This is a genomic window from Pantoea sp. A4, assembly GCF_000295955.2.
Taxonomy (GTDB): Bacteria; Pseudomonadota; Gammaproteobacteria; order Enterobacterales; family Enterobacteriaceae; genus Pantoea; species Pantoea multigeneris.
In genome coordinates, this window is the sequence record NZ_ALXE01000018.1 from 1 (window position 1) to 113,565 (window position 113,565).

Consider the following 113,565-nt stretch of genomic DNA (forward strand, 5'->3'; position numbering starts at 1 on the left):
CAGGGTAATCGGAGCGAGCCACGTCGCAGCCCGATTGCCCTGACAGGCCGAGGCATCTCGATTTCACAGACGAGTGTTTTGACCTTGACCCTTACCTTGCTCTGCTCTGCTTTACAGACAAAACAACCGTATCGATTTCGGAGAACAAGAACATCGGAGCGAACCATATCGCAGTCCGATTGCCCTGACAGGCCGAGGCATCTCGATTTTACAGGCGAGTGTTTTGAACTCAATCTGCACAAATTAAAGACAATTTATCCATTAAACCGCCATTTCATGATTCTGACTTTATATAATTGGCATTATATAAAGTCAGGACAAGGCTAAATAAAGCCTGTATCATCAGGATCTTCTTAGGATCCGTCGAAAACCGACGATTGCCGTGAATTTTACTGACGACGCTATGTGAATTCTTCAGGGTAATCCCCCTGCTTTATTTACAGAATCCACGTAGCGCGATCAATTGTAAGCAAGGAAAAGCGCCCTAATTATGTCGTTGATCACCCCAAACTCCACGTTACTGGCTCAGGCTAACGTCAATGAAGAGATTACGGCGCGTCTGCTGTCATTTATTCAGGATCGGGACGCCTTCTCTCCCAATACCTGGCGTCAGCTGATGAGCGTAATGCGCCTTTGCTTCCGCTGGGCTAATGATCATCAACGGGGCTTTTTTCCCTTAAGTGCAGAAGATCTGCGTGATTACTTGCAGCATCTACAACAGGCTGGTCGCGCATCGTCCACCATTGCAACCCACGCGGCACTGATTGCCATGCTGCATAGAAATGCAGGACTAGTCCCACCCAATCTTGATCCTCTGGTATTCCGCGCCATGAAAAAGATTAACCGATCGGCGGTGGTGTCCGGGGAGCGCAGCGGCCAGGCCTTACCCTTTCGCCTGGAAGATCTGCAACAGATCGATGCTTGTTGGCAGCAATCCAGTCGGCTCATTGAGCAACGCAATTTAGCCTTTCTTCATGTGGCTTACAGTACATTACTGCGTGTGAGTGAAGTTGCCCGCCTGCGCGTGCGAGATATTTCCCGTGCTGAAGATGGACGGATCATTCTTGATGTGGGCTGGACCAAAACCGTGGTACAGACTGGCGGTCTGGTTAAAGCGCTAAGCGGTTTATCCAGCGAACGTCTGACGGACTGGCTAATCAATTCGGGTTTGGTACATGAGCCAGACGCGTTTTTGTTTTGCCGGGTACATCGATCCAATCGTGTCCATCTACAGTTCGAAAAACCCTTAACGCTCCCGGCGCTGGAAGCTATTTTCCAAAATGCCTGGCACAGTATTGCCAGCAGCCGGAATGTTAAAGCCAATAAAAAACGTTATCTGAGCTGGAGTGGTCATAGCAGCCGTGTCGGTGCCGCTCAGGATCTGGCAAAACAAGGTTACTCGGTCGCACAAATAATGCAGGAAGGCACATGGAAAAAACCCGAAACCCTGATGCGCTACATTCGTCATGTGGAAGCACAACAAGGCGCGATGGTTGATTTAATGGAGAAGCGTGTCTTCCGCCAACCGCGTGACTAATGGACTCATCATACGATGAGACTTTTTTGCAGCGCTTCAGCGATAGCATTCAACGAACAAGGTTTAAATAAGCAGTCATTCATGCCCGCTTGCTTACAGCTGAGGCTCACTTCATGCAGTGCGCTCGCGGTAAAACCGATAATCCACACGGGATTGCACGACTTTTTCTGCTCAGCTAAACGGATCGCAGCGGCCAGCTGATAGCCGTTCATCACGGGCATATTACAGTCGGTGATGATGACATCAAATTTTTCTGAATGCCATTGCACCAATGCCTCAGTGGCGCTGCCAACTGTCTCGCACTCATGGCCCAGCCAGGTTAGCTGGCGCGACAACAGCAACTGGTTTGCATGGTTATCATCAACCACCAGGACAGTTAACTTTGTGCTAGCTGCGGTTACAGCGGTTGCCATATCCTCGGGTGCTGGTGGCGAAACTGCCGCCGGTAAATAAAACTCAGCACGCGCGCAGGTCCCTTCGCCCGGCTGGCTGCGCAAAGTGAGGCTACCCTGCATGGCCTGACACAAATTACGACTGATATACAGACCCAGTCCGGTCCCTGCCCGCCGGTTTTCTGCTTGTGCAAAAGGCTGAAACAGTGCGGCCTGTTGTTCCAACGGAATACCTATGCCGTTATCTTCAACTTCAATCACACAATGAACCTGGTTAAGGTCGACATTCCAGTTCTGTTCCAGTCGGAGCAAGACACAGCCGCGATCGGAATATTTAATCGCATTACTCAACAGGTTGGTCAGTATCTGTTTGATGCGCAGAGGATCGGCTTCCACATCTTGCTCGCTATTACCGCTGAGTTGCAGCACCACTTGCAGATTTTTTTCACTCGCCACTCCGCCAAACACTAAGCGAAGTTTCTCAACCAGACTGCGTAGATTCACGCGCTCAGGATGAAATTCATGATAGCCGCCTTCAATACGAGAAATGTCGAGCACATCCCCGATTAAACCGATAAGACTCTGTGCAGAATCATGCGCCAACTCCAGCGCCTGAAGATCCTGCTGCCCCATTTTCATCTGCCGAATCGCCATATCCAACATGCCGATCACCGCATTCAGCGGCGTGCGGATCTCATGGCTCATCGTTGACAAGAAGGTGGACTTGGCACGGTTGGAGGCCTCGGCTTTATCGCGCATTTCTCGTAATTCCAGCAACAGCGCCTGACGATTACTGATATCCATCCATCCGCCCATGACACCACAGGTGTTCCCTTCACTGTCCAGCCAGGGCTGCAACCATTGAAATACCGTACAGCTGTCTTGATCTCCATTCTGATGTTGGAGTTGATAATTGCGGTCTTCAAATCGCGCTTTACCCTGTTCGATCACCTGTTGCAGCAACTGATGCACACCAACGGCTTCTTCCCTGGTCAGGTTCCCCTGATATTCCAGTAACGTTGTACCTTTTACATGCAACCAGTCACTGGCGGTTTCTGCCAGATAACGCTGATTACAGTAGGTCAGAGCGCCATGCCGATCGCGCAGCCATACCGGAAACGGCGTACCATCAACCATCTGGCGAAGCAGCGTAAGTTGATCGTCAAGCTGGCGCTGAATTCGGGTACGTAATATTACCTGGCGACGTAAATGGAAAAGCCAGATGAGAGAAAAGAAGATCAGCAGCGCGCTCAGACCCATGCCGAATAATATCCAGGTCTGATACTTCTGCCAGAAACTTTGATGCACCACCAATGACTCCGGTCGCCAGCGGCTGGCCAGCAGATTCATATGGCCAAGCGGAATCGTCATCATGACTTTATCGATAATATCGCGCAGTTCCGGAACATGTTTCCCCACAGCAAAAGAAATAAAAGCCGGCGTCATACCTGCGGTATTCACGACTTTTAATTGTTCATGATAATGCCGGTTAATTTGATAGCGCGCAAAAATCAGGGTCATGATACCTGCATCAGCCTTGCGCTTCGCGACGCTGTCCAGTAGTGCTTTATCGCTCTCAACCCAGTAGATATTGATGTCGGGGTAATTTTTTCGCACCATGTCAGCCACTGATGTCCCCCTGATCAGCGCTAGTTTTTTCCCACGGAGGTCGGCAAGGTGCTGAATTTTCTCCGTCTCTTTATGGGTTAACAGCGCGAAGGGACTGGTTATGTACTGGCGGGTAAATAAGATGGAAGGTTCACGAGGTTTACTGGAAACCAGGGCCGACAGCAGATCGGCATTCCCTGCACTTACTGTATTCATCATCTCCTTGATGGTTTCCATCCGTTGAAAATTAAATTTAATACCGGTGTGTAATTCAACAATCCGTAAGATATCTGCCGCCAGACCATGTATTTCACCTGAGTCATCCACAAACGCCAACGGTGACGAGTAGTTATTATCATAGATTAACGCATTCACTTGGGGGTGGGCTGAAATCCATTTTTTTTCATTGTCACTTAACACTAAAGGCAGGGAATTCTCTCCCGACAAAAACAGTTCAGGCTGCCAGAACTGCTGTATGCTGGCAATTTCAGAACGGGTCAGTGAAGCAATCGCCCGGTTAATCAGAGAAACCAGCACCTGGCGGTTATCATTGAGCAAATAACCCATTTTCTTTTCAGGGAGTAGCGCATAACGCTCCGTTCGTAACCCGTCAAAGTCATTGTACCCCACCGTTTCACTGCCGCCCAAGAAGACCTGCTTATTACCATAAGCGACTGCGCTCAACGCGGCTTGGGTATTGCTATATAACCGAATCCTGGCCTTGGGATAAGTGTGTTGCACATTTTCAAGGGCTAAATAATCAACGGCAATTGCCACTTCCATGTCAGCGAGGTCAGCAGGGATGGGGCTGTGCTGATTTTTTTTGACCGCAATGATCGGTCTGTTTTCCGTGTACATGCTGCTACAGAGAAAACGAGAGGAGCAGCTGGTCACATCTATATCTGCCAGTAAATCAATTTCGCCGCGCGCTAGCGCCCTTTTCGCTTCGGTTAGGCTGCTGAAATGATAAGCCTCAAGGGTTAAGCCTAGCCGGTTGGCAATAATGGCAGAGTAATCAATGCTTACACCTTCGAATTCACCACGGTAATTTTGCGTTCGCCATGGGGGCGAAGGCTCGTTTAATAAGCCCAACCGGAGCTGATGCTTATTGCTCAGATAGTTTTTTTCTGTCGGAGATAACGGTAAAGCGATGTTATTAGTCGGTGCTATATGCAGCAATACATTAGCCTGCCGAATATTTTCACTTCGGGCAGTAAATGCCAGCATCAATAATAGCAGCATGAATATTTTCATGACTGCAACTTTTTTATAAAAAAACAACATGAGCATGGCTATCCAGGATAGAAGACGTTGCGAAAAAAAACATCTGGCATAAAAATAATACGACCATAAGATAACAATCTTTAATAAATTATTTGTCGTAATGACGAAAATCTAATTTATACCCGCTGTTTGATAACGATAATCGCTGCCAGGTAACACGGCTCTAATCTGGGTTCATTGATTGAGAAAAAAGTTCTGTGTCTTTGTTTAACAGTTGACATTTTTTCACGTGGTGGCGGAAATCAACTCGTGGGAAATGAGAAGATACTTTATCTCTGTTAATGAAAATAGCGCCACCCTCCGGTGGCGCTACTGTTCACTGTTTTGCCAGCCACATTCTCAATTGTAAGCCCCAGCGGCTGCTCCACCCGGTGGTCACACTTTTGACCTCGCCACGGTAAATCACGACGAAAGTGGGTGTGACATTAATTCCCCAATGTTGCGCCAGTTCACCGCGCTCATCATTAAGTCCCGGTTGAGGCAACGTTTTCTTTCTCATCCATTCCGTAACCCGATCATCATCACCTGAACGCAGTGCAACACTTAATACAGGGACACCTTCTGCGCTCAACGCTGCAACCGTGGGCGTCGTCAACTTACAGACACCACACCAGGTGGCCCAGACATAAATTAACACCGGCTGCTGTTGGCTGATCGCTTGCAACGAGAGTGATTCCCCATTCATATCCATCAACGACTGCGTCAACATCTGATCGGTGAGTTTGGGGGCGCGCCAGAGATCAAGGCCCCACAGTATTGAGGCCAGCAGCAACAGAAGCAGAACGCCTTCGCGCAGCAGGCGTTTCAGCCTTTTCATGTACCCTCAGCCAGCGCAGTTTTAACTGCCGCTTCTAACTGTTCATAAGGCACGGCACCCATAACCATCTGCTTGCCAATCAGGGTAGCGGGCGTTCCCTGCACCATCATCTGTTGAGCTAATGCCAGATTAAGCTGCATGGTCTGCTGGCTTTCTGGCGTCATCTCTTTCAGAACAAGACCGTTTTTCTTCAACGCTGCCTGAAGGGTTGCATCCGTATGATCGCCCTTTTTGCTCATTAAGGTCTCATGGAATGCCGCAAATTTTTCCGGCTGCTGTTGCCAGATGCTGATGGCGTAGCGCGCAGAGGTCATAGAGGTTTCACCACGGTAAGGCAACGGCTTTATGATCACCGCCACCTGCGGGTACGCTCGCATCAAACGTTCCAGATCGGCCTCCTGACGCTTACAGAACTGGCAGTTGTAATCCGTGAAATTCACCAGGGTCAACTGCGGCTGTTTAGCCCCCAGTCGCGGTGAATAAGCATCTTCATATAACGCAGCGTGATTTTTTTGATGGCTTCCTGCAACATTGACTGCTGGTTTTGCGCTGCCTGTTTATCCCACGCGTCTGCCGCTTCCGCCAGGATTGCGGGGTTGCTGACCAGGGTTTCACGCACCAGCTCGCGCACCCGTGCTTCCTGATCGGGTGTCAGCGCGGTCGATGCCATCAATGGAAATGCCAGCAGAGATAAGCTTAGAAGCAGAGATTTTTTCATTTTTTTGCCTTATTAGCATTGAACTCAGTCAAAAGATCCTCTGTATTGAGCAGAGGTGAGAAGATGTGTCCGTCCGGGTGAGCCGGACTGTAGAGTTGATTAAAGGGAATGGCCGCTATATTACGCTGGCGCAAGAATTCACTGATGGCAGGATCGGGTCGTGTCCAGTCGCCTTGTAATAGCGTGACATTGGGTGCCAGGAGCGCCGCGCGTACTTCTGGCTGGTTGAGCACGCGCAACTTATTCACCTTACAGGTAATGCACCAGTCAGCTGTGACATCAACAAACACCAGGCCGCCTTTCGCCCGCGCCTGTTGTAACGCTTCTTCCGTTAACGGCTGCCAGGGCAATCGATCGCCTTGGTCAGGTTGGGGGGAAAAATGCCAGGCCGCTGCGGCCACCAACAAAACAAGTGGCAGCAATACGAGCCGAACCCGATCTCGCTGCCGCCACAGTAGGACGACCAGCAACAGCAGTAGCAAAGAAGACACGATGACCACGATCTGTTGACCCCAATGCGGCTGGAGTAAGGTGATCAACCAGCCTGTGGTCAGCAGCAACAAGAGCCCAAGCACCGTGCGCAGATGGATCATCCAGCGGCCTGGGCGTGGCAGAAGGCGTGCGATTCCGGGCATTAATGCCACGGCTAGCCAGGGCAAACTCATTCCGATACCAAGGAACAAAAAGAGTAGCCAAAGTTCGGGTAACGATGCGGTCAAGGCATAGGCTACGGCGGTGCCGAGAAACGGCGCACTGCACGGTGTCGCGAGTAAAGTGGCGAATGCGCCCTGGAAAAAATGCCCGCTCAGGCCATTTCCACCCTGGGTTGCCATGCGAGTTGTGAGCCCGGAAGGCAGCTGCAAATGCAGCAGATCAAACAGACTTAAGCTGAAGATAAACGTCACCAGCACCATGACAACGAGGAATCCGCTGCTCTGGAACTGTATTCCCCAGCCTAGCGCCTGCCCGCTCAACCGCAGCAACGTCATCATCAGCGCCAGTAACATAAAGGAGACCAGAATTCCGCCACTGGAGGCCAGAAACTGTTGCCGGGTTTGTCGCTGGGTTTGACCGGTTTGTTGCACCAGACTGCCCAGTTTCATCGCCAGCACCGGCAACACGCACGGCATCAGGTTGAGGATTAGGCCGCCAGCCAATGCCAGCAATATCACCATCAAAAAGCTTTCACTGGTATTTTGCGCTAAAACCTTATTGCTCAGCGTAACGTGACTTTGCTGGGCGATATCACCGTCAGCAATCACCAGAGAAAGTGGATGCCCCACCTGGCTCTCCGGTTTATCACCCCATTCATCGGTCGCGGATACTCGTGCTGTTAACATCGAGCCTTTGACCTGAATATCGGGTTCTCCCAACATCACCTCTGGCGGGTAATCAAAAAACAGCGCGGGGCGCTCCCAACCCGCTGCACGTTCTGCCTTAACTTGCAGCGTGTTTCCCACCCAGCTGGCTTCAAGTTGTTCCGTTACTCCCTCAGCTGGCGGAACTCTACCCATTGCTCGGGCGTAGTCGGCCTGAAAAATAGCATCTGCCGGGGTTAATGGGGGAAGCTCAAAGGGAAAATCACTGAGGATGCAGACATTACTGCATGAGGAGAGCGTCAATACGCCGCGCAGTGGCCCTTCCGCTACCTGACTAAGTTCAATCGGTATAGTGACATCACCACGATAACCCTGTGTAGTAAAACCACTGACCGAAAAACGTGTCGGCAGTGGCCAATGCCACTGGGCCTGAACCGCGCTATTTTCCCACCGTATTTCTGGCGCTACGCCGCCTTCGCCTGGCGATCGCCAGTAGGTTTTCCAGCCGGAAGCCAGCCGAATATCCATCAGCATGCGGGGTTGTTGTTGCAAAGTAGCGCCACGCAGGCGCACTTCAGCATAAGGATTCGTATCACTGCGCTGCCAGCCCGTATCGGCCGCAAACGTCGATGCGCTGAGGAACAGCAGTGTGAGTAGCAAGCGCTGCAAGATAGCAAACATAGTTATTTCTCCGGTTAATAAAAATGGCACAGGTCGAAACTGTGCGTTTTATTCCCGGAAAACACAGAAAGTGAGATGTCTTCTTAACCTCGGCGGGCGGTAAGAAAGTGTAAATGACCAGACTGAAACCACGATAGACCGCGTCGCCAGCGCCAACAACAGAAACAGTAAAGGGATAAACAGGTTTTCAATGACTGGGGGGTGAGAGAAAAGCGATTTTTCACCCAGGGAACAGGTCATCTCACTGCCATCAGCGATGAGTTCGCTGAAAGATGATGAAGCGAGAGAGGGCGGTAAAGGCGTTGGCTCCTGCACCCTCTGTGCCAGACAAAAGATCATCGCAAGGCAAGCCAGCGCGAGAATCCATTTTGCACAGTGGTGAGGTCGAGTCATTAGCGGGTTCCACAAAAAAAGTGCGGCTATGATAAGCGCGCAACTCGCAGGAAAACGTCACGCCATGTAAAAATTTGTCATCGATAGAAAATAAATGACATCTATAACTTACACGTCATGCTGTTTACCCTAACCTGTTGATCATACTGACAACGTCAAGCCCTGGCTTAATCATTTTCCCACTTCAAGCCCGGTCTTGGGGTGAGTTCGTCGTTTTAGTGCCAGGCTGTTTTTTTTTCAGTCTGAGAATGGAAACTATGCTTCGAAACGCCCTATTTGTGTTGGTAATGCTGAGTAGCACGCCGCTTTATGCGCTAACCCTGCAACAAGGGGAAAACGTATTTACACTAGATCCCGCCACGTTGCGTATCCATGTTAATCATCATCTGTTAAATCAAGGTGTTGTCGCGCAGCAGGTTGCATCGCTGCAACAGGATGAACGTGCTGCCCAATGGTATTGGCCCGGCAAGCAGATGCACATCAGTGCCAGCTTGCAAGATGGTGATCTACTCCTGACATTTCAGACCAGTACGCCCCAAACCTTGAACTGGTATCACTTACCGGATAAAGCAGAGACCCTTTTACTGCCGATTGGCGAAGGGAGTCGTATCCCCCTTGACGATCCTGAGTGGCGTGTCTACTTGCAGCAAGAAATGAACGCGATCAATACCCACTGGGATTTAAAATTACCGCTCTGGAGCCAGCAACATCAGCAGCAGTGGATCAGCTGGCTGATGCTCAATCCCTACGATAATGAACTCCAGTTCAGCGGGGATGCCACGCGCGTAGCGATGCAAGCCAGTCACAAATTTAGTCCGATGAGCCTTGCTACCCCTTTCCGCGTGCTACTCACGGTGGGAGACACCCCGCTTTCAGGTGCTATTCGCTATCGTGAACAGCTGCAACAGCAGGGACAATTTTCATCGCTTGCTGAAAAAATGGCGAAAACGCAGGATGGCAACAAACTGATCGGGGCCAGTCATCTCTATTTGTGGGGTAACGGATTGCTGGCCGCAGAGAATGTGCGGGACTGGCCCGGACTCTTAGATTGGCTAAGATCGGAATCGGGCATCGAACTCCGCCAGAGGTTAGCGAAGGATGTTGTGGCCGACATTCAACAAATGGGGAGCCAAAGGCCAGAAAAGTGGCAACAAATACAGCTGATTGAAGCCTTGAATCAGGCGATTAGCACGCAGGTCAAAGGCATAAAAACAGATGTCGTCAGTTCCGATCTGACTCCTCAGCAACAGCAAGCGGCTGCCGTGCGAGACTGGACACAACAACATCTGGCGCAGTGGCTAACACCGTCAAACACGTGGGGCCAGAGTTTGTCGCTCCCCTTGCTGGAAAATTTGCAACTCGCTGGTTTGCCTCGTCTTTGGTTAGGAACGGATAACTGGACGGCTGCGTTACTCAATCCCGCTGCGATCGGCCAGGCCAAAAAGGCAGGCTGGTTAGTGGCCAGCTATGACTCTTACGATACCGCCATCCCTCGTGGTATCAATAACAACTGGCTGACTGCGCAAATACCGACAAATCTCGGGGAAAAGTGCGCCATCGTCAGAGAAAACGGAACACGGTTGCCGGGATTTGGTGGTGCCGGTTATTACCTCAATCCAGGCTGTATGCTGGACTGGTCACAGCAGCGCATGCAGTCTCTGGTGGCGACTAGCGGCATTAATAGCCTGTTTCTGGATGTCGACGGAACGGCAATGGTGCGTGATGATTTTCATCCCCGGCATCCCACCTCTGCGGCTGAAATGGCCACGGCAAGGAACCAAAGGTTGGCGTGGGTTGGCGAGAAACTGGGTATCCCGGTGGGCTCTGAAGATGGCAATGCGTTAACGGCTCAGCATTTGTTGTTTGCGCATGGCACTGAAACCTGGGGATTTGGCTGGCAGGATAGGTCGATCCACCAGGATAAAACCTCGCCGTGGTTCCTGGGTGCATGGTGGCCTGAGAGTCAGCCCGCACAGTTTTTCCAGCCGACGAAGCTCAAGCCGCGTTATAAAACCGTGGTGTTCGATCCCCGCTATCGCGTACCTCTCTATCAGGCTGCATTTCATGATTCGGTGATCGCGACGCACCACTGGACCTACGACAACCTGAAGTTTCCCGAAGTGAAGCGAAACCGTGATTTGCTGAGTCTGTTATATAACACCCCTCCACTGTTCAACCTGTCACGTGCTTCACTCGCGCTACGTTTGCCTGAAATTGTTAAAATGGATCGTCTGTTCCGCCCGATGCACGAAATTTTGTGGGATAAAGCACTCGTGGATTTTCGCTGGCTCGATGAAACAGGCTGGGTACAGCAGACACGCTTTAGTGATGGTTCACTGCTTAGCGCTAATTTTAGTGACGTTGTCCGTGCCGGTATCCAGCCCTATGAGCTGGTGATGCACAGGCCAAACGGTGAGGTAATACGTTTCTCGTTGTGAAAAACATCCCGCCCCAGGTTGGGCGGGAGTCGACATTATTTCGCGAAACCTTCCGTGGAGATGGTCAGCGTGACGTCATCACTGACCGCCGGAATGAACTGATCTACTTTAAAGTCTGAACGTTTCAGCGTTGCAGTGGCATCAAAACCAATCGCCTGCTTCTTCGCCATTGGGTGTTCACCCTGCTTGTTCAGCGTGGCGTGCAGCGTAACCGGCTTGGTAATGCCTTTGATGGTCAGGTTGCCTTCGACATCAAACTTGTTGTCGCCGGTTGCCGTCACTTTCGTACTGTGGAACACCGCCGTTGGGTATTTAGCCGTATCAAAGTAGGCGGCAGTCAGAAACTCCTGGGTCAACTTTGGCACGAAAGTGTCGATTTTACTGACCGGCAGAGTGACATCGACACGGGAGAGCGATGGGTTTTCTTTATCAAACACCACGGTACCCGTGGTACCTGGAATTGCGGCCGTTGGGTGAGAGAAACCGAAGTGGGTCCAGGTGACAATCACCGAGGTATGCGTTGGATCAAGCTGGTATTGAGTCGCAGCCGCCTGGCTGAAAGGCACGTACAGGCTAGCAATAGCCAGTAAAGGTAACGCAACACGTTTGAATGATTTCACTGCACAATCCTTATTAAAATTTATCGACTTATGCAGTCTAGGTGCATATCGACTATTTGCGCCAGTGAAGAGATTTGTTCGAGCTATTCAAATATATTCAGTAATATCGGTGGGTTATAATCACTTTCATCTATTTATTTACTGTTTTCCACTGCTAAACAGCATTCGCCACTGGCGACGCTGACTTAACAATTGCTGATGCAATGCCAGTAAGTCAACGGCCGTTAGTTGGGTGTTTGTCTCTTCAGGAAGTTCGGCCAGTCCCGCTTCACGGCGCAAGTTACGTTGCAGCGTCGTGGCAATGTTTTGTCCTTGCGCCTCATGCAGCAGGCGTTGCACATGCTGCTGAATGTCTTCCTGGGTGAGCTGTGCAATTTGTGCCGTCATATTGCGCATAAATGCCTTGAACTCCGCCAAAAGCGTGGCAATGGGCACATCAGGGGATTGGGCCGCCAGTAACACACCGTCCCGATCGCCACAGCGTAAATAACGACATGTCACCGCATATCCCACCTGCAATTCAACCCGCAGTCGCTGGAAAAACAGCGGCTCATAGCAACGTGCCAACACCTGCAATGCCAGCAATGAGGCTGGTGTGGCGTCCAGTAGCGGAATAAACAGCAGGAGTGCATTTTCATTACCAGGGTGAGCAATGGGTTGCATTTGTCGTGCCGGGCGCGCCTTTTCAATCGCGGCCAGCGGAGGTAAAACGGCCATGCGCGCGGCCAGTTGCTGTGCCAGGGTGCGATCGCCACCCAGTAATGCACCTTGCCACTGACCACTGCCCGTTGAGGCCAGCAGCACGCCTGGCAACGCAGCCAGCAGTTGGCGTAACGCGATGCTCTCCGGTGGAACTGGATGAGCCGGAGACGTGGATACCAGCGCGTCAGCGATGTGTTCCATCAGCCACTGCGCCGCACTGTGGTTCGCCGGGAGTTGCAGCGTGAATTGCCAGATGCCCTGCACTTCAGCCCACTCAGCCTCACCGCCGAGATGGCGTAACCAGGCAAAACTGCCGCCTAGTTGCCCGGCCAGCGCCCGGCCACGTGCCGCGTCCGGACTACAGTGCCATGCCGGGCGCAACAGCAATGTGGCAGGCCAGTTATCCGGTTTGAGATGTAATAAACCCGCGCCGTCAGCGAGAACGGCGGGTGCTGGCTCTGGCAGCGGTTGGGGATAAAACGTAAATTTCCAGCGGGCTTCTGGACTTATAGCAGGTAAAGACCAGGAAGAACGTGAAAGCGTATACCCTTGCGTCACACAGATCTGAGTTGGCGCATCGGGTGACACCCACAAACAGACGCCTTCTTTCAGTAACGGCAGCAGTTGATCAAGACGCGGAATGGCAGAGTCGGGCGCAAACCCAAGCGTCTGCTGGCGCACTTTCTCCAGTGGTGTCAGATTATGGAAGCGACGTAGCGCTAACTGCTGATAATGCGCTTGCTGTTGCGGGCTGGTCTCTGCCAACTGAGTCAACCACTGTTGCCACGCGGCTAACAGTTGATCGGGGGTGTCGGTAACAAACTTAACGGCTGGCCAGCAACTGTTATCGCCCGTGCTAAGCCAGTGGAAGCTGATTTCGTGACAGAAACCCTGCTCACGCAACTGTGCCAGCAAACTGCCGGGGGCAGCATCTAATGCGAACTCATGCAGCAAAGTGACGCTGTCACGAACTGCATCATCACTTCCCTGCATCAGCCAACTGATCCACAGTTGCTGCGGGCCACTCTGCTTCAACTGGGCATGGGGAGCCGCGACAAGTTGTGGCAGTGGCTCAGCGGCGCGCGCAGTGCCTTCGGGCCAACCGACCACAAACTGCCGGGCCAACTGCTCAAGCTCATCCAGCGACTGCGGACCACTCAGCCGTAACTGGGCATTCTGGCTGACGTAATAGCGCGCATGAAACGCTACTAAAGCCTGACGTAATAGCGCGGTGTCTTCACCAAAACAGGCCAGGCTACCCACATGAAAATCCCGAAAACAGGCCGGGTTTTCAATACTGTGTAATAAAGCGGCTTCCGTGAGTGCGGGGAGATGTTGCTGCAATAACCGGTACTCGGCATCGATAACACGACTTTCTTGTGCAATCGCCGCTGCGGTCAACTGCGGATGCAAAACCATGTCTTTTAGGCGCGCCATGCCATCATGCAGGGAATTCGCTGGCACCTGCCAAAAGTACGCGGTTCGATAGGCTAACGTGGTGGCATTGACTTGCCCGCCCAGCGACTGCACCCAGGGCATCAGACGCTGTTGGCCGGGAAACTGCTCTCCACCGCTAAACAGAAGATGCTCCAGCAGGTGCGCCAGCCCAGACCAGCGGGCTGGCTCATCATAACTGCCTGCTTTGACTTGCAGCAACGCAGCGCCCTGTGAAGCGCCAGGTTGATGGCTGAGGTGCAGCTCAAAACCGTTGCTGAGCCGCAGCAGGCGCTGATTTTCATCCATCAGAATACGTTGGACTTATAGATCAGCTGCGAATTTACCCGGTTACGGAACTGCAACTGGGATATCTGCATATCGTTGCAGCTAGCTTCGCGTCGCGCTTCAAGAATTTTACCGTGATGCTCAGACTTGCTGCACACCGGATCGGCGTTATCGGCATTACCGGTCAACATAAAGGCCTGACAGCGGCATCCGCCAAAGTCCTTCTCTTTTTCATCGCAGCTGCGGCACGGCTCTGGCATCCAGTCGTAGCCGCGATAGCGGTTGAAGCCAAAGGAGTTGTACCAGATATCATCCAGCCGCTGTTCCAGTACTGAAGGGAACTTAATGGGTAACTGACGCGCACTGTGACAGGGTAACGCAGTCCCTTCTGGCGTCACGCTGAGGAAGATCGCTCCCCAACCGCCCATACAGCCTTTAGGCCGCTCTTCGTAGTAATCTGGCGTCACAAACAGCAGGTTAGAAAAGTTACCGCTGGCGCTCATTTTCTCGCGATAACGATTCACCGTCGCTTCTGCATCCGCAATCTGTTCGCGCGTAGGCAACAGCCCTTTGCGATTCAGATGTGCCCAGCCATAGAACTGGCAGGTCGCGAGCTCAACGTCATCGGCTTCCAGCTCAATACACAGGTCGATGATTTTATCGATCTGATGAATATTATGGCGATGCAGTACAAAGTTAAGCACCATCGGATAGCCGTGGGCTTTGACCGCTCGTGCCATCTCCAGCTTCTGCTGGAAGGCTTTTTTCGAACCGGCCAGCGCCGCATTCAGCGTTTCATCACTGGCCTGGAAGCTGATCTGAATATGGTCAAGACCCGCTTCGGCAAAAGCATCGAGCTTTTTCGGCGTCAGGCCGATCCCGGAGGTGATCAGGTTGGTATAGAAACCCAAATCACGGGCGGCCTTAATCAGTTCAGGCAGATCTTTACGCGTCAGCGGTTCACCGCCAGAAAAGCCTAACTGCACGCTACCCATGGCGCGTGCCTGACGAAAAACGTCAATCCACTGTTCGGTGGTCAGCTCTTGTTCCTGCTGAGCAAAGTCCAGCGGGTTTGAGCAGTAAGGGCACTGCAACGGGCAACGGTAAGTCAGCTCCGCCAACAGCCAGAGCGGCGGGTTAACGCCAGTTTTATGCGGGTTCACGACACATTATCCACTTCTGTTCAATCGCAGATTGCAGGAACTCTTTTACATCCTCGCCTACGCCACCCGCTTCCGGGAAACGTGCGTCAAGAGTAGCAATAATTGCGGCAACGCTCTGTTTGCCGTCCACTAACTCCAGAATCAGCGCGGCGGTTTCGTTCAGTTTCGCCATCCCTTCTGGATAGAGTACAACATGGCTCTCCTGAGCCGCTTCCCACTGCATACGGTAGCCGCGACGGAAAGCCGGGATTTGCAAATCATTCATGATGTTATACCAGTCGGGTTGTGTGCCACGCCGCTTTATCGGTGACGGTGTGATACGGTGCGCGATTCAGTTCATAAGCCATGGTCATGGCATCCAGCATGGTCCAGAGAATATCCAGCTTAAATTGCAAGATTTCCAGCATGCGGTTCTGCTGTTCAGCGGTGGTAAAGACTTCCAGCGCCAACGCCAGGCCGTGCTCAACGTCGCGATTTGCCTGGCTCAGACGGCTACGGAAATAGAAGTAGCCCTCTTCTTTGATCCACGGATAGTGCTGCGGCCAACTATCGAGACGCGACTGGTGGATCTGTGGGGCAAACAGTTCAGTTAAAGAACTGCATGCCGCTTCCTGCCAGTTCGCCCGACGGGCAAAGTTCACATAGGCATCTACCGCGAAGCGAACGCCTGGCAAAACATGTTTTTCCGACAGCAGGTCTTCACGGTCGATCCCCACGGCTTCACCCAGACGCAGCCAGGCCTCAATACCGCCCTCCTGGCCGTTACTTCCATCATGGTCAAGAATACGCTGGACCCACTTGCGACGGACTTCCGGGTGCGCGCAGTTCGCCATTATCGCCGCATCTTTCAGCGGGATATTGGTCTGGTAGTAGAAACGGTTTGCTACCCAACCACGGATCTGTTCCGGCGTCGCGTTACCCTGATGCATCGCAATATGATACGGGTGATGAATATGATAATAGGCGCCTTTAGCGCGTAATGCCTCTTCAAAGGCTGCGGGGCTTAAAGCCTCAGTGATCGCCATAATTTAGTCCTGCAGGTGGATCGCCATACCGTCCCAGCTCACTTCAATACCCTGTTGTTTCAGGTACTGGCGCTGCGGCGATTGCTCGTTAAGAATGGGATTGGTGTTGTTGATGTGAATCAGGATCTTGCGCTTCGCCGGCAGTTTACCGAGCAGTGCCATCAGCCCTTTTTCTTCAGCCAGCGCCAAATGGCCCATGGCTTTACCGGTGTTTTTGCCCACGCCGGTCGTCAGCAGTTCATCATCCTGCCAAACGGTACCGTCGATCAGCAGGCAGTCGGCACGCTGAAGCCACGGCATAATCACATCATCGGGTTCGCCCAAGCCTGGGGCGTACAACAGCGTCTGGCCGTTGGCGGTGTTCTCGATAAACAGTGCCACGTTATGGCCTGGCAGCGGGCGGTCGCGGAACGGTGAGTAAGGCGGCGCGTTGCTGAGAATCGGGATAGCTGTAAATTGCAGATCGCGGCACACGTCGACGCGGAAAGGGGCCAACGGGGTCAGAGGATGATGCTGTAAACCGCCATTCCAGTGCTGCAACATGGTGAAAATCGGGAAGCCGGTGGTGAGGTCGTCATGCACTTCTTTGGTACACCACACCTGATGTGGGCAACCTTCGCGCAGGCTCAACAGGCCGGTGGTATGGTCAATTTGACTGTCAGTCAGAATGATTGCGCCAATATTGGTGCCACGCAGCACTTCGGTTTTATTCAACTCTGGCGTATGCGCAATCTGTTGGCTGATGTCGGGTGAGGCATTACACAACACCCACGTTTTACCATCATCACTGATGATAATTGAAGACTGAGTACGCGCGCTGGCCTGAATCGTGCCCTGGCGTAAACCGGCACAATTGGCGCAATTGCAGTTCCACTGGGGAAAACCACCCCCTGCGGCGGAACCGAGGACTTTTATAAACATGAAGAGGAACCTGGTGGGAAACAAAATGCCCGCACGAAGGCGGGCATAAACATCAACGGTTGGAGATGTACAGAGTCACTTCCAGGCCCAGACGCAGATCAACGAATTCAGGTTTTTTCCACATAATATTCTTCCTCAAGAGTCATTAAACACACACTAATCCAATGGGGATTATCGAACCAGATGAAACTACCCATCCAGTTTATCGATTTAGCGCGAGAGAATGTTGCGCCAATGTGCGGTTGAGATCAAGTTGTTATGAACAGGTAATCATAACTAACGTAACAACTGGTTCATAATTCGCTGCCAGTTTCGCCAGGCTAACTTCTCTAACGTCTGCTGATCATAGCCTGCGGCACGCAGTTGCGCGAACAGACGCGGCAGGCCACTAACGTCACCTAAGTCATTGGGAACAGAGATGCCATCAAAATCGGAACCAAGCGCAACGTTCTCTTCCCCTGCGACATCAATCAGATGATCGATGTGCTTGACGATAACCTCTAGCGGCGTGTCGCTATTGCGTTGCCCATCCGCGCGTAAGAAAGCGTTACCAAAATTAACACCAACTATACCTTTGCTGGCGCGGATGGCCCGGAGCTGTTCATCGGTCAGATTGCGCGGCTGTGCGCACAGAGCATGGGCATTTGAGTGCGTGGCAACCAACGGCTGGGTCGTGAGTCGCGCTGTGTCCCAAAATGCCTTTTCATTCATGTGCGAGGCATCAATGATCATGCCTGATTCCGCCGCCTGTTGGATCAACCGTTCGCCAGCAGGTGTCAAACCCGGCCCCGTATCGGGTGAACCGGGAAACGATCCGCTGATGCCGGTACCAAAACGGTTCGGCAGATTCCAGAATGGACCGATGCTGCGCACTCCGGCTTGATAGAACGCTTGCAGCCCCTCGCCTTGTTCATCCAGAGCATCTGCGCCTTCAATGTGGGCAACGGCGGCGATCACGCCCTGTTCACGACAGGCAGCAATCTCCTCGCCAGTCCGGCATAACCGCATCTTTCCTGCGCTCGCGTCAATCAGCTGTTGCAGGATATCAAACTGCTCCCACATCACACTCAGGGGATCGTAAGGCAGTTTGGCCCGCTCCGGCAGCATCTGTGCCAGCCGGTCAGGTGGCAAAACGAAAATGGCGAACATCCCACCGGTAAAACCGCCGCTGCACATGCGGTCATAGTCAAGGTGACCGTTTGGGATGCCATTGAAAAAGGCTTCTGCTGGCGCGTCACGGTGATACATCCACAAACGCAACAACAGGTCGTTGTGACCGTCAAATACCGGTAATGTGTTCATGATTTTCCTGCAAAAATGGCATTTCTCTTATGCTAACACCAATAGTTCACTGCTGCTTAACCTCAAACCCCTGCCAGAATGTCGCTTTGACATTCAGCGGTTGGCTAATCAGCCCATGTTGCTGATAAAAATCGGCGGTGGCTTGCTGTTGTTCAATCGTCCCGCTATCGATGCTTTGCCAATGAGACTGTCGCCGGGTAAAGGCTTTTTTCGCTGCATCGGCGGGGAAGCCAATGATTTTTGCCAGCGTTTGCGAGTAGGCATCAGCATGGCTATTGGCCCAGCGATCGGCGGCGGCGAGGCGATTAACGTAATCCTGTAAGGCTGCACGCTTAGCTTCATCTTTTAGTGCGCTGTCGGTCACAGCAAGGAAACTGTTCCCCGTCGCGAGTCCGGTGCCCGGAACTAATACGCGCCCGCTGTGAGTGGTTTCCACCAGGGCGGTATACGGGTCCCAGGTTGCCCAGGCGTCGACGTCCCCTTTGTCCAGTGCCAGACGCGCATCCGCCGGTGTCAGAAACCGCCAGCTAACTTCACTGTCTTTCACGCCTGCCTGTTGCAATGCTTTCAACGCGACAAAATGTCCAATCGATCCCCGTCCGGTGGCAATACGTTTTCCTTTCAGGTCTGCGGCGGTTTTCAGCGTTGAATCGCTGTTAACCACCACAGCCGTGCCATAGGGTGCTGATTTGCTCACCGCCACCGCTTTAACCGGTGAACCGGCTGCGAGGGAAAACAACAGCGGCGCATCGCCAATAATCCCGGCATCCACTGCCCCGGCATTCAGGGCTTCAGCCAGGGGCGCAGCCGCCGGAAACTCAGCCCACTCAATGTGGTAAGGCAAATTTTGCAACTGCTGTGCGGCTTCCAGTTCAGCGCGCATATTTCCCTTTTGGTCGGCAATACGCAGCGTGACTTCTGCTGCATGGGCGTGGGCCGTTAGTAACAGGCTAAGAGCGAAAAAACGCGATAATTTCATGGAGTTTCCCTGTGTGATGTGTGGTGCCAGAGTAAACCGCCAGGGAGAAATCGTTGTTGCCGATTCCGCATGAGCAATGCCAGTTGGCAGCTAAAGGTGTCACTTATGCAGGATGGATTGTCAGTTTTGCAGGCGCGACAGAGTAAACCATCGCGCCACAATAGGAAAAAACACAGGAGAATCGCCATGCTGACCCAGCCAGAAAACAAATATCGCCCTTTCCCCACGGTTAACCTGCCTGACCGCCAGTGGCCCGCGCAGACGCTGAACAAAGCCCCCCGTTGGCTCTCGACAGACCTGCGCGATGGCAACCAGTCACTGGCGGAGCCGATGGATGCGGCACGTAAACTTGAGTTCTGGTCACTGCTGCTGGCGTGCGGTTTTAAAGAGATTGAGGTGGCCTTCCCATCCGCCTCAGAGACGGATTTTCGCTTTGTGCGTGATTTGATCGAACAGCAGCGTATCCCGGAAGATGTCACCATTCAGGTGCTGACTCAGGCGCGGAGCGATCTGATTGAGCGCACGTTTGCCGCGTTAGAAGGCGTCCCTCGCGCTATTCTGCATCTCTACAATGCCACTGCGCCGTTGTTCCGTGAGCGCGTATTCCGCCAGAGCAAAGCCGAAATTATCGAGCTGGCAACGCGTGCGGCACGTGAGATCCGCAGCGGCTGTGAGCAAAACCCAGCAACTGCCTGGACATTTGAGTACTCACCGGAGACGTTTTGCTTCACCGAACCTGAATTTGCGCTGGAGATTTGCGAGGCAGTGGCTGAAATCTGGCAGCCCGGTCCCGAACGCCCGATGATCATCAATTTACCGGCGACGGTAGAAGTGAACACCCCTAACGTCTATGCCGACCAGATTGAGTATTTCTGTCGCCACTTTAGCCGCCGCAAAGAGGTGTGTATCAGTGTTCATCCCCACAACGATCGCGGTACTGGCATAGCGTGTGCCGAGCTGGCATTACTCGCCGGGGCTGATCGGGTTGAGGGCTGTTTATTGGGCAATGGTGAGCGTACCGGAAACGTCGACCTGATTACCCTCGCCTTAAATCTCTATACCCAGGGTATCGCACCGGGGTTAGATTTCAGCGAGATGAAACAGGTGATTGAGGTGGTGACGCGCTGTAACCAGTTGCCGGTGCATCCGCGCCATCCTTATGCCGGGGAATTGGTATTTACGGCTTTTTCCGGTTCGCATCAGGATGCGATCAAAAAAGGCTTTGCTATCCGCCAGCAGCAGCAGGAAACCCTGTGGCAGATGCCTTACCTGCCGCTCGATCCGGCGGATATTGGCTGTAGCTATGAGGCGGTGATCCGCGTGAACAGTCAGTCAGGGAAAAGTGGCGCGGCCTGGCTGCTGGAGCAAAATCACGGTTTGCAACTGCCGCGTGGATTACAGCAAGACTTTAGCCAGCGGGTGCAGCGCGAAACCGACCGGCACGGGAAAGAGATGACCCAGCACAGTTTGTGGCAACTGTTCTGCCATAGCTACGGCACCGACACACCGCTGCTGCAGCTGGAACAGGCAGAGAGCCACAGTGGCCATGGGGAGCAAACGCAGCTGCGTGCTAGCGTGCGCAAGCAGGATCAGGTGCTGCGTTTGCAGGGCAATGGCAATGGTTTACTCTCGGCAGCGACCCACGCGTTGCGCCAGTCGTTGGGGTTGGTGGTGAGTATTGAGGACTACCACGAACATACGCTGGGCAAACGCAGCGACAGCCGTTCAGTGGCTTACGTTAGCTGCCTGAATGCTCAGGGTGAACGCAGTTGGGGCGTGGCGATTGATAATGATGTGGCGCGTGCTTCGTTGCAGGCGTTGCTTAACGCGGCAGCCGCTACGATCCCGCCGGGAAATATTCCGCCGGTGACACACCCAGCAAACGACGAAACATCGCGCTAAAGGCACTCGGGCTTTCATAACCGAGATCGAGGGCGACACGTAGCACCGAGTCGCCCTGTGCCAGCCGCGTCAATGCAATCACCAGCCGCGCCTGGCGCACCCAGTCACTGAAATGCAGCCCGGTTTCGCGCATAAAGTGGCGCGCCAGCGTGCGCTCTGCCACATTCAGCAGGGCTGCGGCACGGGCCAGCGTCCAGCTCTCTCCTGGCGCTTGCTGTATCTGTTCACACAGGCGCAGCAGTCGCTCTGACGTTGCACCTGGCAGGGCAAAAGGCAGAACATCCAGACCGCGCAGTTCATCAAGAATTAATTCGTAAATCCGCTCTTCTCGCGTGCCGGGTTGGTAACTTTCCGCGAGCGTCAGTGCGCTCACAATCAGTTCACGCAGCAGCGGGGAAATCTGTACCACCTGACAACTGGCGGGCAGATCCGCTCGTGCGAGCGGATCAATAAACAGCGTGCGAGCCGCTACGCGCCCGGTGATGTGCAAAGCATGGCGAGTAAATGCAGGTAACCAGACGCCACGACTGGGCGGCACAATCCAGCTTCCCTGCGCGGTATCCACGCGTACCACGCCGCTTAACGTATGAATGAGCTGCGCACAGTGGTGAAAATGCCAGGGTTCACCTTCCCCATGCTGATAATCATGTGCATAGGGAACCAGCGGACGATGGGTAAAATCAAACTGTAGCTGCGCGCTCATTATTGGTTACACTGTCACTTTTTCAGGTATTGATGAATGACGGCAAGGTCTTGCTGGCCGAAGCCCGCATCTACCGCATCCTGCCAGACATTAACAATGTTTGCTAACGCAGGCAGTGAAGTCTGACCTTCTGCGGCTTCCAGCGCCAGGCGCGCATCTTTCAAGGCCCAGATCAGGTGCATTTGCGGTGTGAAATCTTCGCTGGCCATCATGCCCAGCTTGGCTTTGGCGTAAGGTGCAGCCAGTGGGCCACCTTCAATCACCTGCCACAGGTCATCCGGCGTAAAGCCAAACTGTTCGGCCAGGCGTGTGCTCTCCGCCAGGCTTTGCACCATACCGATCAACCAACTATTCACCACCAGTTTCATGCGTGAACTGGCCCCGGCTTCACCCAGCCAGCGTGTGCCTTTGCTAATAGCCGCAAACACCTGCTCAGCCGCCTGCGCTTTGCTCTGATCGCCACTGGCGATCACCAGAATCTGTGCATTCTCAGCCGGAGCTTTGGTCCCGGAGACCGGCGCATCGATAAAGGTCACATCGCTACGCTGTGCGGCGAAATAGCCGATCAGTGCATCGGTTTTCTCAACCCCAATCGTGCCCATCTGACAGACGGTTGCGCCGGATTTCAGTGTCTCACTGACATCATGCAGTACCTGTTCGGTGGTTTCGCCGTCAGACAGCATGGTCAGCACCACATCTGCGCCCTGCACCGCCTGTTGCGCGCTGTCTGCCAACTGCAAGCCGTGGTCTAACAGGTCTTCGCCGCGCGCTTTAGTGCGGTTCCAGCCCTGCACAACAAAATCATTTTTCAACAGGTTGGCGGCAAAAGCGTGCCCCATTGCGCCTAAACCCAGCACAGCCACTACGGGTTTGCTCATCGTATGTCCCTCTATTTATTCATCTTTGATTGTCTTTCAGACTACATCAGATTGTCATCACGCAGCAGGCGCGGTGTGGCATTAATGACAGAAAACCGTAAGGGAATATGTTGATTAATCGTTTTCCCGCCAGAACAAAAGCGTTTAACATAAGCCCCACTCCACACGTAGACAACTAATTTACTTAACTTTTTTACGGTCTTTCACCATGAAAATTGCCTTATTACGCCAGGCACCGCTATCCATGCTGCTGTTGCCAGTGGTGTTGCCACTGCCGCTGTATGCCGCCGATGCCAGCAACACAATGGTTGTTTCTGCCGCCCCTGCCGCCAGCGGCTTGTCCGAACTGGATACGCCCGCTGCTGTGAGCGTGGTTAGCGGTGATGATATGCGCCAGGCGGCTCCACGCGTCAATCTCTCCGAGAATCTCAGCAGTGTACCGGGCTTGCAAATCCAGAACCGTCAGAACTACGCGCAAGATTTGCAGCTGTCGGTGCGTGGTTTTGGTTCCCGCTCGACGTTTGGCGTGCGCGGAATCCGCATTTATGTCGATGGGATTCCGGCTACCATGCCTGATGGTCAGGGGCAGACGTCTAACGTTGATATTGGCTCTATCGATCATATTGAAGTGCTGCGCGGCCCGTTTTCTGCGCTGTATGGCAACTCGTCCGGTGGGGTGATCAATATCGATACCCAAACCGGTCAGCAGCCCACCACGCTGGAGGCCGGAACCTGGTTTGGTAGCTACGGCAGCTGGCGTAACAGTTTGAAGGTCAGCGGCGCGACGGGCGATGGCACCCATGCTGGCGATGTAAACTACACCGTTTCGACTTCACGCTTTACCACCCACGGCTATCGCGATCACAGCGGTGCAGAGAAGAACCTTGCCAACGCAAAACTCGGTGTACGCCTGGATGATGCCAGCACCCTGACGCTGTTGTTCAACAGTGTGCACGTGAAGGCTGATGACCCAGGTGGCTTAACGCCCGATATGTGGCGCGCTGACCCGCATCAGGTTGCCAGCAACGTCAGTATCTACAACGCACGCAAGACGGTTGATCAGACCCAGGTCGGGCTGCACTACGTGCGACAAATGGGTGAGAATGATGACCTGAGCGTCATGATGTACGCCGGTATCCGTGAAACTACGCAATATCAGTCACTGCCCGCTTCATCACAAAGCAGCGCAGCGCACCCAGGCGGCGTAATTGATTTGACCCGTCACTATCAGGGCATTGATACACGCTGGACGCATCGCGACACCCTGTTCTCGATTCCGGTCAGTTTCACTGGCGGCGTTGACTACGAAACCATGATGGAACGCCGCAAGGGCTACCTCAACTTCAGTAACAACGGGACCAGCACCGATTATGGTGTCATGGGCGATATGCGTCGTAACGAACGCAACCTGATGTGGAACCTCGACCCGTATCTGCAAACCAGCTGGCAGCTCACCAACAAGCTGTCACTGGATGCCGGTCTGCGTTATAGCTCGGTTTACTTCGATTCCAACGATTATTACATCACTACCGGAAACGGCGACGACAGCGGTAGCACCAGCTATCACCGCTGGCTGCCAGCAGCAGCGCTGAAATATGCGTTTGATGACAGCTGGAATGCCTACCTGTCTGCCGGTCGTGGCTTCGAAACGCCAACCATCAATGAGCTGGCCTACCGCTCTGGCGGCGTATCAGGCCTGAATATCAATCTGAAACCTGCCACCAGTGACACCATTGAACTGGGCACCAAAAAACGCATTGGAAATGGCCTGATCTCTGCGGCGGTGTTCCAGACCGATACACAAAATGAAATTGTCACCGACACCAGCAGCAACGGGCGATCGACTTACAAAAATGCCGGTCAAACCCGTCGTCGTGGTCTTGAGTTAGGACTGGATCAGCAGTTTGCCTATGACTGGCGTCTGAAAGCCGCCTGGACATTACTGGATGCACGCTACCGCACCAACGCTTGTGGCACCGCTAACTGTGATGGCAACCGTATTCCAGGCATTGCGCGCAGCATGGCGTATGCCGGTCTGGAATATGCCCCGGAACAGGGCTGGTACGGTGGTGCAGAGATTCGCTACATGAGCGATATCGCCGCTAATGACGCCAACAGCGTGAAAGCACCGGCCTACAGCATCACCTCACTGAATACCGGTTATAAATGGCTGTTGAACAACTGGACGCTGGATATGTTCGGTCGCGTCGACAACCTGTTTGATCGCAACTACATCGGTTCTGTGATCGTCAATGAGAGCAACAGCCGCTATTACGAGCCAGCGCCAGGTCGCAACTACAGCGTGGGTCTGACCGTAACGTACGCCTTCCAGTAATAAAAAACCCCGGCACAGCGCACTGTGTCGGGGTTTTCACTTCGTAATATCAGGTTAGCCCAGCTGTGCAATCACTTCAGCTGTGGTGCCGGTTTCACCAAGGCGTGGGAAAATACGCTTGATGCTGTTCTCGTGAGTTTCGAGATTAAGGTCAGTCATCGCATCCACGGCCAACGTGACGTTGTAACCTAACTCATAAGCCTGACGAGCGGTAGACTCTACCCCGATGCTGGTTGCAATACCGCAGATCACCACCTGGGTGATGCCGCGTTGTTGCAGCTCTTCATGCAGAGCGGTCTGGTTGAATGCACCCCAGCTATGTTTGGTAATGGTCAGATCGCCTGATTGTGGCGCCACTTCGTCAACTAAGGTTGCCCAGTCCGCAGGCAGTTCACCCGCATGACGCGCCTGTTCGTTACGGCCTGGCGCACCGCCAGCCACATTCACCAATACCACCGGCAGGTTTTTGCTGCGGAATGCGGCGATCAGTGAGGTGCTAAGGGCAATCACCGGTTTTGGATCGTGAACCACCGGCAGGCGGATAATACCGTGTTGCAGGTCAATGACGATCAGCGCGGTTTTTGCATCAAGTGTGGTTACGGCCATGGAAACTCCTTAAAGATTATTGATCGGCGATACGTTGCAGTAGAGGGATCGCGGCAAGTAGCGTTTGGCACTCTTCAGCACTGAATTTTCGCTCCAGCACCTGTAGCAACCAGTCATCACGCATAGCGCGATTTTCATCGATCAGCGCCAGACACGAGGCAGTTGGGACATAGCGGGTTTTTCTGCCATCTCCCGGTACACTCTCCGCCGTCACCATACCCGCACCTGACAGGCTGGCGACCGTGGCCCCCATTGACTGGCTGCGCACACCTTCCGCTTTTGCCAATTCGGTAATCGTCATGCCGCCATTGCGGACCAGATGACCCAGTACAGACACCTGGGACCAGGTGAGATCGGCCGGAGGGGCCGACTCGCGTAGGCGACGGCTCAGTTTGCCGGAGATCATCCGCAGCGCGGCGGCGGCGTTACTTAAATCACTCATTGCTCGCTCCTTACTGCTGTGCGGGCAGTATATAGATGCGAAGCTAAACTGTGTAGTTTACCTTCGTATCAATTTGTAATGCGTGGCCTGGATAAATAGTGAATCAGGCTATGAAAACGCAACGGTGTGGCAAGCGGATTACGGTAGCTGTGCGCAACATCAGCAGAGAACTGACGGGCCTGACCACGAACCAGCCGGTGCCACACGCCCGCCACGCCAAGCAGCAGCTCACCTTCCTGCACCACGACCTGCTCAATCACACCCTGTTCATGGGCGGAGGAGTGACTCTGCGCGCCGGGTGCCAACGTGACTTCAAGCAGGTCCATATGCAGGCGCGGATCGTAAGGCAGCAGGCTGCGAACCTCCATTTGTGCATTGCTCTGACTGAAGGTAACCGGTGTTTCACTGCCGTCGTTTTCACTCTGTATAAAGAAAGAGAATGGCACGTTAAAGCCCGTGGCTATTTTCCACAATGTCGCCACCGTGGGGCTAGACTCTGCTCTTTCAATCTGACCCAACATGGCTTTGCTGACGCCGGTGTTCACTGCCGCCTGCGTCAGGCTCCAGCCGTTGGCCTGGCGTAACTGCTTCAAAGCATTGCTGAGATAATCGTGAGGACTTTCCATAACATCTCCTGAGATGACCCCAGCATTGTATCACTTGTGCATAAACACAGCCTGTGCGACGATGTGCGTTATAACGCACAACCGGAATTTTTTGATGCTCAGCACGACTATTCGCCCCCCTTTTTCCTTTCCAATGTTAGTTTCTGGCCTGGTTGCCGTATTGGTAGGTTACAGCAGTTCCGCCGCGATTGTTTACCAGGCCGCCCAGGCGGCGGGGGCGACTACGCTGCAAATCGGCGGCTGGCTGTCGGCATTGGGTGTGGCGATGGGCATCAGCTCGCTGTTTCTCTCTTTGCGCTATCGCATTCCGGTGCTCACTGCCTGGTCAACGCCCGGTGCCGCCCTGCTGGCAACCAGCCTGCACGGCACCACGCTGAACGAAGCGATTGGGGTGTTCGTGTTTGCTAATGTCTTGATTATTTTATGCGGTATTACCGGCCTGTTTGCCCGCATGATGGCGTGGATCCCACAGTCACTGGCCGCCGCCCTGCTGGCCGGAATACTGTTGCGCTTTGGGCTGCAAACCTTCACTGGGCTACAACAGAATATCGCACTCTGCGGTGCGATGTGCCTGACCTGGCTTGTCTGCCGTCGCTGGATGCCTGGCTATGCCATTTTGATGACATTACTGGCCGGTATCGTGGTTACGCTTGGGCAGGGCAATGTGCACCTCTCATTGCAAGAGGTCCATTTCACACTGCCGCAATTTATTATGCCGAGCTTTAACCTGGCCGCGCTGGTAGGCATTGGCTTGCCCTATTTCCTTGTCACCATGGCCTCACAAAACGCACCCGGTATTGCGACTTTGCAGGCGTATGGTTACAAACCGCCGGTCTCCTCGCTGATCAGCTGGACGGGCCTGATCGCCCTGCTGTTCACGCCATTTGGCGGTTACTCTGTGGGCATTGCGGCCATCACTGCGGCGATTTGCATGAGCGAGGATGTGGATGCCGATCCGCGTCGCCGCTGGATGGCCTCGGCCTTGGCCGGTTTGTTCTATCTTCTGGCCGGGCTTTCGGGCGCACTGATTGGCCTGCTGTTCAGTGCGCTACCACCGGTCTTTATTCAGACGCTGGCCGGTCTGGCGCTTATTGCGACCTTAGGGAACAGTTTGCAGCGCGCCGTAGAGGACGTTGGATCACGCGATGTGGCGCTGATTACCTTCCTGATCACCGCTTCCGGGCTCACGCTCTTCGGTATCGGCTCCGCCTTCTGGGGTTTAGTGGGCGGGATGATCGCCCACCTCTTCCTGACGCGCGTGCGCCCTTAATCAACCTCTAACTGGGCCAGGTCCTGTAACAGACCCGGCCCGGTTGGTTGCCACTGCAACCGTTGACGGGTTCGGGCGTTATCCGCCGACATATCCGCTGTGACAAAGTTTGCCATCCAGCCAAAGTGCGCTGTGGCCTGTTCCGTTGTCAGGGAGACACCTGGTAACCCGAGGCGCTCGCCGATTGCCAATGCGATATCTTTAAAGCTAATGGCCTCTTCCGCCACCGCATTGTAACGGGCACCAGGCTGACCTTTTTCTAAAGCCAGGCGATAGAGACGGGCAGTGTCCGACAGTCCCGCCGCCGACCAGGGGTTGTCTCCATTCCCGACCCAGGCAGAAATGCCACTGCTGCGCGCCACTCTGATGACCTCCGTTACAAGCCCCTGCTTTTGCGGGTTGTGGATCTGCGCCAGACGCAACGTCATTACGTTAAGACCACGCTCCAATAATGCGTTCCCGGCCAGTTCAGAGGCGATGCGTGGATGGGGATAGTCGGGATTAAAATTGTCTTCATGCGCGCGCAATCCTCCTGCATCTGCGCCGATGGCTACGCCCGATGTGATGATCAGCGGACGTTGACTACCGGCCAGCGCATCACCCAAGGCGAGGATCACGCGGCGGTCTTTTTCACAATTGGCCACGAAGTTGCTAAAGTCGTGATCGAAAGCGGTGTGAATGACGCCATCACATTCTGCTGCACCGCGCTGCAAACTTTCCGGCTGATTTAAGTCACCGCGATACGCCTCAATACCCAAAGTGGCCAGTTTCTCCGCGCCCGCCTCTGAACGTGTAACGCCCAGCACCTGATGCCCGCCATTGATAAGTTCCTGAGCGACCTGACTGCCGACAAAGCCTGTTGAACCGGTAAGAAATATGCGCATAATCAACTCCCCTATTGGTGAAGCGTTATCATCATCCGGTGCGCCATCGGGTAAAAGTAGTGACATTATCAGGGTATAAAAACTAACGGGGTAATTGTGTCAGATCAGTCAGCCAATTTACTCGGGCACTATTTGCAAAACTGCCGACGTCGTCTTGATCCGGAGCAGCTTGGCTTTGCGCCTGGCCGCCGTCGTACTCCCGGTTTACGGCGAGAAGAAGTCGCACAACGTGCCAATATTAGCCCGACCTGGTACACCTGGCTGGAGCAAGGGCGCGGCGGCGGTCCTTCAGCGGAAGTTCTGAATCGAATTGCACAAAGCCTGATGCTGAGCGAACCGGAGCGTGAGCATTTGTTTATGCTGGCTTTTGGCCACCCACCGGAAGCCAGTTACCGGGCGCCGGTTGCCGTGACGCCGCGTTTGCAACGCCTGTTGGATACCCTGGATGCCAGCCCAGCCATTATCAAATCAGCCACCTGGGATGTGCTGGCCTGGAATCATGCCGCGGCGCGCGTGCTGACCGATTACAGCCTGTTGCCTGCCGATCAACGCAACATTTTACGGCTGATTTTTTGCGCTCCTCACATTCGCCGTGGTCAGCGTGACTGGGAATCTACCGCTCGGGCGGTGGTGAGCGCCTTTCGTGCCGATGCGGTCAGAGCCGGGGCGCAAACTGAGATTAAGCAGTTGGTGGATGAACTTTGTGCCGCCAGCCCAGAGTTTGCCGCGTTATGGCTGAACAATGATGTTTCGCAACATGCTGAAGGCATTAAATGTTTATATCACGCCACCCTCGGTCCGCTTGAGCTTGAGTACTCCAGTTTTTCCGTTGATGGTCATCCGGCCTTGAGCCTGATGGTCTTTAATCCGGTTCATCCCAGGGATGCGCTGCGGCTGCGGCAATATCTGGCAACCACCCCGTAAATTTCCTGCCATTACCCTGAGCGTTACCGACGCTAACAAATGAATATTAACTAAAATCAGCGCCTTTTCTGGCGTTTGATTTTTGCTTAGCCCACCTAAAATCACTGCAATTGTTGATAAAACGCGATTTTCTGCCTGCGAACATCCTATAAGGACACCGAGTGGCTAAGACTTTTCTGCGCAGCGGCAATCCTGACGCACTGCTGTCACTGGGGGAAAACGGCAAACCGGTCTTCCTCTCCGCCCTACAAATACGTGAAACCCTACGACTGCGTAATTACAGCGCGCTGGCTGATTGCCTGGCTATTCCGCAAGCCTGCGATCGCGGCGATCGTCTTTACTGGTATGCCCCGTTCGAAGGAAAAGTAAAATCCTGGCTGGCGGCCAGCCCGGAAGAACGCCAGCAGGCGCTTACCCTGCTGACAGAATACCAGCAAACATTCAGAGAGATCGCCGCCAGGGCCAGTGCGACCACTAGCCCTGCACAGCAGCTGTTTGCGGCGCTGCTGAGCAAAAGCCTGCACTTTCCCGGTCAGCAATATATCAGTCTGGTCAACTGCAAACCGGTCATCACTTTCTGGGGATTCGTGGAGAGCCACGAACAGCAGAACCAGGATCCGCTGGCGTGTTTACGTGACACCCTGGAAGAACGTTTACCGCTGTTGGTGGCAGAGAAAGACGACCAGGAAACGGAAGTGATTGCTCCAGAGCCCGTCAGCGTGGTGGAAACTCCGCCTGCAAAACCGCAATCCCGCACCCCTCGTTGGGTATTGCCTGTATCACTGGCTGCGGCCTGCGCATTAGGGCTTTCGCTGTTGGGCTGGCAACTTGCGCACCCTCCGCACTCCGCCGTTGCCACTGAGGTCCAAAAGCCCGTTGCGGCAGTGAAAACTCAGCCACAACCTGCCCCGATTAAACTCCCGCTGATGCCTGCCAGTATTGTTGAGGCTGCACCACCGCCACCGCCGCCAGTTCCAGTGGAACCGGCCAAAGCTGACGATCTGGTATTGAACGCAGAAGCAGTGCGCGCGGGAACCGTGCAGTTCCTTAATGGACGCTGGCTCGTCACCTTACAGCCTTCCACCCCTGCGCCTTGGCTCCCCGAGTTTCGCTACCAGTTCCGTAATGGACGCGGCAGCGTGACGATGGTGCAGTCAACGGGCGTGCGCTGTAGCGCGGAGGCAAGTGGCGCATTAATGGGTTCTGGTGAGCTGGAGATTCGCAGCCGCTTTACTGCGCGTTGCTCCGATGGCTCGCGATACCGCATGCCACAGCTGTTCTGTAAACAAGGCGAAGGCGCTGCCCGTTGTCAGGCTCAGCTGCGTGACGACCAAACCTTCCCGATGATGATTAAGCGTGAGAGCAGATAACCATGTTGGCTACCCTGATTGATGACACACACAAAATCACACTGATTGCGGACAGCGGCATCCAGTTTCTCGATTTTGGTCTGCGTCTGACTGACGCCAGCCTGCGTCGGCAGTTTGTACGACAGACCGCAAACGGGCCACTGCTGCGTCTGGAACAGGATGTCAGCGGCAAATTTCTGCTGCATGGTACCAGCGGCACTCCGCCAGAAGTGGTACGCCCTGAATCCGACATCGCGCTGTTGGACTCGCTGACCCTGCTGAATAACTGCTGGCTCCCGTTACCGATCCTCCGTTACAGCGGGCAGCGCCGGTTTAGCCCCGGCGCAGAAAATTGGGCACGCATTCACGTCTCTCAGCTAGATAAAGCCGATGCACAAGGCCATACCCATCGTTTGACTCTGGCACTGGACACCCGGCTGGTTTCTCTGGCCGATGGCGGAGAACGGCTCGGACTGGCACACAGTGATGCCGAAAACGGTGTCACTTTTGCGCTGGCGTGGCAAAACTATGAGCTGGCTGATTTTCTCGACCTGACCTGGGTTGATGGCTGGCTGCGCGAAAGCTTTAGCGAACGCGCCGATCGGCCTGAACCCGCGTTACATCAGGCACTACGGGAATTTGAGTATCAGGCGCACTACCTCAACCTGCTGGAACTTCTCGGCCAACAGCTCAATCTGACCGAGATCAGCGTACAGGCGATGGGCGCGCAAAACCCGGCGATTAATGTTGATTTGATCCTCGACGTCGGGAATTCCCACACCTGCGGCATTTTGGTCGAAGAACACCAGGATCAGCGCAGCGGCTTACAACAGGCCAGCGAACTGCAACTGCGCGATCTCTCACAACCCTGGCGTGTGTGGAATGAACTGTTCGACAGTCGCCTGGAGTTCTGTGAAGCTCGCTTTGGCAAGAACCACTTCTCCCTCGAAAGTGGCCGCGAACAGGCTTTTATGTGGCCATCCCTCACCCGCACCGGCAGCGAAGCGAGCCGGCTCGCGCTGCAACGCGCGGGCCTGGAAGGCAGCAGCGGCATCTCCAGCCCACGTCGCTACTTGTGGGATGAAGCGCATTATCAGCCCGGCTGGCGTTTTAACCGTAGCAGTGGTCATGAGCCTCAGGCGATTGCGGCGCCATTTTTAACCCTCATGAACGATCAAGGGCAGCCGCTTAACACCCTGGAGCCAGACGAAAAGCTGCCGGTGTTTTCGGCTCACTACAGCCGCAGTTCGTTAATGACATTCATGCTGTGCGAGCTGCTGGCGCAGGCGTTGATGCAGATGAACAGTGTGATGCAGCGCCAACGCATGCCACAAAGCCATGCCCCGCGCCAACTGCGCCACATCATTCTCACGTTACCTTCGGCCATGCCAAAGCCAGAACGCGAAATTTTCCGCCAGCGCATGCATGAAGCGCTGGGTCTGGTGTGGAAGGCGGAAGGCTGGCACCCTGCCGATCTCCCCTTCAATGCGGCGCATTTTGCCCAGGCAACTCGTCCGGTTCCTGATGTGCAAATGGAGTGGGATGAGGCCACCTGTGGACAAATGGTCTGGCTTTATAACGAAACCCAGGTCAACTACGCAGGCAATGCGGGAGAATTTTTTGCCGCAACCGAGCGCCCTGACCGGCAATATGGGGCGGATGAGTCACCCGGTAAGCAGCTGCGTATCGCCTCGATTGATATCGGCGGCGGGACCACCGATTTAGCGATCACCCACTATCGTCTTGATGATGCTCAGGGTAATCAGGCAAAAATTACGCCCCGCTTATTGTTCCGGGAAGGCTTTAAAGTGGCCGGAGATGATATTCAACTGGATGTGATTCAGCTGTGGATTTTGCCTGCATTACAACAGAGTTTGCTGCATATCGGGCTACCGCAACCGGGTGAATTACTGCAAAAGCTGTTTGGTCATGATAACCGGCTCGATGGCCTGGGCACCTTACGCCAGCAAACCACCTTGCAACTGTTCATTCCCCTGGCTCAGGCGATTCTGGCACGTTACGAATGCTGGAACCCACTGGAAAATCATGCTGAAGTCAGTGCAACGTTTGGCGAGCTGCTCGATACAGCGCCTTCCGATCTGGTGCTGGGTTTTGTTACCGATGAAGTCACGCGGCAACTGGGGGCTGAACATCGCTTTGATCTGATGAATGTGCCGCTGGTGGTGAAAATGAACCAGCTGCATCAGGAATTTATGCAGCAGCGGATGGCGATTATTCCGGCGCTGCGTGCCATGTGCGAAGTCGTGTCATTTTATCAGTGCGACATTTTGCTGCTGACCGGTCGTCCTTCCCGTTTTCCGGGTATTCAGGCGCTGGTGCGGCATCTGCAACCGCTGCCGGGCAACCGCATTCTGGGACTGGAAGGCTACCACACCAGCGAATGGTATCCCTTCAGTAAACAGGGACGCATCGATAACCCGAAATCCACCGCGGCGGTCGGCGCGATGCTATGCCTGTTGGCGTTGGAATTACGTCTGAACAGCTTCTGGTTCCGTGCAGGTGATTTCGAACCTTATTCCACCATTCGCTATCTCGGTATTTTGGACGAGAGTGCCACCCTGAGCGAACAAAACACCTGCTACCACGCGCTCGACTTCGATGATGCGCAACATCAACTCGATCCCCAGGCAAGCCTGACGGTGAACGGCAGCGTCTGCCTTGGCTTCCGCCAGTTAGAAAACGATCGCTGGCCCGCTTCGCCGCTCTACAGCCTGACGATTAACGATGCGGCCTTGGCGCGCAAAGTTGCCGGTGTCAGCACCTTACAAGTGAAATTAGTGCTGGCGGACGAAGTCCCGGCTTATGGCGCTCAACATCTGGTGATCCGCGAAGCCCGTTTGAGTGATGGTTCGCCGGTGCCGCTACAGCATCTGAGCCTGAATCTGAATACTTTATCTGCCAGTGGCAATGCCGGGGCACAGTACTGGATCGACAGCGGTAGCGTATGGAGAAAATCATGAAGAGTCGCTGGCAGGCACCGCAGCCGGTTTTACACCGTCTGCAACGTTTACAAGATGTGCTGCAAAGCAGTGAAAACTGGTTGGCACATTATGGCCCGAAAGTCCCGCGTCTGGCGCTTGAGGCTGAAACCCTGGGGCGGCAATTACAGCGGGCGAAGGCCCGCACTCAGCGTTTGGTTCAGCAGGCTAATCGCCCTACCACGCTGGCGCTGTTTGGTCAGTCTGGCCGGAGTAAACAGGCATTACTGGCTGAAATGGTTGGGGACGCCCAGGGGGAGTTGCACGTCAGAGTGGGCGAGCGCACCCTGAGTTATGCACGACACATCAACCCCACTATGGCTGATTTTGCCGTTAGCCTTCGTTTCACCCAACATCACACCCCGGCTTCCCCGGAATGGCCGGTCGCTTTGGTGCTGCTGAATGAAGTTGAACTGACGGGTTTGATGCTAGCCGCAAGAAAATCGCCCGTGGTGGCGTCGGGTCAGATCATGGTGGCTACGCTGGAACGTTTGCAACGCATGGTTCAGCCTCACACAACCAGCGATCTAAAAAGTGAAGACCTGTTGATGCTGTGGCAAAACCAGCGGCAACAACCCGGCTATGACAGCCAGTTGGATCGCCTGTTTTGGCCACAGGCTATCAAGCTGGCTCCGTGGCTGGCAACTGATGACCGCATCGAACTTTTTGCCCTGCTCTGGCCGGGAGAAGACACGCTGAGCGATCGGCTGCGGCAACTTCTGCATTTGCGGCAACAGCTTGGTTACGCGAGGCGCATAGAAGCAGAAGCCGAACTGCTGGTCAGCCGCTCTTCATTGGCCAGCGAATGGCTGCTGAGCCATGATGCAGATGCACAGCAAACGGTGATGGTTCGCGCTCAGGCGAACGTGCCACCGTTGCCCGTCAGTCTGGCCGATCTTCGTCTGCTCGCGCTGGAACTGGAGCTTTCTCTTAGCTCGGTGCCCCGTCAGGCATTATTTGATGAGGCGGATATGTTGCTGCTTCCCGCCTGTGCCAGGACGGAGACGGATCCCTCCCTGCTTTCCCACAAGCGTGAGTTGATGTCTGGCTGGTATGCGGCACGTCATGGCATTGATGTATTGCTGGTGTGTACGGCGTCACAGCATCGCACACAAACGGCGTCAGTCAGCCATCGGTTACGTGAATGGTTGCGACATCAGCCCGCGCTGGAGAAACCTCGCCTGATTTGGGCTATCACGCCCCATGACAGTCGCCATCAACAGGAAAATCATGATGAAGCCGTCCAGCGTCAGGTAGGAACACCGGGACAATCCTGGGGCTCAATGCTGGCGTTAGATCGCGCGGGCGTAGACCGGATGTCGCGCTGGTTGCAGGATGAAATGACGTCGGAACCTCAGCAACAGTTGCTGTCTCGACAGGTGCAACAGCTGGAAAGCAGGGTTGCCGGACAGTTGCTACAGCCATGGTGTGAGTCCGAGGCCTCTTCCGGCCAGGCGCTGCGTAAAAAGCAGATTGCCGATGCATTATTGAAATGCTTACAGCATCGCACCGGGTTACACGGTGAACTTCTGGAGCGGTTGCAACCTTCGCGTGATGTGTTGCGTCAACTCTGGCTGGGTCAGCAGGAGCAGGCAGCCGATCCCACGCCACAAAATTTTGGCATCGGCTTTGAATTTGATTTGTTCAGTGACCAGGACGCCGCAGGTGCTGCTACTCAGAATGCCCCATCACCGCTGACTGAAATGGCACAGCGTGTGCTGGGCGTCTGGTTCACACATTTGCGTCAGTTACCGGACAACAGCGAGTTGCTCGCCCTGCTCAACCTGGACAGGGATATTCTGGCGGCACTGACTGAGGAGTTGATCTGTGCCAGCTTCCGCCTTGATTTACTGGCGCAACTGGATAAAGCCTTAAAGGATAATCTCAGCGGAACGCGCAGTGCGGGACAGATTGATCGTCTGGTATCACGGGCGATGACGGTGATCGGTGATTTTGTTGCCTGGCTCGGCTGGCTGCAACAGCCTGAACTTCAACGTCCCGCCAGCCGCGTCAATCGTGGACAGGCCATTTTTGCCCGGCCCACCCTCACCGAAGCAACGGTACCGGGCGGTCAGCGATTAACTCGCCTCACTGCCACCCCTGCAAATACTACCGCGTTTTACATTTATGACTGGCTGGTGGGCCTTGACCAACTGGTTGCCGGTAATAATGGTTTTACCGGTGGCCAGGCGCTGACGCCGGACGCTCGTACTGAAGTCCTGCGTCTGTTACAGCAGTTACGCAGCTAATCTCGAATCAGGTGCAGTTCTCCTTCAAGGGCCTGCACCGCCTCTTCAAACACGGCGATAACCGGGGCAAACTGCCCCTCAACGGGCAACGGAAGATAGTGCAGATGAATCTGCGCCGGCAGCGCCATGCCGCCCGTAATCCAGTCCCATAGCGCGTCCAGATTATTGCCAAAACCTGGCGGACAGTGGCTTTGCTCGCTGAATGCGGCATACAGCGCTTGCCGATCGGCCAGGTGCTGGAAATCTAACACGATGCGCAGCATGTTAAGGTAGCGCCGTAAAAGTGCGATAGTGATCGCGTGTCAGGAACACCAGACCGTCAGAAGAGAACAGCAAACGGTCTGCTTCACGATGTCCGCAGCGGTAGTTCACATCTGCCTCAAACCAACGTCTGCCCTGTTGCTCGGGCAATCGTCCTTCCCGGTTAGAAAAGCGATCGCCGCCAATCGCATGGCCCGGTAACGCTTCACACAAATTGCCTCGTGCCGGGTCCCAGCCACGCTGGCGAGCTTCACGCTTGGTCAGATAGAAATCCGGCAGCTGATGATGCTGGTGTACCCAACGGGCAACCTGTTGCGCATCTGTCATGGCGGTGATGTTCTGGCTGGTGGAAACCGAGGCAGGCGTGTTAGGGGAAAAATGGGGTTTCAGACCATACCAGCACACGGCAAGCAGCGCGATAAGGCCAATCCAGCGAATATTTTTCATGATGTCATCCTGATCAAACAGGATGCGATAGTAGCAGGTTTAGCGGGGAGAAACAGCGCGGGCCAGCAGTGCTGGCCCCGGCGATGTGGGTTTATTGCATACTGTGTGATGGCACACTGTGGCGACGCCAGGTGCCTGGAGCCATGCCGTATTGACGTTTGAAGCTGCGATTGAATGACTGTTGCGAATCGAACCCCATCGAGATAGCCACGTTGAGAATCGGTTCGTTGCTGCTGGTCAAACGGTCAGCCGATTTTTTCAGCTTCTTCGCACGGATGTATTCACCGAGAGGATGACCCGTGTGCTCTTTGAACATCCTTTGCAGATGCCATTTAGAGTAACCGGAACGCTCTGCCACCGTATCGAGATCCAGACGTGCTTCAATGTTGTTATCGATCCAGTCAATCAGATCGTGAATAAATGCGTCACTCATCATCCTAGTGTCCTCCGTCAATTTGACGAACAGTATCAGTATCTATTGCAGTTGCATTTAAGAGTGAACCAGAACGGCTTTAAATGCAAGTTTTATTATTACATTAAATGCCGTCTGGGTTTAGACAAGTATTAGTCAGAAATCTTTTCGCTGCACGATGAGGGCGAAACTTGTGGTACGCAGTCGTTGCTGTTGCGCTGTTTGAGTTCGTCCAGGGCTTGCGCTACGGTACGTTTTTCCAATACCTGGAGCGAGGCTTCTTCTGCTTCTTCAGCGATCGCTTTAAAGTACCAACACAGATTGGCACTCACCAGGCAACGCGGAGCGACATCGGGACGTGAAGCCCAGAGCTTTTTATCCTCGATCACCGAAACGTAAATATCACGTAGCGTAATTTCGCTGGGTGGCCGTCCCATATGAATACAGCCACTGCGACCCAGAGTAGACACAATGATGCCGTCACGGGTAAGAGGAACCATCAGCTTACGAATAAAGCTGGGGTTAGCCTCTAGCCCTTCGGCCAGGGTTGCGCTGGTTGAGCGTTTGCCCAGTTGCTCCGCCATCGCTACGCTCAAAACCATCTGCAAAGCTGTCGGGAAGCGGTAATCTAACATCTCTTCATCCTGGTGCGGCCCTTGTTCTTTTTGTCATCGCCGCGTCATGTGTATCGAATAAGGCTTAAATATAACAAACATTGTTGCACTTTAGAAGGCGCACACTGTGCTATAACGCCTCACGCGCGTCGGGCAAACGGGATTTTAGCACCATCACCAGCCCCACGTTGATCACTGCCAGGCCGCATAATGCCCACAAGGTGGCACTGGCACCGAACACCGCATAAATCCAGCCAAAACAGAGTGGCGTCACCGCCTGTCCTATCAGCGCGGGACGTGCCATCCGCCCTACTACCACCGCATACGCCTCAGGTTTGACCAGGGCCAGCGGCAGCGTGCCGCGCACAATAGCGCGCAGCCCATTCCCTCCGCCATACAGCACCATGCTCAACAGCGCAAACTGCGGAAAACAGGCCAACACAATCAACCCTATCGCCACCAGACCGACAGAGAAAAAGGTTGTCCAGATGGGATGGCCTCGTTTGAACGCAATATCAACAATGCGCGATCCCACCTGGCACGGCCCCAGAATGGCACTGATCGCCAGGGCGGAAGCCAGGCTGTAACCATCCGCTTGCAGCAAAGTAATCAGTTGAATAGAAACTGCGGTCATGATGACAGAGGCCAGTGTGAAAATGGCACACAGTAGCCAGAACAGCGTTGGCGCAAGATCAACATCCGAAGGCAGACGCCGTTTGGTACCCGGTTTCTGCCCCGCCGTGGCGGGCAGTGCATAGAGTGAAGCAGGCAACGTAGTGAGAAGTAACAACACCGCGATAGCAAAACAACTTTCTCGCCAGCCCAGTAAATGGACCAGCGCCGCCGTCCCCGGCCAGACAAGGGTCGTGCAGAACCCGGAAATCAGGGTAATACCGGTGATTGCGGCACGAGCCTGTAGGCCGTAAATGTTACCCAAAGCCGCGAACAGCGGGTCATATAGCCCCATTGCCATGCCTACGCCGGTGATAACCCAGGCGATTAAAAACAGGATTAACTGATGGCTTAGCCCCATCATCACCAGCCCCAGTGCGATCACGACACCGCTGCTGGCTAACATCCAGCGCCCACCCGTTCGGGCGATGATACGCCCGCTTAAAGGGGCAAGCAGACCCGAAACCAGTATGGCGATGGATAACGCGCCATAGATCCACTCTTGCGACCACCCCGTTTCCTGCGCAATGGGCGCAGCCATGACCGCGAGCAGATAAAAGGAACCGCCCCAGAGTAATATTTGTACTAATCCCAGGGTGATAATGGCGCGGCGCGCAGGTTTAATGCTTTGTTCCATCAATCGATTGATCCTTATCAGACAGGCGATTTTTATACCATGTGCGGAGTGCGTGATATATCCCCTGATAAGCTGATGCACCATATCAATGGAGATATTTTAATATCGCGCATTACGTATGTTGTAACTAGTAAGGCGTATTGAATGGAAACCTGATTGCAGGCAAACTCAGTGTGGCTAAATGGTATGTTGTAACTAGGGAGGTTTACTGATGCGCTATGACTTAGTTGATGATTTACGCCGCTCACTCAACCAGCTTGAGCAGGCGCTGAGCACGCTGCGTGAGGATATCGAGCAACAGCCTCTGCTGATCGCACGCGTGTTTTCACTCCCCCCCATTGAAAAGGGACAGGAACACGAGGCGATTACCCAAATTACGGTGGAGCAACATTTAGGGCTAGCGGCGCGACAAAAAGCGCTGGAGCACTACTGCCGCCTGTTTATGCAGCATCAGTCCGAGAAACTCAGCACTAAAGCGGCGGTTCGTCTGCCAGGGGCAATATGTATTGAGTGCGATGAAGAGAAAGAAGCTTCACTGATGGACCAGGTCTCGCACATTAATCAGTTAAAACAGCATATCGAACTGATGATTACGCAGGAGTCCGGCCTCCCCTCTGAAGCACGCTTTGACTTTGTGCATCATCACTTTCCGGGGTTAATCACCCTCAATGCCTACCGTACCATTCCGCTGCTGAGCGCCCCCGACAGCCTTCGCTTCGGCTGGGCCAACAAAAATATCATTAAGAATTTGCAGCGTGAAGAAGTGGTAGCCATGCTGGAGAAAAGCCTGAAAGCCAACCGCGCGCAGGCACCCTGGACGCGAGAGCAGTGGGCAGAGAAAGTCCAGCAAGAGTTAGCCAGCGTGCGCGCACTGCCTGCCAACACGCGCCTGAAGATTAAACGCCCGGTCAAGGTTCAACCCATTGCCCGCGTGTGGCGTGCCGAAGAGAAAAAACAGGTTCAGCTTGCCTGCCCTTCTCCCATTCTGATTACCTGCCGCGACCGTTCACAAGTGCCGGTCTTGGGTGAACTGCCCAATTATGATGCGCAGAACATTACTCATCGCCACAAACCTGCCGCTGAAACCCTGTGGCTACTGATCCCACGGTTGCATTTATGGGTCGATCATCCGGTTGAGCCCTGAAAAAAAGGCCAGCATCAGTGCTGGCCTTTCTTCTGGCAGAGGCGTTACTGCTTCATGCTGCCAACCATCTCTTCCGGGCGCACCCAGGCATCAAACTCTTCTTCCGTCAGATAGCCCAGTTTCAGCGCCGAGGCCTTCAGGGTCAGCCCCTGTTTGTGTGCCTGCTTGGCGATTTCAGCGGCTTTGTCATAGCCAATGTGGGTGTTGAGCGCCGTTACCAGCATTAGCGACTCATTTAACAACTGGCTGATGCGATCGCGGTTCGGCTCAATACCGATGGCACAGTGGTGGTTAAAACTGTCCATGCCATCGGCCAACAGGCGGATAGACTGCAGGAAGTTGTGGATCACCATCGGGCGGAAGACATTCAGTTCGAAGTTACCTGATGCCCCACCGATGTTGATCGCCACATCGTTGCCCATGACCTGGCAGCACAGCATGGTTAAGGCTTCACACTGGGTCGGATTGACTTTACCTGGCATGATGGAGCTGCCGGGTTCATTTTCCGGGATAGAAAGTTCACCGATGCCACAACGCGGGCCAGAGGCCAGCCAGCGCACATCGTTAGCGATTTTCATCAGTGAAGCCGCCAGGCCTTTCAATGCGCCATGAGCATGCACCAGTGCGTCACAGGTGCCGAGGGCTTCAAATTTATTCGGTGCGGTTTCAAAAGGCTGTCCGGTCAAATCAGCCAATGCTTTTGCCACACGCACGGCATATTCAGGATGCGTGTTTAAGCCAGTCCCTACCGCTGTACCGCCCAGAGCCAGTTCGGCCACATGCGGGATGCTCAATTCAAGGTGTTTAAGGTTGTGTTCCAGCATCGCCACCCAGCCCGAAATTTCCTGGCCGAGCGTCAGTGGTGTCGCGTCCTGCAAGTGAGTACGGCCAATTTTGACGATATCTTTAAACGCTGCTGATTTCTCACTCAGGGTCTTTTTCAGCACGTTGAGCTGAGGAACCAGCTGTTCACGAATCGCAATCACCGCTGCAACATGCATCGCCGTAGGAAACACGTCATTCGAGCTCTGGCTTTTATTCACATCATCGTTGGGATGCACCAGACGCGCCATGCCACGTTCACCGCCGAGGATTTCACTGGCACGGTTCGCCAGCACCTCGTTCATGTTCATGTTGGTCTGGGTGCCGGAGCCGGTTTGCCAGATTGCTAACGGGAATTCGTCGCTGTGTTTGTTGGCCAGCACTTCATCGGCTGCTTTCACGATCGCCTCTGCACGTTCCGCTGGCAGCAGGCCCAGATCCCGGTTCACCGTAGCAGCAGCACGCTTGGTCAACGCCAGTGCATGCACCAGCGCTTCAGGCATTTTTTCCGTAGAAATGCGGAAATGCTCCAGGGAACGCTGGGTTTGCGCGCCCCACAGCTTATCAGCCGGTACATCAATCGGTCCCATTGAATCTTTTTCAACGCGGTTGGCCGCCATGACTCTCTCCTTATACGACTGTTCTGATGGTTTGTTGCCCGTGCAAATGGTTAATAAAGGTGTCGAAATCCGGGCGCCAAAATTATGGCATACAATTATTTAACATTCTCGTTTCGATTGTCGTTTATCTGATCCTGGGCAATATCTTTTTTGCAATCCTCTGCTTTACTTACAAATTCACCGTCACAGGGGATCCGTTTGAGCATGTTTAGATTAGAGAATTCGCTGCAAAATTACGCGTGGGGAAGCCCTACCGCGCTGACAGAATTGTATGGAATCACCGATCCTCAGCAGCGACCGATGGCCGAACTGTGGATGGGAGCCCATCCTAAAAGCCCTTCTTTTATTGATACAAATGGCACTAAATATTCCCTGAGGGAATGGATTGCAGCGGATGTGACAACCCGATTAGGTTCCGCTGTCGCTGAGCGGTTCGGTGAACTGCCGTTTTTGTTCAAAGTACTCAGCGCCGCTCATCCGCTCTCCATTCAGGTACACCCGAGTAAATCCGCTGCGGTTGCCGGTTTTCAGCAGGAAAATCAGGCAGGTATTCCGCTTGATGCGCCGCAGCGTAACTACAAAGACGCCAACCACAAACCCGAATTAGTTTACGCGTTGACCCCATTTCAGGCGATTAATGGCTTTCGTGCCACCGCTGAGTGCATTGCACTCCTCACGCCGTTGGCGGATGTGCATCAGGTCATTGCTGACTACCTGAGCTCCCCTGATGAGCCGCACCTACGCCAGATGTTCACCACCCTGATTTCGCTCGAGGGTGAAGTGAAAAGCCGTGCTATCCGTACCCTGCTGAACCTGTGTAAAGAAAAGTCGGGAGAGCCATGGCGAACCATTGAGGCCATCGCGGTGGATTATCCCGATGATGGCGGCCTGTTTACGCCACTGTTATTAAATGTCGTCACCTTGCAGCCTGGCGAAGCAATGTTTCTTTATGCGGAGACACCGCATGCCTACCTGCAGGGTGTGGCACTGGAGGTAATGGCGAATTCAGACAACGTACTGCGCGCCGGACTAACACCCAAGCACATTGATGTACCAGAGCTGCTAGCCAATGTGCGCTTCCAGCCCAGCCCGGCCAATACCCTGCTCACCCAACCGATACGGCAGGATCACGGCGTACAATATGCCATCCCGGTTGATGACTTCGCCTTTTCCATCGAGACACTGCAACCTGAACCTCAGCCACTGCCCGTACCCAGCGCCACCATCGTGTTTTGCATTGAAGGTGAGGCGCAGCTTATTAGCGGCAGTGAACGCTTGATTTTGCAGGCAGGCGAGTCTGGTTTTATACCGGCAGATAACCCGCAAATCCTTGTGCACGGGCGTGGTCGGCTGGCTCGGGTGTTTAACGAGTTGCGCTGACAGGCTGACGCCGTCGGGATCAACTGCTATTATTTCAAACGATTATAATATTGCGCTGGCGGCGTAAGCGTACACATGGATAAGGACGACTCTGTAATGAAAAAAAGCAATATAGCGGTAGGTGTGATTGTCGCCCTCGGCGTTCTCTGGACGGGTGCGGCCTGGTTCACCGGAAAGCAGCTTGAGAGCCATAAAGACGAACTGGTGCAGCAAGCCAATGCGCGCCTGCAAAGCTGGGGGCCAGCCAGCACACTGACGCTGACTTATCAGGATTACCAGCGTGGCATATTCTCAAGTCACGCCAAAGTGGTGATTCAGGCAACCGCACAAACCGCGGATAACGCCTGGTTAAAACCCGGCCAGTCGATCGTCCTGGATGAAACTATCGACCACGGTCCTTTCCCGCTGCTGCAGCTCAAGCATTTTAATGTGATCCCCAGCCTTGCTGCGGTTCACAGCGAACTGACCAACACCGATGCGGTGAAAAAACTGTTCGACCTGACCGACAACAAAACCCCGCTGGTGGCAGACACCCGCGTAGGGTACGCCGGTGCCAACCATACTGTGGTCAACTTACTGGCACTGGATTATCAAAACGCGCAGACCGGCGAGCGGTTTGCCTCTTCGGGTGGCGAATTCACCCTGGGTTCAGACAGTAAAGGTGACAAGGTTGATTTCGATCTGAATCTGCCAAACCTGGCTGTGACCGTGAAGAATGAAGATAATCAGCCGATCCTGTATACGGTGAATAACCTCAAAATGGATGGCAATACCTACCTCAGCCCGGAAGGCGTGAGGATTGGTGACCAGTCATTGTCGCTGGATAAAACCTCTGTAACGGTAAACGGCCAGGAAACCTTGACGCTGAACGATTTTAAAATCACCTCGTCGTTCGACAGCAAAGAGAACAAAATCGGCGGAACCATCGATTACGGTATTGGCAAAATCCTGCTGCAACAGCATGATTTTGGTGAGTCACAGCTGAAACTGACCGTGGCTAACGTCGACGGACAAGCCATGAAAACCTTCTCTGATAACTACAACGCGCAGTTACAGGACTTACTGAAACAGCAAGGTCTGGCGGACGATCCGGTACGTTATCAGGAAGATGTCCGTGCGATGCTGTTACAAAACCTGCCGGTGCTGCTGAAAGGCTCACCCAGCGTCAGTATTGCGCCATTTACCTGGAAAAACGGCAAAGGTGAAAGCAGCTTTACGCTCAACGCCAACTTCAACGATCCTGCGACAGTGACCGGCGAAGCCACGGATCTCTCTGCGGTGGTTGATCGGGTGCTGAAAACACTGGATGCCAAACTGAACATCAATATGCCAATGGCCACCGAGGTGATGCACCAGGTGGGCCTGGCAGAAGGCTATAATGCTGACGATGCGCAGAAAATGGCAGACCAGCAGGTGAAAGGCCTGGCCGCAATGGGCCAGATGTTCCGCCTGACGCAGCAAAAAGATGACAACATCACCACCAGCCTGCAATACGCCAACGGCCAGGTGACGATGAACGGTGACAAAATGACGCTGGCACAGTTTATGTCACGTTACATGTTAGGCGTCCCGACCAACGAAGGCATGCCACAGTAACACCCTCTAAGGGTACCGCAAGGTACCCTTTTTGCATTAAGCGCACAATAATCCAGCATCTGCACACGAAGTTGCGCAAATGGCTGGCGTAGATGCGCAAGATGTTTTTATACTTCTCTGCACTTCCTGATAACCAAGCGAGTGCACAATGATCGATCCCCGCCTACCCCTGACAGATATCCATCGCCATCTTGATGGCAATATCCGTGCTGCCACCATTTTAGACTTAGGCCGTGCGTTCAATCTGGCACTGCCCGCCGATACGCTGGAAGGACTGCGCCCACACGTTCAGGTCACAGAGAATGAACCTGACCTGGTTAGCTTCCTGAGTAAGCTGGACTGGGGTGTTAAAGTGTTGGGCAATCTCGATGCTTGCCGTCGTATTGCACAGGAAAACGTGGAAGATGCCGCCCGTGCTGGCATCCACTACACCGAATTGCGTTTCTCTCCAGGCTATATGGCCATGACCCACAACCTGCCGATTGCCGGCGTGGTAGAAGCGGTTATTGACGGTATTCGTGCTGGCCGTCAGCAGCATGACGTAGAAGTGCGTTTAACCGGCATCATGAGCCGTACCTTTGGGGAAGAAGCCTGCCTGCGCGAGCTGGAAGGTTTCCTCGCCCACCGCGATCACATTACCGCAATCGATCTGGCGGGCGATGAACTGGGCTTCCCTGGCAGCCAATTCGTCAACCATTTCGCACGCGCACGCGATGCCGGTTTCCACATTACCGTTCATGCCGGTGAAGCGGCAGGTCCGCAAAGCATCTGGCAGGCCATCCGTGAACTGGGCGCGGGCCGTATCGGCCACGGCGTTAAAGCGATCGAAGATCCTGCGCTGATGGACTATCTGGCAGAAAACGGCATTGGCATTGAGTCCTGCCTGACTTCAAACATCCAGACCAGCACTGTGGCTTCGTTGGCAACCCATCCCCTCAAGGCCTTCCTTGAACACGGTATTCTCGCCACCATCAACACCGATGATCCTGCGGTTCAGGGCATTGAACTGGCGCATGAATATGAAGTCGCCGCGCCAGCAGCCGGGCTGAACGCTGCGCAAATTCGTCAGGCGCAGGAAAATGGTCTGGCGATTGCCTACCTGAGCGCCGCAGAGAAACAGGCGTTGCGCAACAAAGTCGCGGGATAAACACCGTTTTCAGAGATAAAAAAACAGCGCCAGGGAAAAACCCCGGCGCTGTTTTCATTTTTAAGACTTACTGAAAAGCGATTATTTCAACGACAGGGTCTGCCGTTTTTCTGACGATTGCACACCCAGCTCAATCAGCTCCATCACCTGAATGGCTTGCTCTGCCGTGACGGGGTTTTCACCACGTCCCAAAATGGCATCACGGATACCGGCGTAGTAAGCCGGGTAATTTCCAGGAATGGTCAGATAGCTCTCTTCCTTCATCTCCGCGCCATCCGCCTGGGTGAGCGTGCCATCACGCATGTCATAGCCCCACTCCTCTTGCGGCGGACGCGCGCCGGATTTCAGCGCATCTTCCTGAGGATCAAGACCATACTTCACGTAACTGCCCAGAGTGCCATGCACCTGATAACGCGCCGACTCGGCCGCCACCAGCATGCTGCCGTGCAGCACTACCCGGCGTTGCGGATAGGTTAGCGTGGCATGGAAGTAATCGGTGGCCTGGGAACCGGCACGTAATTCTGCTAAATCGGCAGTAATCGAGACTGGTTGGCCAAACAGTTGCAGCGCCTGATCAATGAGATGTGGGGCCAAATCAAACCAGATGCCGCTGCCTGCGCCTTTCATCTCGCGCCAGCGTTGGCGTACTTCAGGGCGATAGCGGTCAAAATGCGATTCAAAATAGCGCACCTCACCCAGCTTACCGCTGGCAATCAGGTCTTTCAGCGTCAGGAAATCGCTGTCCCAGCGGCGGTTGTGAAACACGGAAAGCAGCAGACCTTTGCTCCTGGCTAATGCATCCAGCTCGCGCGCTTGTGACAGTGTCACGGTGAACGGTTTATCCACCACCACATGCTTGCCAGCATTCAGCGCGGCCTTGGCCAGGGGGAAATGGGTATCGTTGGGTGTTGGGATCACGATCAGATCCAGCGAGGGATCGTCAAACAGCACCTGCGGCTCACTAACGACCTGCACCTGCGGCCAGTCAGCATGTACTTTAGTCGCATCACTACTGGAGACGACAGCCAACTCCAGCTCTGGCGTGCCTGCAATCAGTGGGGCATGAAATGTTTTACTGGCAAAGCCATAGCCAACCAGACCCACCCGAAGTTTATCGCTCATGTGCACTCCTGTTGTATGAATATGCGTAGTTAAAGATCATCAAATATCGTCCAGGAGCGCCGTATTATAGCGGTTGGACCACTACTATAAAGTTTTATGCAATGAACTTGGGTGAGCTTTAACGATCTTCCATGCCCCACCCATGCCCCAATCATCCCTCTCTAACGTCAAAAGCTCGCAAACAATCCCTCTACTGCAACACCTCTTCCCCCCTCACATACGTGAAGGTCGGCTCAAACCGGACCATCGTTGCGCTCCAGCGTCAAAATCTCACAAACAATCTTCCCCAACACGATCACATCTTCCAGCGCTTCACCCTCTATCGCTTCGCCGTCTTCAGTGATCTGGCTCTTTGGGTAGTATTTGCCGATCAACCGGTAGCCCGGACAAATTATTAATCGACAAAGACTACCTGCATCTTTTTAAACGGTAATGCCCAGTCGGGAAGCCCGCGTACGCATCAGTGCAGCAACTTTGCTCACTTCATCATCCGTCAGGTATGAACTGAAAATGATGATCTGGGATACATCAACCTGACCGGCAAAGCTCCCATAACCGCTGCCGACACGAATGGTGTTTGTCGTCGGTACGCGCTTCGTTGCCGTGGACGAACTCCCGGTAATTCCCGACGTGAGATTTTTATACTGTGAGACAAGGGTGTCGCTTCCGCGAAGCACTCTTAAGGCCCAGGTGTTAATCGTCTCAGTCAGAAAGGCCTGGGCGCTTGTCACACCACTGCCAGTGCCGTCATCCCGACAGACCCCGGATGAAGTTCTGTTGGGGTACTGGTTAAACATGCTGATGCCGTAACTGGTCGGATACCCGGACAGGGATGCAGGGCCAGTGAACGTCCCGAAGTGCATCGGCGTCGTTGCGCCCGTTGTGGCCGGGCTGCCATCAGGCACTGAGACTGCCTTCGAAATCAGCATGACGGTAAATTCTGCCGTTTCTTTAATGTCCGTCTGAAGGTAGGAGGCATTACCGGTGAATCTCGCATAGTTAGTGCCTACCGTTGGTGCGCCGACAATTGCGCCATTCCCCTTGCCTGGAGCACGGTTGAACGCAATACGGTCAAGGGCCGTATCAAAGCAGAACCAGCCTTCCAGACCCCGCGCTACGGGTGGAGAAACCTTCGTGTACCACGGTGCTACTGAACCCACTGAAATTAATTCCACGCCCATAATATTTTTCCTTTCTTTATTAAATTAAATTGAGATACGTCGCCGCAACATAGGGGGCAAGTGACTGGTATAAATGTGGTCGGCCTGATTCATAGGGGTGCACGGCATCAGCCCATGTCAGTTTTCCGAAGCCGGTATCCGGATCTACACCCGTGAATGTCCGGCGATAGCCGTTGTCGGTGTTCAGGAAGGCCCAGGTCGGCGCAATCATGGTTTTCGTGTCGGCTCGCTGCGTATTCACTACTCCCATGGCACGCAGGATTTTGGTGTACTTCGTGGACCAGAGGGCATTCCGTTCCGTATCCATTGCGGTCGGCGGAAGCATTCGGATGATTTTCGCGTTGGGCCATGCCGCTCTGAGCCGGTTGAGGATCAGCGCCTCACTGTCCAGCACGTTGCTATAGATTTCAGCCTCCGGCCTGTCGCGCACATCGTTAGTCCCCACGCTGTAAATAATCACGTCCGGCGCAGTCAGAGAGAATCGGGTGGCATAGAAAGCAAAATCCAGCACCCAGCCGTTGCGGATGATATCCGCCGGGTCATCGCTCGTTGCTACCCGTAGGAAAGGATTTTGCGGCCACTTCGTGGTTTTGTCTTGTGCCAGGTAAGCAGCTTCTGCACCCGGCTGAACAATGCTGATCCGGTCTGTCACAGCACCCGTAAAATCGCCGGACTCCCATCCCTCACGACATTCTGCAAGCGCGCCGGAAGCATCATTGGCATCGCTCACTAATCGGGATGTATTCAGCGTCCCAATGTATTTCGCTGTGTAGCCTTTTTCAGAGAGATATTGAGAGAGGTAAAGCGGCCCCTGCCGGTTACCAATGCTGTCGCCAATCATCAGGATGTTGATGTCAGTGCTGGTCGTGGATGCCGGTACCGGAATTAAATCAACCAGCGCGCCATAGCGACCGTCTGTCGCATTCTCCGGCCGGAGATTCAGGACGGCCTGGCTACCGTAGGAATCAATATCAACCTTCAGCTCGCCATAGCCTGATAGCTGTGCGGGCGTAGTCAGCGATCCGATTGATGCCAGAATATCAGCGGCCGCCAGCCGATCTGAAACCAGCGAGGGAACATGGATGTTCACCGCCTCCCCGGCAAAGGCCGCTATTTTTCTGGAGCCGAAGAATACGCCATCGTCCAGAGTGGAACTGCCTGCCAGAACAGGCGCTTCACCGGGATCAGAAATGTCCTGCAGGATAGCGCCTTCACTATCAATCACGCGGATTCCCGGTAGCGGTGAATAACGCATCCGCAGCGGACCGATATCCAGGCCACTGTCGTCGGCATAAATCAGCCGACCTCCCTCCTCATCTCCACCCAGTGACGTGATACCGCTGGTGGAGCGGACGGTATGAAACAGGTCGGATATCTCGGTGCTGCTGTACTTCCTTAAAATCCCACCCTCTTCATCTACCAGAACTTCATACAGCAGCGCGGCGTCATTCTTGTTGATCAGGGCCATCAATGCGGTGACCTGCTCAAGCTGAGCAGGATGAAACGATGTGATCGCCCAGGACGTGCCATCCCATATCCAGTAGCTACCGGTGCCCGTGTCTATTGCCAGCACGTTGGGTGATTCAGGGACATACGCCAGTAGCGCGGCTTCGTTCGCAAAAGCGAGTGCGCCACCGTTGTCTTTGAAGTTTTTAAGCGCACCATAAAGCGTCTCGCGCTTGACACCAAACCGGTCTTCCCAGGTCGGGTTCGCCGTATCATTAACGGCTAAATCCAGATTCTCCGCGTTGTCGAATAAATCTTTGGGTGCAGAAGACCCCAGCGCGTTGCCGGTTTTATACGTTGTCATGCAAGCCTCATAAAAGAAAAAACCCGCCGAAGCGGGTCATAAATCAGGTAACGTCACCGGGATAGGTGGCGTCATCATATTGATAGAGTCTGGGGGTGTACTGGCTGGCGGTAACCTGTGTTGTGCCATCGCTTCCGGGGGCGATTTCAGTTAACAGGGCGTCGTAATAGCTGCGCTCAGAACTGCAGAAAATAAGCCGTGGCGGCTCAATTGCCGGGTCATCCATGATCCACTCGTCGTAACGCAGCGCCGATGTCAGCGCCAGCGATAGGGTGTAGTCATCCACTCTTGTCGGCACCAGCAGCTGTGTAGCGCTACCATCCTGTAGCCGGATCAGGCAGCGCGGATTACTGAATGACCAGTCAGGCGGCTCACTCAGTTCCAGTACAAGAGATGAGCCCGAAACGGATGCACCGACCACCAGGCAGCTCAGCGTGTTATTGCCCGGTATGTCATCCGTCAGCACAATCCTGTCCATATACTCGTAGCAGCGCGGATCAAGCTCACAGGTTGTGGTATGTGTCAGCCGCTGGTAGAGATACTTCATCAGCCGACGCATGCCGATTCGATAAGCCCGGTCCTGATCCAGTACGCCATCCAGCGTGTACTTTTCCACTTTTACTGGGGTCGGATTATCACTGGTCCGGCATTGCACAGTTTCTTCCGCCCAGGTCGTGCCATTGATATAAGTGACATCCACCCCGTCGTAGTCATCCTTCGAGGGTGCGGAGAACGCGGTCTGCAGCGCTTCCGTTGTTTCCTGGGGGGATATTGCGCCTACCCAGTTTTTTATGCCCTCCCGTCCGGCAGAAGCCAGGCCATCAGACAGCAGGAAATACCCCATGCCGGCATTGGTAATCGACTGGAGAATATCAAGGGCTGAGGTGTTGTCATCACTGGCGGCAAAGTCGAAAGTTTCCCCTCTGGGTGTCCAGTAGGTACTTTCCAGTGCCGAGATGGTTGCCGTGTCGATGCCAGTGATGCCCAGGCTGTTCATCACGTGCATCATTGCGCCGCTTATCGATCTCGATGGATAACCCGTATAAAGCCGGGTGGCCTCAAGATTAACGCGGCGATCTGACTGTGACGCCAGGCGGTTGCCGGTGCGGATGGTCAGGGCTATCGTGGTAACGTTTGCGTAACTTGCCGGCCGTTTGGCCAGGCGGGACCTTAGCGCCTGCCAGTAAAGTCCATTAACTGTTCTGGCTCCACCTATCTTAGTCGTGCGGCGTGCACGTACTTCATATTGCGCTGCAGTAAGACCGCTGATCCGCTTAGTGTAGCCATGCCCGTTCGCCGTTTGGCCCTTGAAGTCATATGACGCAGTTTTCCATGCGCCACCTGCAGAAGCATCTCTGTATTGAACCTGTACATGTACAGTGTGCGACTGAGAGTCGCCGTTACTTTTGTACTGAATGTGACCGTTAGGGAAAATGAAATTGTTCTCAATGACCGTTGTGGTTTCACCATCTGGACAGGCCATAAAGGGACCCAGCCAGTTTTCCGCATCATTATCGCCTGATACCGAACCATCCAGTACCGTTCGGGCCGTGAACCCAGGCCATGACGGATCGGGTTCCGTTCCACCGCTGCTTGTATTACGCAGGCGATTAACGGTAATCGTGCTTTCGTCTACACCGGTAATCACATACTGGCCTGTGCCATACATCAGTGAGAGGCGTTCTGTCCCTATTGGGAGGCCAGCAAATGCCTTGCCGGTCGCAGAATCATAGGCAAGCGTCACATTTGCCTGAACGCCCGCCGCGCCGCCGCTTGATGCTGTTCCAGCGGTATTGATCGGAGCATCACCAAAAACAGATACCGGAAGCGAAGAATTAACGATAGTGCTACCAACGAAGGGGCTCGACTCTTCCTGTATCAGCACGCGACCGGAATTGTCGATCGCTACCAGGCCTGAACCCGTCAACGCGTCAGTGATGGCATCCACCAGGCCGCTCATGTTGATGTAGTCGGCCACCAGGTTAATGGTATAGGTCGCGCCCTGCCAGGTGATGGTGAATGTGTAACTGCTTCCGCTAAAGTCATACGTGGTCGGCGCTGCACTTGCGGAAATACTGGCAGCGTTACCACCTACCCCCGGTACCGGGGCCACCGCCTCTGTATAAGATGCAATAAACAAGCTGTAACTGTTGTCGTTGTAGATCAGTGTCACCGGCATCCCTAAAACTGGTACCAGTTCCGTCAGATCGCCATAGATAACGCTGTAACCACCCGCCGCACTAATCACATAGCTGTCGGGTGCTACAACCGTCAGGACGGTTCCCTCAACCCATGAACTCGGCACGCTGATGTCATCTGAGCTGTCATCATCATCGTCATTTTCATTGGTAACGCCGATCAGCGTAATGGTTTCTTCACTGAAGAGGACGGCTGCCGAATTCACATAAATGCTGTCTGGCGCGGTGGAGTTGGTATCGAGGCCACTGCCGCTATTCGTGCCCCCTACCTCCGTAGACGACCACCAGTTTTCACTGCGTACATCACCAGAAACCGTCGCACCAGGCTGATAAATCGAATAGCTGGCATCGCTGCCAAAGCTGGCTAACGGCGTGGTGCCGATTCGTATTCCTGACTGGGGAATGTTGAACGTGCCTACCCCAACGCAAAGAAACATCGTAGTGATGAAATTCTCCGGTGTGTCAGCATCAAACCGGGATATCGGTGGCAACACATAGTCAGGGTAAACGCGGTATTTCCCGAAAATCTCCCTGATAGGGTCGCCAAGGCTCGCTGTGTTGGCTTTTGCCGGATTGAGGTTTAGGGCATCTCCGCTCTGCTGACTCGCTGTGTCAGTATTTAGCGTGCTCATCATGTAGATGGAGTATGCCGCTGAGGCTACAGCAATAGCGACTGCTGTCCATACAACCCATGCAGGAGCGGCCGCATACGGCACCGGATAAATTTTGATATCACTGTCAGCGCTGATAACAAAACTTCCCCAGAGATCTGGCGACAACCCAATGCCATCAACTTCAATTGAGATTGGTTGAGTCACATCACTTCGATAGCCCGTGACGTTCTCATACAACCACTGCTCAATCGTTCCTTGCCAGTGTTGATGGGTTTCCAGCGGTTCGCCTGGCAGGCGTGAAGGATAAATGCGGATCGTCACTGGTAATACTCCACTTTTACGTATTGCCGTTCAAAACGATTCACAGGTAGCACGGTGACGTTCTTTTTCGGGTTAGATTCCATGACCTGAAGCTGGCCAGCCACCTCAACTACAATGCCCAGATGGCTCACCATTCCTGCTGTGTAAACAGCGGCAACTGCCCCTTGACGGGGCTGACAGGGTTTCACGTTGCACTGAAAGTCCGAGCAGGCCCGTCCCATTGCATCTCCCTCCTTGAGGATGCCTTCAAAAAGAGGCCATTCAGGTAACCCCAAATCCCGGCGAACCTCGTGCACCAGCCCGTAACAGTCAAGCACCGGGTAAGCGCGTCCGCCCATCTGCCAGGTGACAGAAAGGTATTTATCCAGATTAATCATGATGAACCTTAAGAGAGGTAGCGGAGACCCGGGAAGTTTGGCAGCGTGTATCGATAGCGCGGCCATGCAGTGTTCAAGACATTCATGTAGCCAGCGGTTATCTGAACTTCAGTTGAAGTCCAGTATCCTGACTTGATAGCCAGCGTATAAGCGGTTGACGCTGGTGCCGTTAAATCCGTTGATACGTAATGCCTGTAGGTCAGTGTCGCTGAACTAAGTTCACTGAGAGCAGAGCGAATAGCAGCTGAGACGGTGCCTTCAACATTGCTAATCGCAAATTGAAGATCCTGGGTTCCGTCCGCGTTTCTTGCCGGTAGCGCAATATCAATACCACAGGCAATGAAAGTCCGTGATGTTCCGTCTTCCAGCGTAGCTGTAATATCCTCATATCCCTTTGTCAGCCAGTAAGTATTCGTACCAACCACAATTTCGAGCGTTTCAATAATCACTTCCGATCCGCTGGAAGCGTAAAGCCTGTTCAGGATTGTCATGCTTCTGGCCACTCCCGGTTCATGGCTATATCGATAATGCTCTGATCCATGATCATGTCTGGGAATTCACCCCAGCCAGGTGGCAGGATTGGCCGTTCCCAGAGCTCAAGCGTTGCCGTAAACTGCCAGCGCTCAAATCCAACCAGCGTCGGCCCTTGGTAAATATCTGTGAACCGGCAGACATAATCATCAACACCTAGAGGCGTGCGGATCCGCATGTTGAACCATGCCGCACCATCGCTGATAGCATCCCGGTGCCATGCTTCAAAGAGCTGAGACTGCTGCTCACTGAAGATCCACGTAACACCTACCTGAGTCGGTGTTGATGTATAGAGTCGCCGCTGCCTGGCCCGGCCGGAAGTTAGCTGCGTGCGAAGCAGAGGACTCGTTGGTTGATAACCGAGCCCAGTTCGCTGCGGCATTGAGAGGTATTTGTGGGGGTAGTTAATATCTGTCGTTATTGCCATTATTACCTCGCCAAATCTGGGAGCATTTATCAGAAAAAATTATCCAACCCTATTTCTGGTGCTGAACGAGGTCTTTAACGCCTTCGATGCCTGGCCCGTTCCTTTTGCCAGGTCACCAACCACCATCTGATAACCCTGCTTTGCCCCTTGTGCCGCTGCCTGCTGAATCAAAAGCAATGTCCGATCATCAGGATTGCCGTTGACCTGAATCGTCTGGTGAACCGTCTGGCCGCCGCCTCCCGCACCGCTGATATCCTTATTGCTGATCACCGAGCCGTTATCACCTGGAATCATGTACTGGCTGCCATTACTGGCTTTGAAAATTTCCGGTTTTCCGCCTTCACCTACCTTGTACATGTTGCTGGCGCTGACTGGTCCGCCGTGTTCGCGTGCGCCAGCGATAGACATAGCTTTTGCCCCGGCCATAGCAGTTGTATATCCCGCCAGGCCAGCGGTCGCAGCGCCACCAGATGTAGCTATCGATGCCGCCATTGCGGCCGGAGACCAAGAAGCTAAGAGCGTACCTGCAGCAGCTGTGCCTGCTAGCGTTGATGCTGCCAGGGCGGCAGTTGCTGTTGCCTGATTTGCTGCTGTAGCTGCGTCTTGTGCTGCTTGCCCCATAACCGCTGACATAACCCACTGCGTACCCATCTGTACCAGGCTGCTAACCACTCCATTAATTACTGCAGTACCGAGATTGGCAAAAGCCTCTGAAAGACTCTGGGTTCCGTTCAGCAAGCCGGTGATCGCATTGGTTGCTCCACCGGATAGCGATTCAATGGTTGTGGCCAGCATGGCGCTCGAGTTGCTTTGGGCTTTGAAAATGGCCCACTGTGCATTGATACGCTGCTGTTCATACTCAGTGTTAGCCGCGTTCATCAGATCAAGCCCACGCTGCGTGATTTGGCCTTTTTGTGTTTCAAACTGCTGAATCAGCGCCAGCTTCTGAGCATTTTCATTAGCAAGCTGCTGCACAGGATCAATAGCACCCTGCGCTTCCTGTAATGGGGTTACTCCAGCATTTTGCTTTGCCCTGATTTTGGCGAGATTTACCTGGTGCTCTTGCTCAAGTTGCTCAGCCGCAGCGTCATGCTGCTGCTGGGTTACGGTTTTTTTATCCAGAGCGAGCTTGAGTTCAGATACCTCTTTTTGGTAGCGATTATTTTCAGCATCTTCTGGCACCAGCTTGAGAGCTGTTGCTTGAGCTTTAATTGCCGCAGCCTTATCCCATATAGCTGCCGCATCAGCCTCAATTTGAGCAACCTGCTGCGGCGTAGGATTGGTTAGCTTTTGCCGGGCTGCGAGTATGGCCTGCTCACGTGAAAGGTCACTCGTTGAGTCAGCTGATAAGGATGCCTTTTGGCTATATTCATCAAGCACTCTTGCATTACGTTCAGCTTGGCTCGATGCCTTTTTAGCCTGTGATGTCGCTTCAGATGCAGCCTTTTTTCGATCTTTTTCTTCTTGCTGTAAGTCAAAGTTTTCACCCGCTATTCGACCCGCTGTATTAATTTGGTTCTGGTTTTGGGTGACCTTACTCTCTTCTATTTCTGCTTTCCTAACAGCTCTTAATCTCTCATCCTTTATTTTGAGTAACTCATTTTGTTCTTTTAGATCCTGAATTCCAGCATCACCTTTGGCTGTAGGCTCAGAGATCTGGAGTGCATTAGGGTTAAATTGCTGCCCAGCCTGGTTGGCTCTGTTTATTTCGTCGGCGGTTGCGCCAAAGGCCTTGGCTACCGCCCCCTGGATTCTTTCGAGAGTTGTGCCCCTCTCGATTAGCTTGTCATGGATACCCATGGCAGTGAGCATGTTGTTACTCAACGTAATCTGAGCATCGTCACGCAAATTTGTTGTATTAGTGAGCTTTGTTTCGGTAGTTTCCAGATCGCGCTGCTTTTGGTTAATCTGGTCAGTAAGTTGAGCAGCTCGCTGAAGTAAACCGTTTCCCTGCTCAATTGTTGTGCCATATTTTTTCCCTGAAGCTTCGGCTTCATCCCTTCGGATCGTCAATTCGGCAATTTCGGATTTAAGGTCAGCAACAACGTCCGTTTGACCTCTTATAGCTATATTGGCATCAGCTATAGTCCCTCTGAGGGAAGTATTACTCATGCTCTTAAGAGAGTCGTTTAGCTTATCAACGCCATCCGCGAAAGATAACGCTTCCTCCTTGGCTTGTTTTGACTGCTGCCAGAAATAATAAATAGCTGCTCCGGCTATCATCGCTATACCAGCGGGCCCGCCAATCAGATTCATACCGGCACGCAATAAAGCAACGGATGAAGATGCCGCCCTTGTGGCAACAACCGTCGCCTCTTGTGAAGCGGTATAGACTCCATTTGCTACGGATGCGACCCCTGTTGCATCTGCAGTTGCAAGGCGAGCCGCACTAACCTGAGCCTCGGCGGTGGTAATTGCTGAAGCGCGAGCCTGAGCGGTGGCTGCTTCTGCTGCTGAAAGCCGAGCATTTAATGCAGCCGATGCTTGCTGCAACTGCGCCATTCTAGTCGCTGTAGCAATTCTTCCTTGATCCGTGATTTGCGCTCTTAACCTTTGCGTTTCAAGAACTTTCTCAGCATCTATCTGCGCAATTGTAGTTCGGATTGAAGCCGCTTCCGCTTCTGCTAACTGGACCTCTGAAACCACCGAGGCATTTGTGGCCCTAATAGTCTTGAGTCGACCCTCAGCAAGGTTCAGGGTCTGTATTGTTGCCGCCTTCTCCACTTCAGCTAATCGAAGTTTCGCACCAGCCTCCAACTCAGCGTCTTTTGCCGCTACGGCTGACGCTTTATTCGATGCAATAGTTGCAGCGGTATCTTTAACCTTAGCGGCAGTAGCCATAGCTAAAGCGCCAGCGAAACGGCTTCCCATCACAGCGGCTAGTGCGACGATCACACCGCTAATGGTGTCCAGATTTTGTGAAAGAGAGATCAGGTTGGTATTGAATGCCTTTATACCGGACGAAACAGTTGAGCTTTCACCTACAAATTTAGTGATGTTGTTCGTGGCGATAGTAAATGCCTGGCCCATTGTCACCGCTGTATTGGCGAATTCTTTCCCGATCACATCACTTTGCTGAAGAAGCCCTTTCACTACCACATCGGTTGTCAGTTGGCCCTGCGCCGCCATTGCACGAAGCTGTCCGATGGTAACGCCCAAAGAACTTGCCAGCGCAACAGCCAGGCGGCTACCGTTCTCGGAGAGTGAGTTGAACTCCTCGCCGCGCAGAACTCCCGAGGCCAGTGCCTGAGAAAGCTGAGTCATGGTGGAGCTGGCTTCTTCCGTGGTGGCACCTGATACAGCCAAACCTTTGTTGATGGTTGAGGTTAATGTGATCAGGTCTTTGGTGCTGGTACCAGCACTGCGCGTCGCTCGTTCCAGGCGGCCATAAAGCGTGGCAGTCGCATCAAGGCTACTCATGGTGTTCTGGGATATGTCGAAAACGCGCTGTGTTACATCAATCAACTGTTCGTTGGCTCGAACAGAGTTAGCCAGTTTGTTATTTACTGTGACCCATGCATTGCCCCACTCGGCGACCTGGTGAATGGTCAAGGCAGCGGCAAGCCCTTTAGCCACGCTTGTTAGCTGAGAAACAGCACCTTCCATTGAAGAAATGGATCGCTCAGTACGCGTAACGCTGGCTTCTAATTTACCCATAGAAGCGCCCATACCGCTCAGGGCAGCATCGACCTCACGGCGTGCTGCAATGAGCTTTGCCGTTTCCATATCAACTTCGTAAACGATGCTGCCTGCGTTGTAAGTGCCTGCCATTTGCGATCTCCGGGCATAAAAAAACCTCGCCGAAGCGAGGTTCTTTGAATTGGTTTAAAGGTTACTTTGAGAACAGAAACATACAGAAGATTATCAAGCCAATAATAGCAGCACCCCATGACAACACCGCTTGATTGAAAGCGGACTCTTTGGCATCACTTTCAATTTTTGCGATGTTCTTTCTATGGGATTCACTAGCTTTATCAAGCTCATGCATTGTTAAGGCTGTTTTTTCATCAGTGATAGCTTGGCTAAAACTTTCTACATAATCGACAAATTCAGATAGATTTATCCGGGTATATATTTCGACCATGGCATCACCTATATCTAACTCAGCGGCATGCTTGTTACCACCTGAAGCCTCTACAGAATTAACATAATCGAAGGCTTTCTTCGCCATTTCCCTAGCTGCCGCCCTATTTACCTTATGAACACCTTCAGACACGCCATCTTTAATAAAAAGATCTCTTACTTCCTCGTTGAAAGAAAATCCCATACCCCTATCCCCAAAAGTATTGTTAGGACAAATCCTAACCACTTGGAGATGCAAAGGGAAGCAAGAAACCTCACCGAAGCGAGCCATATTTAATTTTTTTGCTCAGTTGTAAGTATCTATCTTCGATCTGACGTCTTTTGCGCTTTGGCAATACATCGCATCTTCAGGTGTAGCCGGTTTATTTTTCATGCACTCAATGTAGATGTCATCATTTTGCTTTACACCTTTCATGATGATACCAACAACTCTTTTGCAAAGATCAGGGTTTCGATGATCCTTGCAGACTCCCTCATGCAACTGATTGAGCATATCCATTGACTCTTGCTCAGCTGAAGAGGTATTTGGCAAAAATATAACCAACGCCAACCCAAAAATAAAATTCTTCATATCCCTATCCCCATCAATAAAAAGCCACCCGAAGGTGGCTAGATACATTAACCGGCGTTCTCACATCCTGGCAGACTACGGTCGATAATCAGGTTACCTTCAACCCGTAAGCCAATCATGCCGAACAGGAACGAGTGGTTAAGTTGGGTGACAACAACGTCTGTCAGGCCAACGGCGCAACGGTCTTTCTCAATCGCGCGGTCTGCTGCTGTTTTAACGTTGGGAATACCAGTCGGGAAGATGATAACTGGATAGCTATCTTCAGCTACTACGCGCTTACCCTTGTAGAATTTTCCGCCATTCAGATTGTAGTTTTTAGTGCTGGCAACAGTTAAGTCAGCAACGCGAACAGTACATCCTGAAAGTAAAAGCGCTCCAAGCGCCAAAGCCAATACCTTTTTCATTTTTATGTTTCCATTGATTGCAATCGGAAACATCTTATCACGCAATATTTGCAAATCAACGCAAGAAACCCGCAGTTAAGCGCCCGATGAAAGAACGCTTCCAAAAAAAACCAAGCTGAATCATAGTGCCATCCTAACGTCCAAAAATGAGGGATCGAGCAGATGGCAAACTTCAAGCCTTTCGTTGGAAAAGACTATTTTCAAAGCAAATATGGCGTCCGAGTTCTGGTTCTGGGGGAGTCGCACTATGGTGACGACGGCGATGAGTCGGAGGATTACACCCAGATGGTAGTCGCAAACCATGCATATACTCCGGGCCTTCCATTTTTTTCTCGCGTAACCAAGTTGCTTCGCCTAAGCAAAGACACCCCATCGAATGAGGAACGTTACGATGCCTGGCAGCAGATAGCGTTTTATAATTTCGTACAAGAGTTTGTTGGCGAAAAGTGGAGAATGAGCCCAACCGCTAAAATGTGGGAGGATGCTGCTCCTATGTTTCTTGAAGTCGCGCGTGAATTAAAGCCCGATATCATTCTGGTTCTGGGACACAACCTCTGGGACAAAGTGCCTGCTTTGCCAGACGCTCACCCCGTTGAATGGTGCAGCGTTAAACACCCTGCGGGCGGAATGTCTTACGACGATTCATTTAGAGCATTTGAGCAATCACTAACAAATGCAAAATCTCTTGTTTAGCATGCGGGTACTCATGCCAAAAAGCCCACCTGAGTGGGCTTAGTTTTCTTGGCTTGAGCTGCCAAAGTAGTATCCTAAGATCAACGATGCTATCGGAACTACACTATCAAAAACCTTGTTGAACACCGTTTTTACATCTTCTGATGCAGATCCGTCTGGAAATATTCTGTATGCAATTAAAAAGCATATAAGTCCAAATAAACATATTAACACCCATCTAGCCATCTGGAATCTGGCATGAGGCAAGTGAAAATTGTTGTATTTTTCCTCAACCTCTAAAAGGCTACGGTCTTCTCTTTCAGCCACGATTAATTCCAACAATTTTGCCAACAGCCTTAAGGCTGCCGCCTTCATCCTTGATGATTCCCAGTTCCCTGCCTTTCTGGCGTTCCTCTTCCGCAATCTGCAAAAGTGCAAACGCACGTCGAATAGCATGAGATTTTGATATGTTCTGGCTTCTAGAAACCTGTTCCAACATTTCATCAATCTCTGGAGTGAGAGTAACACTGATTCTTGATTTAGACATATCGCACCTCTTTTGCACCACTTACGCCCCCATTGTGGTGCAATGTGAGTATTATTTCAACTATCCGTAGGTACTGGACTCCCAAAACACTTCCACTGGCATCAGAAAACATTCAGACCTTCTTCAAGCGCCGCGCCTTGCGCGCCAGATAGTTATCTGCCACTTGGTCATATTCTTCGCGGGTGAAGCCTTTCTGATCCGGGAATTTCTGTGCCAGCATCAGCGCAAACTCTGTCATGGTTAGCTGCTCGGCTTCTGCCCGGCTCATGCCAAGGTGATTACGTGCAGCGCTGATGTACTCAAAGGCATTAAACTCTGTCGCGCCCTGGCTGCTCTCATGACGTTGTAGCTGGCGCACTTTCGCTTTTCCGATGATGCCATGCGTGATGAGGGATTGCGCCAGCAGGACCATTTCCGCCTCTGGCATGACGCCCTTCCTGTAAACAAAGGCCCACTTCCCTGATCTACCCGGCACAATCTCGCCAGTCAGCCGGTTTAAATCCTGATCACAACACGCCTGCAAAATTGCCATCGCGGCCATTAGCGTCGGCTTGCTGAACACCGGGCGTGAAACGTGGCTGACTAACCAGTCAGGAATGCGCCCGTAAGCCTCCATGGCGCGTTTAAATAATGGCGTGGCATTGTCGTTGTGCACATCGTAAAAGGCCTGCACAACCTCCTGAGGCTCGCCTATTCGTGTCATGTTGGCAAAAGATGGCCGAAAGAAATACTCATTCTCTCCAACGGTAATCAGGCATTCGCCTATTTCTTTTAGCGGGATCATGTCGGCTCTCGGTAATCAGCATTATCGGAGCCACCTCAATGGCCCCTGTAATGCTGGTTATACGGTAACGGTGACAACAAACGTGGCCGTGAAAGCGCCATCGTTTGACGTGACCGTGATGTTGGCAGTACCTGCTGTAGCGACAGACGGCGCGCTGACGGTCACGGTGCTGCCATTGATGCTGACCGTAGCGCGAGCTGGCACGGACGACACCGCCGTGAAGCTCTGATCCGTGGCATCATTTGGGGCAATATTGACGGTAAAGTTCGTAGATGACCCAGCGGCGACTGATGCGTTTGTTGGCGCAACGGTAACGCCAGTAACCGGAACGTCTTCAACGGTGTCATACACCTGAATGGTGGATGAATCGCCCACCTTGAACTCGGTAGAGAACGTGGAAATATCGTTGGTACCGCCATCGGAGCTCAGCGCGGTGATATTCATGTAGCCACGGAACGTCACCGGGCCGAACTCCATGCGCACCCAGATGCCTGGCTGGCGCTTCGCGGCCACTTCGCCAGCGAAGTACTTGATGAGTTTGCCTACGCCATACTGGTCCAGCTTGTCCTTCTTGCGGACTTCGCCTTCAAAGCTGAGTGTGAAATCAGCATTCGTGATGATGCTCTCAACGTAACCGCCGCCATCGTCGGCGTCGCTGGTAACGCTGTTCGGGCTAAAGTCGAACGTTTTGCTGGTACCGGCGGCCAGAGACTTCCAGTCCCCTTCTGCCGGTACCGTGTCGCTACAACCATCGGCTACTTCAAGCACGACGGCACCACCGAACAAGCGTTCGTTACTGTTCTGGCATTCTGCCATGGTGAATCCCCTATGTTGGGCTAGTCGCCGAAAGTGGCGACGAACTGGAGTCGATAGACCAGGCGGCCTTCGTCAGTGAGAACGGGGGCAGGAATGCCGCCGAGGTTTTCCAGATAGCCGACGCAGTTGTCAGCCATTGGGTTTTGTTGAACATGGTCAATGATGGCCTGCACTGCAGTATCTGCAGCGGCGTTCCCGCCTTTCGCGCCAACCACGTCGACCATGATGAAATACTGCGCCCCCAGGCCATTACGAACCGGAGTGCCACCGTTGGGCCGGAAGACGATCATCTTATCTGCTGGCTTGCCCGTATCGTTCCAGACCAGCAGCTGTGTGATAAAGCCTGCAGTGAGTCCGGCATCCACAAAGTTGTTGCGCACCCGCGTGTGCATTGGAGGGTTCATAGCGACATTTCCTTGTGGATGACTGAATCCACAGAATCCCTGGTTTTGGTGACAGCCTTATCGAGAAACTTAGGCTCTCCGGTTTTGTCCCAGATATAGCCCCGGGAACCTTTTGCTTGCCCCTTTTTTACCGGCCTGAGGGTATGCTTGCCAAGATGAACACCAGCGGCTTCATGAACACTAAGGGCGTAGTTGGCTGAGTAACCCACCTTGCCTTTAATTTTGGTACCAACAAACGACAAATCGCGGAACTGAGAGCTTAGTAATGTCCCGGTATCAATTGGGACCATTGATGCCGATTCACCCCCGATAATCAGCAATGCCGAGTGGAGGGCTCGCACGGTTTTTTTATCCTGTACGTTATCAATTGCCCGGTTCACCTTGCTGACTACCTGCTTAATACCTTTTACTTTCACACCCACGCTACACCCCCGTCAGGATTGCATAGTCATCGGCCAGCCGCTCGAAGGTGTCCGCATAGCGAATGGCCTGCATCACCTCGTCAGCGCCAGCCGCGATGGGGTCAAGCTCAGTAGATGCGCCGAACAGGATGTAATCGCCGGTGTCGGCCAGCGCGTATTCGGTCCAGATGGTATTTTTCACCACCTTTTCACTACCAATGGCACCCAGGCGCTTCGACAACCCACCCTCATAATCGCAAGCGATGATTTCTGGCGCTGCGAATCCCTGCGGATCGCCATATTCGTTCGGGCCGAGGTTACGCCAGATAGTGGCCTGAGCTGTGTACGACCAGTTGGCTAATGAAGACATCTCACGACCTCCAGCCGATTACAGTGGGCTTTTCCGCCGCGATACGCTTACAGTTGAAAACCCACTCGCCGCTGCTGTTTACATAGCCGGTGGTTTCCCGGCCAGTGGACGTCTTGAGCCACACACGCTCGAATGGCTTGGGCGGCGATGCGGGAGATTGCCAATTCATCAGCATCCTCCCACCACGTCGAAGAAGCCAACGGACGTGCCCGAGAGAGGCAGGCCACTGAGGCATCCGTTCGTGTCCCATGCCAGTATCTGCTTGTACAGGTAATCCGTACCGGCGCTGTCGTAGGTGAACGAGCGTGACGCACCAGACGGAGCTGACTGTGAAGCAATCTTTCTGGCACCGGACAGGGCGGCCAGTCGCGCGGCTGCATAGATAAGCATGAGCTTCTGCAGGCTTTCGGAGTAGCCCGCCCCGTCCATACATGCAGACGTGGCGTTTACCTGTTCGAGTAGCAACTGCAGGACGGCATCAGGTACCGTGAAGCCCAGTTCAGCTATCAGCGGTTTTACGTCATCCAGCGTGATTTGGGCTGCCATGGTTACTTATCCTTTTTCAGTGCTTCTGCCAGCGCAGCCTCTGCATCATCAGCACGCTTGGTTTCGGCGGCCAGCGCATCTGCATGAGCCTTTTCTGTGGCTTCGGCCTGATCCTTCAATGCCTGGTTCTGCGCCAGCGCATCGCTCAGTTGTGATTGAAGCAAGCTGGTGTCCGCAGTCCCGGCTGAGATATCAACAGCAGTTAATTTGCTGCCCTTCTTCTCTTTGGTTTCTTTAGCCTTGCCGGAATCAATCCAGCGCTGTGCGGTTTCGTCGCTTACTTCAACCACTTCACCAACCCCCAGCTTTCGGAGGTTGGCACCGGCATGAAGACTACCTGAGGTGATTTCTACCAGTGCCATATTTGCTCCTTAGCTTGAGGCATGGATTACGGAGTACTTGTTGTTGATGTCCTGCTTGACCATCAACCCCATTGCACCCCAGGTGCGCCAGATGTAATCGCTGTTGTAGTGCGGTCGCGGCTCTGCAACAGAACCAACTGCCTGCCCTACGATCGGCGCGATAACCTGAGCGGTAAGCGGCACAATCACAATCTCGTTCCCAGTCAGCTGGCTGTCTTCCTTGATGGCGGAGATACCAGTCAGCTTCAGCAATTCAGCCAGGATGGTTCCGCTCTGATAGTTATCAGAGAAGTAACGCTCCAGGTTGGAAATGATGTCGCCAGATACATACCAGGTCTGATCTGCATACTGGTTATTGATGCGGCGCATCTGGTCACGCAGAGCGATAGCAGCGCTGCGAATGGCAGCAGATGTTGCTGCCGCAGAGCTGAAGTCGATGTTCAGGCCTGAAGCTCCGAGGTCGATTTGCATCACGCGCTCATCATCGCGCAGTCCTTTCCAGGTCAGGCCATCGAACACCGCCCAGTTACCCGCCTTATCCTTGAAGCCGTTGAAGATGTAATCGACGTATTTGCGACGAACATCATCAACAGAGCCACGCTGTGCGTCACCCTGAGACTGAAGTGCTGAAGGGCTGTTGAAGATAGGGTCACGCCATTCAAACTTGAAGCCTGAATCGTGGATTGGCACCATGGTGCCGTCGAAGGTGTAGCTCTTCGCATCCAGTGCCGCGCCGATCTGACCGGACATTGAGGTGTGCGCCCAGCCACGACCCCCGGTACGGGCATAATCGTAACGCGACTGCTCAAGACGAACTGAGCGGGACAGTGGCATCAGATCGTTCAACAGCGTGAACTCAGTGTTGGGTTCGAACTGCTGAAGCACGGTCGTGTCATACGCACGGTAAAGGCGACGGATATCATCCACAGCGTTTACCGCATCAAGTGAGCCATTCTCACCAAAGCGAGTGCGGGCAAGGAAGTCAGCCATTGACTGAGCAGAAGCAGCACGCTCGCGCTCAAGGTTATTAAACTGCCACTGGTTGATTTCCAGATTTCCGGTGCGCTCGCCCATAGAGCGGGAAAATACAAACATTCAGTGCTCCTTACTTGAACACAACGCGAATCAAATCACCCGCAACCGCAGTGGTGGACTGATCTTCTTCGATATAAGCGAATACAGCAGCGTCGTCTGCTACTGCAGTAATCTGGCCGTTAGCAACCGCCACTGGCTGACCTTTGGTGTAGGTGCCAGCAGCGGCACGCACATTAAGGAACATGCCTGGCAATGGCTGAATACCAACAACCAGCTCATTAGCCGCGATATTGTCATCAACGCTGAGGCAGCGAAGATAGTCTTTGTTCGCCACGTACAGGATGCTGGACTCAGCTCCTGCTACAGACGCGGTGAACTTGTCTGCAACGCTGAAGAAGCCGATTGTGCCGGGCGCAGTAGCAGCGATAGCGCCGCCTTCACGGTTAAGCAGTGGGTTTGGGAACACACCGCCAGCGTGAATTACGTGTTTTCCATCTTTAGCCATGTCTTACTCCGGCATTTCGCTGAATGATTCGTTGGTGTTTACCTGATGGCGCATAACGCCGTTCAGACCGTGGGATTTCTGGCATTGAGCGTAAAAGCCATCGAGAGCCGCGCCATCGAGCGCATTAACCGCCAGATCGTCGAGCTGGAACTTAGCTTTCACTGCGGCGCGCTTTTCGCTCTTCTCTTTGTCAGAGTTGGCGGCCATGCCAGACTTAATGCCAGCCAGGTCTTCTGCGATTAATTTCGCCCAGGCTGGCATTTCTTCGCTGTTGGTCGCGGTTTCTTTGGCCTTCTTGTCATCTGCCTCTTTCTTTTCACGGGCAGCCTTCTCTTCAGGCGTTTCTTGCTTATCAGCCGCTTTCTCAGCAGCCATCTGGTTATAGGCATCCATCAGCTCGGCATCGGTTTTGCCTTCGGTCGGCTTACCAGCTGCTTTCAGCGCATTAACAATCAGTTCTTTCATCGGATCTGTTTCTCCGTTGGTTTTAATTTCGTACTCAGTGGGTTTGCGCACGACTTCTACAGGTTCGCCGACGAATTGAGCGGTGCCGTCATCGTCGATGAGGTACTTCTGCTGATACATCTTTTCGCCTTCGCGATAGATGAACTTGTCCGGCCATACGGATTCAGGCCAGCCAAAATAGTTGTCACCCTTGCCTTCACTCAGCTTCACGCTGATGGCACGCTGAATATCGTCAAAGGTGAAGTTGGAAGCGTTGGTGAAGAAGAACTTCGTTTTGTTAAAGAAGCCCTCTTTGGTGCAGTTAGAGGCGTCTGACAGGTTGGCGATTTCGATATGCTGCTCTTCGCCCTCAGAGTTAACGAAGATGCCAACGCCTTCCTCTGGCGTTCCAGCGCCCGGCTCGTCAAGCAGGACGGCAACATGGTCAAACAGCATGTTGGTGGCAATCTCGTTGTACTTCTTGCCTTTGGATTCGCCATTCGCTGCGATACCGGAATAGAGCAAGCCGGTCGAAATATGGATCGGTTCAACACTGTTCCCCGCCGCCATTTCATCCAGCCGGTTGACTAGGCGCTTGCCTTTATCACTTCCCTCGGCATATTGGCGATCAACATACATGTCGCCAGACACCTTCCCGTCTTTATGGCTGACGTTCTGCAGCCATGCCCCGACGTGGTAATTGTTCACCGCCCGGACATCCCGAGCGGAAACGTGCTTACCGTCCACTTTCGGGTGACCGAAAGGCATCGGGTTACGCTCAAGGGTGTTATAGGCCTTTGCTATTTCGGCTGCCGGGTACAACTTCCGGTTCATCACAATGTCATCGACTACAGGCGTGATGCCGCGAACCACAATGTGTGGCTTACCGTCGATAGTCTCAGTGGTGATGTTTGAAGCGGAGTTGACGACGGTCAGCACGTTAACGCGGTTGCGTTTCATGCTGTGTCCTCTTGGGGGGATTGATTAATCTGCCTTCTGCCAGTCTTTCCTTTCTGTAGCCAGGCGTTCTACTAGGCCCGGATTAACGACTTTACCCTTTTCATCAAGAATCACCGGTATCTGGCTGCAATAGCAGTGGTAGCGGTTGCCACGTTCGCTGTAGAACGTTTCAACCTCTTCAGTGGTATAGGTATGTCCATGTCTTGCTGCATGCCATGACCGAGTTGTGGGCTTCAGAGCAGAGAGCCAAAGCACAGCAGTGTTTAGCCCCAGTCTATCCCGAGCCCAGTCAGTTTCCATCCACTGGGCCTTGCGTAACGCCCCCACCTGCTCAGTCTGGGCAATGTTCTTGGCAGTGGACATCGATACATCGAGCCTTCTGCTGATGATGCTTGCTGTTTCTCGCGGGTTAATCCCCCGACCGATTGAGTCAGAAATCACATTAGCCAGATTCGCGCGGGCCGCATCGCTAATGCCCTTCCAGTCGCTATACGTCGATACGTATGCAGCTGATATCTGGTTCTGATAAGCCGGTGTGCTTAGCAGTTGCGCCAGCGTGGTTTGCTGTTCGTAAGCCTGAGACTGAACGGAGAGGTTGGTGAAGGCAGCCAGCGTGCCGCGTTCATACTCAGCAGCTACATAGCCAAGCGCCCAGTGGTTATTGCTGCCGCCCTCCAGCAGGGAATCATCCAGTATCACCTGCGTCTGCTGAAGAAGGTCGGCCAACTGGGCAGCCGTCATGTCATAAACATACGTGCCAGCGTTCACTTGGTAGATAACATTGCCATGTACCGCATGAGATGAATTACCCACCCGCTCGGTCCCGGTTAGTCGAGCATCAAACAACTGCCTGAGGGCCAATTTTATCCGGTAGTAGCGGTTTTCAATGTCGCGAATCATCCGGTTTACCGGTTTAGCTGACTGTGTTGGGTCAGCTTTATTACGTGGTATCACCGGTGTTCGGATTGTCTTCAGGGTTATCACTCAGCGGGTCTCCTGGTGGAGGCGGTGGCAATTCGTTTTCAGCGATAGGCTCTAACTCACCAACAGCGCGAATCTCGTTTTGCTCGATTGCCGGGGTGCCGTAAGCGGCCTGAGTTTTCTGCGCCACATCTGCCATTGCCTGCATATTGGCAATTTTTTCTTTCTCGCTCGGTGCGAGTAAATCAGACCAGGCGAGTGTTACCTCGCCTGAGGTCGGTGGGGCAATAGCACCCATAGTCCAGAAGCGTTCAATTATGGCTGTAACAACAGCGGACTGGAACCCCCAGCGCCGCCCGTTGCAGCGTTTAGCCCAGTCAGTTTTATCCTCATCAGACGCCAGCCGCCCAGTCTGTTGACCGAACTGAATGGTGAACGGACACTGAATCGACGCAGCGAACTCATTCGCGGTGACTGTCCATGTCGGCTGCGGATCGGCAGCGGCCACGGAGAGAACGGATGGCGCGCCTGCCTGCATAACCAGAGCCGCATCGGTGCCACGGTTCATTCTGGCAATCTTATCGTTGAGCGCTTCGCCGAGGTCTTTAAACCCGGCTGAGACTGCCTGTGCCGATAGGATTGCCATATCGGTGTCTTTATCGAATGCAATGCCTAGCTGGCGGCTGGCGTTCTTCAGGAACCCTTCCGAACTACCACCGGACACTTTTTCCAAATCGAGCAGCTTGTTGTAACCAGCTCGCAGGAATGGCACGCCGGAAAGCATGTTTTCATCTTCAGAGCCTTCACTGAGGATGATGATGCGGTCAGGATGAACGGTAACACCGCGCACAGGCCCGTAACTGCCATCATCACCTACGGGCTGCTCGTTGAAGTTGTAGCTGACAGGCTGGCCGTAGGTATCAGACATGGTGTCAGTGTCGAAATTTCCCGGCTTAACCTGTGACTCCCAAGCGGGAATAAGTTTTACAATGGCCTTATCTTTCAGCCTGGTAACCACTGTGCGATCGACCGGCTGGCTCCACTCCCGCCCATCTTTGAACTGGATAAGCAGCGCCGAGTACCGGCCAATCAGATTGCGACGATCCGCATCTTTGATTTTCGGCCAGTGCTTCTTAAGCAACTTGGTAACCTGTTTTTCCCAGTAGGTGGTATCTGTCGCCTCTTTGGTTTCATCGCCATCAATAATCGTGGGGTTGTCTATCCAGCAACTATCAAGCAGCTTGTGAACAGCGGCATGGGCAACTGCGTTACGCTCATAGGCGCGGTAGTACTGCTCAAAACCAATCTGGTCGGGGTAGCCGAACTCATCCCATAGCTTGGTTCGCTTGGTGTTGCCATTTACCCCGGCATAGAGGGAGCGCAGGCGCCCCACGGTAGCGGCCAGCGCGTTTACGAGGAAGTTTTCCCCCGGTTTTAATTCACTCACTGGTGCTCCTTAGAAGAAGATTGCGCCGGTCTGTTTGCGGTTTATTTTCGCCACAGCGAAGTAGCGGAATGCATCCGCGCCATGCGAGGTGAAGTCATGCAGTGGTTTGTCTTTCCAGCAACCGCGCTTGTCATCCCACTCCTTGCGATAGCCTTCAAGATGGGATATTCCCTCTTCGCATTTCACGGCGTCGAAGGCGCATTTGGGGAGAATTTCACGCACCGAGTCGATGCCGGTATCAACACCCAGCTTTGGTGCGACCTTGAAGCGAATGGAGTACATCTGCCCGTCAATTTCAAAACCTTCAGCAGCGATCTGCTTGCGGCTCTTGCCGTCGCCAGCAAACTCACGGTTGTCTATGTCGTGGGGTGCCCAGTGCTCGCCGTATTGGTAACCACGGTCTTTCAGCACCTTCATGTAATGGCGCAGGCCTTCACCGCTGTTCTCGTAGTAGTCGATGACGTGAAATTCTTCGCCAACCTCACGGACGAACCATATTGCGGTGGAATCACCAACACCGATGTCCCAGAAGGTGTGTACTGGCTGGTGAGAGTTATCAGGCAAGTCGCCAATGCGCTTGCTGGTGTAGAGATGCCGGAACTGGCTGGCGTAATAGGCACCTTCAACTGACTGCTCAAATGCTTCAGCCGGTATGGACGGATATTCGCGCTTCATATCGTCGCCGAGCGTTTTCTCTTTGGCGTAATACCAGGCTTTCTGACGCTCACTCAGCGTTACACCGTGTTTAACCTCAATCTCATCGAAGTAATCGATCAGACGTTGCGGTATGGCTTCAACCGGGTCGATTGCGTACTGCGGATTCTTCCACCACGAGAAAAAGAAAAACTTCCAGTCGAGGTTGGACAACACCTTGCCGAGCAACTGCGCCTTCTCTGCCGACTGGCAATAGTCGAAGAAGTAGCTGGCCCTACCCTCTGCTGTACTCTCTATCGTGGTGAAGCAATCGCTTGAGACTGCCTCGAATGCGCCAGTGACAATCTCACGGGCTTTGTCGGGAAACTTGGCGCATATCTTTCCGAACTCAGAAACATGCAGGTAACGCAGTGTGCCACCGCGAAATGACGTGCTTACGTAGAGTGAGCCGCCTTTCTTGAATACCAACTCTCCCGCCGAATCATTGCTTGCCGGATTGGCAGCTCTGATTTCGGTCGGTAGCCTGTCGTAGGCGTATTTCACCTTTTCACGAAACAGGCGTTTGGCATCATTCAACGTGTGGGCGATCAGCGCACATTTTGCAGCCTCGAACAACGCAGCATCCAACTGGATAATGCAGACTTCCGTGGTGAAACCTAACTGCCGAGCTTTCAGGATTATGTTCCTGGTGTGCATACCCTCAAAGTATTCAAGTTGCTCCGGCGTCATGTTGAACCGAACCGTCTTGCCTCCTTTGTCGGTTATCCAGTAGAGGTGATTCAGCCGCCAGAGTTTGTCGCGCAGAAGCGCAATGTGTTCCGGCTTCATGGCTACCCCTTAGCTAAATCATCCATCAGATCGGATAGTTTCTTCGTTGCATCATCGCCGGTAGGCCCGTCAATGTCATATGCCTGGCGCTCAAGGCCAATCAGGTTCTTTAACGCATCGCTCAAGGCTTTAACTGACTTAACGCGCTCTGGCATGCTGATGATCGACTGGTATATCTCATTCAGTCGGTCACGCCCGTTGTCGTCAGGTTCAAACATCATCTCGCCAAGTTTCCGTAGCGCGTCTACGTCTGCGCACTCAGCACCCAACTCATCAAACAGAGCGTTGGTTATCTCACGTGCCCGCCGGATGTCGCCTCGATGTTCCATGCGAACATTAGCTATTACCTCCGCTGATGCTTCAATTAGTTGCCGCTCGGAAACCGCCTTTTCGGTGGAAACCAGCCTGGAAACCTCGCGTTTGGAAACCAGCGCATCAGCCTTAGCCTTTATCTTGGCTTTAAGGTCTCGCTCCCAACCATCACGCTTTGCGCGCTTGTTGATTGCGGTATGCGTTACTCCTTGCTGTGAAGCAATTTCGCGGACAGATAGCAAACCAGCCCGGTAAGCTGATTCGATAGCCTCCCAATCTGGTGATGCCATGTTTACTCCAATAAAAAACCGCCCGAAGGCGGCGCTTTCACTTAACTGTTTTGGGGAACCCAACTGAGTTCGGATCGAAATCTCCATCTGGCTGATCTTCTATCTTGGCCCAGTGGTGAATCTTATCCGTAGTGTTGTACATGTCACCCAAAAGATATATTTGACCTAGACTGTGATTTTCTTTGTCGTACTTCGCATATGCCAAGCCTTTATTCGTAGACAGTAAAATCCACCCTGAATAATCAGGTCTCTCTTCAAAGCTTTTCCACATGTTAACTCCATCAGCTTTAGGGGTTTCAAGCCCCCATTTAATCATTGAGCTAATGCGTTAACAATCATCATCAGGCGCGCTCGAAAATGCGCCCAGCAACAAGAGCCGCTGTGAAAGTGGCTCTCACTTTTTCTTTTTGCTCTGGCATTTGGTTGCCCACGCTTTGGCTATGTTCAGGCAATCGTCGAACATCTTGCTCTTGCCGCTGGCAGAGGATGATCGGTGATAATAGTTCACCGCTTCACGTGCCCCGATGTGTGCAACATCTACATCGAAACCAAGCCTTACCAACTCAGAGATAACGTTCTTCTCAATAAACTGGACTGGTGTCATGCTGGATCCCCTTCTGGAAAATCTCCCATGTCACAAAGCCTGAACTGAATCAGATCTTTCACCAGTTGTTCAGCCTTCTTAATGGCCTTCTTCTCTTTCTTCCTAAGGTTCATCAATGCACTACCTGGCTGCCCGTGCTCCCCGAGAGAAAACTTCTCCGCTGCCGCAACACGGTTAGTCATTTCACTGATAGCCATTTCTGCCAGCCCTGAGAAGTCGAGAAGGTTGATGTCCTTTCCGCCTTCAAGCTCCGTCATGTGATCGAACACCTGCGACTGCAACTCGTAGCTGTAGCTCATTGCCATTAGGCAAGCTTCTCGCTTAGGGAAGTTGTAAATCTGCCTGATGCCAGTAGCACCATTACCTGCGGTGTAGGTATCATCGGCCAAAAATTTGGCTGATGTCTCACCCAGCACTTTCGGGACTTTGGCGAGGAAATGCTTATGCTGCAATTTAGTGAACTGCTTGCAGGGAAACTTCAATCCTGCCGCCTCGGCTTTTGACTTACGATCAGCATTAATGTAATCGACCATCTCAAGGCTACTCATGGTCGGTGCTTGGTTAGAAGAAAGTGCGGTTAATGCGTTGTTCATAGCGATTGCCTTTTAGAAAGATGAGCCTGTTCGCACAGAAAAGCCGCCCCGAGATGGTCGCCACCATATACGGCAGTTCTCAGGCTCAGCTTTCTGAAAGACTCGGGAGTGTTATGCGCTGCGATACGCGTGTTTACTGCGGGTACAAAAAAGCCCCTGCGCGTGCCGAGGCTGTGGTGCTCTTTCTAAATCAGCTTTGGTTAGAGGTACTTCTGGGCCAGAGCTACCAATTCATCTTTTGCAGCCTCACCCAAGTGAGTGATGCCGGTTTCGATAAATGCCAGCGCGGCTTTCAGGTCTTTGACGCCTTCTTTCGCTTCTGCTGCCGGGGTGATTGCTTCAGCGGTGACCGGCTCTACTGAAACAGGCTGGGCGGTTGATGCGTCATTTAGTGGCTCAGACATTTCTTTGCTCTCTTCTTTGGTGTGAATAAACCAGCTTTTCAGCCAGGTAAGGAATCTGTTCATTTCTGCCGTTCCTGCTCAATTTTGCGGATCGCCGCTTTATCGAGGTTGCACTGACCTATGGCGCTGAATGCCAGCACGTTGAGTTGCAGGCTCTGCGACCAGTTCATGTTGTCGGGAATGGTGGGTTGTGGCGTGTCGGCTGTCAGCTCACTGCTGATCGGTACGTAAGGGACTTTGACGTAAACCGTCTGCGTACTGCCGCAACTGCTCAACAGCAGCACTATCAATACGGGTGTTAGCGCACGCATCGGTGGAGAGCTGATTTCGGATAGACACAACCCTATCGCCAGCATCTGCCGCAACAGTCGTTTTTTGTTCATGGGTGGCTCGGGATATATCATTGATGAGGGTAACGGCGGTTATCACGTTATTGGTGATTGCCTCTGCCGTCGCTTTGCCCTGCTCCGCCTGTTCTTTCTGTTTAGCTAGCTCGACGTTGCTTGTGTGCTGCACTTTCACCGTTACAGCCAAACCAATGATGAACAGAGCGAGAATGACTATCGCCACCGATCCCCACTTGATATCGGAAAGTGTCATTCATCCAGCCCCCAGCACGTCAGCTCTGATTCCTGATAGCGGCGATCAACCTGCCCAAAGCAGTTGTTAGAGCGAATGCGGCAATCTTTGCCACCGTCGAATATCCAGCGCTTAATTTCAGCGCAAGCACCGTGGCGATCGCCGCTGTTTAGCTTGCGGTAGAACGTAGAAGGTAAGCATTTACCGGGGCCGATATTCCACGGACAGAATGAAGCAATGCCAACCTTTTGAGGCTCGGTCAGCGGAACGTGAACATTTCGGGCAACCCAGTCCAGCGCCTTTGCCTGTTCTGCTTTATCGATGGCATCACATTGCGCCGCACTTAACTTCATGCCATTCACTACCGGCTTGCCGTTAACACGCGTAACACCACCACAGATCGTCCAGACCCCGCCAGCGTCAGCGTAAGCCGTCAGGCTTGAGCCTTCTTTCTCTTTCTGAAACTGTGACATCAGGGACGGAGCAGATGCTCCTGCGGCTATGAGCGCCAGCATGGCGACACTTAGGCGGGTTTTAAGCTGAGCGGATATGGCCATACTTATTCCCCGCGTATTACAGCCTTACCTTCACCGGCCGCTTTTTCGATGGCTCGGGTTTGACGGCGCTGGAAGTATAAGTTTGTGATGAAAGTAGCTATACCGAGCACGATCCCGATAACCACCGCGACCTGATTCCAGTCAAGGTCATGAATCCATTGCGACACACTGCCTCCACATACAAGTGTGCCGGACACGCAATAACTGACTGCGGAAGCAATTTTGTCAGGCATGATTTTTACCATTCTCACCCCTCTAGGGGATTCGCTTTAAGATTTTGCTTAAGGAAGAACAAAGCGAACCCGGTTAAAGTTTCAACTGATGAGGAAGAAACTTTCCCGAGTTCGACTGAACCCGCCAAGTGCGGGTTTTCTTTTGCCTTTACGGATGTAAAAGACGCCCGATGCCACACAGGATAACGAGGGATTTTTGATTAACTGGCAGGGGCGGAAACGAAAAAGGCACCGCCGAAGCAGTGCCTGTTAATTTAGGATATGAATGTATTAGCTTTTCGAAACCACGTCGCCAACGCATTTTACGGTTGACCAGCAGTTATGAGCCCAGTCAACGCCTCCTGACTTACACACAGCATTGACAACTGCATCACCACCCATCATTGCGGCTTTGTAGCGCATATTCTCCAGAGCTTCTGATCCAGTGGCGACATCTGGCCCAGTTGTGGTGGCGAAGATATTCCCACCTAACTCAGTTACCATCGTCGTACTTCCGGCGCGACGCGCACAACTCATACCCATAACTTCGCCAAGCATTTTTGCTTTTGGATAAGGATTGTTGGAGTAACCTTCCATATTGGCAAATCTCACCCTGGCATCTCTTGGCATATCTTCTATGTCATTCGATACACAGCCGGTAATTACCGTAGCAAAAAATAAAACAACCAACCCCTTTCTCATTCTTTCATCCCAGTTAAATTTCTTCATGAAATTTTATAACTTAGGAACGGCTTCATGGAAGAGTTAATAAATTCTCAAACGAACAATAAAAAAGGCCCACCGAAGCGAGCCTTATGTTTTGCTGAAAATTGTGACTATTGTCATGATGCCGGGTGCCTCCCGGTGGGTAAGCCAGTCACCTTTACCCGCAGCATTTCGGCGATCACCATGGTTATCTTGGTAATTCGACTGTCGCCCCTCCGCACAGGGGGATTCAACATGACAGTTACATCCTATACACGAATTCAAATTTAATAAACCTCAAATTTGAATGGCCTATTGGTGAGGACGCTGCGTAGGGATTCGAACCCTCTGTCCTGCATGGCGATCTCCGACGTCGCACAGTATCCTCGCCAATATGCAAAACGCCCCACGGAATTAACCGCAGGGCGTCTTTTTGTCATGTGGCGCTCAGTTCGCTTTACTCCCCGAGCCTATGTGAAATATGGCAGATCGCTTGCCCGCAATCATTAGCAATTAGTGCTAATTTTCTAATTGTGCTGCTATTTTAGGAATCTCCTTCTCCATTTCCCGCTTAGTTGCGTAAAACATTTCTCCTTCGAGAATATCCAGAGCCCACTCCATTCTGTTCCGGGCCTCTTTTGCGCTGACGCCAGTGTGATAAATCAGGCAACCGATAATGTTTTGCACGCTCTTGCGCTTGCAGTAGCGTAATCTGGCAACGTTTTTGATTGGGTTGATTGCACCGAAAGTCTTTGTCATCACAGATTCAACGAAGGCGGCATCATCGGATTCTTTGGCGAGAGCGATGATGTTGGCCGTTGATGACTGTGGGATTAGTAGATCCCGAGCCTTTCGGAACAACGCTTCCCCGCGCAGCCCTTCACAGTGGAGTTCTGAGACGATTTTTTCTATCTGCTTACCCTTCTGCTCGCTCCATTCGCATCGCATCATCAAGCGGCCAATCACGTTCACCTCGCTGCGATCATAATCTTCATTCCCAAGATGCTGCCCCCAGACCGTGAGTAGGTGTCTGACCCATGCCTGCTGTGATTTATTAATGGTCTTCCATCCAGTTCCAAACAGGCGGCGCATGTCAGATGAACTGCGTACCGGGGCCAGCCTGGCTAGTTGTTGAAAGTCTCGCTCAATTCTCATTTCTTTCTCCGCTTAGGACAGGCATCCCATATCTGCATGTGGGCTGGCTGTATGGTTGGGATTATTGGTCGGAAACGGCGGAGTAACTTGTTTAGCCAGGTCATGCAGCTTCACCCCTTTGTTTGATCAGCTCGCGTGTCTTCTGCCGGTAGTGTGCCGCCAGTTCCTGCAACTCTTCCCGCGTCCACTTCTTCAGCGTGTGCGGCCCCACCAGGCGGTCGAAAGCCTCCTGCCCAATCTTCGTGATCAGCCGCGGCTTGTACTCGCCGATGTTCCCGGACAGATACGAGTTGCAGTGTTCGCATTGCAGATGGCAGTTGGTTTCGTCGTAGCGGGTTTCTTTGCTAGCACCCACCGTTCTGTAATGGCCAGCATTCATCTTCGCGCCTGTATTACGGCCACAGCTGATGCACGGATTCCCGGAGTCACGGGTGCGGATGTATTCGTTGAAGGCTGATTGGGCTTGTTTATGGAAGTGACTGAGGGGTTGTAGAGCTAACTTGCGGATCTTGGTGTGGCGTTTTTCTTGCTGGGTTTCTTCTCTTCGTCGTCGCTCTGCTTCCTGTATCGATTTCTGCCGGTCTTTTTCTCGCTTTGCTAGCGCGATTACGGTTCCACACTCTGCACTGCACCACGTTTGATTCTGGAAGGCTGGGTTGAACCATTCGCGGCAGTCTGGATTTTTACAGCGCCGCCTGACTTTTTTCATCTGGTTAGCCTCATTCTGTTCCATTTGGCGCGCAGCAGTCCGTAGGTGTAGTCGAATGTCTTCACCTCACTGGCTAGCGGGATTGGTTTGCGTTTTGAGCGGGTGCGGCGGGTGGGCTGATAGATTAGGTGGTCAATTATGGTTTGAGTGGATGACCTATTCATTTTGCTTTTCCTTCAGTTTCTGATACTCCGAGTCGTGCGGTATGGTCAGCGCAAGCCCGAACTGCATGCACCACCGCTCAACCTGATTCAGGAAAAAGTGCATCTCTCCCGTATCGAGTCCGGATGTGTGCCGGGGTTCGTAAGTGGTGACCTTCTCGCCAGTAACGAAATCGGTGTAAGTGACCTCTTCGCAGCCAAGGTAGGTACGCTTAAGATTCCGTTTTACCCAGGCGGGCGTAGCGTCAGTGCGGCCAGACTTAATCAGGTATTCGCTGATTTCGTTGAACCTCAAATGCGCGAGGGAATTCTGCGAGAGGGAGCGTTTTTCTTTCCAGGGTTTCAATGTGAGGCGGTAACACTGGCCGGTGGCGAGTAGAGGTAAGAGCTGTTCGCCGATGGCGCGGAAGTTACTCTGATGAAGGCGTATGCCGTCCTTCGGTATTTCCATAGCGGCCCTCCTGGTACGGACAAAACATCTTTGTAAACATTCTGCTAGTCTATTGATGACCCAATGTATGAAGGAGTGAACAATGCCATTTGCTGAAGCACTGTTGTTTGTGCATTCTGCTATTAGCTTTCTTATGTCGGGTGTTCTTTACGGACGTTACAGATACAAAGGAAAAGACCCATCACTATCGACGGTCGCGGTATTAATTACGCTAATTTTAATGGGGCTCATCGCCTTCTCAGGCGGCTTACTGTGGGGCCATTTCCATGACAGCGCAGCGGTTAACGGAATTCTGCCGTAAATCCGTAATTTATCTCCTTCCCTTCAGGCCAAGATTTCGCCGGATTTCAGCGATTCGATCTAGCCCCTTCTCATTGCCGAGTGGGATATGCAGCAACGGAATTTGCTTGCGCGGCGGGGGGATTTCTTCACCGGCTTCAATGCGGCGGGACATTTTGCGCAGTTGCTCTTTCAGGCGCTGGCGGCACTCGGCATCTGAAAGATTGAAAGACCGCATCTGGTTATAAACCGCCGTCACCATGTGGAAACAGGCCGGGCTTTCCCAGGGGAAATTCTCGCTACAGTCGTACATGCCACGGTCGCGGCAGTACAGGCGGAACATGTCGTACAGCCCTGCCTCATCCGGCAGACCAGCAGCGAATCGCTCACCAGATTTACACCACTCAATGAACTGGCCCGGTGAAGGCAGGAATGGCGATCCGCTGGCTCGGGCTTGACGCATGCCAGCTTGCAAATGCTGCTTGCTGGTAATTCCATTTTCAGCGAAGGCAGCGATCCACTGTCGCTTGGCGGCAGCCTCGTCTGCCGGATTGCGCCAGGCAGTGCTGACAGATGCCGGGAATACCTGTTTCAATCCCTCGAAAAACTCATCCATCAACTTTTCGACCTCCTGGTGCAAACGGCGATCAGGCGGCTGAGGCAAGTCACCGGCCATGCGGACCAGAGTGGAGCTGTCTCGATTGTTTATTGCGGCTACGAGTTGTCTCATATGAAATTGTCCCATGCTTCCTGAGTATTCCAGTTGGCAGCTGACTGCTGCTCCGCCGGTCCAGTTCGGTTACGGTTAGGTTGGTTCATCTGGGCTTTAAGCGTTTGCCACTTCTCGCGAAGCTTTGAGGGGCTCATGACGTTGGTCTGCCAGAAGTGATCGGCGTTAGCCCATTTGAAAACTTCGCATATTTCGAGATGGCTAACTTTCAGCGCGCTTCGCATGAGCCGGATATCGTTAGCCCAGGCAGGCCAGTTGGGAACCTGTGCGGTTGGTGCAACGATCGAGACTTTGCTGAATAGCCATTCAGCCGCTTTCAGGTCGTCAGCAGTTCCCCACTTGTCACCCTTCGGGGTTTGAATTGCTGCATCAGGACGAAGAGCTGGAAGTTTTACAGATGGGCTGTCAGGGGATTCGGCAGAATTCTCTGACGTAGTGTTTTTAATACTGTTCTTGTTCTTGTATTGGGTGTCTACCGTTTCCGGGAAGACTTTTCCCGTTTTCGGGAAGGAGTTTTCCGTTTTCGGGAAAACTTTTCCCGGTTTCGGTTTGTCCAAAATCCACGCTGAAATTTCAGTATTTACACCCACTGTTTTCATCACTCCATGCTTCTGACAGAAGATGATTTTCCGTTCTGCCAGCGCCTTGATAGCATCCGAAACATGGCTGTCACTCAAGCCTGTAAGCTCTCCGATTACCGTGTTCGTTACCCTGTCCTGTTTCTTATTCCATCCGTAGGTAAGCCATATCACTGCCTCAAAACACTGCCACTCGCGGCCTGATAATCTCAGGCGCGGCTTTAGCTTCTGAATCTCATTGGCAGTCTTGGTATACCCGTTGGACAGGTCGGCCATGTGACCTCCTGTTTGCTCGGTTTTTTTAGGGAAGCTGATAACGGTGGCTAAACTCATGGTGCCTCCACCTCAGCAGGTATACCGGCACGATATTCAGCCAGAATGCGGTTGATTTCTTCAGCCGTGTCCATGTACAGCAGGAGGTAATCGCCTTCCCCGCCACGATTGAATTCAGCATCAACCAGAAGCTCCACTAACCGGCGAGCCTTAACTGCACTGAACAGCGGGATAGCCGCGCTACGTGACAGCTTTGACTTGCCAGCCGCTTTAGCTTTCACCATCTGTTCTTGCGCTACGACGCCAGCATTAGGGCCATGCTCACGCGAAAGGGCTACAGCGGTGGTCGGAGCAACTTCTCCGGCCTTCACCATCGCTATCAGGCTGTCACCGCAGGTCAGCAGTTGTAGATGATGATCAACATCGGCTGCAGAACGCTTAACCTTTTTCGCTACTTCTGACGCTGACCATCCCTGATTAATCAGGCGCTGATATGCTGCAGCACGTTCAAGCGATGTAAGTGGCTTACCCTGACTGCTGGTGACCATGAAAGCGATGCGATCTGCTTCGGTACCGGAAAAATCTTTGCACTCAAGGCGGGGAATTTCATGGCCTTCCTGCGTTGCCAGCAGTGCGCCCTGGTAACGGTGGTGGCCATCGATAATCTTGATGCCATGCTCTGTCACCTGCACAGCCAACGGAGGAACGTACTCACCTGCAATGTACGCATCCCGGAACTCTTCAATGTGCGCCTGGTCAATCTCGCGCACGTTGTAACCCGGCTCGATGTATAACTCCGCCAGCGGGACCAGGAATGTCTTTTTAGCCGACATCTCGGTACCGTTTTTCTCTTTTGCCTTGTAAAGCGATAGTAAACTACTCATAATTACTCCTGTGAATTGATCCAGTCATTTCGCATCAGGCCTCGAAGCTGTTCGCGCAGCTCGGGGCTTTTTCTTTGGTCAAAATTTTGGCGACCTCTTCAGCAAGTCGGTTCATTTCTTCGTCAGCCACCCCGTATTCCAGAATGTCGAGCGCAATGCTCATCTGCCTGAAGAAGTCACGCTTCATGCGACTTACAGTGTATTCCGCCACACCAAACCTTTCGGCAAACACCTTCTGCGTTAGTGTGGCAAGTTTGTTAAGCAATGCAGATTCGATGCGGCGGGCGTTCTTGCTTTGAGTTGCGTTTTCCATACCTGATAATTTCCTTGCTATGTAATTGTTTACGTGAGCAATCCGTGGGGGATTGCCACTTTGAATTTGGAGCCACGTTGTCGGCGGCGCAGATTGATAAAGAGCGGAACTACTTAAGCGGCTTTTTCTTTTGACGGTGGGAAAACTTCGTCCAGCGAACACTGGCACCCAAGTTTCTCCAGCCCGGCAACGATTGACCGACAATCATTAAGGCTTGGGGTACGGATATTCAGCTCATAGTTGGCAATGCGTGACTGCCCCCAACCAATTGCTGAAGCGAGAACAGCCTGCGAAATTCCGATTTTCTTTCGCTGCTGGGCAATGTTATTCATTGCGTCCTCCTTAGCGTTAAACACAGAGGCATTACACACAAAATGTGATTAACAGTCAACCTCAAATCGTGTAAGAGGTACAATCACATTGCGTGGTAAATTAGGGGAATGAAAACTATGCATGAAGTTATTGGGGAACGGATTAAGTCCCTGAGAGAAGCTAAAGGACTTAGCCAAGCGCAGCTCGCCAAGCAATGTGGCTGGGCAGCCCCTTCTCGCCTTGGGAACTATGAACTCGGCACACGTAAAGTAAGCGCTGATGATGCGGTCTTGCTTGGGAGTGCGTTAGGGGTTTCCCCGGCGAAGATCATGTTTGGTGATGAGTCTGACGCAGTTTTCAAGCAGTATGAGTACCCGCTGTTTGCCTCTGTGCAGGCTGGCCCGTTCTCAGAAGTAGGCAGCTATACAGCCACTGATGCAAAGGCCTGGGTGCCAACGACCAAGAAGGCCAGCGAAAACGCATTCTGGCTTGAGGTTAAGGGCCACTCGATGACTGCGCCGCAGGGTGTGCGCCCCAGCTTCCCAGAGGGGATGCTGATTCTGGTTGACCCTGCCGAGGACGTTGAAACCGGCGATTTTTGCGTTGCTTCTGCAAACGGTGATTCAGAGGTGACTTTCAAGAAGTACGAGAAAGATGCAGGTGTGAGCTACCTGGTGCCGCTCAACCCTTCATATCGCGTGATAGATTGCGATCACAGCATTCGTATCATCGGTAAGGTAGTTAAGGCTCAGTGGCCGGAAGAGACGTTTGGGTGAGATGAGTTAGTAATTTTTGAACTACTCATGAGTATCTCATAAGGCGTCCTTCAGTAATTTTAAGCACCTTTGCTGATTGTAAGCACAAGCAGAGCTATACACTTTACAAAGAATTATGACTATAATTCCCAAAAGGGGAACCTAGTAAAAAAATGGATGTCAGAGGTGTACAGAAGATCCACGAATTTTGCAAAAAGCACAATCAGGCCCTAAGGCCCCTTGAAGCGTGGGTGCAAGAGGTTTCAACTGCCACGTGGTCAACGACACACGATATCAAAAGTCGTTACCCATCAGCTGATTTCCTTTCGGATAAAAGGGTGGTGTTTAACATTAAAGGCAATGATTACCGTCTAGTTGTACAGGTGGTTTACGTGCTAGGAGTGGTAGTGATACAGCAGATTGGTACTCATGCCGAGTATGACAAGTGGAGATTGTAATGTCAGGCTATTGTTGGAAGGTTCTTAAAAGCAAAAATGACTATGAACAAGCCATGGACCGCTTTTTGATGCTCGCAACTTGTGACCTTACTCCGGAAACTGAAGAATATGATGAGTTCGAATTACTTAATTTGTTAATAGGTCATTATGAAAAGGCCAATTATCCAATTCGGAAGCCTTCACCACTTGATGCCATCAAATTTAGAATGGATCAGATGGGTTTGACTCAAACAGACATGACAGCATATTTGGGTTCTAAGTCTAAAGTTTCTGAGGTCCTGTCTGGTAAAAAGAAATTAAGCCTCACAATGATAAAGAGGCTCCATGACGGCTTGGGTATATCTTTAGATGTTTTGATTCAGGACTCTTCGTCAGTAGACGAATGGTGCACAATTGAGCCAGATACTGCTTCGCCAGAAAAGTTGGAAATTACTGAAACTCTTAAGCGCGATAAACATGAGCGATATTTGTTGTTCTTTTCAGGACGAGAGTCCTGCAACAACTTAAGTTCATTAACCAAAGAGAATACTGTTAAGACTATGATTTATAAAGGAAGTTATTCCGAAAATAGTTTTAATAGAAAAGAGATATCGTCCGCCTCAGATCATAGCCAATCAGAGGTTATCTGTATTAATCAAATAGACGACAACGAATACTACCAAACAAATTATGAAAATATCATTAATAGCCAAAGCAGTATCCAGTGCTTCCATTAAGTCATTACCTAAAGTAGAAGGGAAGAAAGAGAGGAAGATAACTGTAAAGCTGGATAGAAAATTATTTGGGAATCAAAAGAAATCAAACGTCTTTAGGGCAAGTTATACAGCTGTTATATCCGTGGAAGGTGCCGCTCAGGTCGAAATTACCTATAACTTTGATTTTGAGTGTGATGTGGATTTCTCACAAGAGGTCGCAGAGAGTGATGCCGTCAATGTCAAGGCTCCTACTTATGCGTATCCTTACATTAAAAGTTACGCTGAAAATCTCATCAGCATGTCTGGGCTAGGGAGTTACACTCTTCCTTATTTTGACTTTTTCGAAAGCCAATTAGAATAAAATGTTAATATGCTAAACCCGGCCACCGCGCCGGGTTTTTCATGCCCCCAGCACCCTAGCCCGCCACTGAGCGGGCTTTTTGGTGTCCGCTACCCCACCTAACGCTGCTGATCCGAGTTCAAGACTGGGCTTGGGGAAAATAAATTCACATTAAAAACATACACATAATGTGTGAAGATAAAATCATACACATTTCGTGATTGACTATAAAATCACATTTTGTGTATATTCAATTCCATCAGCACGGCAACACAGAATCACGCTGATAGCTCTTTAACAACATGCAGCGCTGACAAAGCGCGATACGAAAACCGAGATGGGTTTGGGATTGGATGAATGCGCAGGCTGATGCGCGGATTTAAAAGCTAACGGTTTCCGCAAGCGATCGATACCAGCTAAGTAGTGTCATATGCCTTCGGGTACTGGGTCGTAATAACCGATATTGAGGGAGGCGAAAGCCGTTTACCTCGGCATGGTTTGCAAGCCGGAGATCAGCACCGGCCATCCAATCACCAAAACCATTTCAGGAGGCACCATGACAGCTATCACTTATGGCAGTTCAGTAAAAGAGACCGCTAAAACTCGTCGCCATGCTCGTCGCCGGGCGGCGGCAATTGAGCGTGACGGCATCTGCTCAATCATCGATACGGTCTTTGGCATTGAGCCAGAGGTTGTTGCAGTAACAGCGCGGCCAACTAACCGCGTATCCCGCGCCACCTCATCCCCTAGCCTTCGTGATCGGCACGAGAGTGGAGCGAATTGTTTGCCAGAGGTGGCGATATACGCCGCCGGGTATCGTAAATCTGAATGCGTGACAGCGAGGTAGTTATGGGTGAGAGCGAACTTAAGCACGTAATAGTGATTTTACTTGAGGATGCTAGGCGAATAAAAGAGATTGAGCCAAATTCAGGCATAGAAGCCCGAATCGGCTTGCTGAAAACGCTTTGAAATCTACAAATTATGTGAAGACAGTCTTTAGACGACTTTTAGGCCTCTAATCGCCCTTCCCGCAGACTTTGTAACTAATACCCCTGAGCCATTCTTAACAGAATCAGCTATTGCTTTCACTTCATCAGCCACTGCAGATTCATCTTTAGATGAAGACTCAAAAGTATATTCTGCGTCAGGTAGATGGTGTTCAGTACCTGAGCTTGCAGTTACAGTCCGCTTATAGCCCTTGGCATTCATTTTTTTATGTAAAAGTTCGTAGTCATCATAATCTGCATTATGCAGCTCTACTCTTACTGTAAAGGTTGCCATACAAAATCCCTTATTGTCTGTGGAATAACCAAATTACCAGTTTCCTTTGTCTGTGGAAAGCTCAGGAACCACCTCGCCTGATGTGGTTAAAAGCAGGCATCAACTCAACGACAGGTCGCTTAGGCGGCCTTTTTTATTGGATCAAACATGAGCAAGTACAGAGACCTGCTGCTTTTCGTTGCAGCGGGCTTCATGCTGGGCGCTGGCTGGGTGGCTGTTTATTCAGGCGGCGCGGAACTTTATTTATTAATCAGAGGTGAGTATGAGAACGGTAGAAGTCAGAAGATTCCATGCAGTGGCTGGAAAAAGAGAAGAGTTGCCCCCTGTCACTGGCAAGTTTCACCAGTGGGGAATTGCATTTGAAGAATTCGAGACTGGTCCGGGCAATTACACCGTTGCCATTGTTGAATTGCCCGATGGGACGATAACCACGCACATCCCTGATTTTGTCAGATTCTTAGATTAAACCCGCGCAGAGCGGGAACGGTAAAAGCGCAAGCGGCTTTCTCTCAGAGCTGCTTTCAGTTTTACCCTCCATCATCCATTAGCCCTCTCCGGAGGGCATTTTTTTGCCTGAAGGAAACCGAAATGAGTGAAACAACGGATTTAGTCGTCATCGAAAAGTCGAACGCGATGGCGGTGTTTACCACCAAAGAGCAGCTCGACCCGATCATTGAAGCAATCGAGAAAGAGGCGCGCAGCCTTGTTCCTGATGTCACAACCAAAAAAGGCCGTGACGCTATCGCATCAATGGCGCACAAGGTGGCCCGCTCCAAAACCTATATCGACAACGCTGGTAAGGAGCTGGTTGCCGAGCTCAAAGCTCTGCCGAAGCAGATTGATGAAAGTCGCCGCGTGGTTCGTGAGCGACTGGATGCACTGAAAGATGAAGTGCGCCGCCCGCTGAACGAGTGGGAACAGGCTGAAGAAGACCGCAAGCAGGGATTACAGCAGCGGCTGGCAGCGGTCCGAGCACTGGCCGATGTGATTGACGCCACCGGAAACTATTTGCCGTCCAGTGACATTCAGGAACGCCTCAGCGAAGCCAAAGCGGTCACTCTGGACGATACCTGGCAGGAAATTTCCACCGAAGCAGGCGTAGCGAAAGATGCCACGGTGCAGAAGCTGGAAGCAGCGGTAATCGTGGCAAAGCAGCGTGAAGATCAGGCTGCCGAACTTGAGCGCCTTCGCAAAGAAGCAGAAGAGAAAGCCCGGCGCGATCACGAAGAGAATCTGAAGCAGGAAGCTGCCGATGCCGCACGCCGAGAGGCTGAGCAGAAAGCACAGGTTGAGCGCGAAGAAGCAGCTCGCCGCGAAGCAGAGCTGAAGGCCAAGGCTGAACAAGCTGAGCGTGACCGTATCGCTACACAGGAACGCGCAGAGCGGGAGGCCCGTGAAGCTCAGGAGCGCACCGCCAAACTGGCACATGAAGCACGCGAACAAGCTGAACGTGAAAAGCAGGACGCAATCGCGGCTGAGCAACGCAAGCAACAGGAAGCCGAACAACGCCGCCTGGCCGAAGAAAAGCGCATCGCTGATGAAGTAGCAGCTCGCGCTGCGAATGAAGCTCATCGGAAAGCGGTCGGTACCGCTGTTGTTAACGCGCTGATGGCTAATGCCGGATTAACCCGCGTCCAGGCTATCGACGTTCTGACGCAAATCAAAGACGGCAATATCCCGCACACCGCTATCACCTACTAACCAATCACTTTAACCAACACCAAGGAATAGCTATGCAACAGTTCGCCGTTGCAGGGTGGCCCGTTGCTGGCTGCTCTGAATCAAATCTTGACCGCCTCGTTCGCCGCCTGCGTGCCGGGTGGCGATCTCTCAAAGACATTCTGAATCAGCCTGGGGTGCCATATGAAGATCACGCCAGTTAATGGATGCCTTCGCGTATCACAGGCAAATGCAGAGTTTCGGAAGAAGTACACCGCAGAGTTTCCCGACAGCCCGGAAGGCATGAAGAAGGCTTTCAACTGGGCGCAGGTTGTAGCTCTCGGCTGGCATGACTTTCAGGATGCTGACTTTGAAAAATACTACGGCAAGGGGGTCGCATGACCTTTTCACTTAACGGCAACCCATACGCCGCACAGGATCGTTACGAAGAGCTGCGCTGGCAAAGGCAATACGAGGAAGAGGATGTGGATAGTGCGCGGCGTGAATGCACCCTAAAAGTGCGCGCTCGCTTCCCGGATAACGTCGAAGACGCTTTGCCTGGAATTCCTCGCTATCTGCTTAACAACGAGTATGCGCAGGCGGCCTATGCGCGAATGGTTGAAGACATTGCCACAGCGGCAGAGAAACTGGGGCTGGAATAGCTATGGAAACAGGAATTTATTACGACATCCCTAACGAGGCATACCATTCCGGCGCTGGTGTCAGCAAATCGCAGTTGGATGATATTGCTATTAACCCTGCCATATTCCAGTGGCGTAAAAATGCTCCTGAGGATGAAGAGAAGAAAGCGGCACTCGATATGGGTACTGCACTTCACTGCCTACTCCTGGAGCCGGATGAGTTCGACCGGCGATTCATCGTGGCACCGGAGTTTAACCGCCGCACCAATGAGGGCAAGGCGAACGAAAAGGCTTTTCTCAAAGACTGCTCAGGACTTGGTATGACCGTCATGGATGCCGAAGAAGGACGAAAGCTTAAACTGATGCGTTCCAGCACCCTCGCCCATCCCGCTGCACGCTGGCTGCTTGAAGCTGAGGGCCACCAGGAAGCCTCAATTTACTGGAACGACGATCAGACAGGTGAGCTTTGCCGGATTCGACCTGACAAATTCCTGACCGGGCAGCCAGTGATCGTGGACGTGAAAAAAGTGGCCGACATGAGCCGCTTCGCGCGTCACGTCGAAGAATTCCGCTACCACGTTCAGGACGCCTATTACCGCGAAGGCTACAACAAGCACTTTGGCGAATACCCACTATTCGTTTTCATCGCCGTCAGCGAGTCGATTGACTGCGGCCGGTACCCGGTTCGCACTTTCCAGCTCAGTGAAGATGACGTTACGGTCGGTCATGACCTGTTCCGCCGCGACCTGGCCACCTACCACGAATGCATGCAGTCCGGTAACTGGGGCGGCATTGAAGAAATCACGCGCCCGGACTGGGCAAAGAGAAAGGATAACTTATGAGCAATGACCTGATGCACCCGGCAGTAAACGAGGCGGACACTAAAGCGGCAATCTTTAGCCCGAGTGGCCTGCAAAAGCTTCAGGCTTTCGCTGACGTTATGGCAAAGGGTAAAGCGACAGTACCGTCTCACCTGGCGGGAAGCCCAGCTGACTGCATGGCAGTAGCCCTTCAGGCAGCTCAGTGGGGGATGAATCCTTATGCGGTGGCTCAGAAGACACACCTTATCAATGGCGTTCTGGGGTATGAGGCGCAGTTGGTTAATGCAGTGATTACATCAATGGCCCCTACTAAAGACCGACTCCATTACGACTGGTTTGGTCCGTGGGAAAACGTGATCGGCAAATTTGTCGAGAAGACATCTCAGAAGGGCAATAAGTACATCGCGCCAAACTGGAAAATGGAAGATGAAAAAGGCTGTGGCGTAAGAGTCTGGGCCACCTTAAAGGGTGAGGATGAGCCGCGTGTGCTTGAGTTGCTCTTATCGCAGGCTCAGGTGCGCAACTCAACGCTCTGGGGTAGCGATCCGAAGCAACAGCTCGCATACCTCGGGGTTAAGCGCTGGGCTCGCCTCTACTGCCCTGATGTGATTCTCGGTGTATACACACCAGACGAGTTCGAGCCGCAGCAGCGTGCAGAGCGCGATGTCACCCCGGCGCGCAGCCGGGCCGAACTCAACAACCTGATCAACAACAAGCCAGAGCCGCAACAACCAGAGAGAGAAGTTAATCCAGCGGAAAACACCAGCTCAGCGCGTACACCAGATGAGCTGCTGGCAGATTTCACGGAAGCTTCAGCAAATGCTGATTCAGTATCAAATCTGGACCGCTGCTACAAATACGCAGCAAAAATGCTGGCACAGAACGCCGACTATCTGGAGAAGGCGACCGATGTTTATCTGATCCGCAAAGCGGAGCTGGACGAAGAGTTGCAGAAGGGAGGTGACCATGCAGCGCTGTGAAACCTGTCATCGTTTTTGCGGGGAGCCGCGCCAGCAACAGGTTGGGGATATGGTCGATTTCACTATAGTCAGAGGCAATGGCCGCACTCGGAAAGTATCAGTTCGCACTGGCAAGCTAATGCTAATCAAAGAAGATGGGTTCAGTGTCATCTATCGCGGCACGGTTTATCACTCTGATGCCGTGTCGCATCCTGACGATCCCTCTCCTCTGACATTGGCGTTTGTTGGCTTGTGCGCCTGTCCCAGGGAGGCCAGCCATCCGTGAGGCCCCCTCCTCTTAAATGCCGAAATGGTACGAGCTGTACTTGCTTAAAGAGAAGTGTAGTATGTCAGATCCTGAGCTGGCTGCAAAAAAAAAGCCCTCTGCCAGAGAGGGCTGTTATCTGATATAGGATTTTTTCAGTGCAATCGCCTACTTGAGGCTGTTCTTGTTCAGGATCTCTCTGACAACACCTGAATATCCCGGGTATATAAAGCCCTCTGATATATTTATACTTCTCAGATGCTTGTTTAGCTTTTGGGCCTCTGAAGATGGTAATGTTATTTTTATTAAAGCATTGTTACTTACCTGATTTTCTTTCAGATGGTTATACTCGTCAACCAATCTGGTTATTGATTCATCAAGTGTTTCATAATCCGTATATACAGATTTGTATTTTTCATCTGTTGGGATTTCACTTTCCTCAGTAATCCTTGAAAGAAATTCATGCCTTAGAGCAACATCATCCTTAGACATACTGGTGACTTTATATGTAAAAACACCAGACTGGGATTTTGCATTTTCGTTCCATTGATAGAGAGGACTATATATTTTAACGTCAGAAGATTTTAAATCAAAAACATCCGTCAATATTCTTGTGTTCAACATCCATAAACAGATATTACCATCTTTTTTTAAGGAAGGACTATTTGAAGCAAAGAAAGCTGCCGTATATGGATTGTAAGTCCAATCGATTAATCTTGTAGGTAGCCCATAATGCTGGGCAATAGATGCAACCTCAATAAGGTCTCGATCAAGCCAACAGTCATAACCATAAAGCCTCATTAAGGCTTCAAAGCTAACGTAGTCTCTTTCTAGAGAGTGACTCATGAACTTTGATCGAGGTACATACAAACCATGCACATTTGCTTTTTTATAAAATCGCCTCAAAATGTTAAACTCATAAGATGCGTGTTGCTGAGCAAGATTGCCAAATCCAACTTTATTTAGAGCATCAATGTTTTTGTGTTTTTTGTTAGGTTCTATCTTAGATATAGAGCTAATATTCCCATGGCTTTTATCCCTAAAGGCGCTAGGTAAAAGCTTATAGTTTGAATCCGAATGACCTCTAAAAACAAAATCAGAAAGATTTTGCTTTGACGTCCAAGGGGTTATTTCATTTAAAAAATCTTCTGCTGTTTTGCAATCAATAACTGTCTTCGCGGTCATTTTTCTTCCTGTAAAAATAAGTTTTTGTACTTACCCCTAACTCTTCCTACGGTCGTTTACTGTTGATAGATTCACTATCAACTTTTCGGCCTCCTCCGTTGCTTATAGAGCCAACTTTTGTAGAGTTCCGGCTGCCACACGGCAATTTTCCAGTGGCCATAGTTCGGATTTTTGCAGATTATGCCTGAATACACCGTGTTAACCTCTAATTTTTTACGTAGCGGATTCTCCACGGCGGAGGCATAGCGCAAAGGTATTCTTAGACTACCGCCTGCGACGACATTCTAACACCGGGCTGGACTCTAACGACTCTGGCCCTTTTTATTTTCATCGTTCTGGCCTGTCTATGGCCGCTTAAGGAGTAGAGATGGAGAACGTTATTCAAATTGTACCCAACGAGTGGGTGACAGAGGATTTGCTGATCGCGCTTACTGGTTTGAAGCCAGGCACTATTGCACGCGCGCGGAAGAAATCATGGCTTGTGGGCCGTGAATACAGACATGTTTCTCCAGAAAACGACCCAAAGCCCACCAGCGAGTGCATGTATAACCGCAAAGCGATTGATGCATGGGTGGCTGCTCAAAAACAACCGAATGGGTGATTTGTGGAAATGATCGGGATATGCTGCTTCGGCTCCTGGACGTCTGGAGGAATAAATGAGTAAAGAAGTCTATCCAACAGGCGTTGAGAACCATGGCGGGTCACTCCGCATATGGTTCAAATATAGAGATCAGCGCGTCAGGGAAAACCTTGGCGTGCCTGATACAGCAAAGAATAGAAGAGTTGCCGGAGAGCTCCGATCCTCCGTTTGCTTTTCGATAAAGATGGGTAATTTTGATTACGCCGCGCAATTTCCATCCTCTCCAAACCTGAAGAAATTTGGATTGGATAACAAAGATTTGAGCGTGGAGGAATTGTCAGAAAAGTGGCTTGCCATGAAACAGCTGGAGATTAGTGCAAATGCTCATTACCGCTATTGTTCCGTGGTTAAAAACATGCTCCCCAGGCTTGGTGCCAGAAGATCGATTTCATCCATCACACGGGAAGAACTTCTGAATATCAGGAAGGATTTACTTACGGGGCATCAGGTCATCAGAACTCATAGGCCCAATCCAAAGGAAGGCCGAAGTGTTTATACTGTAAATTATTACATGATAACTATGAACGTAATGTTTCAGTTTGCAGTTGACAACGGCTACATCTCAGAGAGCCCTTTCAGCAACCTTAAGCCACTGAAAAAGGCAAAAGCTGAACCCGATCCAATTAGCCAAGAAGAGTACACCCGCCTGATAGCTTCTTGCCTTAACCGTCAGACAAAAAACCTCTTCACCTTCGCTTTTTATAGCGGCGTTCGGCATGGTGAGTTGATTGCTTTGGCATGGGAGGATGTGGACTTAAAGGCGGGAACACTGACAGTGCGGAGAAACCTCACAACGCTTGGAGATTTCACGCTGCCGAAGACAGATGCAGGCACTGACAGAGTTATACATCTGGTAAGCCCTGCTCTCGAAGCTCTGAGGGACCAAGCAGAGCTTACCCGTCTTGGTAAGCAACACCTGAAAGTTATAAAGTTGCGGGAGTATGGCCGGACAACAACTCACCCCTGCACCTTTATTTTCTCCCCCTTACTTAATAAGCCCGGCACTACTGCAGGGGAGCATTATGCCCCAGGCACACTGCGTAACCTGTGGGAGTCTGTCATCAAGCGAGCAGGCATAAGATATCGCAAAGCTTATCAGACTCGCCATACCTTCGCGTGTTGGATGCTGTCGGCTGGTGCCAACCCCACGTTTATTGCATCACAGATGGGGCACTCAAGTGCTCAGATGCTCTATAGCGTTTATGGCGGTTGGATGCTGGAAAATAGCGCGGGACAGGTAGAGATTATAAATAGAAATCTTTCCTCTAATGCCCCATACATGCCCCATAGGAAAAAAGCTTAGCAATATAAACATTACAATTCAGATAGTTAAGTGAGTTATGTGTACATACCTGTTGTATGTACACCGGGAATTTAAGCAAGGCCTGGATTTTATCACAAGGGGGAATCCCCCCAATTTCAGGATAACGCACGGATTGGCTCTTCTGTGATCTCTTCTTCGACCTCGTCAGTGGTCTCTACATTGTCTGCGGTTTCTTCGCCTTCAAGGCTCTGTCGCCGATACTCGCTCGGACTGACGCCCACCCGTTTGCGAAAAATACGGGAAAAATAGAGCTGATCGTCGTAGCCCACTTCCCGTCCAATACCGGCGACAGACTCCTTGGTGGTTTGCAACAGTAACCGGGCGCGGATGATGCGCTGCTCTTCACGCCAGCGCAGCAAATTAATGCCCATTTGCTCGCTAAACAAATGCGTCAAACGCGAAGGTGACAGGCAAACGTGGCTGGCGATATCTTCAATTTTGTCATCGCTGGCCAGATGGCGGTTAATGTACTGGCACGCTTCAATCACGCGCGGGTCGCGGATTTTTTCGCGGCTGCGCGGATCTTCCTCTACCGCACGCAGTAACAGCCGCTCCAGCAGATTCATCGCCACCTCTTCGGCAAAGCGACGCCCGGAATTGTTCGCTTCTTCAATGTGACTGAAGATCTTGTCGAATTCAGCCAGATGCTCCTCGGTCAGTCGCAGTCTGCCCACGCCCTGCACTTTCTCTTCCCAGTTCAGCCAGTCGATCCAGTAGGAACGTGGGCGGAAATAGATCCAGCGGTGGAACCAACTGGTGCTGTTATGCGCCCGGCCATAGTAATGAGGGGTTTCGGGTTCAAACAGCAGCATATCCCCTGGCTCACAGTGGAACATTTCTGCCCCCTTGAAGACCTGACCGCGCCCTTTGATGGTGAGATTAAGGATATAGCCTTTCATGCCTGACGGACGATCGATAAAAAAATCTAACGCGCCAGAGGCCGTCACTGGGGTCAGGCCCGCTACCAGCCAGGCATTAAACGGATAGCCTGGTAGTAACGGATTGCTCTGAATGTCTGAAGGACTACGCTGGTGCATCATGCTTCACCCCTGTATTGATTGCACATCAACCCATAATGTTTACATCAGACTGTCTTATGTTTTTGCTTGTAGCGGTCAAAAATCACCGCAGCTAACAATATCAAACCGCGCACGACATACTGTGAGAAGGGCGAAATATTCAATAAATTCATTGCATTCTCAACCGTACCCAGAATCAACACGCCTGCGATAACGTAAGAGATCTTACCGATACCGCCTTTTAGTGAAACGCCCCCCAACACGCAGGCGGAGATCACCACCAGCTCATAACCTAAAGAGGTCATAGGCTGACCACTGGTCATGCGGGAAGCGAGGATAATGCCCGCCGCCGCAGAGACCAGTCCCGAGAGCATAAAGATGATGATGCGCGTCCGGACCACCGGTACGCCCGCCAGGCGTGAGGCTTCTTCATTCCCACCAATGGATAAGGTGTTACGGCCAAACGTGGTTTTATTCAGCAGAAAACCGAACAGCCCGAGGGTGATAATCGTCAACCAGACCGGCGCAGGAATGCCTAACCAACTGGCAAAACCCAGCGTAAAGAAGCGTTCGTCCTCAATGCCTACGGCTTTGCCGTCAGAGAAGATATAGGCAAGGCCGCGCACAATTTGCATGGTCGCCAGCGTGGTGATCAGGGCATTGATTTTCAGCCGGGCAATGACAAACCCATTGATAAAACCGGTGACCACGCCCAGTGCTAAACCGGCGATCACCCCCAGCCACAGGCTTTCGGTCAGATTGATGACCACGGACGTCACGACACCGGCACAGGCAATGACCGACGCCACAGACAGGTCAAAATCACCGGAAGCCAGGCAAAACAGCATGCCGCAGGCCACCATGCCAGACATTGACATCGCCAGGCCCAGCCCTTTCATATTGATTAAGCTGGCAAAGTTAGGGACAAAGATCGCGCAGACGATAAACAACAGCGCGAAAACCACCAACATGCCAAAGTTATCCCAGATGCGGCCAAAGGCAATACTGCTGCGAGCAACGGGCTGTGCGCCCTGTTGCGTAGTAGTTGAAGACATTGAGTTCTCCTCTTTCATGCCTCGGCTGTCCGGGCGTGAGTCACTGGCATAGCCAGACGCAAAATCTGCTGTTCATGGGCATTGGCATGGCTGACTTCGCCCGCAATCGCACCTTCACACATCACCACCACCCGATCAGCCAGCCCAATCACCTCGGGCAGATCGCTGGAGGCAAACAGCACCGCAATGCCCCGCTGGGCCAGTTGATAGATCAGCTGATAGATTTCATGCTTTGCCCCCACGTCGATGCCGCGCGTCGGCTCATCCAGCAAAATCACTTTCATCTCTTCCGATAGCCAGCGGCCCAGTATCGCCTTCTGCTGGTTTCCACCGGACAAGTGCATGATCGGCTGATGCGCGTGGGGCGTTTTAATGTTGAGCGCCTGAATATGGTGCTGGGCGTTATGGGCTTCCCAGTCAGATTTGATCAGGCAGCCCGCGAGCAGGTTATGCCGCCGGGCGCTGATGTTGATGTTATCCCTTACCGAATGCAGTGGAATGATACCTTCCGCTTTGCGATCTTCCGGGCACAGCATGATGCCCGCGCGAATCGCATCCATGGGTTGCTGGATGCGCAACGTTTGGCCGTCCAGTTTGATCTGGCCGCCACGCAGGGTGGTTGCGCCGTAGATCCCCTTTAACAGCTCGGTGCGTCCTGCCCCTACCAGGCCAAACAGGCCCACAATTTCCCCACGACGCACGGTGAGAGAGATGGGTTCACGTACGCCTTTCGCCTGAACCTGTTCCAGCGCCAGACGGACTTCTCCCTGCGGTCGGGGGGTATAACCATAGATATCGCCCAGGTTGCGCCCTACCATCGCCGCCACCAGATCGTCCTGACGCGTACGTGCGATATCGGTGAAGGTGCGCACGTAGCGGCCATCTTTAAAGACGGTGATGGCATCGCTGAGGGCAAAAATTTCCTCCATACGGTGCGAGACGTACAGGACCACCCGTCCCTCGGCGCGCAGTTGTCGAATCACCCGAAACAGATGTTCGATTTCCCGTGCTGACAGCGAACTGGTTGGCTCATCAAAAGCAATGACACGCGCATCCCGCGCCAGCGCCTTAGCGATCTCCACCATTTGCCACTGGCCCAAAGACAAGTATTTCAACGGCATATCAGGATCTATCGCCATGCCTAGCTTGTTCAGTTGCTGCAAGGCCCGATCGCGTAACAGACTGCGATTCACCAGGCCAAACCGATGTGGCACCTGACCGAGGCAGATGTTCTCCGCCACGCTCATCTCCGGGACCAGATGCAGCTCCTGATAGATGATCGCCACCCCCGCATTCAGGGCATCTACCGTGTGGGTAAAATTAACCACCTTCCCTTCCAGACGAATCTCGCCCGCACTGGGCTGATAGCTGCCGCTGAGGATCTTGAGCAGCGTAGATTTCCCGGCCCCGTTTTCGCCCATCAGGGCATGTACCTGGCCGGCATGGCAGGAGAAGGTGATCTCCTGCAACGCTTTTACGCCCGGAAACGTTTTACTGATGCCGTGAAAACTCAGGTACGCGCTGTTGCTGTCCATGGTTATCTCCTGCCGTTACATCAGGCCTTTTTTCGCCAGCTCAGTTTTGAAGTTGTCGCGGGTGATCAACACCACATCGGTGACTTCCGTGAACTTCGGCGGTTCAGTGCCTTTGGTCACCCAGTCATAGAGCATCTGGCTGCTTTTGTAGCCGTGAACATCGGGGCTTGGCAGTAACGATCCATAAAAGCCGGTGGGCTGGCCTTTCGAGAGTTCGCTGACCGCATCCACCCCGTTGATGCCAATGCCAATCACATCCGGAGCCTTGAATCCCTGCCCTTCGGTGGCACGCACACCGCCCAGCACGGTGTTATCGTTCATACCGACAATCAGCCAGTGTTTCACTTCAGGGTGCTGCACCAGCAGTGAGTTGCCGGCATCAAATGCACCGGGAATGTCATTGGATTTGGTCGGGACCTGATAAATCTGTGCCGCCGGGAAGCCAGCACTTTTCAGCGCGTCCATCGCGCCGCTGGTACGGCGGCGAGCGGTATCCAGTTCATCTGCCGTAATGGTCATGACCCCGGTTTGCTTCACATCCCAGCCGCGTTTTTGCATCTCTTTATAGAGTTCCTGGCCCTGACGCTCACCGATTTTCGTCGCGGCCATCATCACCAACGGTACGCTGTCCATGGGTTTTCCTTTCGCGGTGACAAACTGATCGTCTACCGCAATCACTTTCAGGCCGTAACCCCGTGCTTTGGCGGCAATCGCCGATCCCAGCTTCGGATCGGGGGTACAGATGACAAACCCTTTCGCCCCACTTGCGGCCAGGCTGTCAATCGCATTCAGGGTTTTCTCACCGTCTGGCACCGCGATTTTAATCACCTCAAACCCCAGGTCTTTGCCTGCTTTATCGGCAAATTTCCATTCAGTCTGGAACCAGGGTTCTTCTGGCTGTTTAACCAAAAAACCCAGCTTGAGGGTCTCTGCGATAGCAGAATGTGACATAAGCGCGGCGAGGCTCAGGGCAGCAAATGTTTTGGCTAATTTATGCATATTGTTCTCCGGGTTTCGCGCCTTTCGGCCCGCGTAGTGTAAGCGTTACCAACAACATTGATTTCAAGCATGTAGATTTAAAAACAGTGAGTTAACCAAAAACCCCACCATGGACCTGCTTCTTGTGGCTATTATTTAGCGGGAAAAATGCACAAAGATAGAGAGCGCTATCACATCTCAAAACGATGACTGAATCGTCCATACATTCAGCAGAGTTAACCTCCGCTTCACTTTGCTATGGATCACGATTCTGCTACCGATAGCCGATTCGTACATATTGTCAGCCAGCAACGGCTAACCCTGATCAATCACCTTCTCGCAGGATGAAAACAGCTAACTGATCAGGAGAGTTTCGATGCGTGTTGATGCCATAACGATTGGGCTGGATTTTGGCAGTGACTCGGTACGCGCACTGGCGGTGGAATGCGCCAGCGGCACTGAACTACATAAGACGGTGGTGAATTACCCGCGCTGGCAACAGGGGCAGTTCTGCGATCCTCATGCAAATCGCTTTCGCCATCATCCACAGGATTACATTGAAGCCATGACCGCCGCCGTGAGTCAGCTCAGTGCGGCCTTAACGGTTGAGCAGCGAAAAGCCATTGTGGGTATCGGCGTCGATAGCACGGGATCAACCCCGGCCCCCATTGACGCCAGCGGTACGGTGCTGGCCCTGCGGCCGGAGTTCGCCACCAATCCCAACGCCATGTTTGTGCTGTGGAAGGACCACACCGCCATTGAGGAGGCGGAAGCGATCACTGCCCTGTGTCACAGCGGGCGTTTTCGCGATTACAGCCAGTTTGTTGGCGGGGTTTACTCTTCCGAGTGGTTTTGGGCCAAGATTCTGCACATTACACGGGCCGATGCCGCCGTGCGTGAAGCCGCCGTTTCCTGGGTGGAACTGTGTGACTGGGTTCCGGCTTTGTTAAGCGATACCACCGCGCCATCGCTTTTACAGCGCAGCCGCTGTGCCGCGGGGCATAAAGCGCTGTGGCATGCCAGTTGGGGAGGTCTGCCCGATGCTGATTTTTTGCGCGCACTCGATCCGCTGCTGACACAACAGTTAGACGTCCCCCTGTTTGAACATACTTCCACTGCCGACCGGCCGGTGGGACAGCTCAGCGCGGCCTGGGCCGAGCGTCTCAATTTGCCTGTGGGTATCGCCATTGCCGGAGGGGCATTTGATTGCCACATGGGCGCGGTTGGCGCAGGCGCGCAGCCCTATACGTTGGTGAAAGTGATCGGCACATCTACCTGTGACATTTTGATTGCCGACCCACAGCGGGTGGGCGCTCGCGCCATCAAAGGGATCTGTGGGCAAGTAGATGGCAGCGTGGTGCCCGGCAGCATCGGTCTTGAAGCGGGCCAGTCTGCCTTTGGGGATATTTATGCCTGGTTTGGGCGTTTGCTTAGCTGGCCACTGCAACAGGCGGCTCAGCAGCAGCCGGAACTGCAACCGCAGTTGGCCGCCCTACAGCAGTCGTTGTTATCACAGTTGACCGCCGCCTGGGTAGCCGATCCCCAGCTTGGCAATCTCCCGCTGGTGCTGGACTGGTTTAACGGACGGCGCACGCCGTATGCCAATCAGCGTTTACAAGGGGTGATCGGGAATCTCAATCTCGGGACGGATGCGCCAGCCCTGTTTGGCGGGCTGATCGCCGCCACCGCTTTTGGCGCACGCGCCATCATGCACTGTTTTGAACAGCAAGACATTCCGGTACAGAGCGTGCTTGCCATTGGCGGCATTGCCCGCAAGTCCCCGGCGATTATGCAAGCCTGCGCGGATGTGATGCAGCGCCCGCTCGATATTGTGGCTTCCGATGAGTGCTGTGCTTTGGGGGCGGCCATTTTCGCCGCCGTCGCCGCTGGGGTGTACGACGATGTGGCTGCCGCACAACAGGCGATGGCAAGTCCGGTCGAGCACAGTCTGCAACCCGATCCGCAGCGCGTTGCGCGCTACCAACAACTTTATCAACGCTATGAACAGTGGTGTGCCGTGCTGGAACCACAGTACGCACCCGATGCCCTTTCTGCTCAGGTAAGGAGTGACAAATGATCGTCGAGAAAAATGCCCAGGTGTGGTTTGTGATTGGGACGCAGCATTTGTATGGCGCGGAGACCTTGCGCCAGGTGGAGCAACATGCGCAACAGGTGGTTCAGGGTTTGAATCAGCAGGCAGCACTGCCGTTGCTACTGACGTTGAAGCCGTTAGTGAAGACGCCAGATGAAGCTTACGCTTTGTGTCGTGCCGCCAGTTACGATGAGGATTGTGCCGGTGTTATCGTCTGGCTGCATACGTTTTCCCCTGCGAAGATGTGGATCGCAGGACTGAAGGTACTGCAAAAACCGCTGTTACAGCTTCATACCCAGTTCAATGCTGAGATCCCGTGGGACAGTATGGATATGGATTTTATGAACCTGAATCAGACGGCGCACGGTGGCCGCGAGTTTGGCTTTATCGGTGCCAGAATGGGGTTGCAGCACAGTGTGGTGACCGGCCACTGGCAGGATTTAGCCACCCATCGCCGCGTGGCTGACTGGATACGTGCCGCCCAGGCGAAGCGCGCCAGTCAGCGGCTGAAGGTAGCGCGTTTTGGCGATAATATGCGCGAGGTTGCCGTGACCGAGGGCGATAAAGTCGCAGCGCAGATCCAGTTTGGTTATGCCGTGAATGGCTGGGGCGTGGGGGATCTGGCGGAGGTGATTAACAGCGTGAGCGATGGCGCGGTTAATGCGTTGCTCGATGAGTATGAGAGTCAGTATCGTTTTAGTGCTGATGCGGCAGTTGGCGGCGCTAAGCGGCAGAATGTGCTGGATGCCGCGCGTATCGAGTTGGGTCTGAAGCAGTTTCTCGACCATGAAGGATGTCAGGCGTTTACCAGTAATTTCCAGACGTTGCATGGAATAGCACAGCTACCCGGTCTGGCGGTGCAGCGTCTGATGCAACAGGGATATGGTTTTGCTGGTGAAGGTGACTGGAAGACCGCCGCACTGTTGCATATTTTTAAGGTGCTGGCGGGCGATCGCCACGGTGGCACGTCGTTTATGGAGGATTACACCTATCATTTTGCCCCCGGCAACGATTTGGTGTTGGGCTCACATATGTTAGAAGTGTGCCCTTCCATTGCCAAAGAGGAGAAGCCGCTATTGGATGTGCAGTTTCTCGGTATTGGCGGCAAAGCCGATCCGGCACGGTTGATTTTTTCCGCCCCTGCCGGCCCTGCCATTAATGCTTCGCTGATCGATTTGGGTGACCGTTTCCGTTTGCTGGTTAACGTTGTCGATACCGTGGAACAGCCCCTCGCCCTGCCGCAGTTGCCGGTGGCTCGGGCATTGTGGCGTGCGCAACCTTCGCTGGCCGTGGCATCCGAAGCATGGATTCTGGCCGGTGGCGCGCACCACACGGTGTTTAGTCAGGCATTAACGCTGGAAGATATGTATTTATACGGCGAGATGCACGGCATTGAAGTCGTCGTGATTGATGCCGAAACCCGACTGGCGGGATTTAAAGATCAGTTACGCTGGAACGAGGCTTACTATCGTTTGCAGCGTTAAATGCCGGGTTCAGCGTGATCCGTGTTGTGTGAAAAGCCAACCTGATGAGGTTGGCTTTTTTGTTGTTATCGAGTGGGGTTTAGTGGTTTTTTCAGGGCAGGATTTGGCGAGGTTGTGGGGAACGGACGAAGATCGCGGCTTTTGGCTTTGGAGTCTGGAGTCTGGAGTCTGGAGTCTGGTTGTTATAGGTTGGGAGGTAAGGTCAACCAAGAGGGGTATGACCGCTCGGGAACCTGGCTCCTGCCGATCGACACCGCCGTCCATGGCGGTGACGCTCTCGCTATCATACCCCCCTTGGCTGCCCCTCAAACCATATCACCGCTGCAAGAAGCCCGAGCTTCGTTGTAGCTCCACAAAATAATCGTACGCTGAGTGCCGGAAGCGAACGTTGCTAAAATTTCGATGCATTGACACTGAAAGTGACGCTCTCGCTATCATACCCCCCTTGGCTGCCCCTCAAACCATATCATCGCTGCGAGAAGATCGAGCTTCGATGTGGGATTCCAGATGACATTCTGCAAAATAAGCGTACGCTGTGTGCCAGAAGCGAACGTTGCTAAAATTTCGATGCATTGACATTGAAAAATTCTCTCAGCAGTCAAAATGATAAATGGCGAGCGATGTTGATACGGGTGAACTGTTGTTCAGTAATGGTGGTGCCCCACTGATCACCTTCCCATTCTTTCGACAATTCAAATCCAAATGATTCGTACAATCTTCTTGCCGCGGTAAGTTTATTAAACGTCCATAATTGTACCGTTGAGAACTTTTGTTCTTCGCAAAATATTATCGCCTTTTCAATGAGCTTTCTGCCCAGTCCGCTACCGCGACAACCATCATCAAGGATGAACCATCGCAGATGCGCCTCATTGTTCCCCAAATCCTCACCGTCAATAGCCACTGAGCCAACTACGCGCCCGTTTACCATCGCCAGCCAAATCTGATTACAAGGCTTATCCAGGCGGGCCGAAAAATCTGCAAGGCCTACAGCAACCTTAGCCTCAAAAAAGTGGCCGAAATTATGCTCTCTGGCGTAATAACCTCCATGCATTTCAGTAATGCGGCCAATCATACCTGGATGGTATCCCGTGACTATTTGGAAGTTGCTTTGTATTTTCTCTTCGGTGTTTTCGCGACAGGCTTTCAGCGCCCTGGAATATGAAGAAAGACCCTGTGATACAGCCGCCTGACTAAACAGGTCGAGCTTTGCCAATGCTGCTGCTACTCGTTGGTCAGCGTAAGCATTTATGTTGTGAACAGTATCTTTGCCCTTACTGGTGAGGCTTAGTAGCTTAGTCCTTGCATCATCAGCAGAAATATTTTCTTCAAGTTCTCCTGCCTCAACTAGCTTTGCGAGCATACGGCTCACGCTTGACTTCTCAAGCCCCAAAATATGCACTAGTTGAGCAGCTGTCACTGCCCCATGGGCTTCAACTTCAAGCAATGAGTGAACTGCTGAGGGAGGATAATCAGTTGCGGCCAGATTTTGGTTCATGAAACCCAGCTCCCGCACCATTAAACGTGATGCAGCACGTATGTTTTTTATGTTCTGAAGCTCTGAAATCATCAGGATTGCCCTTTGAAGATGGTTGCACAATACAACCATCTCTGGCTGAAGCTTGTCAAGGCCGTACTTAATGTCGCAAACAACGTGAAGCCCGCTCACCATCGATTAACAAGGTCTACCTCAATGTCTTCATTGTTGAAAGCGTGGTCAAGGTTAGTCGAACATTCTGGCGATATCATGCAGGAAATAACATTCAGAGCCGCCTGCGGAAAACTATTATCCTTAAGGCGGCATTTCCGTAATCGTGAGTACCGGGTTGCACCCAGCGTCCCTCAATCAATGGGGTGAGCGCGCTGGTTGCTGAAGTGATGATATCTGCCTGTCGCACGGCTGAATCGAGGGCACTGGCAAGGCTCACCTCCCTGCCTGTCTCTTGAAGCGACGTGATGAGCGGCTCTAGTTTCTGTGGTGAACGGTTCCACAAAATGATTTTTTCCAGGGCCGGTTGATGTGCAGATAGGCGTGTGCAAGTGCCTGTGCTATTGGCCCTGCCCCGATAACCAGCAGGACTTTACTGTCCTCTCTGCTGAGAAATTTCGCTGCCAGTGCAGAATCTGCCGCCGTTTTGGGGATGCTGAACCGGCGTCCAGCTTCAATACGCGGCAGTTTTTCTTCAAAGTGGAGGCGAAGTACCTCAAGGAGCCATGTCCGGTGTTTCACGCGATAGTGTCCATTAAAAAATGATAGTTACCTGACGATGCCTAAATGCGACAGACCCCTTGAGCGAGGCCGTCTTCATGATGACAACTGGGAGCCTTGCTGACGGCTGTTGCCCCATTTATTAAACACAATTTGCGACATATTCCTCTCATTCTCATTAAGGAAAATGTATATACACCAGTCAGACAAAAAGTCAGCAACCATGTAATCGTAGTTTTTAATTTGCTGAATTAGTCTCCTCAACATCAATATCGCTTGCATTAGCTACTGCCGATACCGGTGTCATTGGTATGATTCTCACGGTGTTATTTATTAAGTCAAACTCAATCATATATAGCTTCTCACCAGAACCCGCTAAATTTCCAACGTCCTTAGGTATATGAGGATTAATATGGTATACCATTGCATCCGCCTCTTTACCCCGTTCAACCCGGCAATGCAGCAGTCTCACTTTTTTATATCCCTTTTCCTTTGCTATCTCCAGCGCTTGGCTGGTTAGCCCATGGGAAGCATCCTTGTCTAAAAATAGAAAGTCTGTTTTCTCTGCAGGAGTAAATGACTGATTACTCGGAATATTCAGCCCCTCCTTAATGTCTGCATGATTTGCACTATCTTGAGCCACGCGGTTTTTCTCCGTAAAGCGAACAAAATCGCTTTCAACATAATTTCCTGTTCCTTTATCAGGATTAAATGGCAGGTTTATATAATTAATAATGCTTCCTTTTTTGTCAGTCCCGGTTGCTAACACTCTTTTTTCATCATCCGAAACCTTTGGTTTTTTCCCTGGACCCAGTATTATATCTCTTATGTCACTCAGTGGGACCGACTCGGTTTTTTGAGGATCTCTATAAGAAGAAATAGTAAATTTCTTATGATCAACGGTAGAAAAAGGCATTATTTCATTATGCATAAAACTTCTCTCCCCGGGTAGGGAGGCAGCAGAACCATGGGGCGTAACAAACTCTATCTTAATGCCCTCTGGTACTGCTGTCGTGGGTTTGGAAGAAAAATATTTCCCGTGGTTAAATAACGTTAAAGTATCTGCCTTATCATCAAGGGGATAAACAAGCCGCCAAGGGCCATTGCTATCAACCTGATAATTAAAATTGGTCAGATCGTACGGCGATGGCTGAGGTGTTCCCGCTTTCCACTGAGAAGGTACATAGGGCTGCGGTACAACAGCAGGTTGTATACTAGGGCTAGGGATACGGGTAGGGGTAGGCGTAGGGGTAGGGGATAAGGTTGTTATCCCTGCATTCCTTTCTGTAACGGAATCTGTTAACTCCTTATGACGAGCCTGATTAATCACACCATTTTTTAACTGTTCATCAATAACACGTTTCGCATGATTAGATGCTTTATTCAGATCAGTAGCCTCTTTAAGAAGAGATTTGGCAGAGCCCCCCTCTTTAAGCTCATTCGCAATTTTCCGCGCAGATTTCACTGCTGCAGTAAATTCACCACGCGATTTTGCAGCAATTCTAACCAGGGCGTTAAGATCACTCACACCAAATGTGGAAAGCAATATTGTGCCAACAAACACGTCAGTATAAGCATCAAGATATTTGTCACCTCTATCGGCGCTTCTCATCTGCTCTGCACTTAACGCAATTTCTGCTGCTTCTGCCGCTAAACCTGTAGCTAAAGCCGCAGCAGCAACCGGTCCTGTTGCCACCACGGTAACTACACCTGCGATAGCGGTGACGGCGAGTAATAGTTGTTTAGCATGCCCAATCATTCGTTCTTTATCTCTCTCCCGAGGGTTATAAGTATAGTAGTCAAAATCGGCAAGCAATCTTCTCATAGCTCTATCAAAAAGCTTTTCCAAAACTTCGTCTTTGTGAGAAATATTAGACCCCCTCCAATCAAAAAGGTCCATATCCACCTTGTCCTTCCTTTGCTATATTCTTCTCTTTCATAATCATATCTTGATATGTGTTCATTGATAAAAGTTTCCACATTCGATCCAACTCTCATCACTGCATTAGAAGTTCTTATAATTCGGTAAGTACCTTTTTCTAAGGAGATTAACAGGGTTCTATGTGGACCTCTTAATGCCACCACTCCGGGAATTTGATATTTGGTTGAAGAAAATATTCCGTGCTTACGGACACTGACTGTTTCCAGATTAATGACTCCATCGATATACTTATTAATTGTATCTATGACTTCATTATTTTGATTATATTTTAATATTTCTATTAAAACACCAGCGAGCACTTTATCATAGGCACTTTTGACTGATGTTTTAAATTCAGGTGAGCTTTCAAGCTTCTCAACTCCATCTCTTAACTCTTGATCAATATCTTTGGTTATTCCATCCAGGTTGCTCTTATTTACCCCATTAATACCAGAAATATCTTCAACAGAAAAATCAGACATTATCCCACGACTTTCATCACGATAAATATTACCTAAAAGGATATCCCTTAAGGTGTAAAACTTGCTGGTAGACGTTATCTCTGGCACCGTTCTGTCGCCTGATGCCACGGCTACTGTGGTTTTAAATTCAACACTATGGTTTTTATCTAAATCACTTTTTGATATTCTGATTTCTTTTTTCCATACTACTTTTAATATAGCATCATCTAAATGCTCCTGAGCTTTAATATCACTATTGGTGGCTTTATTGTCGATAACGTCCTGTTCCTCTGATGATTCGCCTTCTGTAACTCCATCTTTGAGTGACTCACCTGTATTAGTATAATAATTGAATTGCTGATAATATGCACCATCACTGTCAAATTTACCCCTTGGCATTATTGCATTGGCTCCAGGCCCATGCCAACTATCGTTGGCAGACAAATATTGGTAGTAACTATCCATAATCTCTTTTCTTAGCGAGAGAACATCAAGATTATTTTTTAATTTGGTAGAAAGCGCCATTGCTAAATTAGTGGCGCTTGAAATATTCCAATATAATGCGTTAATAAAAGAATACTCTTCCTTTTGTTCCTCAGTCATGACAGGATAAATTTCATTTAGTATTTTGAGTAAATCATCCTCAGAAGCACTGGCTGATGGGCTTTCATTACTGCTTGCAAGATCCGGATATTTATAAAGCATAAAGCGAATGGCGTTTATTTTAGCATAATTTAACACAGAAGCATTGCTTCTTGCTGGCGGATTAATATAGCTATCGCTCTTAAATTTAGTGGATTCATGGATTAATCCCTTAATTTCTTTGATCTCAACGATGTTTTCAATGGGTTCTGGTCGGATTTTTATACTCTCCAACCCTTGAAAAATTCTATTTTTTTCATCCCTCACATCTCCTGGAGATAAATTGATAATTTGTCTTAACTCATCACGAGGGATCGCATAAAATAGATTGGATTCACTGCCGCTAAAATGTGATTTTGTTTTTTCTGCACCCCCCTCCATCAGTGTTAATAGCTGGTGCTTTTGTATTTTCTGTTTATTTGTATCGTAAAATGACGCGGGGGCGAGTGAATATTTCACAACGTAATTTTCATTATCTACCCAGATAATGTTTCCGGGCCCCTCCCTCGGCGTAATAACCCCGTTATTAAGCTCCCCAACACGAATATGGCTGGCTCGGGAATTAATTGATTCAGCGTGTTCTTTATATGTATTGGCATTTGTGGGGGGAATACCTATCCACTCAACGACATCATCTGTTCTTCTGTCTTCTACCCATAATACCAATCTCTCATCTGATCCAGTGATCGTGGGCAGATTCAGTACGGGTGGGGTCTCTGACCAGGTTTCCTCGTCAGGAACCTGCCAAGGCCTGTTATTTAAGGGTGGATGAATTGCAGCGCTTCCATATCTGATGATTGCCACTTTTACCGTCTCACCATACCTTGTCCAGATAGTATTATTACCGTTAGGTTGTGGAAGAATTCTCCGTGACGAGTCAGTGATGTCCGTTTCCCCTACCCTGACAAATTTCATATGCTCGTTAATTATTAAAGCAACATAGCCCGGCCACATTTCTTTACTAAGATGCTCCCTGGGGATAGAGAAATTCATATATTCTAACAGGTTACCCTCTTTATGGACACTCACCACGATTTTTTCACCAAAAGTCAGATCTCTTGTCGTATGCGTATGAGTGGAAAGATTTTGCCCTGATGATTTCCAGCGTGCCCGATCCTGGATGTGCTCTCTGGGCCTATTATTTTCGTCATAGACATCCTGTTCTGGTCCATCCACTTCACTGATCTTAAATTGGCCATATTTTTGTCGAAAGTGCTCTGACTGGAATAACTGCTGCAATTGTGGGTAAGACTTCGGAATGCTGGTTGCATCAAACTTCCAAGTATCCATGTTGGTTGGTTTGGAAATAACCACCATACTATATTTAGCATCTAAATACTTCGGTTTAGTAAGATACTCATCAAGCATTACGGCTTCCCATGTCTTATTAGCGTCATATACCACGACGAGTAAATCGTTGATGCTTTTAACTTCATCGTCATCCGCGGTGCTAGCAACAATCATAGTGTTAATAAATTGTTCTTTCTTTTCATCTATGGATTTATCATCCTCATTGATAAGGTACTGATTCAGCGCTGCGTAGTCTGACATATCTCCCTTTGCAAGGTTGCTGTTGGCAACCGGGCTTTCAGCACCGACAAATTGAAAGTTAGCACTGGAAACTGAACTGCCTGTTTCAGTAACAAAAAAATTTTTATATTTACTGCCAGTAATCCCAGAGCCGATACCAGGATTAGCTGAGTCGTAGTTTGTGAGATGGTGAATAGCAATGCGTTTACCTTTAGGTTGCATCCGCATATCTCTTTCTATCTGCCTGAGTATATTAGCATGCCATACCAATGGATCACTTGCATGATTTCCACGGTCTTGCGGATAATATGTTTTTTCAAATAAAATGTTCCCGTTATTATCTTTCAGATCGAAACGCAGCCCTTTGCTTGGAGGAAATTTGGCATCAGCTCTTACATCACGAAACATCCCCACAATCCGGTTATCATTCTGAAAATTAGCCGGCCAGCCTTTGAATTCTCTGACCCAGGAAAAATATTCTTCTCCAGACACCATGCGGTCATAAATGAAATGATTTTCTGCCAGGTAGATACCTAAATCTCTTCTGGCAGCAGTACTGAGACTACTCCGGTCTATCCAACTGTTTCGGTCATTCTGGCTTTTTCTGGTCAGCCATGCCACAAAAGTAGTGCGGTCATAGCCTTTCGGGAATGCTGTCATACTCCCCCAGGTACTCTCCTGAGAGGGTGGTGCAGTTCGTGTTGTCTGAGTAGTGCTACCACGAGTAGTGCTACCACGATTATTGAGACCACTACCAGGACCAACCCCAATATTTAGCAGCCCGTCAGCCTCCCCTTCCCCTGCGGCCAACTGCGTGCCCATGATCGTGTCACTCAGCCAAATCGCGTGGGTAAAGGCGCTCTCCTGCTCCTGCTCGAGCCCCAGCAGCAGACACAGCAGATTGATAACGCGCGACAGCAGGCTGTTGCCCTGTGCATCAATACTGCGGAGAAACGCGATAAACTCCAGGTTACCTGAGTACAGCCCAGCGACAAACTCTTCCAGCTCTGTCCCCTCCGCAGGTGCATTCCCGTTCATATCGATACCAAGGAAATACCGCGTATCGCCATCATTGCCACCCATGCGGATATAAGCATCCCGCGCTTTCATGCGCAACTGCTCAAGCGCTCGCACATGCTGACCCAACGGGCTATCCGGTTTTTCCCGGCCGGCAACCAGCTGATGAGCGGATAACGCATGGGCAATTTCATGCATCAGTTCCTTATCCGACGCACCCGAGCCCAGGGTGATGGTGCCGGTTGCGCGATCATAATAGCTACCAGGCTGTGACGAGCGACGCATGCGAATAGACCGGCTGCCGGGTAATGCCTGCAGTTTTTTCGCCAGCGTGGCCAGCTCGGGGTCATCGCCGTCGGAAATCCGTGACAGCTCATTATTCGTATTCGCATCCAAATCGGTGAGACTCTCCTGCGACAGCTTCCCTAACAGACGCTGTATCCCTAGCCGGGTCTCTTCTCTTTCAGCCTCACTCTGTATTTCCCTGTACTTAAGCGCCACCGCGCGGATACTCTCGAAGCCTAGCTCAACCGGCAGTTCGCTGGCCAGGCGCCTGACGGCATCTTTCGTCTCTCCCTGATAAACCTCGTACAGCAGAAACGCAATCCCTACCGCGCTCTGTACCGGCTTCACTGCACCGAGTGCCGTTTTCGCTGCGGCCTGGGCAAACGCGTTTCTCCCGTACTGACGCGCTTCCAGTTTCGCACTGCCCTCTCCCAGCCGCACCGCCTGCGCCCCTTTGTGGCTCATATACGCGACCCGGGCACCGGTTAACAGTGAGCGAATCAGAATGCGCATGGGCAGCGTCGCCAGTGACGGCACCAGCGTCGCGCTGCCGAAAATAGCCTGGAGACCCTGACGTATCAGGCCGCGGATAGCTGAATGTTGCAGCGCCTCTGTCATCGTTTTCTGATTACCCAGCATCTCCGCCATCGTGGTCGGGTAGATTATCGCGCCAGCGGCCGCGTTAGCCATCTCTGTCTGGATGCGTTGCAGCAAGACCTCGCCCCCGGCGTCATGCTGCTTCGCCAGTATTGGCAGGAAAGGTTTTATCAGCGTGACAAACGCCGCATCGTACTGTTTTCCCGCATCTGCCTGTTCCGTCGACGCGATGTTTTCCAGCCATCCCTTCCTGCGTTCCTGGTGCCAGGCCGCAATCCCCTTCGCCAGCATGCCACTGCGTGAGAAGCTGCCCGGCTCCCGACCAGTCCACTCCGATACCCTCATGTTCAGCAGGCTCCGAAGCTCCTTTGTTTGAAATAAAAGCGGGGCGAGCCTTGTTGATAAGTCGGTGTATTCCACTCTGGTTTTAGTCAGATAGTCCGGCGTGCTTGCTATCTCCTCTTCTGCTCTGGTAATGAAGCGGATATATCCTTTCAGCTCGCTAAAAATGTCATTCAGCAGCCCGGCAGACCTCAGGTTTGCCCCATCGATACCCAGCACCTCCGCAAGAAGCCGCTGTAAAGCGTCGCTATCCTCCTGATGCAAGAGTATCCTTTTTTGCTTAATAAATGCTTCAAGGTCTGCTCTCTGCTGTACTATCGTTTCCTGCCAGACATCCCGCTGCCGCGCTAATTCGCTGTCCAGCACCGACGTTTTCCCTTGTTTCAGCAGCGCTTCCAGCGCTGCCCGGTAGCGTAATGCTGCGCTTAAGGGCTCTGCCGCCAACTGAACCCGCTGAATATTTGCCCCTGTCTGCTGAAGTAAGTTTTTAACGATAACGACAGCCTGTAACACAGCCGATTTTTCTGCAGTGGTCAGCGTGTGCATGCCCAGGCTGTTCTTCAGCAGGTCTCTTGTTTCAGCAAAACCGGCTGTCTCAACCCGAAATAGCCGCCTGACAGGCGCCATAATCGGCTGAAAAAAACGGGTTACACTGACTGGGACCTGCCTGCCGAGGAGATAAAAGGATACACTGGCCTGTTTAGCAACGCTTTTTTCCGGAACATCATTAAGTGTGTGCGCTGTCGGGGCGGCACTGTTAACAACCGATTTCAGGGCGCTGACCAGCGCGAACATCTTTTCACCGCTACCGGCAATACGATCGATAAAACGCATATCCTCATCAGGCACGGCGGCATAACGCCCACTCTGCTGCAGCACTGAGGCAGCATTAACCGTCAGTCTGATCCCCTGCAATAGCAAGGCCAGCTGACCCGACATTGACGCCACTGACATACCGGACTCGTTATCCGCTGTGTCAGCCAGCCCCCCTTCCGGCTCGAATAAAAAATCCTCCAGCGCGTGGGCTACGTTATTATCTATCCGATCTGTGGCTGTGCTGGATGACACCAAGCCTTTTTCCCGCCTCTGCCTCTCTTTCCACGTTGCCGCATGAGTCAGGTTGTTCATCTTCATATTCGCCAGCGTGTTGCCGTCCAGCGTGGCACGTGTCTCCTGAATCAGCCGTTCACTCAGGCCGAATTTACCGTAAGAGACCGGTAGCAGCTGTGCGATCAGGGTGCCACGGGCGCGTGTTTCGACCTCACTCCATGGACTCAGGTCTGTCTGCTGTGCCTGGTACAGCAACGCAAATGTTCGGGCAAGGTAGCCGCTCAGGCGAGAAGCCAGCAGGTTTGTCTGTTGTGTTATCTTATTGTGCCTGTCGTTCAGCCTCTGTTGCTGGCTGTTTTTATCAAACAGGATTTTTTGCGGACTGTTATTTTCGTTATAATGCCTCTGACGGAAATGAATGAAACCTTCAATAAAAACACCAAAATAATTAAAGGCACTGCTTTTATCTTTATAGTTTTCCAGGGAAGCAAGACTGTTTATTATAGTTTCTGGTAGTGCACTCCCTTTTTCCGTCAAATGTTTAATTGAGGTCTAGATCTCTCCTTGCAGGTGTTTAAGTGCCTCCGTCCTGATGTAAGTCTTGTTTTCTCCCGACAGAGAAAACTCATAAAATTCAGGCATCTGCCCTTCTATCCCTGCGAGTATATGCCTGCCCATCACAGCATCAACAGGGCCATTAATTATGGGTGTAGATGAAGATGAAGACATATTTACATGACCTTCATTCAGACTATTATCTTTAATATTCTCTTCTGAAATGTCACCCTTTATCCGCTTGCCAACGTCGTGTTCAGACATAAGTTCCCCTATAATATTCTGGTCATTCAACCACGAAACTGCACTTGCGAAGAGACATATGACGTCATGGAACAGTTAAAATAAGCCTATATTTTCAGTCGATAATGCGGACTGCACTCTTGGCGAGTGCCAGAAATGGGAAGGTGCATACAGTAAAGGTATGCTACTGAAGTAAAGCCACTGTCAGGTAAGCTGTCAAGGGTACTGTTGCATTAACGTTGGCAAGTCAGCAAAGTTGATGATTTGGCCCGCTCAAACCCACCTGGGACAGAATCCTTTTCGATTAAGACTCAATATTTCGCCCCTTCACATACTGCCAGAATCGTTCCGCCGTGAGATTTAAACGTGCGCCGGAGCGATAAACATACGCCGAAATCTTCAGCGAAAGGCTGTAATCCATGACCGCCAGCCTCCTCTCTTCCAGCTCACTCTGAATCGAGTAATTAGGCAGCCAGCCCACAGCATCGCCTTTCAGTATCATTCTTTTCAGCAATTCGCTCATGGAGGAGACAAAGGTGAGCATAAATGTGGTGTTCGGAATGCGGTCAATGACCTGGTTGACCTGACGCCCCATATAGCTATCGTTGGCATATTTGACCAGCGGCAGCCTCTCGCCATTTATTGAGTAGATGGGCTTGCCGCGCTGATCGCAGGGTGAGACCAGGTGCAAAGCAGAGTCGAAGATTTTATGGTGAATAAACGGATAATTCATCAGTTCTTCATTATAAAAGGACAGGATAAAATCACTTTTCCCCTCCTTGAGATTAAACACGGCATCATTGACGTTAATCGATTCAACAAAGAACACCTTATCCGGGCTGTCGCGGTAATCCGCTAAGATATCAGGCAGCAGCAGGACGGAAAGTGAAGGCGCGGCATCAATGCGGATGCTTTGCTTCAGCTTATCCTCTCCCTTGATGCGGCTGATTTGGAAGTCCAGATCGTCGATCATATTTCTGGCATAGCCGACAAATATCCTGCCCTGCGGCGTCAATTGCGGAGGATTCACTTCACGATTGAAGACGCTAAAACCCAGGTTAGATTCCAGTGCCTGAATCCTTCTGCTGAACGAGGACTGCGAAATATTCCGTTTTTCTGCCGCCAGCGTAAAGCTACGACACTCTTCCAGAGCAATCACATCATAAAACCACTTCACTTCAAGATTACTTAGCATTTCTTTGCTCCGATTACAGCCCCCATTTCTATGCAATTTTTACATGACAAATGATTTATATGCAATTTCTGCATCAAAAAGCCAGTGCTAATATCCGCTTATCAATCGGGTCGGTGACTGCCGCCTCGCCATACATGCAATGATTCAAGGTATTCTATGAGCGCAATTACATCTGTCATGCAACATCTCTCCAGCCTTGGCATCAACGATGTCAGCGAGATCGTTTACAACCCGAGTTATGAATTGCTCTTCGAACATGAAACCGCAGCCAACCTTGAAGGCCCAGCGCGCGGTTTCCTGACCACTTCTGGTGCGGTGACCGTTGATACCGGCGAGTTCACTGGCCGTTCTCCGCGTGA

At 52.1% G+C, this 113,565-nt stretch carries 115 protein-coding genes and 3 pseudogenes (1 of these 118 only partly in view); 33 read left to right on the plus strand and 85 right to left on the minus strand.

The features are described 5' to 3' along the window. Positions 1-490 precede the first annotated feature (490 nt). Positions 491-1,537: a tyrosine-type recombinase/integrase gene (locus B880_RS0103900; RefSeq protein ID WP_017346062.1), complete on the plus strand. Its 1,047-nt coding sequence runs from the start codon at positions 491-493 to the stop codon at positions 1,535-1,537. A gap of 8 nt (positions 1,538-1,545) precedes the next feature. Here B880_RS0103900 and B880_RS24690 read toward each other — a convergent pair whose 3' ends face one another. The 4 genes and pseudogenes from B880_RS24690 to B880_RS0103920 all read right to left on the minus strand — a co-directional run bounded on the left by B880_RS24690 (position 1,546) and on the right by B880_RS0103920 (position 8,356). After that, complete coding sequence (locus B880_RS24690) at positions 1,546-4,779, minus strand: ATP-binding protein (protein WP_192841066.1); 3,234 nt, start codon at positions 4,777-4,779, stop codon at positions 1,546-1,548. A gap of 358 nt (positions 4,780-5,137) precedes the next feature. After that, the gene (locus B880_RS0103910; RefSeq protein WP_017346064.1) at positions 5,138-5,638 is read right to left on the minus strand and encodes a protein disulfide oxidoreductase; all 501 of its coding nucleotides are present in this window, start codon (positions 5,636-5,638) and stop codon (positions 5,138-5,140) included. After that, a pseudogene (locus B880_RS24695) lies at positions 5,635-6,356 on the minus strand (DsbA family protein). The gene B880_RS0103910 and the pseudogene B880_RS24695 overlap by 4 nt, the downstream one beginning before the upstream one ends. Further along, a complete protein-coding gene (locus tag B880_RS0103920; protein WP_017346065.1) occupies positions 6,353-8,356 on the minus strand; it encodes a protein-disulfide reductase DsbD family protein in 2,004 nt (667 codons plus the stop codon). Before B880_RS0103920 ends, B880_RS24695 begins: the two are co-directional and overlap by 4 nt. 650 nt (positions 8,357-9,006) lie before the next feature. On the opposite strand from B880_RS0103920, the gene B880_RS0103925 reads away from it, so the two are divergent. After that, the gene (locus tag B880_RS0103925) at positions 9,007-11,187 is read left to right on the plus strand and encodes a glycoside hydrolase (RefSeq protein ID WP_051005677.1); all 2,181 of its coding nucleotides are present in this window, start codon (positions 9,007-9,009) and stop codon (positions 11,185-11,187) included. A gap of 35 nt (positions 11,188-11,222) precedes the next feature. Here B880_RS0103925 and B880_RS0103930 read toward each other — a convergent pair whose 3' ends face one another. The 9 genes from B880_RS0103930 to B880_RS0103965 all read right to left on the minus strand — a co-directional run bounded on the left by B880_RS0103930 (position 11,223) and on the right by B880_RS0103965 (position 19,621). Next, complete coding sequence (locus tag B880_RS0103930; RefSeq protein ID WP_017346067.1) at positions 11,223-11,807, minus strand: YceI family protein; 585 nt, start codon at positions 11,805-11,807, stop codon at positions 11,223-11,225. 138 nt (positions 11,808-11,945) lie between these two features. Further along, the gene (pqqF, locus tag B880_RS0103935; RefSeq protein WP_017346068.1) at positions 11,946-14,252 is read right to left on the minus strand and encodes a pyrroloquinoline quinone biosynthesis protein PqqF; all 2,307 of its coding nucleotides are present in this window, start codon (positions 14,250-14,252) and stop codon (positions 11,946-11,948) included. Beyond that, positions 14,252-15,394: a pyrroloquinoline quinone biosynthesis protein PqqE gene (gene pqqE, locus B880_RS0103940; RefSeq protein WP_017346069.1), complete on the minus strand. Its 1,143-nt coding sequence runs from the start codon at positions 15,392-15,394 to the stop codon at positions 14,252-14,254. Before pqqE ends, pqqF begins: the two co-directional genes overlap by 1 nt. After that, on the minus strand, positions 15,381-15,659 hold the full coding sequence (gene pqqD, locus B880_RS0103945; protein ID WP_017346070.1) for a pyrroloquinoline quinone biosynthesis peptide chaperone PqqD: 279 nt from the start codon (positions 15,657-15,659) through the stop codon (positions 15,381-15,383). The genes pqqE and pqqD overlap by 14 nt, the downstream gene beginning before the upstream one ends. Before the next feature lie 4 nt (positions 15,660-15,663). Beyond that, on the minus strand, positions 15,664-16,419 hold the full coding sequence (pqqC, locus tag B880_RS0103950) for a pyrroloquinoline-quinone synthase PqqC (protein WP_017346071.1): 756 nt from the start codon (positions 16,417-16,419) through the stop codon (positions 15,664-15,666). Between the two features lie 3 nt (positions 16,420-16,422). Next, positions 16,423-17,340 carry a pyrroloquinoline quinone biosynthesis protein PqqB gene (gene pqqB / locus B880_RS0103955; RefSeq protein ID WP_017346072.1) on the minus strand — a complete coding sequence of 306 codons (918 nt, stop codon included), beginning with the start codon at positions 17,338-17,340 and terminating at the stop codon, positions 16,423-16,425. Between the two features lie 52 nt (positions 17,341-17,392). Beyond that, positions 17,393-17,464 carry a pyrroloquinoline quinone precursor peptide PqqA gene (pqqA, locus tag B880_RS25885; RefSeq protein WP_010617686.1) on the minus strand — a complete coding sequence of 24 codons (72 nt, stop codon included), beginning with the start codon at positions 17,462-17,464 and terminating at the stop codon, positions 17,393-17,395. Between the two features lie 152 nt (positions 17,465-17,616). Beyond that, entirely contained in the window at positions 17,617-18,642 is a 1,026-nt protein-coding gene (locus B880_RS0103960) for a dipeptidase (protein WP_017346073.1), read from the minus strand. Positions 18,643-18,688: 46 nt separating this feature from the next. Beyond that, entirely contained in the window at positions 18,689-19,621 is a 933-nt protein-coding gene (locus tag B880_RS0103965; protein WP_017346074.1) for an ABC transporter substrate-binding protein, read from the minus strand. Positions 19,622-19,807: 186 nt separating this feature from the next. Here B880_RS0103965 and leuA point away from each other — a divergent pair, with 186 nt between their 5' ends. Continuing rightward, positions 19,808-21,523: a 2-isopropylmalate synthase gene (gene leuA, locus B880_RS0103970; protein ID WP_017346075.1), complete on the plus strand. Its 1,716-nt coding sequence runs from the start codon at positions 19,808-19,810 to the stop codon at positions 21,521-21,523. On the opposite strand, the gene B880_RS0103975 is transcribed toward leuA, so the two are convergent. Beyond that, positions 21,459-22,226: an AraC family transcriptional regulator gene (locus B880_RS0103975; RefSeq protein WP_017346076.1), complete on the minus strand. Its 768-nt coding sequence runs from the start codon at positions 22,224-22,226 to the stop codon at positions 21,459-21,461. The two genes, leuA and B880_RS0103975, sit on opposite strands and share 65 nt — an antisense overlap. A gap of 14 nt (positions 22,227-22,240) precedes the next feature. Continuing rightward, entirely contained in the window at positions 22,241-23,104 is an 864-nt protein-coding gene (locus B880_RS0103980; protein ID WP_017346077.1) for an NAD(P)-dependent oxidoreductase, read from the minus strand. 208 nt (positions 23,105-23,312) lie between these two features. Here B880_RS0103980 and pqqU point away from each other — a divergent pair, with 208 nt between their 5' ends. Beyond that, positions 23,313-25,439 (plus strand): TonB-dependent receptor PqqU, encoded by a 2,127-nt coding sequence (gene pqqU / locus B880_RS0103985; protein WP_026042413.1) that lies wholly within the window; start codon positions 23,313-23,315, stop codon positions 25,437-25,439. Between the two features lie 54 nt (positions 25,440-25,493). Here pqqU and B880_RS0103990 read toward each other — a convergent pair whose 3' ends face one another. The 3 genes from B880_RS0103990 to B880_RS0104000 all read right to left on the minus strand — a co-directional run bounded on the left by B880_RS0103990 (position 25,494) and on the right by B880_RS0104000 (position 27,113). Further along, positions 25,494-26,045 (minus strand): isochorismatase family protein, encoded by a 552-nt coding sequence (locus tag B880_RS0103990; RefSeq protein WP_017346079.1) that lies wholly within the window; start codon positions 26,043-26,045, stop codon positions 25,494-25,496. A gap of 16 nt (positions 26,046-26,061) precedes the next feature. Then, positions 26,062-26,487 (minus strand): MarR family winged helix-turn-helix transcriptional regulator, encoded by a 426-nt coding sequence (locus B880_RS0103995; RefSeq protein WP_017346080.1) that lies wholly within the window; start codon positions 26,485-26,487, stop codon positions 26,062-26,064. A gap of 68 nt (positions 26,488-26,555) precedes the next feature. After that, positions 26,556-27,113, minus strand: coding sequence for a helix-turn-helix domain-containing protein (locus B880_RS0104000; RefSeq protein ID WP_017346081.1), 558 nt, complete (start codon positions 27,111-27,113; stop codon positions 26,556-26,558). Positions 27,114-27,207: 94 nt separating this feature from the next. On the opposite strand from B880_RS0104000, the gene B880_RS0104005 reads away from it, so the two are divergent. Continuing rightward, positions 27,208-28,383: a benzoate/H(+) symporter BenE family transporter gene (locus B880_RS0104005; protein ID WP_017346082.1), complete on the plus strand. Its 1,176-nt coding sequence runs from the start codon at positions 27,208-27,210 to the stop codon at positions 28,381-28,383. Here B880_RS0104005 and B880_RS0104010 read toward each other — a convergent pair. Next, positions 28,380-29,267, minus strand: coding sequence for an SDR family oxidoreductase (locus B880_RS0104010; protein WP_017346083.1), 888 nt, complete (start codon positions 29,265-29,267; stop codon positions 28,380-28,382). The genes B880_RS0104005 and B880_RS0104010 overlap by 4 nt on opposite strands. Positions 29,268-29,363: 96 nt before the next feature. Between B880_RS0104010 and B880_RS0104015 the strand changes: the two genes are divergently transcribed. From B880_RS0104015 to B880_RS0104030, 4 genes are all read left to right on the plus strand, one after another. Next, entirely contained in the window at positions 29,364-30,191 is an 828-nt protein-coding gene (locus B880_RS0104015) for a helix-turn-helix transcriptional regulator (RefSeq protein WP_017346084.1), read from the plus strand. 161 nt (positions 30,192-30,352) lie between these two features. Next, complete coding sequence (locus B880_RS0104020; RefSeq protein ID WP_017346085.1) at positions 30,353-31,561, plus strand: SrfA family protein; 1,209 nt, start codon at positions 30,353-30,355, stop codon at positions 31,559-31,561. A gap of 2 nt (positions 31,562-31,563) precedes the next feature. After that, positions 31,564-34,521, plus strand: coding sequence for a virulence factor SrfB (locus B880_RS0104025; protein ID WP_017346086.1), 2,958 nt, complete (start codon positions 31,564-31,566; stop codon positions 34,519-34,521). Further along, positions 34,518-36,788, plus strand: coding sequence for a virulence factor SrfC family protein (locus B880_RS0104030; RefSeq protein WP_017346087.1), 2,271 nt, complete (start codon positions 34,518-34,520; stop codon positions 36,786-36,788). Before B880_RS0104025 ends, B880_RS0104030 begins: the two co-directional genes overlap by 4 nt. On the opposite strand, the gene B880_RS0104035 is transcribed toward B880_RS0104030, so the two are convergent. The 5 genes from B880_RS0104035 to B880_RS0104055 form a co-directional block, all read right to left on the minus strand. After that, complete coding sequence (locus B880_RS0104035; RefSeq protein ID WP_017346088.1) at positions 36,785-37,051, minus strand: barstar family protein; 267 nt, start codon at positions 37,049-37,051, stop codon at positions 36,785-36,787. The genes B880_RS0104030 and B880_RS0104035 overlap by 4 nt on opposite strands. Position 37,052: 1 nt before the next feature. Next, positions 37,053-37,496 (minus strand): ribonuclease domain-containing protein, encoded by a 444-nt coding sequence (locus B880_RS0104040; protein WP_017346089.1) that lies wholly within the window; start codon positions 37,494-37,496, stop codon positions 37,053-37,055. 91 nt (positions 37,497-37,587) lie between these two features. Beyond that, entirely contained in the window at positions 37,588-37,932 is a 345-nt protein-coding gene (locus B880_RS0104045) for a helix-turn-helix domain-containing protein (protein ID WP_017346090.1), read from the minus strand. A gap of 128 nt (positions 37,933-38,060) precedes the next feature. After that, complete coding sequence (locus B880_RS0104050) at positions 38,061-38,543, minus strand: RrF2 family transcriptional regulator (protein WP_017346091.1); 483 nt, start codon at positions 38,541-38,543, stop codon at positions 38,061-38,063. Between the two features lie 109 nt (positions 38,544-38,652). After that, positions 38,653-39,831, minus strand: a complete 1,179-nt coding sequence (locus tag B880_RS0104055) for an MFS transporter (protein ID WP_017346092.1) — start codon at positions 39,829-39,831, stop codon at positions 38,653-38,655. A 208-nt stretch (positions 39,832-40,039) separates the two neighbouring features. Here B880_RS0104055 and tus point away from each other — a divergent pair, with 208 nt between their 5' ends. After that, the gene (tus, locus tag B880_RS0104060; protein ID WP_026042414.1) at positions 40,040-40,975 is read left to right on the plus strand and encodes a DNA replication terminus site-binding protein; all 936 of its coding nucleotides are present in this window, start codon (positions 40,040-40,042) and stop codon (positions 40,973-40,975) included. 44 nt (positions 40,976-41,019) lie between these two features. Here tus and fumC read toward each other — a convergent pair whose 3' ends face one another. Continuing rightward, positions 41,020-42,417 (minus strand): class II fumarate hydratase, encoded by a 1,398-nt coding sequence (gene fumC, locus B880_RS0104065; protein WP_017346094.1) that lies wholly within the window; start codon positions 42,415-42,417, stop codon positions 41,020-41,022. A gap of 204 nt (positions 42,418-42,621) precedes the next feature. Here fumC and manA point away from each other — a divergent pair, with 204 nt between their 5' ends. The 3 genes from manA to add all read left to right on the plus strand — a co-directional run bounded on the left by manA (position 42,622) and on the right by add (position 46,540). Beyond that, entirely contained in the window at positions 42,622-43,797 is a 1,176-nt protein-coding gene (gene manA, locus B880_RS0104070) for a mannose-6-phosphate isomerase (protein ID WP_026042415.1), read from the plus strand. 96 nt (positions 43,798-43,893) lie between these two features. Next, complete coding sequence (locus B880_RS0104075; RefSeq protein ID WP_017346096.1) at positions 43,894-45,393, plus strand: YdgA family protein; 1,500 nt, start codon at positions 43,894-43,896, stop codon at positions 45,391-45,393. 148 nt (positions 45,394-45,541) lie between these two features. Next, the gene (add, locus tag B880_RS0104080) at positions 45,542-46,540 is read left to right on the plus strand and encodes an adenosine deaminase (RefSeq protein WP_017346097.1); all 999 of its coding nucleotides are present in this window, start codon (positions 45,542-45,544) and stop codon (positions 46,538-46,540) included. An 81-nt stretch (positions 46,541-46,621) separates the two neighbouring features. Here the strand turns inward: add and B880_RS0104085 are convergent, their stop codons facing one another. The 12 genes from B880_RS0104085 to B880_RS0104140 form a co-directional block, all read right to left on the minus strand. After that, entirely contained in the window at positions 46,622-47,662 is a 1,041-nt protein-coding gene (locus B880_RS0104085; protein ID WP_017346098.1) for an oxidoreductase, read from the minus strand. Positions 47,663-47,895: 233 nt separating this feature from the next. After that, the gene (locus B880_RS26585; RefSeq protein WP_017346099.1) at positions 47,896-48,036 is read right to left on the minus strand and encodes a hypothetical protein; all 141 of its coding nucleotides are present in this window, start codon (positions 48,034-48,036) and stop codon (positions 47,896-47,898) included. A 48-nt stretch (positions 48,037-48,084) separates the two neighbouring features. After that, on the minus strand, positions 48,085-48,843 hold the full coding sequence (locus B880_RS0104095) for a hypothetical protein (protein ID WP_017346100.1): 759 nt from the start codon (positions 48,841-48,843) through the stop codon (positions 48,085-48,087). Positions 48,844-48,862: 19 nt separating this feature from the next. Beyond that, positions 48,863-50,653 (minus strand): SGNH/GDSL hydrolase family protein, encoded by a 1,791-nt coding sequence (locus B880_RS0104100; protein ID WP_017346101.1) that lies wholly within the window; start codon positions 50,651-50,653, stop codon positions 48,863-48,865. A gap of 43 nt (positions 50,654-50,696) precedes the next feature. After that, complete coding sequence (locus tag B880_RS0104105; protein ID WP_017346102.1) at positions 50,697-53,786, minus strand: host specificity factor TipJ family phage tail protein; 3,090 nt, start codon at positions 53,784-53,786, stop codon at positions 50,697-50,699. Next, positions 53,783-54,163 carry a hypothetical protein gene (locus B880_RS0104110; RefSeq protein WP_017346103.1) on the minus strand — a complete coding sequence of 127 codons (381 nt, stop codon included), beginning with the start codon at positions 54,161-54,163 and terminating at the stop codon, positions 53,783-53,785. Before B880_RS0104110 ends, B880_RS0104105 begins: the two co-directional genes overlap by 4 nt. Before the next feature lie 8 nt (positions 54,164-54,171). Further along, positions 54,172-54,654: a DUF1833 family protein gene (locus B880_RS0104115; protein WP_017346104.1), complete on the minus strand. Its 483-nt coding sequence runs from the start codon at positions 54,652-54,654 to the stop codon at positions 54,172-54,174. Further along, positions 54,651-55,121 (minus strand): hypothetical protein, encoded by a 471-nt coding sequence (locus tag B880_RS0104120; protein WP_017346105.1) that lies wholly within the window; start codon positions 55,119-55,121, stop codon positions 54,651-54,653. Before B880_RS0104120 ends, B880_RS0104115 begins: the two co-directional genes overlap by 4 nt. Before the next feature lie 39 nt (positions 55,122-55,160). Beyond that, complete coding sequence (locus B880_RS0104125; RefSeq protein ID WP_017346106.1) at positions 55,161-58,892, minus strand: tape measure protein; 3,732 nt, start codon at positions 58,890-58,892, stop codon at positions 55,161-55,163. Between the two features lie 61 nt (positions 58,893-58,953). Then, entirely contained in the window at positions 58,954-59,388 is a 435-nt protein-coding gene (locus B880_RS0104130) for a hypothetical protein (RefSeq protein WP_036645343.1), read from the minus strand. 102 nt (positions 59,389-59,490) lie between these two features. Then, positions 59,491-59,775 carry a hypothetical protein gene (locus B880_RS0104135; protein WP_157060498.1) on the minus strand — a complete coding sequence of 95 codons (285 nt, stop codon included), beginning with the start codon at positions 59,773-59,775 and terminating at the stop codon, positions 59,491-59,493. A 47-nt stretch (positions 59,776-59,822) separates the two neighbouring features. Then, positions 59,823-60,179 carry a hypothetical protein gene (locus B880_RS0104140; RefSeq protein WP_017346109.1) on the minus strand — a complete coding sequence of 119 codons (357 nt, stop codon included), beginning with the start codon at positions 60,177-60,179 and terminating at the stop codon, positions 59,823-59,825. Positions 60,180-60,341: 162 nt separating this feature from the next. On the opposite strand from B880_RS0104140, the gene B880_RS0104145 reads away from it, so the two are divergent. Further along, a complete protein-coding gene (locus B880_RS0104145) occupies positions 60,342-60,872 on the plus strand; it encodes a hypothetical protein (protein WP_017346110.1) in 531 nt (176 codons plus the stop codon). Between the two features lie 39 nt (positions 60,873-60,911). Here B880_RS0104145 and B880_RS26590 read toward each other — a convergent pair whose 3' ends face one another. From B880_RS26590 to B880_RS0104285, 28 genes are all read right to left on the minus strand, one after another. Next, the gene (locus B880_RS26590; RefSeq protein WP_157060499.1) at positions 60,912-61,178 is read right to left on the minus strand and encodes a hypothetical protein; all 267 of its coding nucleotides are present in this window, start codon (positions 61,176-61,178) and stop codon (positions 60,912-60,914) included. Beyond that, a complete protein-coding gene (locus B880_RS0104150; protein ID WP_017346111.1) occupies positions 61,171-61,398 on the minus strand; it encodes a ribbon-helix-helix protein, CopG family in 228 nt (75 codons plus the stop codon). Before B880_RS0104150 ends, B880_RS26590 begins: the two co-directional genes overlap by 8 nt. 112 nt (positions 61,399-61,510) lie before the next feature. Next, complete coding sequence (locus B880_RS0104155) at positions 61,511-62,182, minus strand: DUF6246 family protein (RefSeq protein ID WP_026042416.1); 672 nt, start codon at positions 62,180-62,182, stop codon at positions 61,511-61,513. Positions 62,183-62,239: 57 nt separating this feature from the next. Next, positions 62,240-62,998, minus strand: coding sequence for an Ig-like domain-containing protein (locus tag B880_RS0104160; protein WP_017346113.1), 759 nt, complete (start codon positions 62,996-62,998; stop codon positions 62,240-62,242). A gap of 20 nt (positions 62,999-63,018) precedes the next feature. Further along, on the minus strand, positions 63,019-63,402 hold the full coding sequence (locus tag B880_RS0104165) for a phage tail termination protein (RefSeq protein ID WP_017346114.1): 384 nt from the start codon (positions 63,400-63,402) through the stop codon (positions 63,019-63,021). Beyond that, complete coding sequence (locus B880_RS0104170; RefSeq protein ID WP_017346115.1) at positions 63,399-63,824, minus strand: hypothetical protein; 426 nt, start codon at positions 63,822-63,824, stop codon at positions 63,399-63,401. Before B880_RS0104170 ends, B880_RS0104165 begins: the two co-directional genes overlap by 4 nt. Position 63,825: 1 nt before the next feature. Beyond that, positions 63,826-64,173, minus strand: a complete 348-nt coding sequence (locus B880_RS0104175) for a hypothetical protein (protein ID WP_017346116.1) — start codon at positions 64,171-64,173, stop codon at positions 63,826-63,828. A gap of 168 nt (positions 64,174-64,341) precedes the next feature. Further along, complete coding sequence (locus tag B880_RS0104180; RefSeq protein ID WP_017346118.1) at positions 64,342-64,719, minus strand: DUF7370 family protein; 378 nt, start codon at positions 64,717-64,719, stop codon at positions 64,342-64,344. Positions 64,720-64,721: 2 nt separating this feature from the next. Next, complete coding sequence (locus B880_RS0104185) at positions 64,722-65,081, minus strand: hypothetical protein (RefSeq protein ID WP_017346119.1); 360 nt, start codon at positions 65,079-65,081, stop codon at positions 64,722-64,724. A 9-nt stretch (positions 65,082-65,090) separates the two neighbouring features. Continuing rightward, on the minus strand, positions 65,091-66,176 hold the full coding sequence (locus B880_RS0104190; RefSeq protein WP_017346120.1) for a major capsid protein: 1,086 nt from the start codon (positions 66,174-66,176) through the stop codon (positions 65,091-65,093). Positions 66,177-66,186: 10 nt separating this feature from the next. Continuing rightward, on the minus strand, positions 66,187-66,621 hold the full coding sequence (locus tag B880_RS0104195; RefSeq protein ID WP_017346121.1) for a hypothetical protein: 435 nt from the start codon (positions 66,619-66,621) through the stop codon (positions 66,187-66,189). A 3-nt stretch (positions 66,622-66,624) separates the two neighbouring features. After that, entirely contained in the window at positions 66,625-68,025 is a 1,401-nt protein-coding gene (locus B880_RS0104200) for a hypothetical protein (RefSeq protein ID WP_017346122.1), read from the minus strand. Between the two features lie 24 nt (positions 68,026-68,049). After that, positions 68,050-68,925, minus strand: a complete 876-nt coding sequence (locus tag B880_RS0104205) for a phage minor head protein (protein WP_017346123.1) — start codon at positions 68,923-68,925, stop codon at positions 68,050-68,052. Between the two features lie 40 nt (positions 68,926-68,965). Beyond that, positions 68,966-70,393 (minus strand): DUF1073 domain-containing protein, encoded by a 1,428-nt coding sequence (locus tag B880_RS0104210; RefSeq protein WP_017346124.1) that lies wholly within the window; start codon positions 70,391-70,393, stop codon positions 68,966-68,968. Positions 70,394-70,402: 9 nt separating this feature from the next. After that, a complete protein-coding gene (locus B880_RS0104215) occupies positions 70,403-71,875 on the minus strand; it encodes a terminase (RefSeq protein WP_017346125.1) in 1,473 nt (490 codons plus the stop codon). 2 nt (positions 71,876-71,877) lie between these two features. After that, entirely contained in the window at positions 71,878-72,477 is a 600-nt protein-coding gene (locus B880_RS0104220; RefSeq protein ID WP_017346126.1) for a hypothetical protein, read from the minus strand. A gap of 37 nt (positions 72,478-72,514) precedes the next feature. Beyond that, entirely contained in the window at positions 72,515-72,748 is a 234-nt protein-coding gene (locus B880_RS0104225; RefSeq protein ID WP_017346127.1) for a hypothetical protein, read from the minus strand. A gap of 123 nt (positions 72,749-72,871) precedes the next feature. Further along, positions 72,872-73,081, minus strand: a complete 210-nt coding sequence (locus B880_RS0104230) for a hypothetical protein (protein ID WP_017346128.1) — start codon at positions 73,079-73,081, stop codon at positions 72,872-72,874. Continuing rightward, complete coding sequence (locus B880_RS26860) at positions 73,078-73,674, minus strand: hypothetical protein (protein ID WP_017346129.1); 597 nt, start codon at positions 73,672-73,674, stop codon at positions 73,078-73,080. Before B880_RS26860 ends, B880_RS0104230 begins: the two co-directional genes overlap by 4 nt. A gap of 200 nt (positions 73,675-73,874) precedes the next feature. Continuing rightward, a complete protein-coding gene (locus tag B880_RS26600) occupies positions 73,875-74,141 on the minus strand; it encodes a hypothetical protein (protein ID WP_017346130.1) in 267 nt (88 codons plus the stop codon). Then, positions 74,138-74,461, minus strand: coding sequence for an Rz1-like lysis system protein LysC (gene lysC, locus B880_RS25590; RefSeq protein ID WP_017346131.1), 324 nt, complete (start codon positions 74,459-74,461; stop codon positions 74,138-74,140). Before lysC ends, B880_RS26600 begins: the two co-directional genes overlap by 4 nt. 213 nt (positions 74,462-74,674) lie before the next feature. After that, on the minus strand, positions 74,675-75,214 hold the full coding sequence (locus B880_RS0104255; RefSeq protein ID WP_017346133.1) for a lysozyme: 540 nt from the start codon (positions 75,212-75,214) through the stop codon (positions 74,675-74,677). Positions 75,215-75,216: 2 nt separating this feature from the next. Next, positions 75,217-75,459, minus strand: coding sequence for a phage holin (locus tag B880_RS0104260; protein WP_017346134.1), 243 nt, complete (start codon positions 75,457-75,459; stop codon positions 75,217-75,219). A 258-nt stretch (positions 75,460-75,717) separates the two neighbouring features. After that, a complete protein-coding gene (locus tag B880_RS0104265; protein ID WP_157060500.1) occupies positions 75,718-76,155 on the minus strand; it encodes a hypothetical protein in 438 nt (145 codons plus the stop codon). Between the two features lie 495 nt (positions 76,156-76,650). Beyond that, entirely contained in the window at positions 76,651-77,286 is a 636-nt protein-coding gene (locus B880_RS0104270; RefSeq protein ID WP_017346136.1) for a hypothetical protein, read from the minus strand. Between the two features lie 100 nt (positions 77,287-77,386). Further along, entirely contained in the window at positions 77,387-77,995 is a 609-nt protein-coding gene (locus B880_RS0104275) for a recombination protein NinG (protein ID WP_017346137.1), read from the minus strand. After that, positions 77,992-78,159 (minus strand): NinE family protein, encoded by a 168-nt coding sequence (locus B880_RS25895; RefSeq protein ID WP_017346138.1) that lies wholly within the window; start codon positions 78,157-78,159, stop codon positions 77,992-77,994. Before B880_RS25895 ends, B880_RS0104275 begins: the two co-directional genes overlap by 4 nt. After that, the gene (locus B880_RS0104285; protein WP_017346139.1) at positions 78,152-78,607 is read right to left on the minus strand and encodes a YbcN family protein; all 456 of its coding nucleotides are present in this window, start codon (positions 78,605-78,607) and stop codon (positions 78,152-78,154) included. Before B880_RS0104285 ends, B880_RS25895 begins: the two co-directional genes overlap by 8 nt. 82 nt (positions 78,608-78,689) lie before the next feature. Between B880_RS0104285 and B880_RS0104290 the strand changes: the two genes are divergently transcribed. Beyond that, positions 78,690-78,908, plus strand: a complete 219-nt coding sequence (locus B880_RS0104290; protein WP_017346140.1) for a hypothetical protein — start codon at positions 78,690-78,692, stop codon at positions 78,906-78,908. Between the two features lie 9 nt (positions 78,909-78,917). Here the strand turns inward: B880_RS0104290 and B880_RS0104295 are convergent, their stop codons facing one another. From B880_RS0104295 to B880_RS0104315, 5 genes are all read right to left on the minus strand, one after another. Then, on the minus strand, positions 78,918-79,616 hold the full coding sequence (locus B880_RS0104295) for a replication protein P (protein ID WP_017346141.1): 699 nt from the start codon (positions 79,614-79,616) through the stop codon (positions 78,918-78,920). Further along, entirely contained in the window at positions 79,613-80,527 is a 915-nt protein-coding gene (locus B880_RS0104300; RefSeq protein WP_017346142.1) for a replication protein, read from the minus strand. The genes B880_RS0104295 and B880_RS0104300 overlap by 4 nt, the downstream gene beginning before the upstream one ends. Continuing rightward, complete coding sequence (locus B880_RS0104305) at positions 80,524-81,351, minus strand: ParB/RepB/Spo0J family partition protein (RefSeq protein ID WP_017346143.1); 828 nt, start codon at positions 81,349-81,351, stop codon at positions 80,524-80,526. The genes B880_RS0104300 and B880_RS0104305 overlap by 4 nt, the downstream gene beginning before the upstream one ends. 34 nt (positions 81,352-81,385) lie before the next feature. Continuing rightward, on the minus strand, positions 81,386-81,664 hold the full coding sequence (locus tag B880_RS0104310) for a CII family transcriptional regulator (RefSeq protein WP_017346144.1): 279 nt from the start codon (positions 81,662-81,664) through the stop codon (positions 81,386-81,388). A gap of 113 nt (positions 81,665-81,777) precedes the next feature. Beyond that, a complete protein-coding gene (locus tag B880_RS0104315; RefSeq protein ID WP_017346145.1) occupies positions 81,778-81,996 on the minus strand; it encodes a helix-turn-helix transcriptional regulator in 219 nt (72 codons plus the stop codon). Between the two features lie 108 nt (positions 81,997-82,104). Between B880_RS0104315 and B880_RS0104320 the strand changes: the two genes are divergently transcribed. The 5 genes from B880_RS0104320 to B880_RS25905 all read left to right on the plus strand — a co-directional run bounded on the left by B880_RS0104320 (position 82,105) and on the right by B880_RS25905 (position 85,071). Next, entirely contained in the window at positions 82,105-82,752 is a 648-nt protein-coding gene (locus tag B880_RS0104320; protein ID WP_017346146.1) for a LexA family protein, read from the plus strand. A gap of 152 nt (positions 82,753-82,904) precedes the next feature. Then, entirely contained in the window at positions 82,905-83,189 is a 285-nt protein-coding gene (locus B880_RS0104325) for a type II toxin-antitoxin system HigB family toxin (protein ID WP_017346147.1), read from the plus strand. Further along, positions 83,189-83,905: a helix-turn-helix domain-containing protein gene (locus B880_RS26605; RefSeq protein WP_017346148.1), complete on the plus strand. Its 717-nt coding sequence runs from the start codon at positions 83,189-83,191 to the stop codon at positions 83,903-83,905. Before B880_RS0104325 ends, B880_RS26605 begins: the two co-directional genes overlap by 1 nt. Beyond that, complete coding sequence (locus B880_RS26610) at positions 83,859-84,245, plus strand: hypothetical protein (RefSeq protein ID WP_017346149.1); 387 nt, start codon at positions 83,859-83,861, stop codon at positions 84,243-84,245. The genes B880_RS26605 and B880_RS26610 overlap by 47 nt, the downstream gene beginning before the upstream one ends. A 535-nt stretch (positions 84,246-84,780) precedes the next feature. Then, positions 84,781-85,071 carry a transcriptional antitermination N peptide gene (locus B880_RS25905; RefSeq protein WP_017346150.1) on the plus strand — a complete coding sequence of 97 codons (291 nt, stop codon included), beginning with the start codon at positions 84,781-84,783 and terminating at the stop codon, positions 85,069-85,071. Between the two features lie 149 nt (positions 85,072-85,220). Here B880_RS25905 and B880_RS0104345 read toward each other — a convergent pair whose 3' ends face one another. Continuing rightward, complete coding sequence (locus tag B880_RS0104345) at positions 85,221-85,505, minus strand: type V toxin-antitoxin system endoribonuclease antitoxin GhoS (RefSeq protein ID WP_017346152.1); 285 nt, start codon at positions 85,503-85,505, stop codon at positions 85,221-85,223. A gap of 262 nt (positions 85,506-85,767) precedes the next feature. Between B880_RS0104345 and B880_RS24720 the strand changes: the two genes are divergently transcribed. The 8 genes from B880_RS24720 (at position 85,768) to B880_RS27025 (ending at position 89,871) form a co-directional block, all read left to right on the plus strand. After that, positions 85,768-85,971 carry a hypothetical protein gene (locus tag B880_RS24720; RefSeq protein WP_017346153.1) on the plus strand — a complete coding sequence of 68 codons (204 nt, stop codon included), beginning with the start codon at positions 85,768-85,770 and terminating at the stop codon, positions 85,969-85,971. 122 nt (positions 85,972-86,093) lie between these two features. After that, the gene (locus B880_RS0104355) at positions 86,094-87,206 is read left to right on the plus strand and encodes a hypothetical protein (protein WP_017346154.1); all 1,113 of its coding nucleotides are present in this window, start codon (positions 86,094-86,096) and stop codon (positions 87,204-87,206) included. Positions 87,207-87,238: 32 nt separating this feature from the next. Beyond that, complete coding sequence (locus B880_RS0104360; protein ID WP_017346155.1) at positions 87,239-87,388, plus strand: protease FtsH-inhibitory lysogeny factor CIII; 150 nt, start codon at positions 87,239-87,241, stop codon at positions 87,386-87,388. After that, a complete protein-coding gene (locus B880_RS0104365) occupies positions 87,369-87,566 on the plus strand; it encodes a DUF5444 family protein (RefSeq protein ID WP_017346156.1) in 198 nt (65 codons plus the stop codon). Before B880_RS0104360 ends, B880_RS0104365 begins: the two co-directional genes overlap by 20 nt. Continuing rightward, complete coding sequence (locus tag B880_RS0104370) at positions 87,563-87,826, plus strand: hypothetical protein (RefSeq protein ID WP_017346157.1); 264 nt, start codon at positions 87,563-87,565, stop codon at positions 87,824-87,826. Before B880_RS0104365 ends, B880_RS0104370 begins: the two co-directional genes overlap by 4 nt. A 2-nt stretch (positions 87,827-87,828) precedes the next feature. Beyond that, a complete protein-coding gene (locus B880_RS0104375; RefSeq protein ID WP_017346158.1) occupies positions 87,829-88,647 on the plus strand; it encodes a PD-(D/E)XK nuclease-like domain-containing protein in 819 nt (272 codons plus the stop codon). Between the two features lie 98 nt (positions 88,648-88,745). Then, positions 88,746-89,606, plus strand: coding sequence for a RecT family recombinase (locus B880_RS0104380; protein WP_237760984.1), 861 nt, complete (start codon positions 88,746-88,748; stop codon positions 89,604-89,606). Between the two features lie 118 nt (positions 89,607-89,724). Further along, entirely contained in the window at positions 89,725-89,871 is a 147-nt protein-coding gene (locus B880_RS27025) for a hypothetical protein (RefSeq protein ID WP_237760983.1), read from the plus strand. 147 nt (positions 89,872-90,018) lie between these two features. On the opposite strand, the gene B880_RS0104390 is transcribed toward B880_RS27025, so the two are convergent. Both B880_RS0104390 and B880_RS25910 read right to left on the minus strand, forming a co-directional pair. After that, a complete protein-coding gene (locus tag B880_RS0104390) occupies positions 90,019-91,035 on the minus strand; it encodes an FRG domain-containing protein (protein WP_017346161.1) in 1,017 nt (338 codons plus the stop codon). A gap of 107 nt (positions 91,036-91,142) precedes the next feature. Continuing rightward, positions 91,143-91,289 (minus strand): annotated as a pseudogene (locus B880_RS25910) (replication initiation protein); the annotation flags it as partial. 113 nt (positions 91,290-91,402) lie between these two features. Between B880_RS25910 and B880_RS0104395 the strand changes: the two are divergent. Continuing rightward, positions 91,403-91,636, plus strand: a complete 234-nt coding sequence (locus B880_RS0104395; protein WP_017346162.1) for an excisionase family protein — start codon at positions 91,403-91,405, stop codon at positions 91,634-91,636. Positions 91,637-91,691: 55 nt separating this feature from the next. Continuing rightward, positions 91,692-92,978 carry a tyrosine-type recombinase/integrase gene (locus B880_RS0104400; protein ID WP_017346163.1) on the plus strand — a complete coding sequence of 429 codons (1,287 nt, stop codon included), beginning with the start codon at positions 91,692-91,694 and terminating at the stop codon, positions 92,976-92,978. Between the two features lie 116 nt (positions 92,979-93,094). On the opposite strand, the gene araC is transcribed toward B880_RS0104400, so the two are convergent. The 4 genes from araC to B880_RS0104420 are packed head-to-tail and all read right to left on the minus strand — an operon-like array spanning position 93,095 to position 97,607. Then, positions 93,095-94,039: an arabinose operon transcriptional regulator AraC gene (araC, locus tag B880_RS0104405; protein ID WP_017346164.1), complete on the minus strand. Its 945-nt coding sequence runs from the start codon at positions 94,037-94,039 to the stop codon at positions 93,095-93,097. A gap of 44 nt (positions 94,040-94,083) precedes the next feature. Continuing rightward, complete coding sequence (gene araH / locus B880_RS0104410; RefSeq protein WP_017346165.1) at positions 94,084-95,073, minus strand: L-arabinose ABC transporter permease AraH; 990 nt, start codon at positions 95,071-95,073, stop codon at positions 94,084-94,086. A gap of 14 nt (positions 95,074-95,087) precedes the next feature. After that, positions 95,088-96,608, minus strand: a complete 1,521-nt coding sequence (gene araG / locus B880_RS0104415) for an L-arabinose ABC transporter ATP-binding protein AraG (protein ID WP_017346166.1) — start codon at positions 96,606-96,608, stop codon at positions 95,088-95,090. Between the two features lie 15 nt (positions 96,609-96,623). After that, positions 96,624-97,607, minus strand: a complete 984-nt coding sequence (locus tag B880_RS0104420) for an arabinose ABC transporter substrate-binding protein (protein WP_017346167.1) — start codon at positions 97,605-97,607, stop codon at positions 96,624-96,626. A gap of 355 nt (positions 97,608-97,962) precedes the next feature. Here B880_RS0104420 and B880_RS0104425 point away from each other — a divergent pair, with 355 nt between their 5' ends. Continuing rightward, entirely contained in the window at positions 97,963-99,663 is a 1,701-nt protein-coding gene (locus B880_RS0104425) for a ribulokinase (RefSeq protein WP_017346168.1), read from the plus strand. Continuing rightward, entirely contained in the window at positions 99,660-101,162 is a 1,503-nt protein-coding gene (araA, locus tag B880_RS0104430) for an L-arabinose isomerase (protein ID WP_017346169.1), read from the plus strand. The genes B880_RS0104425 and araA overlap by 4 nt, the downstream gene beginning before the upstream one ends. A gap of 598 nt (positions 101,163-101,760) precedes the next feature. Here the strand turns inward: araA and B880_RS0104435 are convergent. From B880_RS0104435 to B880_RS0104460, 8 genes and pseudogenes are all read right to left on the minus strand, one after another. Continuing rightward, positions 101,761-102,729 (minus strand): bifunctional helix-turn-helix transcriptional regulator/GNAT family N-acetyltransferase, encoded by a 969-nt coding sequence (locus B880_RS0104435; protein WP_026042420.1) that lies wholly within the window; start codon positions 102,727-102,729, stop codon positions 101,761-101,763. A 193-nt stretch (positions 102,730-102,922) separates the two neighbouring features. Next, positions 102,923-103,168, minus strand: coding sequence for a hypothetical protein (locus B880_RS27295; RefSeq protein ID WP_083482066.1), 246 nt, complete (start codon positions 103,166-103,168; stop codon positions 102,923-102,925). Continuing rightward, positions 103,126-103,302 carry a hypothetical protein gene (locus tag B880_RS27300; RefSeq protein WP_443146812.1) on the minus strand — a complete coding sequence of 59 codons (177 nt, stop codon included), beginning with the start codon at positions 103,300-103,302 and terminating at the stop codon, positions 103,126-103,128. Before B880_RS27300 ends, B880_RS27295 begins: the two co-directional genes overlap by 43 nt. After that, positions 103,279-103,389 (minus strand): annotated as a pseudogene (locus B880_RS27030) (IS66-like element accessory protein TnpA); the annotation flags it as partial. The gene B880_RS27300 and the pseudogene B880_RS27030, both read right to left, overlap by 24 nt. Before the next feature lie 217 nt (positions 103,390-103,606). Then, entirely contained in the window at positions 103,607-105,268 is a 1,662-nt protein-coding gene (locus tag B880_RS0104445) for a putative adhesin (protein ID WP_017346172.1), read from the minus strand. Beyond that, a complete protein-coding gene (locus B880_RS0104450) occupies positions 105,190-111,750 on the minus strand; it encodes a hypothetical protein (RefSeq protein ID WP_017346173.1) in 6,561 nt (2,186 codons plus the stop codon). The genes B880_RS0104445 and B880_RS0104450 overlap by 79 nt, the downstream gene beginning before the upstream one ends. A 15-nt stretch (positions 111,751-111,765) precedes the next feature. Next, complete coding sequence (locus B880_RS0104455) at positions 111,766-112,032, minus strand: hypothetical protein (RefSeq protein WP_017346174.1); 267 nt, start codon at positions 112,030-112,032, stop codon at positions 111,766-111,768. A 283-nt stretch (positions 112,033-112,315) separates the two neighbouring features. Beyond that, a complete protein-coding gene (locus B880_RS0104460) occupies positions 112,316-113,206 on the minus strand; it encodes a LysR substrate-binding domain-containing protein (protein WP_017346175.1) in 891 nt (296 codons plus the stop codon). Positions 113,207-113,362: 156 nt separating this feature from the next. Here B880_RS0104460 and pckA point away from each other — a divergent pair, with 156 nt between their 5' ends. Next, positions 113,363-113,565, plus strand: the start of a protein-coding gene (gene pckA / locus B880_RS0104465) for a phosphoenolpyruvate carboxykinase (ATP) (protein ID WP_017346176.1). The gene runs 1,423 nt beyond the window's last position; only the first 203 of its 1,626 coding nucleotides appear in the window; it begins with the start codon at positions 113,363-113,365; its stop codon lies beyond the right edge, outside the window.

What these genes read in the sequence shown, in the direction of transcription:
- B880_RS0104035 (WP_017346088.1), bottom strand. Translation starts at nt 37,051, where the DNA reads ATGCTGCGCATCGTGTTAGATTTCCAGCACCTGGCCGATCGGCAAGCG.
- B880_RS0104265 (WP_157060500.1), bottom strand. Translation starts at nt 76,155, where the DNA reads ATGAAGAAATTTAACTGGGATGAAAGAATGAGAAAGGGGTTGGTTGTT.
- B880_RS0104370 (WP_017346157.1), top strand. Translation starts at nt 87,563, where the DNA reads ATGACCTTTTCACTTAACGGCAACCCATACGCCGCACAGGATCGTTAC.
- B880_RS0104345 (WP_017346152.1), bottom strand. Translation starts at nt 85,505, where the DNA reads ATGGCAACCTTTACAGTAAGAGTAGAGCTGCATAATGCAGATTATGAT.
- B880_RS0104310 (WP_017346144.1), bottom strand. Translation starts at nt 81,664, where the DNA reads ATGGAAAACGCAACTCAAAGCAAGAACGCCCGCCGCATCGAATCTGCA.
- B880_RS0103910 (WP_017346064.1), bottom strand. Translation starts at nt 5,638, where the DNA reads ATGAAAAGGCTGAAACGCCTGCTGCGCGAAGGCGTTCTGCTTCTGTTG.
- araA (WP_017346169.1), top strand. Translation starts at nt 99,660, where the DNA reads ATGATCGTCGAGAAAAATGCCCAGGTGTGGTTTGTGATTGGGACGCAG.
- B880_RS0104150 (WP_017346111.1), bottom strand. Translation starts at nt 61,398, where the DNA reads ATGTCTAAATCAAGAATCAGTGTTACTCTCACTCCAGAGATTGATGAA.
- B880_RS0104355 (WP_017346154.1), top strand. Translation starts at nt 86,094, where the DNA reads ATGAGTGAAACAACGGATTTAGTCGTCATCGAAAAGTCGAACGCGATG.
- B880_RS0104285 (WP_017346139.1), bottom strand. Translation starts at nt 78,607, where the DNA reads ATGGAAATACCGAAGGACGGCATACGCCTTCATCAGAGTAACTTCCGC.
- araG (WP_017346166.1), bottom strand. Translation starts at nt 96,608, where the DNA reads ATGGACAGCAACAGCGCGTACCTGAGTTTTCACGGCATCAGTAAAACG.
- pqqF (WP_017346068.1), bottom strand. Translation starts at nt 14,252, where the DNA reads ATGGATGAAAATCAGCGCCTGCTGCGGCTCAGCAACGGTTTTGAGCTG.
- B880_RS0104290 (WP_017346140.1), top strand. Translation starts at nt 78,690, where the DNA reads ATGCCATTTGCTGAAGCACTGTTGTTTGTGCATTCTGCTATTAGCTTT.
- B880_RS0104110 (WP_017346103.1), bottom strand. Translation starts at nt 54,163, where the DNA reads ATGATTAATCTGGATAAATACCTTTCTGTCACCTGGCAGATGGGCGGA.
- B880_RS25895 (WP_017346138.1), bottom strand. Translation starts at nt 78,159, where the DNA reads ATGAATAGGTCATCCACTCAAACCATAATTGACCACCTAATCTATCAG.
- B880_RS26610 (WP_017346149.1), top strand. Translation starts at nt 83,859, where the DNA reads ATGAAAATATCATTAATAGCCAAAGCAGTATCCAGTGCTTCCATTAAG.
- B880_RS0104360 (WP_017346155.1), top strand. Translation starts at nt 87,239, where the DNA reads ATGCAACAGTTCGCCGTTGCAGGGTGGCCCGTTGCTGGCTGCTCTGAA.
- B880_RS0104095 (WP_017346100.1), bottom strand. Translation starts at nt 48,843, where the DNA reads ATGGGCGTGGAATTAATTTCAGTGGGTTCAGTAGCACCGTGGTACACG.
- B880_RS0104375 (WP_017346158.1), top strand. Translation starts at nt 87,829, where the DNA reads ATGGAAACAGGAATTTATTACGACATCCCTAACGAGGCATACCATTCC.
- B880_RS24720 (WP_017346153.1), top strand. Translation starts at nt 85,768, where the DNA reads ATGAGAACGGTAGAAGTCAGAAGATTCCATGCAGTGGCTGGAAAAAGA.
- pqqU (WP_026042413.1), top strand. Translation starts at nt 23,313, where the DNA reads ATGAAAATTGCCTTATTACGCCAGGCACCGCTATCCATGCTGCTGTTG.
- B880_RS0104075 (WP_017346096.1), top strand. Translation starts at nt 43,894, where the DNA reads ATGAAAAAAAGCAATATAGCGGTAGGTGTGATTGTCGCCCTCGGCGTT.
- B880_RS0104225 (WP_017346127.1), bottom strand. Translation starts at nt 72,748, where the DNA reads ATGTGGAAAAGCTTTGAAGAGAGACCTGATTATTCAGGGTGGATTTTA.
- B880_RS26600 (WP_017346130.1), bottom strand. Translation starts at nt 74,141, where the DNA reads ATGAACAGATTCCTTACCTGGCTGAAAAGCTGGTTTATTCACACCAAA.
- B880_RS26605 (WP_017346148.1), top strand. Translation starts at nt 83,189, where the DNA reads ATGTCAGGCTATTGTTGGAAGGTTCTTAAAAGCAAAAATGACTATGAA.
- B880_RS0104025 (WP_017346086.1), top strand. Translation starts at nt 31,564, where the DNA reads ATGTTGGCTACCCTGATTGATGACACACACAAAATCACACTGATTGCG.
- B880_RS0104160 (WP_017346113.1), bottom strand. Translation starts at nt 62,998, where the DNA reads ATGGCAGAATGCCAGAACAGTAACGAACGCTTGTTCGGTGGTGCCGTC.
- B880_RS0104460 (WP_017346175.1), bottom strand. Translation starts at nt 113,206, where the DNA reads ATGCTAAGTAATCTTGAAGTGAAGTGGTTTTATGATGTGATTGCTCTG.
- B880_RS0104315 (WP_017346145.1), bottom strand. Translation starts at nt 81,996, where the DNA reads ATGAATAACATTGCCCAGCAGCGAAAGAAAATCGGAATTTCGCAGGCT.
- B880_RS26860 (WP_017346129.1), bottom strand. Translation starts at nt 73,674, where the DNA reads ATGAACAACGCATTAACCGCACTTTCTTCTAACCAAGCACCGACCATG.
- B880_RS0104435 (WP_026042420.1), bottom strand. Translation starts at nt 102,729, where the DNA reads ATGATTTCAGAGCTTCAGAACATAAAAAACATACGTGCTGCATCACGT.
- B880_RS0104175 (WP_017346116.1), bottom strand. Translation starts at nt 64,173, where the DNA reads ATGTCTTCATTAGCCAACTGGTCGTACACAGCTCAGGCCACTATCTGG.
- B880_RS0103975 (WP_017346076.1), bottom strand. Translation starts at nt 22,226, where the DNA reads ATGAGCGCGCAGCTACAGTTTGATTTTACCCATCGTCCGCTGGTTCCC.
- pqqC (WP_017346071.1), bottom strand. Translation starts at nt 16,419, where the DNA reads ATGGCGATCACTGAGGCTTTAAGCCCCGCAGCCTTTGAAGAGGCATTA.
- B880_RS0104270 (WP_017346136.1), bottom strand. Translation starts at nt 77,286, where the DNA reads ATGAGAATTGAGCGAGACTTTCAACAACTAGCCAGGCTGGCCCCGGTA.
- B880_RS0104320 (WP_017346146.1), top strand. Translation starts at nt 82,105, where the DNA reads ATGAAAACTATGCATGAAGTTATTGGGGAACGGATTAAGTCCCTGAGA.
- B880_RS0104445 (WP_017346172.1), bottom strand. Translation starts at nt 105,268, where the DNA reads ATGGACCTTTTTGATTGGAGGGGGTCTAATATTTCTCACAAAGACGAA.
- B880_RS0104395 (WP_017346162.1), top strand. Translation starts at nt 91,403, where the DNA reads ATGGAGAACGTTATTCAAATTGTACCCAACGAGTGGGTGACAGAGGAT.
- B880_RS0104300 (WP_017346142.1), bottom strand. Translation starts at nt 80,527, where the DNA reads ATGAGTTTAGCCACCGTTATCAGCTTCCCTAAAAAAACCGAGCAAACA.
- B880_RS0104165 (WP_017346114.1), bottom strand. Translation starts at nt 63,402, where the DNA reads ATGAACCCTCCAATGCACACGCGGGTGCGCAACAACTTTGTGGATGCC.
- pqqD (WP_017346070.1), bottom strand. Translation starts at nt 15,659, where the DNA reads ATGAATGATTTGCAAATCCCGGCTTTCCGTCGCGGCTACCGTATGCAG.
- B880_RS0104230 (WP_017346128.1), bottom strand. Translation starts at nt 73,081, where the DNA reads ATGACACCAGTCCAGTTTATTGAGAAGAACGTTATCTCTGAGTTGGTA.
- B880_RS0104085 (WP_017346098.1), bottom strand. Translation starts at nt 47,662, where the DNA reads ATGAGCGATAAACTTCGGGTGGGTCTGGTTGGCTATGGCTTTGCCAGT.
- B880_RS0104000 (WP_017346081.1), bottom strand. Translation starts at nt 27,113, where the DNA reads ATGGAAAGTCCTCACGATTATCTCAGCAATGCTTTGAAGCAGTTACGC.
- B880_RS0104055 (WP_017346092.1), bottom strand. Translation starts at nt 39,831, where the DNA reads ATGGAACAAAGCATTAAACCTGCGCGCCGCGCCATTATCACCCTGGGA.
- manA (WP_026042415.1), top strand. Translation starts at nt 42,622, where the DNA reads ATGTTTAGATTAGAGAATTCGCTGCAAAATTACGCGTGGGGAAGCCCT.
- B880_RS0104215 (WP_017346125.1), bottom strand. Translation starts at nt 71,875, where the DNA reads ATGAAGCCGGAACACATTGCGCTTCTGCGCGACAAACTCTGGCGGCTG.
- fumC (WP_017346094.1), bottom strand. Translation starts at nt 42,417, where the DNA reads ATGGCGGCCAACCGCGTTGAAAAAGATTCAATGGGACCGATTGATGTA.
- B880_RS0104205 (WP_017346123.1), bottom strand. Translation starts at nt 68,925, where the DNA reads ATGATTCGCGACATTGAAAACCGCTACTACCGGATAAAATTGGCCCTC.
- B880_RS0104380 (WP_237760984.1), top strand. Translation starts at nt 88,746, where the DNA reads ATGGCAAAGGGTAAAGCGACAGTACCGTCTCACCTGGCGGGAAGCCCA.
- B880_RS0104045 (WP_017346090.1), bottom strand. Translation starts at nt 37,932, where the DNA reads ATGATGAGTGACGCATTTATTCACGATCTGATTGACTGGATCGATAAC.
- B880_RS0104130 (WP_036645343.1), bottom strand. Translation starts at nt 59,388, where the DNA reads ATGGGATTTTCTTTCAACGAGGAAGTAAGAGATCTTTTTATTAAAGAT.
- B880_RS0103920 (WP_017346065.1), bottom strand. Translation starts at nt 8,356, where the DNA reads ATGTTTGCTATCTTGCAGCGCTTGCTACTCACACTGCTGTTCCTCAGC.
- B880_RS0104145 (WP_017346110.1), top strand. Translation starts at nt 60,342, where the DNA reads ATGGCAAACTTCAAGCCTTTCGTTGGAAAAGACTATTTTCAAAGCAAA.
- B880_RS0103965 (WP_017346074.1), bottom strand. Translation starts at nt 19,621, where the DNA reads ATGAAATTATCGCGTTTTTTCGCTCTTAGCCTGTTACTAACGGCCCAC.
- B880_RS0104030 (WP_017346087.1), top strand. Translation starts at nt 34,518, where the DNA reads ATGAAGAGTCGCTGGCAGGCACCGCAGCCGGTTTTACACCGTCTGCAA.
- B880_RS0104220 (WP_017346126.1), bottom strand. Translation starts at nt 72,477, where the DNA reads ATGGCATCACCAGATTGGGAGGCTATCGAATCAGCTTACCGGGCTGGT.
- B880_RS0104010 (WP_017346083.1), bottom strand. Translation starts at nt 29,267, where the DNA reads ATGCGCATATTTCTTACCGGTTCAACAGGCTTTGTCGGCAGTCAGGTC.
- B880_RS0104140 (WP_017346109.1), bottom strand. Translation starts at nt 60,179, where the DNA reads ATGAAAAAGGTATTGGCTTTGGCGCTTGGAGCGCTTTTACTTTCAGGA.
- B880_RS0104005 (WP_017346082.1), top strand. Translation starts at nt 27,208, where the DNA reads ATGCTCAGCACGACTATTCGCCCCCCTTTTTCCTTTCCAATGTTAGTT.
- pqqB (WP_017346072.1), bottom strand. Translation starts at nt 17,340, where the DNA reads ATGTTTATAAAAGTCCTCGGTTCCGCCGCAGGGGGTGGTTTTCCCCAG.
- B880_RS0104400 (WP_017346163.1), top strand. Translation starts at nt 91,692, where the DNA reads ATGAGTAAAGAAGTCTATCCAACAGGCGTTGAGAACCATGGCGGGTCA.
- leuA (WP_017346075.1), top strand. Translation starts at nt 19,808, where the DNA reads ATGCTGACCCAGCCAGAAAACAAATATCGCCCTTTCCCCACGGTTAAC.
- araH (WP_017346165.1), bottom strand. Translation starts at nt 95,073, where the DNA reads ATGTCTTCAACTACTACGCAACAGGGCGCACAGCCCGTTGCTCGCAGC.
- B880_RS0104295 (WP_017346141.1), bottom strand. Translation starts at nt 79,616, where the DNA reads ATGAGACAACTCGTAGCCGCAATAAACAATCGAGACAGCTCCACTCTG.
- B880_RS0104040 (WP_017346089.1), bottom strand. Translation starts at nt 37,496, where the DNA reads ATGAAAAATATTCGCTGGATTGGCCTTATCGCGCTGCTTGCCGTGTGC.
- B880_RS0104195 (WP_017346121.1), bottom strand. Translation starts at nt 66,621, where the DNA reads ATGGCTAAAGATGGAAAACACGTAATTCACGCTGGCGGTGTGTTCCCA.
- B880_RS0104050 (WP_017346091.1), bottom strand. Translation starts at nt 38,543, where the DNA reads ATGTTAGATTACCGCTTCCCGACAGCTTTGCAGATGGTTTTGAGCGTA.
- B880_RS0103900 (WP_017346062.1), top strand. Translation starts at nt 491, where the DNA reads ATGTCGTTGATCACCCCAAACTCCACGTTACTGGCTCAGGCTAACGTC.
- B880_RS0103995 (WP_017346080.1), bottom strand. Translation starts at nt 26,487, where the DNA reads ATGAGTGATTTAAGTAACGCCGCCGCCGCGCTGCGGATGATCTCCGGC.
- add (WP_017346097.1), top strand. Translation starts at nt 45,542, where the DNA reads ATGATCGATCCCCGCCTACCCCTGACAGATATCCATCGCCATCTTGAT.
- B880_RS0104305 (WP_017346143.1), bottom strand. Translation starts at nt 81,351, where the DNA reads ATGAGTAGTTTACTATCGCTTTACAAGGCAAAAGAGAAAAACGGTACC.
- B880_RS0104120 (WP_017346105.1), bottom strand. Translation starts at nt 55,121, where the DNA reads ATGGCAATAACGACAGATATTAACTACCCCCACAAATACCTCTCAATG.
- B880_RS27025 (WP_237760983.1), top strand. Translation starts at nt 89,725, where the DNA reads ATGCTAATCAAAGAAGATGGGTTCAGTGTCATCTATCGCGGCACGGTT.
- B880_RS24690 (WP_192841066.1), bottom strand. Translation starts at nt 4,779, where the DNA reads ATGCTGCTATTATTGATGCTGGCATTTACTGCCCGAAGTGAAAATATT.
- B880_RS0104455 (WP_017346174.1), bottom strand. Translation starts at nt 112,032, where the DNA reads ATGTCTGAACACGACGTTGGCAAGCGGATAAAGGGTGACATTTCAGAA.
- B880_RS0104190 (WP_017346120.1), bottom strand. Translation starts at nt 66,176, where the DNA reads ATGTTTGTATTTTCCCGCTCTATGGGCGAGCGCACCGGAAATCTGGAA.
- B880_RS0104100 (WP_017346101.1), bottom strand. Translation starts at nt 50,653, where the DNA reads ATGACAACGTATAAAACCGGCAACGCGCTGGGGTCTTCTGCACCCAAA.
- B880_RS0103960 (WP_017346073.1), bottom strand. Translation starts at nt 18,642, where the DNA reads ATGAACACATTACCGGTATTTGACGGTCACAACGACCTGTTGTTGCGT.
- B880_RS0104115 (WP_017346104.1), bottom strand. Translation starts at nt 54,654, where the DNA reads ATGACAATCCTGAACAGGCTTTACGCTTCCAGCGGATCGGAAGTGATT.
- B880_RS25905 (WP_017346150.1), top strand. Translation starts at nt 84,781, where the DNA reads ATGACAGCTATCACTTATGGCAGTTCAGTAAAAGAGACCGCTAAAACT.
- B880_RS0104275 (WP_017346137.1), bottom strand. Translation starts at nt 77,995, where the DNA reads ATGAAAAAAGTCAGGCGGCGCTGTAAAAATCCAGACTGCCGCGAATGG.
- B880_RS0104425 (WP_017346168.1), top strand. Translation starts at nt 97,963, where the DNA reads ATGCGTGTTGATGCCATAACGATTGGGCTGGATTTTGGCAGTGACTCG.
- B880_RS0104420 (WP_017346167.1), bottom strand. Translation starts at nt 97,607, where the DNA reads ATGCATAAATTAGCCAAAACATTTGCTGCCCTGAGCCTCGCCGCGCTT.
- B880_RS0104325 (WP_017346147.1), top strand. Translation starts at nt 82,905, where the DNA reads ATGGATGTCAGAGGTGTACAGAAGATCCACGAATTTTGCAAAAAGCAC.
- B880_RS0103980 (WP_017346077.1), bottom strand. Translation starts at nt 23,104, where the DNA reads ATGAGCAAACCCGTAGTGGCTGTGCTGGGTTTAGGCGCAATGGGGCAC.
- B880_RS0103925 (WP_051005677.1), top strand. Translation starts at nt 9,007, where the DNA reads ATGCTTCGAAACGCCCTATTTGTGTTGGTAATGCTGAGTAGCACGCCG.
- B880_RS0104185 (WP_017346119.1), bottom strand. Translation starts at nt 65,081, where the DNA reads ATGGCACTGGTAGAAATCACCTCAGGTAGTCTTCATGCCGGTGCCAAC.
- B880_RS0104365 (WP_017346156.1), top strand. Translation starts at nt 87,369, where the DNA reads ATGAAGATCACGCCAGTTAATGGATGCCTTCGCGTATCACAGGCAAAT.
- B880_RS0103990 (WP_017346079.1), bottom strand. Translation starts at nt 26,045, where the DNA reads ATGGCCGTAACCACACTTGATGCAAAAACCGCGCTGATCGTCATTGAC.
- lysC (WP_017346131.1), bottom strand. Translation starts at nt 74,461, where the DNA reads ATGAACAAAAAACGACTGTTGCGGCAGATGCTGGCGATAGGGTTGTGT.
- B880_RS0104390 (WP_017346161.1), bottom strand. Translation starts at nt 91,035, where the DNA reads ATGACCGCGAAGACAGTTATTGATTGCAAAACAGCAGAAGATTTTTTA.
- araC (WP_017346164.1), bottom strand. Translation starts at nt 94,039, where the DNA reads ATGATGCACCAGCGTAGTCCTTCAGACATTCAGAGCAATCCGTTACTA.
- B880_RS0104125 (WP_017346106.1), bottom strand. Translation starts at nt 58,892, where the DNA reads ATGGCAGGCACTTACAACGCAGGCAGCATCGTTTACGAAGTTGATATG.
- B880_RS0104180 (WP_017346118.1), bottom strand. Translation starts at nt 64,719, where the DNA reads ATGGCAGCCCAAATCACGCTGGATGACGTAAAACCGCTGATAGCTGAA.
- B880_RS0104260 (WP_017346134.1), bottom strand. Translation starts at nt 75,459, where the DNA reads ATGGTAAAAATCATGCCTGACAAAATTGCTTCCGCAGTCAGTTATTGC.
- B880_RS0104155 (WP_026042416.1), bottom strand. Translation starts at nt 62,182, where the DNA reads ATGATCCCGCTAAAAGAAATAGGCGAATGCCTGATTACCGTTGGAGAG.
- B880_RS0104200 (WP_017346122.1), bottom strand. Translation starts at nt 68,025, where the DNA reads ATGAAACGCAACCGCGTTAACGTGCTGACCGTCGTCAACTCCGCTTCA.
- B880_RS0104135 (WP_157060498.1), bottom strand. Translation starts at nt 59,775, where the DNA reads ATGAAGAATTTTATTTTTGGGTTGGCGTTGGTTATATTTTTGCCAAAT.
- B880_RS0104255 (WP_017346133.1), bottom strand. Translation starts at nt 75,214, where the DNA reads ATGGCCATATCCGCTCAGCTTAAAACCCGCCTAAGTGTCGCCATGCTG.